Below are 96,924 nucleotides of genomic sequence, written 5' to 3' on the forward strand. Positions count from 1 at the left end.
GCGCCGCCTCGCCCCGGACGGCGTCGACGCGGTCTTCGACAACGTCGGCGGCGAGCAGCTGCGCGCCGCGTTCGCGGTGGCCAAGCGCGGTGCCCGGATCGCGGTCGTCGGTTCGCTCGCCGCCCAGATGAGCGGGCAGGGCCCGGACGTGCTGGAGGTCGACACGGCGTCGCTGCTCGGCCGCGGCATCACGCTGCGCGGCGTCGCGCTCCACGACCACCTGGACCTGATCCCGGAGTGGAACGCCCGCTTCGGCAAGGGCCTGCGGGACGGCACGTTCACCTTCCCCCACAGCCGGCTGCACGGCATCGAGCAGGCCCCGGCCGCCCTGCGGGAGCTGACCGAGGGCCGTCACATGGGCGCGGTGATCGTGGAGTTGTGAGCCCGGCGGGGCGGAGGCCGGGTGCGCCTGCCGGCTTCCGCCCCGCCCCGCTCCCCGCGGTTGTAGCCTGCCGCCGTGGACAGCCTGCTGCGGTATCGCTCACTCGTCCGGGAGGCCGCGGCGCTGCGGTCCGGTGCCGACGACCCCGTGGCGGCGGCGCGCCGCACCTGCGACCGCATCGACGCCGTCGACCCGCACCTGCTCGCCTTCGTCCCCGAACCGGACCGCCGCGCCCGGCTGCTGGCGGCGGCGGAGCGCACCGCCGCCGCCTGGGACGGCCCCGTCAGACCGCCGCTGTACGGCGTGCCGGTCGGCGTGAAGGACATCATCCGGGTCGACGGGCTGCCCACCCGCGCGGGCTCCCTGCTGCCGCCCGGGGTGCTCGCCGGCCCGCAGGCGGCCGTCGTGGACCGGCTGGTCGCGGCGGGCGCGCTGATCGCGGGGAAGACGGTGACGGCGGAGTTCGCGGTCACCGCGCCCGGGCCGACCCGCAACCCGCACCACGTCGCCCACACGCCCGGCGGGTCGAGCAGCGGCTCGGCGGCTGCCGTCGCGGCGGGCCTGGTGCCGCTGGCCCTCGGCACCCAGACCGTCGGTTCGATGATCCGTCCGGCCGCGTACTGCGGCATCGTCGGCTTCAAACCGAGCTTCGACCGCGTCCCGACCGCCGGGGTGATTCCCAACGCCGTCAGCTTCGACACCGTCGGCTGGTACGCGCAGGACGTCGCGGGCGCCGCGCTGGCCGCCTCGGTGCTCTGCGACCACCGGCCGGACGGTACGGACGCGCCGCCCGCGGCGGCGCCGGTGCTGGGCGTACCGGCCGGCCCGTATCTGCGCCGCGCGGACGACGAGGCGCTGGCCGCCCTCCGGGCACAGCGGGAGGTGCTGCGGCGCGCCGGGTACACCGTCGTCGAGGTGGCGGTGATGGCGGACTTCGAGGAGATCGTCACCCAGCTGTTCACCATGAACCGCTATGAGGTCGCCCGCGCGCACACCGAGTGGTACGCGCGCTTCGGCGACCTCTACCGCGAGCAGACCGCGACCGCCCTGCACGAGGGCCACGCCGTCACGGACAGCGCCTACGCGGCGGCGTGCGCCCGGCGGGCGGAGTTCCGCGAGCAGTTGGACGCGGCGCGGCGGGCGGCCGGCGTCGACCTGTGGATCGCCCCCGCGGCCACCGGTCCGGCCCCCTTCGGCCTCGGTTCCACCGGTACGTCGGTGATGTGCCTGCCGTGGAGCAACGCCGGTCTGCCGTCGGTGAGCCTGCCCGCCGGACGCGCCGCGAACGGCCTGCCGCTGGGCCTCCAACTGGTGGGCCCGTACGGCGCCGATCCGGCCGTGCTGACCTGGGCGGCGGGCATCGAGGAGGCGCTGCGGGCGGGCGGCGCGGTGCCCGCCGGGGGCGCGGGCGAGGGCTGAGCCCGGCCGTGGCGCCGCACGCCGGGGACGCGGACGACAGCTGAGCCCGGCCGCGGCGCCGCCCCGTTCACCCCGGCGTGGGCGGGACGCCGCGAGCGGCCGTCACTCCTTGGGGTGGCCTTCCCGGCGGGGGTCTTGGGACGGCCTTTGCGACGAGGGAAGGGCCGGTGGCCGCGGGCGCCTCAACCGGCGGGACCGCGAGCGCGCGCCCGGCCGACCGCAGCCACCTCGCCCGGCGGGACCGCGGGGGCGCGCCCGGCCCGGCCCCAGCCGCCTCGCCTCGCCCGGCCCGGCCGTCCCGCCCGGCCCAGCCGCAGCAGCCGTCCCGCCTCACTCCGCCGACAGGGCCAGCCCCTGCAGCAGTACGTCCAGCGCCCGGCCGACCGTCGCCGCCAGCTCCGGGCCCCGGCCGCCGGCCGGCCGCGGCCCGGTGGCCGTGCCGTCCGGTGCGGGCCCCTCCGCCCAGCGCAGCAGAGCCTCCTGGAGGGCGGCGAGCAGCGCCGCGCTGATCACCCGTACCTCCAGGTCACCGGCCGGGCGGCCGGTCCGGGTGGTGAGGGTGGCGGCGACGCGGGCGGCGGCGTCCGCGCTGTGCTCGGCGGTGCGGCGGCGTACGGCCGGGACGTCGCGGATCAGCCGGGCCCGCCGCCGCAGCTCCCGCAGGTCCCGGGCGGACAGCCGCGCGCAGACCGCCAGCGCGGCGGCGCGCACCGCCTCGGGCAGCGGTTCGTCGGCGGGCCGCGCGGCCATCTTGGCCACCAGCGCCTCCCCGTACACGTCCCGCAGGACGATGTCCTCCTTGGCGGGGAAGTACCGCGCGACGGTGCTGGGCGAGACGTCGGCCGCCTCGGCGATCCGCTCGACGGTGGTCGCCTCGTACCCGTGGGTGTCGAAGAGACGGAAGGCGGCGTCGCGGATCGCCTGCCGGGTGCGGCGCTTCTTCCGCTCCCGCAGCCCGTCGGCGGGCGCGGCGGGACGCGGCAGGGCGGCGGGCCGCGCCCCGCCGTCCGCGCGGGTGGCGGTCACCGGCGTCAGCCGTGCGAGTAGGCGACCAGCGAGATGCCGACGTAGTGCACCACGAACGCCGCCAGCGTGAAGGAGTGGAAGACCTCGTGGAAGCCGAACCAGCGGGGGGACGGGTTGGGGCGCTTGATGCCGTAGATCACGCCGCCCGCGCTGTAGAGGAGACCGCCGACGATCACCAGGACGAGGACGGCGATGCCGCCGGTGCGCAGGAAGTCGGGGAGGAAGAAGACGGCGGCCCAGCCCATCGCGATATAGCAGGGGGTGTAGAGCCAGCGCGGCGCGCCGACCCAGAAGACCCGGAAGGCGATCCCGGCGAGCGCCGCCGCCCACACCGCCCACAGCAGGATCTGCCCGCGGCTGCCCGGCACCAGCAGCATCGTCAGCGGGGTGTACGTACCGGCGATGATCAGAAAGATGTTGGCGTGATCCAGCCGTCGCAGCACGCCGCCGGCGCGCGGGCTCCAGTTGCCGCGGTGGTACAGCGCGCTGACGCCGAACAGCAGGCAGGCGGTGAGCGTGTAGACGGCGCAGGCCACGCGGCCGCGGGTGCTGTCGGCGAGTGCGGTGAGGAAGACGCCGGACAGCAGGACGGCCGGGAACATCCCGGCGTGCAGCCAGCCCCGGAGCCGGGGCTTGACCGGGGCGGTCGCCGCCGGGTCGGCCGCGGTCGCGACCGCTCCGGCCGGTGGGACCGCTTCGGCCGCCGCGGGCGCGGAGGGGGGCTGGCTCGCTGCGGCATCGGGCGCGGAAGTCATGCCGGTCATGCTATCTACGGCACCGTAAGTTCCCGGTCGGATGGCCGCCGCTCGGGGGCCGGCCGGACCCGGATGCGCGGGGCGGCGGGGGCGGTCGGGTGAGCGGCGCGGCCCGGCGGAGGGCGCGGCCCGCCGCCCTCCCGCGCGCGCTTGGCGAACGCTTGGCACGCGCTTGACGAGGGTTTTTCGCCGCGGGTGTACGTACGGGTGCGAGTGGTGACGGTCACCACGAGGCCCCCTGGACAGAAGGCCGTCGGGGTCGGATGATCAAATGAGTGCGGTCGGCACCGGATGAGCGGTCACGAAGCGTCCGGGTCGCAGCCCCCAAGGGGCACCAACCAAAGAAGCGGAAGTCCCGGACCGAACCGGCAGCCCCCGGCCCGGTCCGTCGGCCATCCGTCCACACCCTCATCTAGGAGCGATCGTGGCGCGCGACAACGCGGCTCCCACCACCCAGACCCGTCACCAGGAGCTCATCGCCTGGGTCGACGAGATCGCCGCCCTCACCCAGCCCGACCGGGTCGTCTGGTGCGACGGCTCGGAGGCGGAGTACGAGCGGCTGTGCGAGGAGCTCGTCGACAAGGGCACGTTCACCAAGCTCGACCCGGTCAAGCGCCCCAACTCGTACTACGCCGCGTCCGACCCCCGCGACGTCGCACGCGTCGAGGACCGCACCTTCATCTGCTCCGCCAAGGAGGAGGACGCGGGCCCGACCAACCACTGGAAGGACCCCGCCGAGATGCGGGAGATCTTCGCCGGTGAGCAGGGCGTCTTCCGCGGCTCGATGAAGGGCCGGACGATGTACGTCGTCCCCTTCTGCATGGGCCCGCTCGGCTCGCCGCTCTCCGCGATCGGCGTCGAGATCACCGACTCCGCTTACGTCGCCGTCTCGATGCGCACCATGACCCGCATGGGCCAGGCCGTCCTGGACGAGCTGGGCGACGACGGCTTCTTCGTCAAGGCCGTCCACACCCTGGGCGCCCCGCTCGCCGAGGGCGAGGCCGACGTGCCGTGGCCCTGCAACACCACCAAGTACATCTCGCACTTCCCCGAGGACCGCGAGATCTGGTCCTACGGCTCCGGCTACGGCGGCAACGCGCTGCTCGGCAAGAAGTGTTACGCGCTGCGCATCGCCTCCGTCATGGCGCGCGACGAGGGCTGGCTCGCCGAGCACATGCTGATCCTCAAGCTCACCCCGCCGCAGGGCGAGTCGAAGTACGTCGCGGCGGCCTTCCCGTCGGCCTGCGGCAAGACCAACCTCGCGATGCTGGAGCCGACCGTCCCGGGCTGGACGGTCGAGACCATCGGCGACGACATCGCCTGGATGCGCTTCGGCGAGGACGGCCGCCTCTACGCGATCAACCCCGAGGCCGGCTTCTTCGGCGTCGCGCCCGGCACCGGCGAGCACACCAACGCCAACGCCATGAAGACGATGTGGGGCAACTCCGTCTTCACCAACGTCGCGCTCACCGACGACGGCGACGTGTGGTGGGAGGGCATGACCGAGGAGCTGCCCGCGCACCTCACCGACTGGCGCGGCAACGACTGGACCCCGGAGTCCGAGACCCCGGCGGCCCACCCCAACGCCCGCTTCACCGTCCCCGCCGGCCAGTGCCCGATCATCGCGCCCGAGTGGGAGGACCCCAAGGGTGTGCCGATCTCCGCGATCCTCTTCGGCGGCCGCCGCGCCAGCGCCGTCCCGCTCGTCACCGAGTCGCTGACCTGGCAGCACGGCGTCTTCCTCGGCGCGAACGTCGCCTCCGAGAAGACCGCCGCCGCCGAGGGCAAGGTCGGCGAGCTGCGCCGCGACCCGTTCGCCATGCTGCCGTTCTGCGGCTACAACATGGGCGACTACATGGCCCACTGGCTCAAGGTCGGCGCGTCCGCGGACGCCGCCAAGCTGCCGAAGATCTACTACGTCAACTGGTTCCGCAAGGACGACAAGGGCCGCTTCGTGTGGCCGGGCTTCGGCGAGAACAGCCGCGTCCTGAAGTGGATCGTCGAGCGCCTGGACGGCAAGGCCGAGGGCGTCGAGACCCCCATCGGCGTCCTCCCGACGAAGAACGCCCTGGACACCGAGGGCCTCGACCTCTCCGACGCCGACCTCGACTTCCTCCTCACCGTCGACAAGGACGTCTGGCGCGACGAGGCGTCCCTGATCCCCGAACACCTCAACACCTTCGGCGACCACACCCCGAAGGAGCTGTGGGACGAGTACCGGGCGCTGGTGCGGCGGCTGGGGTGAGGGCCGTGGTGCCGCCTCGCGGCACACGGTGAGTGAACGGATGGAGGGACCCCGCGCCTGTCGGTGCGGGGTCCCTCCATATGCCGGTCTTCCGGTCGGACTCGCGTACGTCCTCGGCTACGCCGTCGCGAGGTCCGGGAGCGCCGGGGCGGCGGGCGACTCGTGGGCGGCGCGGCGCTCGGCGGCGAGGGCGGTGGCCGCCGCGTCGTTCCGCGAGGTGGCCACGACCAGCGCATGCCCGGCCAGCGTGTACGCCCGCCGGTGCAGGGCCCGCGCCCGCGCCGGGTCCCCGCCGCTCGGCGCGGCCCGCAACGGCCGGCAGCCACCACGCAGCCGCGCCACCTGCCCGGCGATCCGCTCGGCCGCCGCGGCCAACGCCTCGCCCTCGGCTCCGGACGTCAGCGCCCGCAGCTCATCGGTGACCGTCAGCAGGGCGGTCAGATGCCCGGCGAGGCGGATGTCCAACTCCTCCGCCCGCGAACGGTGCGGAAACTCCCCGGCGGCGGCCATGGTGTGGACCGACTTGGAACGGATCGGTTCGTACATGGGACAGCCTCCTGAATGCGTCTAGGAAACTATCTTAGCTTAGATTGAGTCTAAAGTTGGGTGGGGTTTGAGGGCTGCCCTTGATGAGGGTGCCCCTGCGCTCCGGGGGGCTCGCGATGAACAGCTGTGCCCGCTCATGAGCCGTTGGGCCCCCTGCACCCGCGGGGCTCACCAGGAGTCGCATTCCATGGCGTGCTCTACATGAGGACCACCCCCGCACCCGCGGGGCTCACACGCGCTGGGCAAGGCCGTTCAGATGCTCCAGGGGACCACCCCCGCACCCGCGGGGCTCACGGACGGCCTGCTCGTGGCGGTCCGGTTCGCCCGGGACCACCCCCGCACCCGCGGGGCTCACGACGTGATCTCTACGGTGGTCACGAAGTACTCCGGACCACCCCCGCACCCGCGGGGCTCACATCGCGTTCGCCGGGCCGGTCGTCATCGGGCTGGGACCACCCCCGCACCCGCGGGGCTCACGGATCACTTCGCGGGTGCCGTCGAGGATCTGGGGGACCACCCCCGCACCCGCGGGGCTCACGAAATCCTGCGTCGCGTCGTGGAGCTGGATGACGGACCACCCCCGCACCCGCGGGGCTCACCCGGTGGCCACCTCCTCGAACTCCAGCCACAGCGGACCACCCCCGCACCCGCGGGGCTCACTCTGGGGCCCGAGGTCGTTGTGCCGCCGGATGCGGACCACCCCCGCACCCGCGGGGCTCACCGGGATTGCTCCCGCGTCTGGGCCAGATGCGCCGGACCACCCCCGCACCCGCGGGGCTCACCGCCTGCTCTTTACCCCTGGACCCAAGCGACCCGGACCACCCCCGCACCCGCGGGGCTCACGCGCCGGCCGCGGCCCGCTCCGCCCGGGAAACGGGACCACCCCCGCACCCGCGGGGCTCACGAGGCTGCCGCGCGAGGCGATGAGGCTCTCCTGGGACCACCCCCGCACCCGCGGGGCTCACAACAGAAGGACGTGGTAGTGGCAGTGCCAACCGGGACCACCCCCGCACCCGCGGGGCTCACGTGCCGTGGCCGTTGTCGACCGGGTCGGCCTGCGGACCACCCCCGCACCCGCGGGGCTCACGTTGGTGAACCCGCCGATGACGGGGCCGAGGGCGGACCACCCCCGCACCCGCGGGGCTCACTCCTGGACCACCGGGAGTTGGAGCTGGCCGAGGGGACCACCCCCGCACCCGCGGGGCTCACTGGCCGGCCTGTGCCGGGGCAGTGGCGGTGAGCGGACCACCCCCGCACCCGCGGGGCTCACTTTCCGGCGGCAGATCCGCGCAGAAGATAGTGCGGACCACCCCCGCACCCGCGGGGCTCACTCCTCGACCTCATCGGCGGCGGGCTTCTCAAGGGGACCACCCCCGCACCCGCGGGGCTCACACCGCCCGCCCCCGTCCGGTCGATCCGCGGAGCGGACCACCCCCGCACCCGCGGGGCTCACCCGAAGTGCAAGGGATCGGGGCACCTGGAGGAGGGACCACCCCCGCACCCGCGGGGCTCACGCCCGGGAGCGGGTGAACCGCCGGCCGCAGCCCGGACCACCCCCGCACCCGCGGGGCTCACCTTCTGGTTGACGAGCATCTGCTGGTAGGCGCCGGACCACCCCCGCACCCGCGGGGCTCACATGGCCGGGACGATGTCGCGGCGGAACTTCTGGGGACCACCCCCGCACCCGCGGGGCTCACGGCGCCTACCAGCGGATGCTGACCGACCCAGCGGGACCACCCCCGCACCCGCGGGGCTCACACTTTCCGACCTGCGACGTTACTCGAGGCCCGCCGTGTTTTCCTTTAGTCGCATCACAAAGCGTCAAGTCTCTCGTGGTGAGGCCAGGGCAACCTCTGGTGCGTGCTTCGGCAAGGTCGTGGGGGCGTTCACCGGGGCGGCGGATGGTCAACTCACCGTATGTTCTTGTGGACTGTTTCCGGGCCGGTTGTCCCGCGCGGGTGGCTTCCCTCTGTTCGCTTTCTTCCCGCTCGCGTCTCCTGTCTCAACTGCCAGTCGTAATTAACCTCGATCGGCAATTGAAAGTTCAGAAAAATAAATAACTGATCAAAAACGATCGAGTTGCGGGCGTTGTCAGTGGCTCCCCCTACGCTCCGGAATCAGAGGTCGAAGTGCAGGGGGCAGGGGAATCATGGCCATTGATCAGCTAACGGGCGCAGGGGTGGCAGCTGACGGTGTCGATCCGCTCGGTGTGCTGTGGGGGAAATCCGAGGAGAAGGCCGGCGGCAGGATGAACCTGCTGTTGTCGCATCTCCTCGATACGGCTGCGGTGGCCGAGCGCATCTGGGACGCATTCCTCGCTCCGTCGACTCGACGTGTGCTGGACGGCATCGCCGGCGGGCCGGGCCGGGGGCGGCGCCTCTTCGCCTGGCTGTGCGGGGTGCACGACTGCGGGAAGGCGACACCGGCGTTTCAGCGGATGTGGCCGAAAGGCGCGGCCGCGGTGCGCGCTGCCGGGCTCGGGTGGCATGAACCCACCGTCGCGCACTGCCGATGGCGCCACGACCGGGCAGGCGCATACGTATTGCGGGAAATCTTGCCGCAGGCCCGTTGGTGCGAGGAGCAGATCGCCTGGGTGTGGCCGCTGGTCGCAGGGCACCACGGCGCGTTCCCCGACCTGGGGGCCACGCGGCCGGCGCGCAGGGCGCGTGGGCAGTTGGAGGGCGACGAGCGCTGGGCCGCGGCGCGGAAGAGGCTGGTCGAAAGGCTCACTGTGGAGCTCGGGTTCGACGATCTGGCCGCGGTCGAACCTGTGGGCGTCCCGCCACGGGCGGTGCAGCTGCACCTCAGTGGACTGATCGTCATGGCCGACTGGATCGCCAGTGACGAGAGGCACTTCCCGGGCATCGACCGGCTGCCGGACGTAAGCATGGAGAGGGCCCGGGCGCGGACCGGGGAAGCCTGGGAACGGCTCGGTCTGCGGGGCGGCTGGGGGCGGCTCGACGAGCCGGGGCCGGAGGCGTTCGCTGACAGGTTCGGGCACGGCCCCCGCCCGTCGCAGCGGCTGGTCATGGACGCCGCCCGGCGGATGTCGGCACCAGGGCTGCTCGTCGTCGAGGCGCCGATGGGGGAGGGCAAGACCAAAGCGGCACTGATGGCGGCGGAGATCCTGGCGGCACGGTTCGGCGCGGACGGCGTCTTCGTGGGAATGCCGACCCAGGCCACCAGCGACCCGATGTTCGGGCAGGTACGGCAGTGGATCGGGGCTCTCGACGAAGCCTTGGCCGCCCGGGTCGCCCTGCTCCACGGTAAACGGATGTTCAACAAGGAGTGGCGGGACCTGCTGGAAGGCGGTGGCCAGGATCCCGAGGCGCCCTTCGGCGGGGTGGACGAGTACGGCGAGTGCCCGGATGACGATCTGTACGTCGCCGCCGCCTCGAACCGCGACGCGCAGCGGCCGGCGGCACGGGGCCCGGCCGAATGGTTCCTCGGGGCCAAGCGAGGGCTGCTCTGCCCGTTCGTGGTCGGGACGATCGACCAGCTGCTGTTCGCCGCGACCCGCACGAAGCACGTGATGCTGCGGATGGCGGGGCTCGCCGGGAAGGTCGTGGTCCTGGACGAGGTGCATGCCGCCGATGTCTACATGTCGCAGTTCCTGACGGAGGGCCTGCGCTGGCTCGGCCAGGCCAGGGTGCCGGTGGTGCTGCTGTCGGCCACGCTTCCCCCTCGGCAGCGGCGCGCCCTGATCGACGCCTACCTGGCCGGCGCCGCCTCATGCGAGGAGTTCACGACCGCGGAGCTCCCCGAACCGCAGGGCTATCCCTCGGTCACCTCCGCATGGGTGGCGCCCGGCAGCCTCCGGCCCCAGGTCCGCGCCGAGGCGTGCGAGGGCTGGCGCGCCGACCGCGGTGTGGCTCTCGACATCATGCCGGAGGCGATCCCCGGACGCGGCGTGGCGCGGGAAAGGACCGAGGAAGCACAGGAGAAGGCGGACGCCTCGATTGTCGGCCGACTCCGCTCCGAGCTGGCCGAGGGCGGGTGCGCACTCGTCATCCGTAACACCGTGCACCGTGCGCAAACACTCTTCCGTGCGCTGCGCGAGGAGTTCGGCGAGGAGGTTCTGCTGCTGCACGGCCGCCTGGCCGTCGGGCCACGGGCGGACCGTACGGAACGGTGCCTTCGCCTGTTGGGCGGTGCCGCAGGGCGGGACGGTACGGAAGGGCGCCCGGGGCGGCTGATCGTCGTGGCGACGCAGCTCGCGGAGCAGTCCTTCGACGTCGATGCAGATCTGCTCATCACCGATATCGCCCCCATCGACCTGCTGCTCCAGCGAATCGGCCGACTCCACCGTCACGACGGCGTGCAGCGTCCGCGGCGGCTGCGTACGCCGCTGGTCGTGATCACCGGACTCTCCGGGGCGGGCGAGGAGGACGCGAAGGAGACAAGCCGGGGCGGGTCCCGCCCCGACCCGGCGGGTCCCGCCCCTCGTTTTCTGCGAGCCTCCGAAGCCATCTACGGGCGTCATCTGCTGCTCCGCAGCGCCGCGTTGGTGACCATCGCGTGCGCAGGCCAGGCGGAGTGGAGCGTACCCGGGCAGGTGCCCGCCTTGGTCGCCTCCGGCTACGGAAGCGCCGACGAGGAGGTACCGGCGCCATGGCGAGCAGATGCGGAGAAGGCTCGTACGGAATGGGAGAAGGCCCAGGAGGAACGGGCCGACAAAGCACTCGGCTTCCTCCTCACCCGGCGTGGCGACAAGGAAGGCGCCACCCTCGCCGGGCTGCACTACGCGGCGGTGCCCGGCGAGGGCTCGGACGACGCCGTCGGCGCCGTGGTCCGCGACGGAGAGTTTGGAGCGGAAGTCGTCCTGGTCGTCCACGACGGGGCGACGTACCGGACGTTGTGCGGCAAAGCACTGACCGTCAACGGCGATGTGCCCGATGCGCTGCTGGACGACGTGCTGGGCGGCACTGTGCGGCTGCCCGTCGCATGGGTGGCTGAAGCGGAGCGCCAGCTGCGCCCGTTGCCCGGATGGCTCGGCCACCCGCGGCTGCGGTACACCCCCGCCCTCGTTCTCGACACGGGAGGCTGTGCCGTGCTCGGCGAGCACCGGCTGCACTACGACGAGATGGTCGGGCTCTCGGCGTACACCGTGTCCGTCACCACCGACCGTGGAACAGAGGGCGACGGGGCGACGCCGACGGAGAGCCATGCCCCCACCGGTATACCCACTTGAGGTGGGCCGACGGATCCACCGGACGGAAGAGTGCTACGCCGGCGAACGGACTTCCGGTGCGTACGGAAGGCCGGAATTCCTCTGCCCGACGAGTGAGGGGGCAGCGGTATGCCAACCTGCCGACCTCGCTGAAATGCGGAAGACCTTGGGGGAACGAGTTGTTCAATCTTCTGGATGATCCGTGGCTTCGTGTGAGCGCGGTGGGAGATCTCGGGAGTGATGCGCTGAAGGCCCCGGTGGAAACAGGGCTGCGCGATCTCGTCCTTCACGCCGATCAATTCCGGGACCTCGTGGTGGATCTTCCCACCCAGAAACCTGCGATATTCCGCCAATTGTTGCTCCCCTTGGTTGTGGACGCACTGGGGTCGCCGAAGGATGCGGAGACCTGGACGTTGATGTTCCGTGCCGGGGCCTTCACGGAGGAGCAGCGGCAGCGGCTGATCGCCTATATGGACAGCCACCACCACCGCTTCGGTCTCTTCGATCCGGTGGATCCCTTCGCGCAGGTAGCCGGATTGCGTACGGCGAAGGGCGAGACAAAGGGGTCCGCCCTGCTGGTGGCCACCATGGCTACGGGAAACAACGTCCCGCTCTTCTCCTCCCGCACGGAAGGCGATCCCCCGGCCCTCACGCCGGCCCAGGCCGCACACTGGCTGCTGCACACCCACTGCTGGGACACCGCCGCCATCAAGACGGGCGCCGTCGGCGATACCCGGGCGAAGTCCGGCAAGACCACCGGCAATCCCACCGGGCCACTCGGCCAGCTGGGCGTCACGCTGCCTCTCGGACGCACGCTCTACGAGACGCTGCTGCTCAACATTCCCTACGGCTATACGCGATTGTCGGACGATTTGCCGCAGTGGCGTCGCCGCGCAGTCGACGAGGCGGCGGCCGAGGACACCCTCAGTTGCGCCACGCCCGGCTGGCAGTCCCGGGCCGCCCGCGGCCTGCTCGACCTCTGGACCTGGCAGTCCCGGCGTATCCGGCTCTTCCCGGAAGAAAGCACCGGCGAGACACGCGTGACCCGGGTCATCGTCGCGGCCGGTGACCGGCTGGACCTCAGCCCCGACCTGGAGACGCACACGGCGTGGGCGGTCGAGCGGCCGTCCACCCGCACGGCGAAGCCCACCCGGAAGGCGTCGCCCACCATGCGCCCCCGCAGGCACCAACCGGGACGCGCTGCCTGGCGGGGGCTGGGCCCTCTGCTGGCGATCAACGCCGCGGACCAGGAGCGCGAGGCCACCGCCACCCGCAGCGGATTCCGCACCAGCACGGTGATCGCCCGGCTCAGCGAGACATGCCGACAGCTCCCACCGGCGTATCCGCTTCAGGTCGAGCTCACCGGCATCACGTACGGCAACCAATCGGCAGTCATCGAGGATCTGTACCACGATGCGATCCCGCTGCCGGTCACTGCGCTCGACCCCGACGGCATCGTCTACGGCGCGTTGCTGGAGGCAGTGGAACAGGCGGAGAACCTCGCCGCCGCCGTCAACCACCTGTCCGGCGACCTCCGCCGGGCAGCCGGCGCCCCACCGATCCCCTGGGACAAGGGCCAGCGCCCCGGCGACACCCTCCTGCATGCACTCGACCCCGTGGTGCGGCGTCTTCTGACCGGTCTGCGCACCGTCGGCGAGGACTTCGAGGTGTCCGAGCGCGGTCTGGAGGCATGGGAACGGAAGGCCGGACAGATCACATGGCGGGTGGCCGACCAGCTCCTCGCCGCCGTCCCGGCCAGGCTGTTCACCGGACGCAAGGTCGTCAAGGACGGCAAGGAACGCACCTACGCCCTCGACATCGCCGAGCGTACGTTCCTCAACCGCCTGGACACCGTCCTCCATCGCCGTGCCGCCGCTCGCCGGAACGGGTGAACACGCCCGGGACGCTCACGGACACCCGCGTCGGACCGAACCTCCCCTGCCCGCCCGCATCCCTTCGAAGGGGAACGCAGTGCCCACCGAACCGCAGCCCGATCCCGCCGAGAGCACCGCCCCGCCCCGCCGTCTGTACTGGAACGCGTACGTGAACGGCAATGGCGCCTGGCGCACCGACCCGGACACCGGAAAGCAGAAGCAGCCCCCGGGAGAGCACCTGGCCGCACTCCGGTCCGGCCTGGGAAGAGAAGCCTTCACCGTCCCCGCGCTCTGGCCCTTCTACGTCACCGAGACCGATGGAAAGGTCACCCGCCGGCTGGAGGCCGAACACGCTGCCCTCTCGCTCTACGGCCTGCACCAACAGAGCCAGAGCATCCCCATGCACGCACCGGGGGTCGCAGTGGGAGCTGCGCTGCGCGCACTCCACAAACGCCCCACCGGGGAGCCGGACGATCGCCAGAAGGGCTACAGCGCGGAGGCAGTCGACCGACGGGTCGCCGCCACCGTCAGCGCCACATCCGTGCCCGCCTTCGTCCATCGCCTGCGTGGCCTGATCACCCAACTCCGTTCCGTACAGAAGCCGCTGGACTACGACGCGCTGATGCGGGACATCCGGAGCTGGCACCATCCCGACGGCCGTGCACGGGTCCGCCGCGCATGGGGGATGGCCTACCACCTCAGAGGCGCGCGGCCCGGCGAGACCGACGCGCCCGGCACAACGGACCGGCCGTGAGCACTCGCCACCACCACACACCGTCCACCCATCGGAGGACCGCTCCATGACACTGCCCGCGCCCCGCACCTACCTCGACATCCACATTCTTCAGACCGTGCCGCCGGCCAACCTCAATCGGGACGATCAGGGCAACCCCAAGGAGGCGTACTTCGGCGGGGTACGCCGCTCCCGCGTCTCCTCACAGGCATGGAAGCGCGCCACCCGCACCCACTTCGCCGAACGTATCCCGCAGCAGGATCTGGCCACCCGTACCCGCCGCATCGGTACGGCACTCACCGACCGGATCGCCGACGGCACCACCGCGGACCGCGAGACCGCAGCCCGGCTCGCGGCCGCCATCCTCGACCACCTGAAGATCAGCGCGGGCAAGAAAGACGGCGACACCGCCTACCTCTTCTTCCATGGACGACGCCAATTGGACGCCGTGGCCGCGCTGGTCCGCGACCGCCTCGACGAACTCGGCGCACTGGACGACGGAGAACTCGCTGCCGAGATCAAGAAGTTGCCGGTCCGCGAGAAGTTCAGCACCGGCCACCCCATGGACGTTGCGTTGTTCGGCCGTATGGTCGCGGACATCCCCGCCCTCAACGTCGACGCGGCCACCCAGGTCGCCCACGCGCTTTCGACCCACGCGGTGGAGCTTGAGTTCGACTACTTCACCGCGGTGGACGACCAGCAGTCCCGGGAAGAGACCGGCGCCGGAATGATCGGCACCATCGGCTTCAACTCCGCCACCTTCTACCGCTACGCGTCCGTGGGGCTCCACCAACTCCGGCACAACCTCACCGACGATGCGGCAGCCATCACCGCGGTCGAAGAGTTCGTGACCTCTTTCGCCCGCTCCATGCCCTCCGGATACGAGAACGGCTTCGCGCACCGCACGCTGCCCAGCCTGGTCGCCGTCGTCGCCCGCACCGACCAGCCCGTCAACCTGGTCTCCGCCTTCGAGGAGCCGGCCGAAGCCTCCGCGGGCATCGCCGCGGCCTCTGCCCGCAAGCTCGCGCGCGAGCATTTCCAGGGCGTCCGTAACTGGGGTGAGACCCCCGCCTTCACCGGGGTCACCCACGCCTTCGCCGCACCGGAGACCGCCGACCAGCTACGGGAGGCGTTCGGCGAGCCGGTCGCCTTCCCCCAACTCCTCGAAGGCATCCGCACCCACCTCACCGAAACTCTCCGGCAGGCTTCCTGATGACTCTCCGCGACGCCGACGGACCGGCTGTCCTGCTGCTGCGCCTCGCCGGCCCCTTGCAGTCCTGGGGCCTGCGCAGTGCCTTCAACCGCCGCGACACGGGCCCGGAACCCACCAAGTCCGCCGTGATCGGCCTGCTCGCCGCGGCGTCCGGCCTCGCCCGTGAGGACCCTCTCGGCGCGCTGCCGTCGCTCTCCTTCGGCGTCCGCGTGGACCAGCCCGGGACCTTGCTGCGCGACTACCACACCGTCAGCGACTACCGGGGCCGGCCACTCCTCCAGGCGGGCATCACCGCCAAGGGCATCCAGAAACCCACCTCCCCGGCCAAACACACCCACGTCACGACCCGCTACTACCTCCAGGACGCCGTCTTCCTCGCTGCGCTGGCGGGCCCACGCACCCTGCTGGCCTCCCTCGACGCCGCCGTCCGCGCGCCCGCCTTCCCGCTCGCGCTGGGCCGCCGCTCCTGCCCGCCGACCCAGCCCCTCTCCCTCGGCCTGCGGGACGGGAGCCTCGAAGAGGCGCTGTCCGCAGAGCCCTGGCAGGTATCCGAGCGGGCGCGGAAGCGGTACGCCGCCCGCCTCGGCAGGGAACGGGGACAGGACGGCCCGGTCCGCCCCGCGCGCGTCGACTGCTCGGCGACCTTGGAGGACCCGCACGGCGACGACATCGCGCACGATGTGCCGGTCTCCTTCGACCCGCACGGCCGCCGCTTCACCAGCCGGCGCACACGGCACATCTGGCTGAACATCCCGAGCGGCTTCCTCGAACCGGATGCCGAAGACCCCGCCGACGGCCGGGGCGACGAGGCTGCCCACGACCCCTTCGCCCTGCTGGGCCGGTGACCCCATGACCTACCTCTCCCTCATCCGCATCAATCCGCTCCGGGCGGAGAGCCGGAAGCTGCTGTCCAACCCGCGTGCCGCGCACGGTGCCGTCCTCGGTGGCCTGCCAGGCCCACAGGACGCCGAACGCGTCCTGTGGCGACTGGACGCCGACAACCCCCACCGCCCCCATCTGCTCGTCCTCACCCGCTCCCGGCCGGACTGGAGCCACCTCGTCGAGCGCGCGGGCTGGCCCGAGGCCGACGGGGAACACGCCATGGTCCGCGACTACATGCCCCTCATCCAACGGCTCGCCAACGGAGCGGAGTTCGCCTTCCGCCTGACCGCCAGCCCCGTGCAGAACACCACCGCGCCGGAGAGGCCCACGCCGCTCCAGGCCGCCCGCATCGCCGACACCCCCGAAGGCAAACGCCGTGGCTTCCGCATCGGCCACCGCACCGCAGCCGCCCAACTCGACTGGTTCCTCAGCCGCACCGAGCGCTGGGGCTTCGACGTCCCCGCCTCCCGCGCCGACCCAGCCGCCCCGGGCCTCGACGCCCCGCAGCCCGTCCCCGCTGCCGGTGACACACCGCGGGAGCAGAGACTTTGGGAGCGCAACCCGGCGCGCGAGGTGCGCATCACTGCCCGCCAACGGCACTCGTTCAAGAAGAACGCCGGGAAAGACGCCCGTCCCGTCGTCTTCCACACTGCCACCTTCGAAGGCCGCCTCCGCATCACCGACGCTGCGAAGTTCACCGCCCGGCTTCTGGGCGGCATCGGCCCTTCCAAGGCATACGGCTGCGGTCTGCTCACCCTCGCCCCGGTGCCCGACAGAAAGGACTGAGCCATGGCCGACATCTGGTGGAAGGCCGACCCGCACGATCTGCACCGGCTCGTTGACCGAGTCTCCAGCGTCTACGTGGAGCGCAGCCACCTCGACCGCGACGAGAACGCAGTCGTGATCATCAACAGGCGGGAAACCGTCCGGATCCCCGCCGCCATGATCGCCGTCGTCCTCCTCGGCCCCGGCACCCGCGTCACCCACGGCGCCATCCGCCTCCTCGCCGACTCCGGCACCGCGGTCTGCTGGGTGGGCGAGCAGGGTGTACGGATGTACGCGGCGGGGCTCGGCCCGAGTCGGGGCGCCGGCCTGCTACACCGGCAGGCATGGCTGGTCACCCGCCCCAAGGAACGGCTCGGCGTCGCCCGCGCCATGTACGGCATGCGCTTCCCCGGCGAAGACGTCTCGCAGGCCACCATGCAGCAGCTCCGCGGCCGCGAGGGCACCCGCTTCCGTCGCCTGTACAAGGAGCACTCCCGCCGCACCGGCGTCCCCTGGAACGGGCGGATCTACAAGACTGGCGACGCCTTCGCCGCGGGCGACGACGTCAACCGCCTCTTCTCGGCAGCCAACGCCGCCCTGTACGGCATCTGTCATGCGGTCGTCGTCGGCCTCGGTGCCAGCCCCGGCCTCGGCTTCGTCCACACCGGCTCCGCACTCTCCTTCGTCCTCGACATCGCCGACCTCTACAAGGCGGAGTACACCCTTCCGCTCGCCTTCGACCTCACCGCGAAGGGCCTCACCGACGAACGGGACGCCCGCACCGCCCTGCGCGACCGCATCGCCGAGACGCAACTCCTCGGCCGCGTCGTCTCCGACGTCAAAAGCCTGCTGAATCCGCCCGGCACGGATTTCGACACCCCGGAGCACGGCGAACTCTGGGACGAACGCCTCGGCACGGTCGCCTCCGGCGTCAACTGGGCCGACGCGGACGCCCCGCCCTCGACGCCCGACAGCACGGCCCCAGGATCGGGCAGTACGGCCCCGGCACCCGACGGCGCCGCCCCGGCATCCGATGGTTCAGTCCCGGGACCGTACGGCACGGCCCCGGCACCCGACGGCGTGGCTCCGGGGCCGGACCCCGCCTCACCCCCGCCACCTGTCCCCGCGTCCATGGGAGACCAACACCTCGCCATCATCGGCCCCGAACCCGATCCGCCCCCGTCACCCCGGCCACCCGCGGACCTCGACCGCCCCCCGGAGCAGCCCGCATGACCGTCATCGTCCTGATCGCGGCCCCCGACGGTCTGCGCGGCCACCTCACTCGATGGATGGTCGAGGTCCACGCGGGCGTCTTCGTCGGCAACCCCAGCCGCCGCATCCGCGACCGCCTCTGGGAACTCCTCGCCACCCGCATCGGCGACGGCCAGGCAGTCCTGATCGAACCCGCCCCCAACGAACAGGGCTGGGCCGTCCGCACCGCGGGGCGGGACCGTTGGCGCCCGGTGGACTTCGAGGGGTTGATTCTTTCGGCCAGGGAGCGGAGGTAGTGGGTGGCGCTCTGCCGCGAGCGTGGTTGTATGGAGCTGCCTGGGTGCCACACGGAGTGGCGTTGCCTCAAAGCCTCGCGTGGGCGGGGATGGCCCGGTGCTGATGAGACGGATCGTGAGCCCGTTATCGTCGTGGCCCCGCGTTTGCGGGGGCCGTTTTCCATGGAACCGCCCAAGTCCAGATGGATTTGGGCGGTTCTCTGTGCTTCTCCGCCGAGCCGATTGAAGCCGTGACCTCCCGCCTCATCAGCACGTTATTTGCTTGTCCAGCTGATAGCGAGGCGGAGCGGATGCGAATGCGGAGAGACCGGTCAACGGGGCTGCTGGGTAAGAGAACTTGGCGTGAGTGGGGCAGGCTGGCCTTTGCTGCGCTGAGGCTTGGCATGTTGGTGGCCAGATGCGTTGTTGTCCTGTTGACCGGCCTTCATGATCCTGGAGGGATCACGGCGACCTGGAGTCGCGTGGTGGAGCAAGCCATGGGCGGAATGCGGAGTGTGCTTGCCGACCACGCCACCCGAGGCAAAGCCAATTAGCCACCGCTGAGCCCATGGACCGTGATGTGGCCGGAAAACAGGATCCCTCCGTGCCCGTGCTCGATTCCTGACGGATGGAACGTACGGACCCTGCGGCGGGGCAGACGAACACTCTGCACCCGCAGGGCTCACGATGGACAGAGCGGCGCGGAGCAACGGACGGAAGGCCCCCCGCACCCGCGGGGCTCACGCGCCATGGGCTACCGCGTCCAGCCGGCCGCCCGGATCACCCCCGCACCCGCGGGGCTCATGGGCCTAGCCACCGGGCGTAGGTCATGCGGGACGGACCACCCCCGCACCCGCGGGGCTCACCGCGCCGCCGAGTTCGAGGGGAATGAGGTGGTCGGGCCACCCCCGCACCCGCGGGGCTCACCACCGGGCATCCAGGCACCCAGCCACATCACGAGGACCACCCCCGCACCCGCGGGGCTCACTCCGCCGCCTCCTGAACCTCGCCGAACACCTCCGGACCACCCCCGCACCCGCGGGGCTCACGCCGTTGGCGTCGGACGCATCCAAGGGACCTGAGGACCACCCCCGCACCCGCGGGGCTCACGGCAGGCATCAGGAAGGCGGCAGCGCTGAGCGGGACCACCCCCGCACCCGCGGGGCTCACAACGCGGCGCCGATGCCGGTGTAGGCGGCGCCCGGACCACCCCCGCACCCGCGGGGCTCACCCGAGATCGGCCATGGTGTCGATGTAGGCGGTCGGACCACCTCCGCACCCGCGGGGCTCACTCGCCCGTGAGGACGACCCCCGCGACGAACACCGGACCACCCCCGCACCCGCGGGGCTCACACGAGGATCCGGAGGTTGACCTGGCTCGACATGGGACCACCCCCGCACCCGCGGGGCTCACTACCAGTCACCGTGAGTAAGAGGGGGCGGTGGGGGACCACCCCCGCACCCGCGGGGCTCACCGCCCAGGAGTTCGCCGACGCACTGGCCGAGGAGGACCACCCCCGCACCCGCGGGGCTCACATGATCGGCATGGTCGACTCGCCGCACGAGATCGGACCACCCCCGCACCCGCGGGGCTCACCCTGCGGTTTTGGCAGCGCGAGCGATGGCTCGCGGACCACCCCCGCACCCGCGGGGCTCACTCCGACGTGGACACCGCCGCCCGTGACGGCCGCGGACCACCCCCGCACCCGCGGGGCTCACTCGGGGGAGGGGAGGGGCGGCAGGTCCTCGCGCGGACCACCCCCGCACCCGCGGGGCTCACGCGGCGCTGGAGCACGCGGTCCGGCTGCTGCACGGACCACCCCCGCACCCGCGGGGCTCACGGTATGGACCGGCCCGGTGACCATGACCCAAGCGGACCACCCCCGCACCCGCGGGGCTCACGAGACGACGGCGCCGCCGATCGTGAGTGCGGTGGGACCACCCCCGCACCCGCGGGGCTCACGATGGTGCGGGGGCCCGGTACAACGGGCGTACGGACCACCCCCGCACCCGCGGGGCTCACCCACAGGAGACCGCCATGAAGGCGCGCAAGGGAGGACCACCCCCGCACCCGCGGGGCTCACGGTGGCGACGTTGCCCTTGGCCTCGGGGACGGAGGACCACCCCCGCACCCGCGGGGCTCACCTGCCCTCACAGAGAGGGGAGGGAGGGGGCAACGGACCACCCCCGCACCCGCGGGGCTCACCGGCCCCGGCCGCTGCTCCGGAACGGCCGGCGCGGACCACCCCCGCACCCGCGGGGCTCACACTTCCTGACCTGCGCCGTTATCCCGACGGCCGCTCTTTTCCTTCAGTTGCACGGCACCGCTCCGGCTGCGATGGGAAACCGCCCCGCGCAGTAGCGAGGAACCGGTACTGACCCAGACGACCGGCAATCGCGCACCAGGCCCGCCCCGCGCACCCGACAGACCCCTCACCCCCGCCGCTGCCCGTACCCCTCCAAAAACGCCCCGATCCGCGTGACCGCCTCCGTCAAATCATCCTTGTTCGGCAGCGTCACCAACCGGAAATGATCCGGCGTCGGGTGATTGAAGCCGGTCCCGTGGACGATCATGATCTTTTCCGCGCGGAGGAGGTCGAGGACCAATTCCCTGTCGTCGGTGATCTTGTAGACCTTGGGGTCCAGGCGGGGGAAGGCGTAGAGGGCGCCCTTGGGCTTTACGCAGGTGACGCCGGGGATTTGGGTCAGGAGGTCGTAGGCCGTGTCGCGTTGTTCGAGGAGGCGGCCGCCGGGGAGGACCAGGTCGTTGATGGACTGGCGGCCGCCGAGGGCGGTGGCGACGGCGTGCTGGGCCGGCATGTTGGCGCACAGGCGCATGTTGGCCAGGATCGTCAGGCCCTCGATGTACGACGTGGCGTGCGCCTTCGGGCCGCAGACCGCCAGCCAGCCGCTGCGGTAGCCGGCGACGCGGTACGCCTTCGACAGGCCGTTGAAGGTGAGGGTGAGGAGATCGGGGGCGAGGGAGGCGAAGGGGGTGTGGGTGACGCCGTCGTAGAGGATCTTGTCGTAGATCTCGTCGGCGCAGACGATGAGGTGGTGGCGGCGGGCGATCTCGGCGATGCCCTCCAGGAGCGCCTCGTCGTAGACCGCGCCGGTGGGGTTGTTCGGGTTGATCACGACGATCGCCTTGGTGCGGTCGGTGATCTTGGATTCGATGTCGGCGAGGTCCGGCATCCAGTCGGCCTGCTCGTCGCAGCGGTAGTGGACCGCGGTGCCGCCGGAGAGGGAGACGGACGCCGTCCACAGCGGGTAGTCCGGCGCGGGGACGAGGACCTCGTCGCCGTCGTCGAGGAGCGCCTGCATGGACATCTGGATCAGCTCGGAGACGCCGTTGCCGAGGTAGATGTCCTCGACGGAGACCTCGACGCCCTTGGTCTGGTAGTGCTGCATGACCGCGCGGCGGGCGGAGAGCAGGCCCTTGGCGTCGCCGTAGCCGTGCGCGGTGCCGACGGAGCGGAGGATGTCCTCCAGGATCTCCGGTGGGCACTCGAAGCCGAACGCCGCCGGATTGCCGGTGTTGAGCTTGAGGATGCGGTGGCCCGCTGCTTCCAGCCGCATCGCCTCCTCCAGCACCGGGCCGCGGATTTCGTAGCAGACGTTGGCGAGCTTCGTTGACTGGATGACCTGCATGTCCGCCACTTTACGGCCGCCCGGACACCCCGGCGCGGTGTTTTTGCCCACGTTGGGCCGGTGGGACCCATGGGGCGCGTACGGAGCGCGTGGTCGTTCGGGGCCCCCTTGACCTGCGGATTCCGTGGGATGGCGGTGGGGGGTGCCGGTCCGGCGGTACGCTCCGGGGCGTTCGTCGGCGGGGGCGCGGGGCCAGGGCGCGTACCGCCGGTCCGGTACGGCGCGGGGTGGGGCGGCAGATGGCGGCGGGGCGCAACGGCGGAAGCGGCGGCGAGGGCGGCGGGGGCGGAACGCCGTTCTCGTTGTTGAGCGATGAGCCGGTGACCGAGGCGGGCGGCGATCTGCTCGGGGCGCAGGCGGCCGCGCGGCGGCTGGCGGGGCTGCTCGTCGCCTCGCGCCCCGCGACGCCGTTCACCCTCGCGGTGGACGCCGGTTGGGGGATGGGCAAGAGCAGCCTGATGCGGCTGGTCGACGCGGAGCTGACCGCGCAGCCCGAGGTGCACACCGTCTGGTACAACGCCTGGACCTCGACCGGCGCGGACGCGCTGGAGGGGCTGATCAAGTCGGTCCTGATGCGGTTCGACCGGCGGGTCCTGCGGCGCGGGCTGGCGCGCGCCACCGAGCAGCGGGCGCTGCTGCGGGTGGTGCGCGCGGTGACGACGGTCGCCGCGGGCCCGCTCGGCGTTTCCGGGCTGGTGGACGAGTTGTGGAAGAACCTGTCCGTCAATTCGCAGGCCAGGAACGAGATGCGGACCGCCATCGGGGAGTTGGTGGGGGAGTGGGCGCAGAACGCCGGTGAGCTGCGGCGGATGCTGGTCGTGTTCATCGATGACCTGGACCGCTGTTCGGAGGAGACGGTGCTCGCGGTCTGCGAGGCGGTGAAGGTTTACCTGGACGTGCCGGGGCTCGCCTTCGTCGTCGGGTGCGACCGTTCCGCGATGGGCCCGAACGGGCTGCTGCGTGATCTGTCGCCCGCCGGGTCGGCGTTCATGGAGAAGATCTTCCAGACGAGTTACCGGATTCCGGCGCCGGACGGCCGCGGCGTCGAGGAGTACATCCGCTGGTGCGCCCGGACGGCGGGCGTCGCGCCGCTGGTGGACGACGCGCTGGTCAAGCTGCTGGCGCAGCGCAGCGCCCGCAATCCGCGACGCATCAAGCGCCTGGTCAACGGCTTCGTCCTGGAAGCGACGCTGAACCCGGTCTGGCGCGACTTCGGCCCGGACGCGGTGCTGCGCACCCTGCTGCTCCAGTACTTCTATCCGGACTTCTACCGGATGATGACCGGCCCGTCGGGGACGGTGGACGGCGATGTGGTCGCGGAGTTCCGTACGTACCGGGCGGTGCGGCGGACGCTGCTGACGCCGCGCGGGGCGGTCTCCGAGGAGGAGACGGCGCAGGCGGCGGAGTTCGTCGGCCGCTACGACCTGGTGCTGCCGGCGGGGCCGGACGCGCCCGGACCGGAGACGCTGGCCGAGCTGGAGCGCCAACTCCCGCGGGAATTCCCTGAGTTGGTGCTGAATTCTGGGTTCACCTCGCTGATCGACGAGCTGGTCGACCTGGACGACGCGGCGCGGCTGCTGCTGCGGCTGCGGGAGGGGCCGGTGCTCTCCGGGGACGGCCCCTCCCGGATGTCGGCCGCGTGGGAGCCGTTGCGGGAGGTGCTGGGCGGGATGCCGGACGGGCTGGACGCCGACGGGTCGCCGCTCGCCTGGGCGATGACGTCTCCGCAGGGCGGCAGCCTGCCGGGCGCTGCACCGGAGCGGGATGCCTCCCCGGAGCCGTCGGCGGGTCCGGAGCGGGACGACGGTTCCGTCGGGGCCGGTTTCCCCGGCGGGCCGGTCAGGGTGAGGCAATCCCTCGTGGCGGGTTCCTTCGATCCCGCGTCGGTCAGGCTGGGCGAGTCCTGGATGGACGTGAGTCACCTGCGCGCCCAGTACCGGCAGCCCCTGCCGGTGCGGCTCGATGTGCTCTGGGTGGACGACCAGCCCGAACGCAAGGGCGAGGTGATGGAGATGCTGCTGAACATGGGGGCGCGGGTGCGGCATGTGGCGTCGAGCCGGGAGGCGGTCGGTGCGCTGCGGGTGCGTAAGCCCGATCTGCTGATCTCGGACATCAGCCGTGGCCATGACCACAGCTCCGGGTTCGTGATGGTCGAGAGGTTCCGGAGCAGGCAGCTCTACGACGGCCCGGTGATCTTCTACACGATCCGGCAGAGCCCCGAACGGGAGGACCGCGCCGCCTCGTTGGGCGCGCGCATCACCAACCAGGAGGAGGAGCTGCGGGCGATGGTGCGGGAGGTCGCGGAGGAGCTGGCCGAGGCGCCTGCCCAGGAGCCGCGGCTGCCGGGGCCCCTGCCGGAGCAGCGGTCGGACGGCGCGTCCGATGCGGATCTCGCCGTCCTGTGGCTGGACGACGCCCCCGAGACGTTGTCGTCGCTGGTCGCGCGGGTGCGGCGGCCGGGCGTGGACGTGCAGGTGGTGACCACCGAAGCGGAGGTGCTGGCCCGTCTCGCCGCCCGCCGGGTGGATCTGTTCCTCTCCGACTGTTCCCGGGGCGGCGATCCGGACGCCGGGTTCGCCTTCGTCCGGCGCTTGCGGGACGAGGGGGCGTACGACGGGCCGGTCGGCTTCCTGACCGGACGGGTCACCCCGGAGGACGAGCGCCGGGCCGACGAGGTCGGGTCGCTCGGCGTGACCGGTGAGCTGTGGGTGCTGCTCGACTGGGTCGAGGAGGCGTTGGCGGTACGGCGGCGACGAGCCGGGGGGAACGGTCACGCGGAGTGAGCCTGCGGGCCCCGCGCATCGAGGTGTGCGGGGCGCGCGCGTCAGCGGCGTCCGCCCCCGCCGGACGACCATCGGTTGAGCCGCCGGACCTCCTCGGCCAACGCCTCCCGCCGGGTCGTATCGCGCCCGGCGGGCTGCTCCTTCGGGGCGCGCTCCCCGTCCCGCGGCTTGCTCATCGCTCGGTGCCCGTACCGGAAACGGCCTGGTGGAGGGCGGCGGAGAGGCGGCGGGCGGTGGCGGTGTTGCAGTTGCCGAGGGCGATCAGCGGGGTGGCGTAACTCCCCGCGTACGACGGCAGATCGATGCCGAGCGAGGGCAGCGTGATGCCGTGCGCGGCGAGCGCGGCGCGCAGTTCCTCGGTGCAGTCGTCGATGTCGTCGTGGTGGGGGTAGTGGTAGGCGTGCGGCATGGCGTCGGCTTCCTGTGCGGTCTGTGACGAACTGCTCACAGCGTGGCGCGGATCGGCGTAGCGTGGAAGGTACTTCCCTTTCGGCGCGCAATCTGTGGAGCGGTGAAATATGCCTGCCAGCAAGGAAATTGATGGTTCCGAGAGTGTGCTCGCTTTCTACGGCGCGGAACTGCGCTACAAGCGGGAGCAGGCGGGCCTGACCCTCAAGGAAGTGGTCAAGGACTGTTACTTCTCGGTGAGTTATCTGAGTGAGATCGAGCGCGGGTTCCGGCGGATGCCGAGGGAATTGGCCCCGCATGTGGACCGCGTGCTCGGCACGGACGGATTCTTCACGCGGCGATGCGACGACGTTCGCAGGTCACGCGGAGGCGGCTATGCCCACTACTTCGAGCGGGTGTTGGAAGCGGAGGAGAGGGCCACGGGTATCGAGGAGTGGTATCCCGGCCTCGTGCCAGGGTTGCTGCAAACGGCCTCGTATGCGCGGGCGGTCGTGTTGGGGGCTCATCCGCTTTCCACTGAAGAGGAAGTGGAAGAGAAAGTCTCTGCGCGGCTGAAGAGGGCGCAGCTCCTTGAAGCGGATCACAAGAATCCGGCGTTCTGGATGATTCTGCACGAGTCCGTGCTGAGCAGCCCTCTGCTCCCGATGGACGAGATGGCCGAACAGTTGAACCACATCGCGGAGTTGGGTTGGCGTCGCCGGATCGTTCCACAGATCCTTCCGTGCAATAGCGGGCCGCACCCGCTGATGATGGGTTCGGTTAAGACAATGCGGTTCCGGGATGAGCCGCCTTTGATCTACATCGAGTCCGCGTATAGCGGTGACACCATCGATGATCCAGAGATCGTGGGCCAGTACCTCAAGGCATACGATCTGGTGAGGGCTGCCGCGCTGCCACCGGCGGCGTCCTTGTCGATGATCCAGGCAACGGCGGAGGATTTCCGAAATGGCAAGCAACGGAATTGATTTGACCGATGCTGCGTGGCGTACGAGCACCTACACCAACGGCGACGGTGGCGACTGCGTAGAGATCGCCGACGACCTCCCCGGCATCGTCCCCGTCCGCGACACCAAGGACCGGACCCGCGCCACGTTGATCTTCGGGTCCGGCGCCTGGGGCCGCTTCGTATCGGCGGTCAAGAGCGAGGCGCTGCGCGCCTGATCGCCCGTCCGGCCAGGACCTCCGTGCGGTGGCCGTTCTCGATGACGAACTCGCCGTTGATCAGGACGTGCGGGATGCCGGTGGGCAGGGTGCGGGGCGCGTCGAAGGTGGAGCCGGCGGCGACCGTTTCCGGGTCGAAGAGGACGAGGTCGGCGCGGTAGCCCTCGCGGATCAGGCCGCGGTCGGGCAGGCGCAGGCGGGCGGCGGGGCGGGAGGTGAGGTGCGCGACGCACTCCTCCAGGGAGAGAACGCCCAGCTCACGGACGTAGTGGCCGAGGTAGTGGGGGAAGGTGCCGTAGGCGCGGGGGTGCGGTTTGGCGCCCTGGAGGATGCCGTCGGAGCCGCCGGTGTGGACGCGGTGGCGCATGATGCGGCGGACGTTCTCCTCGTGGCCGACGTGCTGGAGGATCGTCGGGCCGAGGCGGTCCTCGATCAGCAGGCGGCGGGCGACGGTCCACGGCTCCTCGCCGCGCGCGGCGGCGCTCCGCGCGACGGTCTTGCCGACGTACGGGGCGAGCGCCGGATCGGTCGTCCCGGAGATCTCGATGGTGTCCCACTCGATGGGGACGCCGTGGCAGCCGTCGGCGCCCTCGACCTCCATGGTGTGGCGGATGCGGGCGGCGCTCTCCTCGTTCCGCAGCCGGGCGAGGATCGCGTCCGGCCCGCCCTCGCTCGCCCAACTCGGCAGCATCGCGACGAGCGTGGTGCAGCCGGGGGTGTACGGATACGTGTCGAGGGAGATGTCGGCGCCGCCGTCGAGGGCCGTGTCGAGCAGGGCGAGCAGCTCGGGGGCGCGGTCCTTGTTGACGCCGAAGTTCATGGTGGCGTGGGCGAGATGGAGGGCGCAGCCCGCCTCGCGGGTGAGGGCGACCATCTCCTCGTACGCCTGGAGGGCGCCGGCGCCGTAGGAGCGGTGGTGCGGGCAGTAGTAGCCGTCGTATTCCGCCACGACGCGGCAGAGTTCGGTCAGTTCGGCGTCGGAGGCGTACATGCCGGGCGTGTAGGTGAGGCCGGAGGAGAGGCCGACGGCGCCCTGCTGGAGGCCCTCGGCGACGAGCTGCTTCATGCGGGTCAGCTCGTCGGCGGTGGCGGGGCGGTCGTCCCAGCCCATGGCGAGCATCCGGACGGTGCCCTGCGGGATGAGGTAGGCGGCGTTGACGGCGATGCCGGCGCCGTCGAAGCCGTGGTCGAGGCGGTCGAGGTAGCCGCCGACGGAGCGCCAGGAGAAGTCGATGTCGCTGCCGTCGCCGTTCCAGCCGGCGATCTGGGAGCGGACCTGCGCGAGCGTGCGGTCGTCCACGGGCGCGTACGACAGGCCGTCCTGGCCGAGGACTTCGAGGGTGACGCCCTGCGCCGTCTTCGCCTCGTGCGCGGGGTCGCGCAGCAGCGCGAGGTCGCTGTGGGCGTGCATGTCGATGAAGCCGGGGGCGAGGGCGAGGCCGTCGGCGGGGACCGTGTGGCGGGCGGCGGGGCGGGGACCGGCGTCGCCCTCGCGGTGCAGGGCGGCGATCCGGCCGTCGTTCAGGGCGACATCGGCGCGGTAGGACGGGCCGCCCGACCCGTCGATGACGCGTACGTCGCGGAACACGGTGTCCATGGGGGCTGCCTTTCGGTACTTCGGCCGTGAGGTCGAGCGTGGGGTCGGGGTGAGCGGCCGGTGTCCGGGGCGGTGCGCCGGTCGGGTGGGTGGCGGTTCGGGTGGCGGCTCGGGCGGGCGTTTCGTTCAGGAAGGGTTCCTGAGCGAAACGCCCACCCGGCCCTCGGCTTCGTCCTGTCCGTCCTAGAAGAACGTCCGGATGAAGTCGACGACCGTGCCGTCGGCCTCGACCAGGGGGATCAGCTGCCACTTGTCGAAGGAGGTGCAGGGGTGGGAGAGGCCCAGGCCGACCCAGTCGCCGGTCTCCAGGGCGTCGGCGGACTCGGTGGCCAGCCAGGTGTGCTGGTCGGACAGGCCCGTGACGGTGACGCCGGTGGCGGGGCGCTCGGCGCCGTCCCGGGCGGAGCGGACGACCTGGGCCCGCGGCAGGTCGAGGTCGTAGGCGGCGTCGCGCTTACCGGCGTTGGCGAACGCCTGGTGCGGGGTGGGGCGGGAGACGACCTGCGCCCAGAGGCGGAACGCGGGCTGGAGGGCGCCCTCGTCGGGGACGCGGTTGAACGGGGTGAGGTGGCGGTAGTGGCCGTCGTCGTGCGAGACGTACGCGCCCGAGCGGAGCAGCTTCAAGACCGGGGCGGACAGCGCGGGGATCTCGGCGAAGACCTCGGCGACCGCGTCGAACCAGGCGCTGCCGCCCGCGCTGACGATGATCTCGTCCAGCCCGGCGAAGCGGCCCTCGGCGTCGAAGGCGGCGGCGAGCGCCACCAGGCGGCGCAGCCAGGCGGTGACCTTGGTGTGGTCGGCGTCCGGGACCTCGCCCTCGTAGCCGGCGACGCCGACCAGGCGCAGGGTGGCGGTCGCGGCGACGGCGTCGGCCACCGCGCGGCAGTCGGTGTCGGTGCGGGCGCCGGTGCGGGCGCCCTCGCCCGCGCCCAGCTCCACGACGACGTCGACGGGGCGGCGGGCGCCGGCGTCGCGGAGGGCGGCGTCCATCAGCTCGACGCCGCGCACGGAGTCGGCGTAGCAGACGAAGCGGAAGTCCGGGTCGGCGTCCAGCTCGGCGGCGAGCCAGCGCAGGGCGGCGGGGTCGACCAGCTCGTTGGCGAGGAAGATCTTGGCGATGCCGTGGGCGCGGTAGACGCGGGCCTGGTGGGGGACGGCGGCGGTGATGCCCCAGGCGCCGTGCTCCAGCTGGCGGACGAAGAGCTGCGGGGCCATGGAGGTCTTGCCGTGCGGGGCGAAGGCCAGGCCGTGGCGCTCGGCGTAGGTCTCCATCAGCGCGAGGTTGTGCTCGACGGATTCGGCGGAGAGGGCGAGGACCGGGGTGGTGAAGCCGCCGTCGAAGAGGTTGCGGCGCTCGGCGGCCAGTTCACCGACGGTGCGGCCCTCGGCGTCCGGGGGGAGCGCCTTGAAGCGGTGGTCGACGCGTTCGTCCGCGAGGGCCCGGGTTGCCGCGGACGCGAGGTCCGGGGTGTGCGGGTCCGCGGCGAGCCGGTCGTCGGTGAGCCGGTCGTCGGCCATGAGGCCTCCTTGGGAAGGGGCGCCGGGCGCGGGCTGCGTCGCGGCGTGCCGGTCGGTGCTGGGCGAAGTATGCGCCGGGTGGCCGGGCGGGGGCCTGACGGGGGCGGGTCTCCGCGAGTGCGTTGCGTTCTCTGCAACACCCATTGCGTATATCGCTTAATGCTGTCTAACATCCGAGCCATCACCGGGTCAATGGTGAGCGTCGGCGGTCACCACGGCACCGACGCGCGCCGGACCCGGGCCGGAAAACCGGTGGTCAAGGCGGTCGTCGGCCGCCGCGCCGCCGGCGGCCCGGCACCCGCCGCCCGCACCCGCCGCGACCACCGCCCGGCCCTCGCCCGAGCCGCCGCCCGGTACGTCCACCGCCACCGACGCGCGCCGGGCGGCGGGCCACGGCGCCCGGCACCGGCACGGCCGGGTCCTTGGACCCGGCTTCCCCGCACGGCACAGCTAAGGAGCACCACCCTCGTGACCAGGCCCTCGAACGCCAGCGGCACCGCAGGCCAGGACGGCGCCACCGCCGGGCACGGCGCCGGGCTCCCGGCGGGCGGCACCGATGTCGTCTGCCTCGGCGAGTCCATGGTCACCTTCCTGCCGTCCCGCCCCGGGCGCCTCGCCGACGTGCCGTCCTTCGACCGCGCCATCGGCGGCGCCGAGTCCAACGTCGCCTGCGTCCTGGCCGCCGCCGGACACCGCGCCCGCTGGGTCTCCCGGGTCGGCGCCGACGGCTTCGGCGACCACCTCGTCGCCGCGATCGCCGCCCACGGCGTCGACACCGGCCGTGTCGCCCGCGACCCGCACCGGCCGACCGGCGTCTACTTCCGCACCGCGGGGGAGCGGGCCACCGGCGCGGACGGCGAGGAGCCCGGCACCGCCGAGGTCGTCTACTACCGCGCCGGGTCCGCCGCCTCCGCCATGACCCCCGGCTCGCCGGGGCCCGCCGCCCTCGCCGGCGCCCGGGTGCTGCACCTCACCGGCATCACCGCGGCGCTCTCCGACAGCTGTCTCGACATGCTGCGCGCGCTCACCCGCCGCACCCCGGACCGCCCGCTCGTCTCCTTCGACGTCAACTACCGCGTCGGGCTGTGGCACGGCCGCCCGCAGGGCCCCGAGACCCTGCTCGACCTCGCGCGCGGCGCCGACCTCGTCTTCGTCGGCGAGGACGAGGCCGCGGCCGCCTGGGATCTGCACGGACCCGCGGCGATCCGCGCCGCGCTGCCGGAACCGGCGGTCCTCGTCGTCAAGCAGGGGTCGGAGGGCGTCACGGTGCTCCACCGGGAGGACGCGGACGGCGCTGGCCCCGGCGCGGCGGACGCGCCCGGCCCGCGGCCCGCCGCGCCCGGACCCGAAGCCGGTACGTCCGCCGGCCCGCCCGCCGGTGGCGGGGCCGGCACGCCCGCCCCCGACACCGTCACCTACGCCCCCGCCCTCACGGTCGACGTCGTCGCCTCCGTCGGCGCGGGGGACGCCTTCGCTGCCGGATTCCTCTCCGGGACGCTGCGCGGGCTGCCGGTGTTCGACCGGATCCGGCACGGGCACCTCATGGCCGCCGCCGCGCTGACCGTCCCCGGCGACCTCGCCGTACCGCCGCCACGCGCCCTCGCCGACCGCCTCGCCGCCCTTCCCGAGGGCGACTGGGGGAGACTGCGTCTCGGCCCCGGCTGGACGGCGGGGCTGCACGACGCACGGGTGGAGGCCCCCCAGACATGAGCCAGACAGTAGACCGCGCACTGAGCATCCTTCCGCTGCTCGCCGAGGGCCCGGCCAACCTCGAACAGGTCGCCGTCCGCCTCGGCGTCCACAAGTCGACCGCCCTGCGGCTGCTGCGCACCCTGCACGAGCACGGCATCGTCTACCGCCAGCCCGACCAGCGCTACCGCCTCGGCGCGCGGCTCTTCGCCCTCGCCCAGCAGGCGGTCGAGAACCTCGACGTGCGCGACATCGCCCACCCCCACCTCGTCGCCCTCAACGAGGCGTGCGGACACACCGTCCACCTCGCCGTCTACGAGGAGAACGAGGTCCTCTACATCGACAAGGTCGAGAGCCGCTACCCGGTGCGGATGTACTCGCGGATCGGCAAGCCGGTCGCGATCACCGTCGCCGCCGTCGCCAAGCTGCTCCTCGCCGACCTGTCCGAACCCGAGCGCCGCGCCGTCGCGGAGAAGCTCGACTACCCCCTCTACACGTCCCGTTCGACGCCGAACGCCGCGGCCTTCCTGGCCGAACTGGCCAAGGTCCGCGAACAGGGCTGGGCCACCGACCTCGGCGGCCACGAGGAGTCCATCAACTGCATCGGCGCCCCGATCCGAGGCGCCGACGGCCGGGTGGTCGCCGCGATGTCGGTCTCCGCACCGAACGTCGTCGTCACCGCCGACGAACTCCTCACCCTCCTCCCGATGGTGCGCCGCACCGCCGACGCCATCAGCCGGGAGTACTCCGGAACAGCAATCCCCCGGCCCTGAGCCGGACCCGCACAGGAAGCCTGAACACCATGACCGAGAAGACCGCGCTCACCCCGGCCACCCACACCACCCCGCCGGCGAAGTTCTCCCACGGCGTCAAGAAGGGCAACATCCTCCAGGTCGCCGGCCAGGTCGGCTTCCTGCCCGCCGAGGAGGGCAAGGCCCCCACCCCGGCCGGCCCCACCCTGCGCGAGCAGACCCTCCAGACCTTCGCCAACGTCAAGGCGATCCTCGAAGAGGGCGGCGCGAGCTGGGACGACGTCATGATGATGCGCGTCTACCTCACCGACGTGGACCACTTCGCCGAGATGAACGAGATCTACAACGCCTACTTCGAGGAGCAGGGCCTCACGGCGCCGCCGGCCGCCCGTACGACCGTCTACGTCGGTCTGCCCAAGGGCCTGCTCATCGAGATCGACGCGCTCGCCGTCCTCGGCTGAGCCGACGGCCCGGCCGCACCCGGCCACCGTCCACCGCCGCACCGGCCGTCCGTACGGCACCCACCGCAGGGGCCGCCGTACGGGCCCGCGCCGGGGAGCCCACCGCAGGGGCCCCGGCCGCACCAATACCCCCCACCGAGCACCCGCCTTGCCCTTAAAGCACCTTCACCCGCACCACCCGCCGCACGGTGCGGCGCCCCGGACCGCCGGGGCGCCGTGCCGCGGTCCGCCCTGCCCCGAGACGCATTCCAGGGGAGCCACCCGGTCCTCCGGGCCCCCGCCGACAACGGAGTCACACGATGTTCCTCGCCGCCGCCACGGCCCCCGCCCCGCCACCGCCCCCGCCGCACACCGGCGGACTGCTCGCCCTGATTCCGGGCACCCCGGGGCTGCTGACCGTCGCCGTCCTCGGCATCGCCCTGCTGCTCGTGCTGATCATCAAGTTCCGGCTCCAGCCGTTCGTGGCGCTGCTCACCGTCTCCATCGCGGTCGGCCTGGGCGCGGGACTCTCGGTCACCGAACTCTTCGGCACGGTCCAGAAGTCCGACGTGAAGTCCATGATCGAGAGCGGCATGGGCGGCACCCTCGGCCATATCGCGATCATCATCGGCCTGGGCACCATGCTCGGCTCGATCCTGGAGGTCTCCGGCGGCGGTGAAGTGCTCAGCACCCGCCTGCTCAATCTCTTCGGCGAGAAGCGCGCCCCGCTCGCCATGGGCCTGACCGGCCTCCTCTTCGGCATCCCGGTCTTCTTCGACATCGGCATCTTCGTCCTCGCCCCGATCGTCTACGCGGCAGCGAGGCGCGGCGGCAAGTCGATGCTGCTCTACTGCCTGCCGCTGCTCGGCTCGCTGTCGATGACCCACGCCTTCCTGCCGCCGCACCCCGGCCCGGTCGCCGCCGCCGGCCTCTTCCACGTGGACCTCGGCTGGGTCATCCTGATGGGCCTGATCTGCGGCATCCCCGCCGTCCTCGCCACCTGGGCCTGGGCCGCCTGGATCGGTAAGCGGATCTTCGTCGAACTGCCGCAGGACATGGCCGAGGCGGCCGACGAGGCGAAGGCCGCGGTCCTCGCCGAACAGCGCGCCGCCGGGGTCACCCCGCAGGAGAAGCCGGTCTCCCTGGGGGCCGTGCTGACGATCATCGCGATACCGCTCGTGCTGATCCTGCTGTCGACGTTCTCGTCCATCGCGCTGGACCCCAGCACGTTCCGCTCGGTCATCGAGTTCTTCGGCAACCCGTTCGTCGCGCTGACCCTCGCGCTGTTCACCGCGTACTACCTGCTCGGCATCCGCCGCGGCTGGTCGCGCAAGTCGCTGGAGCGGGTCTCCACCGCCTCGCTCAAGCCGATCGGCAACATCCTGCTGGTGGTCGGCGCCGGCGGCGTCTTCGGCGCGGTCCTCCAGGGCAGCGGCGTGGCCACCGCGCTCTCCGACACCTTCCACGGCGTGGGCCTGCCGGTCATCGTGCTGGCCTGGCTGCTGTCGCTGGTGCTGCGCGTCGCCCAGGGGTCGGCGACCGTCGCCATCGTCACCACCGCCGGCATCGTCCTGCCGCTGGTCCAGGGCCAGGGTCTCTCGCAGCCGCATCTGGCGCTGATCATCATGGCGATCTCGGCCGGTTCGATCTTCGCCTCGCACGTCAACGACGGCGGCTTCTGGATGGTCGCGAAGTACTTCGGCATCTCCGAGCGCGACACGCTGAAGTCCTGGACGGTCCTCGAATCCGTCCTCTCGGTGGCCGGGTTCGCGGTCGCGGCGCTGGTCAGCCTGGTCGTGTAACGGGCTGGCCGGGCGGCGGTGCGTGTCCCGTGCGGGGGCGCGTACCGCCGCTTCGCCGTGTCCGGCCGCGCCCGCCGCGCCGCCGCCCCGTCACGCGGCCTGCACCCGACCGCCCTCCGGTACGGGGCGGGTCGCGAGATAGAGGGCGACGGCCCAGCCGATGAGGGTGGAGCCGAAGAGGAGATTGATCGCCAAGATGAACACCCGGTTGGGGAGCCCGCGGCGGAACGCGATCACCGACGGCACGAAATACACGACCGCGATGACGAGTGCGAGGACGATCGCTTCGTAAATACCGATGCTGCCGAACATCGGCTCAGGCTATCCCGGTTCTTCCGGCGGCATGGCAGAGGGCGTTCCCGGTCCCGGTCCGCGTCCCCCGTCCCCCGGAACAACCCGGACAACCCCACCACTCCGGGCTCCGCAAGGTGGCACGCTGCGCCAACTTCCCCTCGATTCGGGCCGTTTCATTGCCCTGGGGCCCGCGCCCGCCAACAATGCGCACGACAAACCGAAGGGCTGTTCGCCCTGCGGTACGCAGCGTGAGAGGACCCCACAATGAACCGACCTCTCGTCGGCACCCTCGCCACCGTCGTGCTGGGCGCCGCCGCCCTGGTGGGCACCGCCGGACCGGCCGGTGCCGCCCCGCAGTCCGGCACGGACGCCCCCACCACGTTCCGTGCGACCACGCCGATATCCGCCCCGGCGGGGCACGGCGCCCGCCCCAAGGCGGTGAACTTCGCCGGCACGGTGGCGCTCAGCAACTGCTCCGGCTCCATCGTCAAGCTGCCCACCTCCAAGGACACCGACCCGGCGCTGGTCATGACCAACGGTCACTGCCTGGAGTCCGGGATGCCCGGCGCCGGTGAGGTCATCATCGACCAGCCCTCCACCCGCAGCTTCACCGTCCTCGGCGCCGACGCCGGCGACCTCGGCACCGTCAAGGCGACCAAGGTCGTCTACGCCACGATGACCGACACCGACGTCACCCTCTACGAGACCGGCTCCACCTACGCCGACATCCAGCAGAAGTACGGCATCAAGCCGCTGGAGCTGGACACCGCGCACCCCACCGACGGCCACAAGATCACCGTGGTGTCGGGCTACTGGAAGCAGACCTACTCCTGCGCCATCGACGGCTTCGTCCCCCAGCTCAAGGAGGGCGACTGGACCTGGAAGGACTCGGTCCGCTACACCACCGACTGCAAGACCATCGGCGGCACCTCCGGCTCCCCGGTGATCGACGACGCGACCGGCAAGGTCACCGCGATCAACAACACCGTCAACGAGAGCGGCGAGAAGTGCACGCTCAACAACCCCTGTGAGGTGGACGAGAACGGCCAGGTCACCGTCCACAAGGGCACCCCGTACGGCCAGGAGACCTACGGCATCCCGAAGTGCTTCACCGCCGGCAACAAGCTCGACCTGAACGCCTCCGGCTGCGAGCTGCCCAAGCCGTCCGGCGTCCGCCGCTGATACCGCGTCATACGAAGAGACCGGGCCCCGCGCGCACGCTACGCGGGGCCCGGCCCGTAGGGGGGTGGCGCTCGGCGGGCCCGCCACCTCCGGGCCCGCGCCGGGTGGTTACGGCAGCTCGTGGACGTGCTTGCCGACCTGCGAGGCGAAGGCGTTGCCGTTCGCCGCGTCCCAGTTGGTCGACCAGGTCATCGCACCGCGCAGCCCCGGGTACGTCTTCGACGGCTTGAACGTGCCGCAGCCGCTGCCCTTCGTCAGGCAGTCCAGCGCGTCGTTGACCACGTCGGGCGCGGCGTAGCCGCCGCCCGCCGCGCTGGACGACGCCGGGACGCCGAGGCCGACCTGCGACGGGTCCAGACCGTTCTCCAGCTGGATGCAGGCGAGCCCGGTCAGGAAGTCCACGGTGCCCTGGGAGTAGACCTTGCCGTCACAGCCGAGCATCGAACCGCTGTTGTAGTACTGCATGTTGACGACGGTCAGGAAGTCCTTGATGCCCAGCGCCGTCTTGAAGTACTCGTTCTGCGGCGACTGCATGTCGATGGTCTGCGGCGCCATCGTCACCACCACATCGGGGTGCTTGGCGTGCACCGCCTTGAGCGCCTGCGTCATATAGGTGGAGTTCAGGCCGTTCTCCAGGTCGATGTCGACGCCGTTGAAGCCGTACTCGTCCATCAGCTTGTTCAGCGAGGCGGCGAAGGCGTCCGCGGAGGCGGAGTCGCTGACCGAGACCGCGCCCTTCTCGCCGCCGACGGAGAGGATCACCGACTTGCCCGCCGACTGCTTCGCCTTGATGTCGGCCTTGAAGTCGTCCGCGGAGCCGTAGCCGATCGCCGGATCGAGGTTGAAGGTGATCTCGCCCGGCTTGCCCGTCGCGTCGGCGAAGGCGACCGCGATGATGTCGTACGCGTCGTCGACGTCTTTCAGCTTCTGGACGGTGGCGCCGTTGTTGAAGTTCTGCCAATAACCCGTCACCGCATGCTTGGCGACGGCGGACGCGCCCGCCGCCGGAGCGGATTGCGGACGGCTCTCCGGCGCCGCCTGCGCGGTGCCCGCGGACAGCAGACCGCCCGTCAACAACGCGACCACGGCGACCGCGGCCGGCAGCGCCTTCCTCGTCGTACCCGAACCTGTCTTCCTGTTTCGTGCGCCAACCACGACTGCCTCCGGCTGTGGGGGAGTTGGGGGTGTGCGGATGCGCGCTCAGGGGCCCCTGTGCTGCCGTACAACGTGGTCCAGACCAATGCTCCTGTCAAGGTTTCCGACACCACCCGTTGCCCCGTGCGGGTGGCGCGCGTGACGATGGCCGACGGGTGAAGTGGCCCTTGCGCAGGGGCCGCAGACACGGGGTCAGTGACCCGGAACGTGTTCTCCCGGACGTATCTCGCGGATAAAGTGCTGGACGTAACGCGCCGAGTGCGCAAGCAGTGCGAAGAGCAGTGTGAAGAGCAGTGCAGACAGCGGCCCCGGGGACGGAGGCCGGAGGGAGTTGGGAGGGAGCGCGTGCCGACCGCGATCGCCGTCACCGGCACCGATCTCGCGCTGCCCGCCGCCGACCGCACCACCCCCGCGGCGGTGGTGCTTCCCGCCCCGCACCTCCAGCCGCTCGACGAGGCGCTGACGCAGACCGCCGCGGTCCTCGAACACCACGGCCATCTCGTCGTCCTCTACTCCGACGCCTGCCCGCAAGAGCACGTACGGCGGCTGCACACCCTGCGCGCTCTGCTGGAGAGCGACCGGATCGCCCTGGTCAAGGTGGACCTGCCGCCCCTGGGCCTCGCCGTCCTCGCCCGCCAGCTGCGCGAACTCTCCCGCTCGGCGCTCAGCCCCGGCGTCCTCGCCTGCGCCGCCCGGCTGCTGGCGCACTACATCCACGCCGGGGCGCTGCTCGCCACCGTCGGCGGACTGGACCGCGTCGAGGTCGACCTCCGCGCCCACATGGCGTCCTGGCTGCCCGGCGTGCAGTTCGCGGTCCTCGCCGCGCCCGCGCCGCACCTGGTCCGGGTGGAGCGCCACAGCACCGACGCCGCCCTGCCCGCCCCCTCGTACGCCACGGAACTGGTGGTCGCCCGGGGACACTTCGGCGGCGACTGGGTCGGCTCCGTCCTCGCCCCCGCCTGGCAGGTGCGCGGCTCCCAGGAGGCGCCGCTGCCCGCCGAGTCCGCCCGCTGGTGGGGCACCCGCAAGCTCGTCGAGTTCGCCGCCGCCATCCCCGACCCGGCGCTGCTGCACCGCCTGGTCTCCTCGGTGCGCCGCGAGGACTGCGCCTGGTGCGGCCTCGAACTCCTCGGCGACCGCTGCGCGTTCTGCGGTACACAAGGCCGTGGCGGGGAGCACGTTGCCGCAGGTGGACGCGCGGTGACCGGCGGCCCCACGGGGGCGCGCGGCGCCCTGCCACCGGGGAGCGGGGCGACGCCCGCCGCGGACGCCGGCCCGGCGGCCGGGGCGCCGGTTCCGCCCGCCGTGGCGCCCGCGCCGCTGCCCGGTGCGGCGCCCGGACCGCTGCCCGCGGCGCCGCCGCCCGCCGCCGTGCCGCCCGGGGAGGCGCCGCCCGCGGCCCGGCCGTCCGGCGTCCCGCCGGCCCCCGGAACGCCGGCCCCCGGAACGCCGGCCCCCGGAACGCCGGCCCCCGGAACGCCGGCCCCCGGAACGCCGGGCGCCGGCGGGCCGCCGGGCCGCTGCCCCGAGCCGGGCACCCCCGGCACACCGGGCCTGCCCGCGGCCCCCGCCTCCCTGCCCCCGGACGCGCCGCCCGCCGGCCCGCCGTACCCGGGTGCGCACCCGGGCGGCCCGCCGCTGCCGGGACCGTTCCCCGGCGGCCCGTTCGCCGGGCAGCCGCCCGCCGGCCCGCCGCCGGCCGGGCCCCCGTACGCCCTCGGACTCTCCCCGGTGGCGCCGCCCGGTGTGCCCGGGGGCGTTCCCCGTCCGCAGCAGCCCCGTCCCGCCCCGATCGAGGTCCCCCACCCATGAACGCACGTCAGCGCCGCGGCCTGATCCTGCTCCTGCTGTCGGTCCTGTGCGCGGCCGGCGCCTTCGCCGGGGTGCTCTCCGTCGTCCGCAACGTCGAGTCGAAGGTCGGCCCGGAGCGGACCGCGTACCGGCTGAAGTCCGATGTGGCGGCCTACACCCCGCTGGACGCCGGGCAGTTCGAGAAGGTCGCGATGCCCGAGCGCTGGCTGCCGCCGACCGCCGTCACCAACCTCGACGCCCTCAGCGGGAAAATAGCGGTCACCCCCCTCCACAAGGGCTCGCTGCTCCAGGACGACATGATCGTCGCGCGGCCCGCGCTCCAGCCCGGCCGCCAGGAGATCGCCATCATGATCGACGCGGCCACCGGCGTGGCCGGGAAGATCACCCCGGGCGCCCGGGTCAACATCTACGCGACCTTCGAGGGCAAGCGCGCCGAGGACAAGCCGGTCTCCAAGGTCATCGTGGCCGGTGCCCAGGTCATCGACGTCGGCAAGCTGACGCCGCTCGCCGCCCAGGACCCCGGCGACGCCACCGGCGCCCGCCGCGAGGGCGAGGCCGTCCCGATCACCTTCTCGCTCGACACCAAGGACGCCCAACGCGTCGCCTACGCCGAGTCCTTCGCCTCCCACGTACGCCTCGCCCTGCTCGCCCCCGGCTCCGACCGCGCCATCCCGCCGGGCGAGCGCACCTACACCCTGGACGGCGACAAGTGACCCGGAGGCACCGGTGACCATCCGCATCCTGCCGGCCGTCGGCGACGCCGACGCCGCCCGCGCCCTGACCGCCCTGCTCGCCGGGGTGCCGGACGCGGCCACGGCGCCGCCGGTCGCCGACTCCGCGGCGCTCCTCGACGCGCTGGCCAAGGCCGCGCCGCCGGAGATCGCCGGGCCAGCCGCCGTCGAGGCGCTGCCCGAGGTCGTCCTCGTCCACGAACGCATCGGACCGCTGCCCGCCCTCGACCTGATCCGCGAGGTGGCGCTCCGCTTCCCCGCGGTCGGCGTCGTGCTGCTCACCGCCGACGCGGGGCCCGCGCTGTACTCCGCCGCGATGGACGCGGGCGCCCGCGGCGTCGCCGGGCTGCCGCTCGGCCAGGACGAACTCGCCGCCCGGGTGCGCGCCGCCGCCCAGTGGGCCGCCGGTGTCCGCGTCCACCTCGGCGGCGGCCGGGAGGCTCTGCCCGGACCGGCCGGGACGCTGCTCACCGTCACCGGCGCCAAGGGCGGCACCGGCACCACCGTCACCGCCGTCCAACTCGCCCTCGCCGCCCGCCAGGCGGGCCGCCGGGTCGCCCTCGTCGACCTCGACCTCCAGTCCGGCGACATCGCCTCCTATCTGGACGTCCAGTTCCGCCGCTCGGTCGTCGACCTCGCCGGGATCGCCGACCTCTCCGCCCGGGTGCTGGCCGACGCCATACACGACCACCCCACCGGCCTCGCCCTGCTGCTCGCCCCCGAGGAGGGCGAACGCGGTGAGGAGGTCGACGACCGCGCGGCCCGGCAGATCGTCACCGCGCTGCGCGCCCGCTACGACGTCGTCATCGCCGACTGCGGCTCCCAGATGCAGTCCGCCAACGCCGCCGCCGTCGAACTCGCCGACACCGCCCTGCTGGTCACCACCCCGGACGTGGTCGCGGTACGCGCCGCGAAACGCCAGGTCCGGCTCTGGGACCGGCTGCGGATCCGCAAGGCCGAGTCCACCCTCACCGTCGTCAACCGCCTCACCCGGCACACCGAGATCCAGCCCCCGCTGATCGCCAAGGCCACCGGCACCGCCGTCGCCGCCACCACCGTGCCCGCGGCCTTCAAGGAGCTGCAGCCCTGCGTCGACTCCGGCCGGATGCAGGACCTCGACACCCGCTCCACGGTCCGCGCGGCCCTGTGGGCGCTCGCCGGGGAACTGGGCCTGGTGGCCGCCTCCTCGGGCGTCCCCCGCCTCAAGTCCGGCCACCGCACCCGCCCGTCCCTGACCGGCCGCCGCCGCAAGGCCCTCACCGCCGGGCCCGCCGCGCCGCAGACCGCGCCCGGCCCGGCCGCCCCCGCGGCTCCGGCGGGCCCGGCCGCCCCGTACGAGGAAGGCTGAGCGGGTGGGGCGGCGGCCGGGGCGGGCCCGTTGGGCGGGGAGCGCGGCGCGTGCGGCCCGGTGCGACCGGGGCGGCGCGGGCGGCCCGGGGCGGGCGTGCGGCCCGAGGGGCGCGGCGCGTCCCGTCCGGCGCGGCCCGGTCCGGCGCGCACCGGGCGGTACGGCGCGCCCGGCCGCGCTCTGCCGTGACGCCCGCGCGGCCCGCCGGCTCCGCCACGCCGGGGACCGCGGCCAGGTCACGGTCGAGTTCGTCGGCATGCTCCCGCTGATCTTGCTGGTCCTCGTGCTGCTGTGGCAGTTCGTGCTGGTCGGCTACACCTTCTCGCTCGCCGCGCACGCCGCCGACCAGGGCGCGCGCGCCGCCGTCGCGCTCCGCGGCGGCGGCCCCGGCGCCTGCCGCACCGCCGCCACCGGCGACCTCCCGGACTCCTGGCGCTCCGCCGCCTCCACCACCTGCGCCGCCGACGCCGGACTGTGGCAGGCGACCGTACGCCTCAAGGTCCCGGTCCTCTTCCCGGGCGCGGCCGCCTTCCCCTGGACGGTCAGCGGCACCGCCGGAGCCGTCGACGAGGAGGGGCGATGAGCCGCACCACGCGCCGCGGAACGCACCGTACGGGCCCGGGCCGCCGGGCCCGGCGCACCGATCCGGGATCCGGCGTGCCCGGCGCCGCCCGCGCCCGGGGCGCACGGCCGTCCGCCCGCGCCTCCGACACCGCCCGGGCCCTGGACGCACGGCCGTCCGTCCGCGTCCGCCGCCTCTCCGCCCGCCTCCGCGGACCCGCCCGCGACCGCGGTCAGGCCTCCATCGAATTCCTCGGCTTCCTCCCGCTGCTGCTGATCGTGGCGCTCGCCGTCGTCCAGCTGGGCATCGCCGCGTTCGCCGTGCAGCAGGCCGGTACGGGCGCCCGCGCCGCGGCCCGGACCGCCTCGCTCGACCCGCCGGACCGGCAGCGCGACCCGGCCGCCGCCGGGCGCGCCGCGATGACCGGCTGGGTCGCCGAGCGCGCCCGGATCGGCGTCGGCGGCGCGGGCGACGCGGTCCGCGCCACCACGACCGTCACCCTGCCCTCCCTCATTCCCGGTGTCTCCCTCGGCACCGTCAGCCGCAGCGCGACGATGCCCCGCCCCGCGGCCGCGCACGCACCGGGCGCAGCCCCCGAAGGAGTCCTCGCGCCATGAGCCTCAAAGGCCGGATCGCCGCCCCGGAACCGGAGGGCGAGGCCCGCTCCGACGGGCGGCTGGTCCCCGTCTACCGCGCCAAGCTCCTCCAGGAGATCGACCTCGCGGAGATGTCCGCGCTGACCGCCGCCGAACGCCGCTCCCGGCTGGAGCGCGTCCTCGGCCACATCATCAGCCGCGAGGGCCCGGTCCTCTCCACCGCCGAACGCGATCTGCTGATCCGCCGCGTCGTCGACGAGGCGCTCGGCCTCGGCGTCCTCGAACCGCTCCTGGAGGACGCCTCCATCACCGAGATCATGGTCAACGGCCCCGACCGGATCTACGTCGAACGCCACGGCCGCGTCGAGCCGGTGCCCGTCCGCTTCGCCTCCCACGAACAGCTGATGCAGACCATCGAGCGGATCGTCTCGACCGTCAACCGCCGGGTCGACGAGTCGAACCCGATGGTCGACGCCCGGCTGCCGTCCGGCGAGCGCGTCAACGTCATCATCCCGCCGCTCGCCCTCAATGGCGCCGTCCTCACCATCCGCCGCTTCCCCCGCGCCTACGCGCTCGCCGAACTCCTCGGCATGGGCACCCTCGACGAGCAGACGCTGCTGCTGCTCGCCGCCCTCGTCCGCGCCCGCTTCAACATCGTCGTCTCCGGAGCCACCGGCGCCGGCAAGACCACCCTGCTCAACGCGCTCTCCGGGCTCATCCCGGACGGCGAGCGGATCATCACCGTCGAGGACGCCGCCGAACTCCAGCTCCAGCAGAGCCATGTCATCCGCCTGGAGTCCCGCCCGCCCAACGTCGAGGGCAAGGGCCGCATCACCATCCGCGACCTGGTCCGCAACTCCCTGCGGATGCGCCCCGACCGCATCATCGTCGGCGAGGTCCGCGGCGGCGAGACCCTCGACATGCTCCAGGCGATGTCCACCGGCCACGACGGCTCGCTCGCCACCGTCCACGCCAACAGCGCCGAGGACGCCCTGATGCGGCTCCAGACCCTCGCCTCGATGTCCGACGTCAAGATCCCGTTCGAGGCGCTGCGCGACCAGATCAACAGCGCCGTCGACTGCCTCGTCCAGCTCGGGCGCGGCGCCGACGGCGCCCGCCGCATCACCGAGGTCGCCCTCCTCGACTCCCGCGGCCACCAGGCGTACCGCCTCGCCACCGTCTGCCGCTTCGAGACCGAACCGATGACCGCCGACCGGCAGGTCCACGGCCACCTCCGCCACTTCCCGCTGCCGCGCCGCACCGCCGAACGCCTGCGGATGGCGGGCGAATCCGTGCCGCCCGCCTTCGGCGTCGCCGCCACCGACGACCAGCTCGCCACCCGGGAGGCCCGATGACGCGCGCCCTCGACCCCGCGCTCCTCACCGTCGGCGCCGCCCTGCTCAGCTGCGTCCTCGCGGTCGCCGGGCTCCAGCTCTACGCCTCCGGGCGCGACCGGCGCCGCGCCGTCGTCGACCGGCTCGCCGACGAGCGCCGGCTGCCGGTGACCGGCCGGGGCCGCCGCTTCGCCGCCCTCGACCGCGCGGTCCGCGCCACCCGCTACGGCCACCGCCTGGAGAAACGCCTCGCCGCCACCGGACTCGACGTCACCCCGGGCGAGTTCACCGCCTACCTCGCCGGGACGGTCGTCGCCCTCTGGCTGCTGGCGCACGCCGTCCTCGCCGCGTTCTTCGGGCCGATCGCCGCGCTCACCGCCGTCTGGGCCGCCTTCGCCTTCCTCGACTGGCAGCGCCGCAAGCGCACCGAACGCTTCATCAACCAGCTCCCGGAGCTGTCCCGCATCCTCGCCAACGCCACCCAGGCGGGGCTGGCGCTGCGGACGGCGCTGGGCATGGCCGCCGAGGAGCTGGAGGCGCCGGCGGGTCAGGAACTGGCCAAGGTGTCCGACAAACTCGCCGTCGGCCACTCCGTCGAGGAGGCGCTCGACGAACTCGCCGAACGTCTTCCCTCCCGCGAACTCGTCGTCCTCGTGACCACCCTGGTCCTCGCCAACCGCGCCGGCGGCACCGTCGTCGGCTCGCTGCGCAACCTCACCCGCACCCTGGAGGAGCGCAAGGAGACCCGCCGCGAGGTCCGCACCCAGCTCTCCCAGGTCACCGTCACCGCGTATGTCGTCCCGCTGCTCGGCATCGGCACCCTGCTGCTGATGAACCGCATCGCCCCCGGCGCCATCGACCGGATGACCTCCTCCTTCCTCGGCCAACTCGCCGTCGTCGCCGCCTTCGTCCTCTACGGGCTGGGCTTCTTCCTCATCCGACGGCTCTCCAAGATCGACGTCTAGGGACGGGCAACGCATGGGCACCGGAATCCTGCTGGCGCTGCTCGCCGCGCTGTCCGTCGCGGGCGCCTGCGGCGGCCTCGCGCTCTACCGCCGCGAGGCGAAACTCCCGCCCGACCTCGCCCTCTCCCTGGAGGTCGGCGCCCGCCGCACCACCGCCGTCGGCTCCGCCGTCGACCGTACGGGCATGCGCTACGCGCCGCTGGTGCTGCGGCTGATGGGCCCCGACCGGGTCTCCCGGCTGCGCCGCCGCATCGACCTGGCGGGCAACCCGGGCGGGCTGACCGTGGACCGCTACGCCGCCCGCCGCGCGGTCTACGGCGGGCTCGGGCTGTTCGGCGCGCTGGTGATGTTCCTGCGCGGCCAGCCGCTGCTCGGCGTCCTCATGGTGCTGTTCGCCTGCTTCTGGACCGAGGTCGGCATCCGCGCCGCCATCCGGCAGCGCAAGGACACCATCGAACGGACCCTGCCGGACTTCCTCGACGTCCTCGCCGTCGTCGTCAGCGCGGGGCTCGGTTTCCGCCAGGCCCTCGACCGCGTCGCCGACCGCTACGAAGGCCCCTGGGCGGACGAGCTGCGCATCACGCTGCGCCAGATGGACATGGGCGTCAGCCGCCGGACGGCCTTCGAGGAACTGCGCAAACGCAACGACTCCGAGCAGGTAGCGCAGTTCGTCACCGCCCTCCAGCAGGGCGAGGAGCTGGGCGCGCCGATCGTCGACACGCTCATCCAGATCGCCGACGACATGCGGCGCACCGATGCGCAGAGCGCCCGCCGCCGGGCCGCCCGCGCCGTCCCCAAGGCCACCATGGTCGTCACCACCTTCATGGTCCCGGCGACCATGATCCTGCTGATCGCCGGTTTCTTCCTCGGTTCCGGCACCGATTTCGGCTCCCTGATGGGGAAATGAAAAAGCGCCGACCTGCCGCCGCCGGATTCACCCGGACGCGCCGCGCGCCGCACGCCGGTGACCGGCCCGCCGCCTCGCTCCGGACGCCCGGCGGCGCGCCGCGCTCCGGAGGGGGCGCGCGACCGAAACCGTACGCGACGCGCGACGGCTTGCCGCCAACTCCTTCGCAACAGCAACGAGTTGTGTCACAGTGGAGCCGCCATCGGGGTTCGAGATGTCCCGCGCGGGGACCGCAGGGAGATCGGGGGTGAACGGCGTGCGAGGCGCACCGCTTCCATCACAGACGTCGGTTGGCCGAAACTATTCGCTCCGGCTCCTCGCCGTGTCCTCCAATCAGGTTGGGGTAGGGATTCCCTGTTCCGGGAGCGCCTTCCCGGCGTACTTTTCTCGTGTCGTGACCGCGGAGCTACGCGCCGACACCACGGGGACAGCCCAGCCGGACCAGAGCGGTACGGGGGCCCATGGAGGAGAAGACGATGGCGAAGCGGATCGTGAGGAACGACGACCGGGGGCAGACCTCGATCGAGTACCTCGGCATCATCGCGGTGGTCGTGGCGATCGTCCTGGTGCTGTCCACCACGGATTTCGGCAGTCAGATCGCGAACGCCATCGCCGACAAGATCTCCGAAGTCGTCGGCATCTAGCGGGCCGCGCCCCCGCACCCGCCCCGCCCGGCGCCCCCGCCATGACCGCCCCCGCCGCCCGCCCGCCGCGCGACGCCGGCCAGGCGTTCCCGGTCTACATCGTGGCGGTCGCCGGGCTGCTCTTCCTCGCCCTCGCCTTCTTCGCCGTCGGCCAGGCGGCGGCGAGCCGCGGCGGCGCCCAGACCGCCGCCGACGCCGCCGCCCTCGCCGCCGGCCAGAAGTACCGCGACCGGCTGACGGAGAGCCTCCTCGACGCGCTGCGCTCCGGCGCCGACTGGCGCGATCTGCTGGAGGGCCGCGGCGCCGACTCCCGCACCGCCTGCGACAGCGCCGGCTGGTTCGCCGGCCGCAACGGCGCGGACCTCACCGACTGCACCCCCGACTCCTGGCCCACCTCCTTCGCCGTCCGGGTCCGCTCCCGCGCCGCCGTCGGCCACTCCGTCGTGCCCGGTACGGAGTCCGCCCACGCCGAGGCCGGCGCCACCGCCGTCGTCGAACCCCGCTGCCACGCGGACGCATCCGGCGACACGCCCCCGGCGACCGGACCGCACACCCCCGGCGGGGGAGTACCCTCCTCCACCCCCGGACACGGCACCGGCGACGCCGGCAAGGGAAAGGGGAAGCACGACCCCGACGGCACGGACGACGCCCCCCTCCCCGGGCTCGTCTGCGACGGAAAGGCATGGCACCTGGTCCCCGGCGACCTGCACGACGGCCGCGGACTGCCCGGGGCCACCGACCTGTTCGCCGTCCGGCTCGCCCGATGACCGCGCCGCCGGTCCCGGGCACGGCCGACCGCCCACCGAACCGCTGACGACCGAAGGACTGGCACCCATGAGCATGCGGCGCACGACGAAAGCCGCCCGAGGAGCGGTCGCCACGGCCGTCGCGGTCGGCCTGGCGCTGTTCGTCGCCGGCTGCGGAGGCGGTGACGCCGGGGGAGGCCGGACGGACGACCGGGCCCCGGCCCGCAACACCGGTTCCGCAACCGCCGAGCCCACCGCCCCCGCCGCCGACGTCGACAAGGTCATCGGAGAGATGAAGGGCCCGGAGGGCGTCACCGTCACCCTGCACTCCGTCGTCCGCGACTCCGGTGGCTTCGTCACCGTCAACGGCACCGTCGCCAACCACGGCACCCGCGTCTTCAACGCCATCGACTGGCGCTCCAACGAATCCGAACTCCGCTCCCGCTCCTCCCTCTCCGGCGCCACCCTCGTCGACAAGGCGGGCAAGAAGCGCTACCTCGTGCTCCGCGACACCGATGGCGAATGCCTGTGCACCACGGGCCTGAGCGGGCTGCGGCCCGGTGAGAGCCGCCCGGTCTTCGCGCAGTTCCCCGCCCCGCCCGCCAAGGTCACCGAGGTCGACTTCCAGCTCCCGACGATGCCGCCCGCCGACGTACGGATCACGGAGTGACCGCGACCATGCCCGCGACGCACCCGCCCCGCCCCCATCCGACCGGCACCCGGCCCGCCGGCACCCATCCGCCGCGCGCCGCCCGCACCGGGCGCGCCGTCCTCGCCGCCGCCCTGCTGCTCGCCACCGGGCTCGCCGCCCCCGCCGCCCACGCCGACACCCCGCCCGGCCTGACCGAGGACACCACCCCGCCGGTCGCCATCGACGGCCGCGACCCCGATCTGCGGATGGTGCAGGGCGCCACGCTGGCCCCGGCGAAGGTCCTCAACATCAAGTCCGTCGTGGAGACCGACGACGGCGCCGAACGCCGTCAGGACACCAACGACAACGTGACGTTCGCGCTCCAGGCGGAGGTGCTGTTCGGCAAGGACAGCGCCGACCTGAACGACGACGCGCGCTCCCGGATCGCCGCCATCGCCGACGAGGTCACCGCGCAACACGCCAAGAAGCTGCGGGTCTTCGGCTTCACCGACAACCTCGGCGCCGCCTCCCACGGCCTGACCCTCTCCCGCCAGCGCGCCGGCGCCGTCCAGCGTCGCCTCGCCAAGGACCTCGGCTCCGGCATCACCTTCGAGATCCGCGGCTACGGCGAGCAGTACCCGATCGCGGACAACTCCACGGAGGAGGGCCGCAAGAAGAACCGCCGGGTGGAGGTCAGCTTCCCGCGGGAGGGGTGAGGGGCGGAGCTCCGGGAGGGCCGAACTCTCAGGAAGCCTCCCGGAAAGCCGCGAGGCCTGACGGGTGCCCCGCCGCGGCGCCCGTCACCTCCCCGCCTCGGCCCTACGAGTCCGCTTCCCCCGTACGGACCGTCAGTTGGACGCCTTCGCGCAGTCCCCACCCGGCCATCGCCCCGGCCGACGCCTCCAGGACGTGCCGGGCGCGCGGCCGCGGCATCCCCAGCCGGCCCGGCGGCATGGTGCGCACCGCGAGCACCCGCAACGTGCGGTCGAGGTAGGCGACATCGATCGCGAACCGCATCCCGAAGGTGTGCACCCCGCTCGCCGGCGTCAGCAGCAGTGCGCCCGCCACGCCGTCCCGGCCCAGCAGCCCCCGCCTGCGGGCCCGGTAGGACGCGGCGATCTCCACCGCTACCGGCAGATCCGCCCCGTACACCGTCCCCGTACCGTCCCGCCAACGCGCCATGGCCGCCGTTCTACCAGCCGGCCGCCCGGGACGGCACGGGCGGCCGGGGCCCGCACGGTCGTGATCGCGCGCCTCGCACCGTCCCAACGGCCCACCGGCCTGGTCGGCGCCGTCGCACCGGCCAGGCCCGCGTCACCCCGCGGGCCCGGCCCGGCCCGCACCGTCCCGCCCCGCAGGCCCGGCCTCGCACCTCACCCCGCCCGCCGGTCCCGCCCGGTCTCCGTGCCCGGACCCGTCCCCCGCCCGCTCCGCGCGCTCTATCGTCATCGGGTGTCCCCGACGCTGATCCTCATCGCCGCCGTCTACGGTGCCGCCGCCGGAGTGCTGCTGCCCCGGCCCGTCCACCGGCTGAGCGTCGAACCGGACCGTGACCGGCGTACCGACTGCCCCGGGGGCCACCCCCTCACCGGCCCGGCCCGGGGCTGGCTGGGCACCTCCCGCTGCCGGCCGTGCGACGCCGCGTACGGGCCGGGGGCGGGCGTCACCGCCGCCGTCACCGCGCTGGTCTGCGCGGCGCTCGCCGCCGCCACCGGGCCCCGCCCGGAACTCGCCGCATGGCTGCTGATGGCGCCGGTCGCGGTTCTCCTCGCCGCCGTCGACCTACGGGTGCGCCGCCTGCCGGACGCCCTGACGGCGGCGCTCGCCGTGCTCGCCGCCGCCGGGCTGGGCGCCGCCGCCCTGCTCGGCGGCGCGGCCGGTTCCTGGCGCCGCGCGGTCCTCGGCGGGCTGCTGCTCGGCGGCTGCTACCTGCTGCTCTTCGTCGCCAACCCGAGCGGTATCGGCCTCGGCGACGCCAAGCTGGCGGTCGGCCTCGGCACCGCCCTGGGCTGGTACGGCTGGCACACCCTGCTCACCGGCGCCGCCGCGGGCATCGTGCTCGGCGCGCTGCGAGGCTGCTGGCTGCTGCTCGCCGGGCGGCGGCAGGAGCCCATGCCGCTCGGCCCGTACCTGATCGCCGGGGCACTCTGCGGGCTGCTCCCGGCGGCCGCCGCTGCCGCCTGACGAGGGCGTCCGCGCAGGGTCCGCCCGGCTCGGGAAGCCGTCCCGGCGGCGGCGGTGCGCCCCGGCGCGCGACCGGGGCACACCGGGTTCTCCGATGTTGCGCACACCACAGGGCTCATGGGGTTATGGTGGAAGCCCCCCCTCGGGCCGGTCCGTATCCCCCCCACGGACCGGCCCGCTTTTCGTTGCGGACTTCTTGCAGGTCGCCGGGGCTTTCTCACGGCTGTGCCCCGGTGCGTCGCGCCGCTCCCGGCGCACGGCGGGCTCACACGGCACACGGGGGCGCACACGGTCTCCCGGCCAAGGGACCGGACCGGCCCGGACGCCCGGAACCCCGGACCCCGCCCACCCGGCCGCACTCAGCTCCGGCGGGCCCAGATGTTCACCCCGTCGGTGGTCTGCGCGAACTCGTCGATCTCCGACAGCTCCGTCTCCGTCAGCTCCGGAGCGCCCAGCGCCGCGATGTTCGCCTCCAGCTGCGCCACGCTGCTCGCCCCGATCAGCGCCGACGTCATCCGCGGATCCCGCAGCACCCAGCCCAGCGCCAGCTGCGCCAGCGACTGACCCCGGCGGGCGGCGATCTCGTTGAGCCCCCGCAGCCGCCGCACCACGTCCTCGGAGAGCAGCCCGGGGTCGAGCGACTTGCCCAGCGAGGCGCGCGAGCCCTCCGGGACGCCGTGCAGGTACTTGTCGGTGAGCAGCCCCTGCGCGAGCGGCGCGAACGAGATGCAGCCCATGCCCTCGCTCTCCAGGGTGTCCAGCAGCCCGTCGTCCTCGGTCCAGCGGTTGATCATCGAGTACGACGGCTGGTGGATCAGCGCCGGAACGCCCAGCCCGCGCAGGATCCGCGCCGCCTCCCGGGTCTGCTCGGAGCTGTACGAGGAGATTCCGGCGTAGAGCGCCTTCCCCTGGCGGACGGCGGACGCGAGGGCGCCCATCGTCTCCTCCAGCGGGGTTTCCGGGTCGAAGCGGTGCGAGTAGAAAATATCGACGTAATCGACGCCCATCCGCTTCAGTGAGGCATCGAGCGAGGAGAGGAGATATTTCCGCGAACCCCATTCGCCGTACGGGCCGGGATGCATCCGATATCCCGCTTTGGTCGAGAGAATGATCTCGTCGCGGTGGTGCCGGAAGTCCTGGGCGAAGATCTTCCCGAAGTTCAGCTCGGCGGATCCGGGCGGCGGACCGTAGTTGTTGGCCAGGTCGAAGTGGGTCACGCCCAGGTCGAAGGCACGGCGCAGGATCGCGCGCTGCGAGGCCAAGGTGCGGTCGTCACCGAAGTTGTGCCAGAGTCCCAGGGAGATGGCCGGAAGTTTCAGGCCGCTGCGCCCGGTGCGCCGGTACTCCATGGAGTCGTAGCGCGAATCCGCGGCGCGGTACGGAGAAGAATCAGTCATGGTCAACTCCCTATCACGGTCCTCACAGACACCTGATGCGGCCATCGACACGCCCGAGACGTAAAGTTATGGCCTTAGGCGACGGGGCGACCGCCAATGGGCACGGAGGGGCTGGTCCACACTCATGCTGCGATCTTCGGGGATGCGTATCCCGTATCCGCAGGCACTGCGGAATCTGGTCTACCGGCTGTATGCACGGCGGGTCGAGGGCCGGCTGGACCACAGCCAGGCGCCCAAGCACATCGGCGTCATCCTCGACGGCAACCGCCGCTGGGCGCGGGCCGACGGCCGGACGCCCGAGCAGGGCCACCAGGCCGGCGCCGCCAAGATCGGCGAAATGCTGGGCTGGTGCGCCGAGACCGATGTCGAGGTGGTCACGCTCTGGCTGCTGTCGACCGACAACCTCGACCGGCCCGAGGCCGAGCTGACGCCGCTGCTCGGCATCATCGAGAACACCGTGCGCGATCTCGCCGCCGACGGCCGCTGGCGCGTCCACCACGTCGGCAACCGCGATCTGCTGCCGTCGGACACCCAGATCGTCCTCAAGCAGGCGGAGGAGGACACCGTCGACAACACCGGCATCCTGGTGAACGTCGCCGTCGGGTACGGCGGGCGCCAGGAGATCGCCGACGCGGTCCGCTCGCTCCTCCTGGAACACGCCGACCGCGGCACCTCCTTCGAGGAGCTGGCCGAGACCGTCGACATCGACCTCATCTCCAAGCACCTCTACACCAGCGGCCAGCCCGATCCGGACCTGGTGATCCGCACCAGCGGCGAGCAGCGGCTGTCCGGATTCATGCTCTGGCAGTCGGCGCACTCCGAGTACTACTTCTGCGAAGTCTTCTGGCCGGCCTTCCGGAAGGTCGACTTCCTGCGCGCGCTCCGCGACTTCGCGGCCCGCAACCGGCGTTACGGCTTCTAGCTCGCCGCATTCCGCTTCCGGCCCGCCTCATCCCGTATGACCGGGTACGTCCCCGCAGCGGACGGCCCGGAACGCCGCCGGCCCCGGATTCTCCCGCGCCCCGGTCACCCCAGGTGGTGACCGGGGCGCGCTCGTACGCGGCGCGCGTCACCCAAGGTTCACCGCCTGTGCGCCCGCGCGCCGGGCATGGGCGGAGCCCAACGCGGGAAGGTTCCTGGCAGGTCGGCGTCCGGAATCAGACACGGGCGCCGTATCTCAGCGGACGGCATGGGGCCGTCCGCCCGGGAGGCCCTTTGCGCATCACGGAGGCCCGTGCGACCCGCACGGACGACGCGGAGGGCCGGTGTTCGGCCCGCGCAGCGCGGCCAGAACCCGGTCCTGTCCCCCGCGACGCCGTCGCACCCCGACCTCATCCGAGGGGGTTCGTCCACCCGTGGTGAACAGCAACAAGCGCCGTGAGAGCGGCCGGCACACCTACGTCCTCGACACCAGCGTCCTGCTGGCCGATCCAGGCGCCATGTCCCGCTTCGACGAGCACGAGGTCGTCCTGCCGGTCGTGGTGGTCACGGAGCTGGAGGCCAAGAGGCACCATCCAGAGCTGGGGTATTTCGCGCGGCAGGCGCTGCGCCTGCTGGACGAGTACCGCGTGCGGTTCGGGCGGCTGGACGCGCCCCTGCCCATCGGCGATCTGGGCGGCACCCTCAGAGTCGAACTCAACCACTCCGACCCGGGGATCCTGCCCGCCGCGTTCTGGAACGGCCACAGCCGCGTCGGCGACAACGACGCACGGATCCTCGCCGTCGCCCGCAACCTCCAGGCCGAGGGGTACGACGTCACGGTCGTCTCGAAGGACCTGCCGATGCGGATCAAGGCGTCGTCCGTCGGGCTGCTCGCCGAGGAGTACCGCGCCGAACTCGCCGTCACCGACTCCGGCTGGACGGGCATGAGCGAGGTCGCCGTCACCGCCGAGCAGGTCGACGCACTCTTCGCCGACGAGGTCGCGCACGTCCCGGAGGCCGACGGGCTGCCCGTCCACACCGGGCTCGTCCTCCAGTCGGAGCGCGGCAAGGCGCTGGGCCGGGTCACCGAGGACGGCGCGGTGCGGCTGGTGCGCGGCGACCGCGAGGCGTTCGGCATCCACGGCCGCAGCGCCGAACAGCGCATCGCCCTGGACCTCCTGCTCGACCAGGAGGTCGGCATCGTCTCCATGGGCGGCCGGGCCGGCACGGGCAAGTCGGCGCTGGCGCTCTGCGCCGGGCTGGAGGCGGTGCTGGAGCGCCGTCAGCACCGCAAGGTGATGGTCTTCCGGCCGCTGTACGCGGTGGGCGGGCAGGAGCTGGGCTATCTGCCGGGCAGCGAGTCCGAGAAGATGAGCCCCTGGGCGCAGGCGGTCTTCGACACGCTCTCCGCGGTGACGAGCAAGGAGGTCATCGAGGAGGTCGTGGAGCGCGGCATGCTGGAGGTGCTGCCGCTCACCCACATCCGCGGCCGGTCGCTGCACGACGCGTTCGTCATCGTCGACGAGGCCCAGTCCCTGGAGCGGAACGTCCTGCTGACGGTGCTCTCCCGGATCGGCGCCAACTCCCGGGTGGTGCTCACGCATGACGTCGCGCAGCGGGACAACCTGCGGGTCGGACGGCACGACGGAGTGGTCGCCGTGGTGGAGAAGCTGAAGGGGCACCCGCTCTTCGCCCACGTCACGCTGACCCGCTCGGAGCGCTCGCCGATCGCCGCGCTGGTGACCGAAATGCTGGAGGACGGGAGCATCTGACCCGGTGTGTACGACGGGACGCCGTCCGGAGAAGCCAAGGAGCTTAGCCGGGCGGCGTTCTGATGCGCGGGAATATCCGGGATTCTCAGGGGGCAAACCGGGTGTGAGCTTTCACACCCGGTGGAGAATTGATTCCCGGTGGCCCCGTCGGGCAGAGTCTGGGTCCTGTCAGGCCCCGCATACGGCACCACCAGCATCCCCAGAGGTGCGGCACCACCCGAACTTCATAGCGAACCGCCGTATGCCGCCCGAGCACCACGCGGACCCCGAGGGGGACGTACCGGGCCCGTGCCTCCCGTGACCAGCCACCCCCGCCGCTCAACAGGGGGCGGAACAAGGGAAGCCAGCGCCAGGGGCACGATTGCGTCCGCGAGGTCACCTATGCGGGCGATGCTGGAAGGAAAACGTGTGAGCCGGATTTCGGTCCGGGGATTCGCCGTGGCCTCCGCCACCGCGGTCACCACCGTCGGCGCCGTTGTCGGCGTCGCTGCAGGCAACCAGCCCGGTCTGGACAACACCCAGGCCGCGGCAGCCGATGCGACGATCGCCGACCTCCCCGCGGGCCAGCAGGCCCAGGTGCAGACGGCTTCCCTGACGCAGCAGGCGGACGACCAGTCCACCCAGGCCGATGCGGCAGCCCTCAAGTCCGCGCAGGAGTCGGCACGCAAGGCCGCCGCGCAGACCGCGCAGGAGAAGAAGGACGCCGCGGACGAGGCGAAGGCCAAGGCCGACGCCGAGGAGCGCAAGAAGAAGCTGGAGGTGTCGCGTTCCGCGACCCGTGACGCCAGCGACTTCGTCGCCAAGGGTTCCTACACGGTTGCTGAGACGCAGGCCATCGCGCGACAGATGGTCCCGGCCGATCAGTTCCAGTGCTTCAGCAACATCGTGAACCACGAGTCCACCTGGAACTACCAGGCCACCAACGCCTCCTCCGGCGCGTACGGTCTCGTCCAGGCGCTCCCCGGCTCCAAGATGGCCTCCGCGGGCGCCGACTGGCAGACCAACCCGGCCACCCAGATCAAGTGGGGCCTGAACTACATGAACAGCCGGTACGGCAGCCCCTGTGGCGCCTGGAGCTTCTGGCAGGCCAACAGCTGGTACTAGGCCGTACCTCGCCGGCCCCCGGCAGTACCGCACGTACACCCGAAACCCCCGACCGCGTCAGCGTCGGGGGTTTCGTGCGTCCCGCACAGGTAACGTCGTCCCGTCAGGTGTGGGGGGCGGGAGGGGAAGAGGAACGACATGTCCAGATTGCCTCAATGGGTCGGTGGCCTCGGCGCCGGTCTGACGCGGCTCGCGCAGCGGCTGGAGGAACAGCGCCGCCGGGCGGAAGCCGCTGCGGCGGCCGAGAGCGCCGTGGCGGCCGAGGACGCGGAGGCGCTGCGGCGTGACGGGAGTCCCCGGCCCCCGGACGGCAGGGCCCCCTCCGGGGCCGCGGGTCCGGAGCCCGAAGGTCCTGCCGCGGGGAAGGAGTCCGCGGAGCCCGTGGCGGAGGCGGCCGCCGGGCCCGCCGCGGCCGCCGGGCCGGAGCCGGTGGCGCCGGCGGTGGCGGCGTCCGGGAGCACCGTGTCGTCGCCCGACGTGGAGGCGGGCCGGGCGGCTGCCTCCGTGCCCGCACCGCCCGCCTACGCACCGGCCGTCGCCGCGCGGCCCGATCCGGCGTCCGCGGTGCCGTGGGGGGTGCGGGTCGCGGCCGAGGCGGGGTGGCGGCTGCTGGTGCTCGCCGGGACGCTCTGGGTGCTGGCCCAGGTCATCACCACGATCGAGCTGGTCGTCCTGGCCTTCGTCGCGGCGCTGCTGATCACCGCGCTGCTGCAGCCGACGGTGGCCTGGCTGCGGCGCCGGGGGCTGCCGCGCGGCTTCGCCACCGCGCTGGCGTTCATCGGCGGCTTCGTGATCATGGGGCTGGTCGGCTGGTTCGTCGTCTGGCAGGTGCAGGCCAACATCGACTCGGTCTCCGACCGGATCCAGGAGGGCATCACCGAGCTGAAGGGCTGGCTGCTCAAGAGCCCGTTCCATGTGACCGAGGGCCAGATCAACAACATCGCCAAGAACCTTCAGGACGCGGTCGGAGCCAACACCGAGGCGATCACCTCCGCCGGTCTGGAGGGCGTCACCGTCGTCCTGGAGGTGTTCACCGGCATCCTGCTGGCGATGTTCACCACGCTCTTCCTGCTCTACGACGGCCGGCGGATCTGGGAGTGGGTGCTGAAGCTGGTGCCGTTCGCCGCCCGGGAGGGCGTGGCGGGCGCCGGGCCGCGTGCCTGGCGGACGCTGACCGCTTATGTGCGCGGCACGGTGCTGGTCGCGATGATCGACGCGTTCTTCATCGGCATCGGGCTGTACTTCCTCAAGGTGCCGCTGGCCGTGCCGCTCGCGGTCTTCATCTTCCTGTTCGCCTTCATCCCGCTGATCGGCGCGGTCGTCTCGGGCGCGCTGGCCTGTGTCGTCGCGCTCGTCACCCAGGGCATGTTCACCGCGCTGATGGTGCTCGCGGTGGTGCTGGCGGTCCAGCAGATCGAGGGCCACATCCTGCAGCCGTTCATCCTGGGCCGGGCGGTCCGGGTCCATCCGCTCGCGGTGATCCTCTCGGTGGCGGCGGGCGGTCTGATCGCCGGGATCGGCGGTGCGGTGGTCGCCGTTCCGCTGGTCGCGGTCACCAACACCGTCGTCGGCTACCTCCGTTCGTACTCCCTGGAACAGGCGGTACGGATGGCGCCGCAGCCGCGCGGGGCCACGGCGATCGGGGTGGCGCCGACGCCGGTGCGACGGCCGCCGGGGGAGTGACCGGCCGCTCCGCAGACGTGCGAAAGCCCCGTGAACCGGTCGGTTCACGGGGCTTTCGCGGTGTGCGCGGGCGGATTACTCCGCCAGGGCGGCCTCGGCGTCGAGGGTGGCGCCGACGGCCTGGAGGACGGCGGCGATCTTGACGGCCTCCTGGATCGTCTCGCGGTCCACACCGGCCTTGCGGAGCACCTGCTCGTGCGAGTCGAGGCACATACCGCAGCCGTTGATGGCCGAGACGGCCAGCGACCACAGCTCGAAGTCGACCTTGTCCACGCCCGGGTTGCCGATGACGTTCATCCGCAGACCGGCGCGCATCGTGCCGTACTCCGGGTCCGACAGCAGGTGCCGGGTCCGGTAGAACACGTTGTTCATCGCCATGATGGCGGCGGCGGACTTGGCGGCCTGGTACGCCTCGGGGGAGAGGTTGGCCTTGGCCTCCGGCTCCAGCTCGCGGAGCACCTTCGGCGAGCGCGAGGCGATCGCGCAGGCCAGGACGGTGCCCCACAGCTGCTGCTGCGGGAGGTCGCTGTTGCCGATGACCGAGCCGAGGTTCAGCTTCAGGTCCTTGGCGAAGTCCGGGACTGCGGACTTCAGTTCATCGAGAGCCATGAGGGATCAGCTCACTCGCCCGAGAGCAGCGCGACCGGGTCGAGGGTCTCGTCGCCCTTGGACCAGTTGCAGGGGCACAGCTCGTCGGTCTGCAGGGCGTCGAGGACCCGCAGGACCTCCTTGGGGTTACGGCCCACGGAACCGGCGGTCACCATCGTGAACTGGATCTCGTTGTTCTGGTCGACGATGAAGACGGCGCGCTGCGCGAAGCCGTCCTCGCCCTCGATGCCGAGGTCACGCATGAGCTCGTGCTTCGAGTCGGCCAGCATCGGGAAGGGCAGGTCGGTCAGGTCCGGGTGGTCCTTGCGCCAGGCGTGGTGCACGAACTCGGAGTCGCCGGAGAAGCCGAGGATCTGGGCGTCACGGTCGGCGAACTCGTCGTTCAGCTTGCCGAAGGCGGCGATCTCGGTGGGGCACACGAAGGTGAAGTCCTTCGGCCACGCGAAGACGATCTTCCACTTGCCTTCGTAGGTCTTGTGGTTGATCTGCTCGAACTCCTTGCCGGACTCGAGCGAAACGCAGGCGGTCAGGTCGAACTCGGGGAACTTGTCACCGACAGTGAGCACGCGCTCTCCTTGCAACACCGGAAGTCCCATTTGGGACGTTCCTTGAGGGTTGGACGGATAGCACAGTGCCATACGGAGCATTGATCAGGGAAATAGCCAGAGTTGTTGATGTTGATTGGGTGGGGTTATCAGTGCTGTTCGGGTGGTGTCTCGTGCCCCGGTGAGCGGTGTCGGGGTGCCGAAAATCGGTTCACGAGGGTGGGGCGTGTCGGGGGGAGGTCGTGCCCGGCGGGTCCGGGCGGGGGCTCCGTAGACTGGAATGTGTTGATCGGAGGTGGTTATCAGTGGCGTCGCCGGCGGGCGGGGGACGGGCGCGGCAGCCGAGCCTGGCGCAGCTGCGGGCGTTCGTCGCGGTCGCCGAGCATCTGCACTTCCGGGAGGCGGCGGCCGAGATCGGGATGAGCCAGCCCGCGCTGTCCGGGGCGGTGTCGGCGCTGGAGGAGACGCTCGGCGTGCAGCTGCTGGAGCGGACCACCCGAAAGGTGCTGCTCTCCACCGCCGGGGAGCGCGTCGCGGCGCGGGCGCGGGCGGTGCTCGCGGCCGTCGGGGAGCTGCTGGAGGAGGCGGAGGCGGCCCGCGCGCCGTTCACCGGGACGCTGCGGCTCGGGGTGATCCCCACCGTCGCGCCGTATCTGCTGCCGACGGTCCTGCGGCTGGTCCACGACACCTACCCCGACCTCGATCTCCAGGTCCACGAGGAGCAGACCGCCTCGCTGCTGGACGGGCTCGGGCACGGGCGGCTCGACCTGCTGCTGCTCGCGGTGCCGCTCGGCGTGCCGCAGATCACCGAACTGCCGCTGTTCGACGAGGACTTCGTCCTGGTCGCGCCGAAGGATCACTGGCTGGGCGGGCGCGGTGACATTCCCCGCGAGGCGCTCAAGGAGCTGGATCTGCTGCTGCTCGACGAGGGGCACTGCCTGCGCGACCAGGCCCTCGACATCTGCCGGGAGGTCGGGCGGGAGGTGGGGGCGCCGGTCACGACCAGCGCGGCGGGCCTGTCGACGCTGGTGCAGCTGGTGGCCGGCGGGCTGGGCGTGACGCTGCTGCCGCGCACCGCGCTGCGCGTGGAGACCGCCCGTAACGACGAGCTGACCACCGGGTACTTCGCCGATCCGGCGCCCGCCCGGCGGATCGCGCTGGCGATGCGCAGCGGCGCGGCGCGCCAGCGCGAGTTCGAGGAGTTCGCGGCGGCGCTGCGGGTGGCGCTGCGGGGGCTGCCGGTGCGGATGGTGGAGACGGGGGCGGAGGCTCCGGCGCCGTAGCGGGGGCGGGCCGGGTCTGGCGCGTCGCCGGTCTGGCCCGGCCCCCGTTCACTCCGTCCGCAGCCCCTCCGGGCGCATCATCCGCCACAGCGGTGGCAGGCTCAGGACCGTCACGAAGAGGATCACGCCGCCGCCGATGCCCGCCATGCCGGCCACCACCGGCCAGTCCACCCGTACCTCGGCGCCGATCATCCGGAGCAGCAGCGTGCCCAGCAGCAGGCCGCAGCTGACCGCGAGCGCCAGTCCGAGCAGGACCGGGACCGCCGTCTGCCACAGGACCGACCAGCTCAGCGAGGAGCGGCGGACGCCGAAGGCGTGGAGGGAGGAGAGGGCGCGGCGGCGTTCGTGGAGCTGTTCCACCGTCGAGATGATCAGGCCCGCGCCGATCAGCAGCAGGGTGACCGCGGCGGCGGCGAACATGCCGTTGCGGACGCCGGAGTAGGCCCGGTCGTGCGGATTGTCCACCGCGGAGGCCTCGTAGAACGTCGGGGTGATCCGCGCCATCGTGGTGCGGATCCGTTCGACGGCGTCGGGGACGGAGCGGTCGAAGCCGACCCGCAGCGCCATGTCGCCCATGCCCAGGCGGCGGATGTCGACGGTGGACGGGGTGGCCAGGATGTCGTAGCGGTGGTCGTCCGGACCGTCGCCGGTGTGCAGCAGCCGGGCCTTGCGGGCGTCGGCGGGGAGCTGCCACGGGTGCGGGGTGAGGCGGTCCTCGGGGACGAACGGCGGGTTGAGGTCCAGGGCGGTGCCCGGCCGTACCGGCCTGGCGCCGGCGCCCTGGGTCACGAAGACGTCGCCGTCGCGGCAGGAGTCCAGCGCGGCCACCCGGCGCAGTTCGGCGCAGCTGCCGATGGCGAGACTCTGGAAGGTGTCGCCGTCGTGCAGGACGCTCACGGTGCCCTCGATGACGCCGTGGGCGTCCGTCGCCCCCGGCGTGGCGCGCACCGCGGCGAGCGCCCGTTCGGTCTGCTGCCAGCTGTCCGCCTGTGTGGTGTAGCCGAGCCGGGGCAGCGCGCCGGAGCGGGCGTACGCCTGGGCGAAGCCGTTCTGCATACCGGTGAAGAGCATGTGGATGGCGATCGCCCCGGCCACCGCGACGGTGATGCCGCTGACCGCGCGGGTCGCCGAACCCCCGGACACCTGGAGCCGGCGGATGGCCAGCTGCCAGGGCACCGGGCCGCCGTGCAGCCGGCCCACCACCGCCTCGACCAGCCACGGCAGCAGCGCCGTGACGCCGAACAGCAGCAGCATCGAACCGACGGCCAGCGTCGCGGTGTTGGCGCCGGTGTCGACCCACCTCTGCTGTCGGAGCAGCGGGACCAGCAGCGCCGCGCCGAGCGCCGGCAGCAGCAGCCGCCACCACAGGCGGCGGCGCGGCGCGGGCCGCCGGTGCACCACGCCGAGCGGATCGACCGTCACCCCGCGCTGCGCGAACAGCGTCACCAGGACCGATATGGCCGGGACGAGGACGGCGATCAGCGCGGCGGGCAGCGGGCCGGGCCGGATGTCGGCGGGGAAGACGTTGATGTCCCACACGGTGATCGACGCGGCGGTCTGCCGGACGGTGAGGAACAGCGCGGTGCCGCCCGCCAGGCCCAGCAGCGAGCCGAACAGCGCCTCCCCGGCGGCGACCCGGCGGGTGGTGGCGATGTCCGAGCCGAGCAGCCGCAGCGCCGCCAGCCGCCGCTCGCGCCGGTCGTTGCCGAACCGCGCGGACGTTCCGATGAAGACCGTCACCGGCGTCAGCAGCGCCACACACGTCATGATCACCAGCAGCGTGCCCTGCGGGGTCAGCGGCCGCGGGGTCCAGCTCTTGCCGAAGTGGTCGATGCGGTACCCGGTGGGCGCGCGCAGCTTCGTGCCGCCCGCGACATAGGTCAGCTCCGCCGGGCCCTGGAGCCCCGCGTCGCCGATGGTGCCGATGACCTTGTACGGGAGCCGCTGCCGCAGCAGGGCGCTGTCCGGTTCGGCCAGCAGCTCCTTGAGCGCCGGGGAGACCCGCATCTCGCCCGGCCCGGGGAGGCGGTCCATGCCGGGCGGCACGGGCGGGTGGTCGCCGTCGGGCTGGACCAGGCGGCCGCGGATCGGCAGCCCGTGGAAGACGGTGTCGGCGTGCGCGTAGCGCACCGTGGTGTCGCCGCGTGGCGGTTCGTACCGCTGGCCGAGGTTCTCGCGGGCTTTCTCGCGGCCGTGCCAGGCGTTGATCAGCGTCGGTGCGGACGCGCTGATCAGCAGCACGGCGACCCCGAGGGCCACGCCGACCGCCGTCAGGGCCGTCCGCGTCCAGCCCTCGCGGCCGCCGCCCGCGGCGAACCGTATCCCCATGAGCAGATCGCGGCACCAGCCCCGCGCCCGGACCGGCACGGGGGCGCCGGGACGACTCACCGCAAGCCCGCCAGCAGGTCCTTCACCTTGCCGTCGCGGACGGTGATCTCGCGGTCGGAGTAGGCGGCGACGCGGGTCTCGTGGGTGACGAGGACGACGGCCGCCTGCGTCTCGCGGGCGGCGTCGGTCAGCAGCGTCATCACGCGTTCGCCGTTGAGGGAGTCGAGGGCGCCGGTCGGCTCGTCCGCGAAGACGACGCGGGGGCGGGTGGCGAGGGCGCGGGCGACGGCGACGCGCTGGCCCTGGCCGCCGGAGACCTCACCGGGGCGCTGCTTGTGCACGTCCTCGACCTCCAGCCGCTCCAGCCACTCCCGCGCCTGCCGCTCGGCCTCCTTGCGGCGGGCGCCGCCCAGGCGGAGCGGCAGGGCGACGTTCTCCAGGCAGGTCAGCTCGGGGACGAGTTGGCCGAATTGGAAGACGAAGCCGAAGTCGGTGCGGCGCAGGGCGCTGCGTTCGGCGTCGCTCATGGCCGTCAGATCACGGTCGCCGTAGTGGACGGTGCCGCGGTCCGGCCGGATGATCCCGGCCAGGCAGTGCAGCAGGGTCGACTTTCCGGAGCCGGACGGGCCGAGGACGGCGACGACCTCGCCGGGGTGGACGGAGAACTCCGCGCCGTCCAGCGCGGGCGTCGCACCGTACGCCTTGTGCAGGTCGCGCGCGGCGAGCAGCGAACCCTCGGGCGTCATTCGTGCACCGTCTGCGCCAGTCCGTCGAGCCGGGCGGCGGTCAGCTCCAGCCAGCGCAGATCCGCCTCCAGGTGGAAGAGCGCATGGTCGCAGATGAGCTGGTCGGCGAGGTCGCCCTGGCGCTTGCGCTCGGTGAGCGAGCGCATCAGCCGCAGATGCTCGGCCCGCTGGGTGTCGAGCAGCTCGGCGGCGTCCCGCCCGGTCATCAGCGCGAGGACGACCTTGGTGTACAGCGTCGACTGGAGGTACGGCTCCGGCTTCTCCGGGCGGCTGAGCCACTGCCCGACGTCCGTGACACCGGCGTCCGTGATCGCGTACCGCTTGCGCTCGGGGCCCGCACCGGCCTCGACGCCGTCCACCTCGACCAGACCGTTCTTCAGCAGCCGGGACATCGTCGAGTAGACCTGCCCGTAGTGCAGCGGACGGTCGTGCCCGAAGTGCTCGTCGAAGGCCCGCTTGAGGTCGTAGCCATGGCGGGGGCCGGACTCCAGGAGGCCCAGCAGCGTATGACCGATTGACATGGCGACCACCTTACGTCGTGGGTGTATCCCGGGTGTATACGCTCGATTCATACGTACCCGCCCGCGTGCGCGCGAACGCCCCGCGCACCCCGGGTGACCAGGGCTTCGCGGGGCGTTCCGGGCGGCGGTGCGCTCACTCCGTCCGCAGGCCGTCCGGGCGCATCAGCCGCCACAGCGACGGCAGGCTCAGCAGCGTGACGAGGAGGACCAGCAGGCCGCCGGCGAGCGGCAGCGGCCAGATGTCCGCCCAGTCGTATCGGGCCCGGCCCGCCATCCGCAGCAGCCCGGAGCCGAGCCCGAGCCCGGCGGCCACCGCCAGGGCCAGCCCCAGCGCGATCGGCACCGCCGTCTGCCACAGCACCGACCAGGCCAGGGTGGAGCGGCGGGTGCCGAAGGCCACCAGCACCGACAGCAGCCGGCGCCGCTCGCGCAGCTGCTCCACGGTGGTGACCAGCAGTCCGGCGGCGACCAGCGCCATCGTCACCGTCGAGCCGAGCAGCAGCCCGGTGTGCACGCTGGCGTACTGGGCGTCGCTCTCGGTGTCGTGCACCGCGTTGACGTCCACCTCGGGCCCGAGCGCGGCGGCCGTGTTGCGGACGTACTCCTCGGCGTCGGGCACCCCGGGGTCGGTCCGGATCAGGACGTGCCCGTACGGGCGGTGGAGCCGGCTGGGGTCGAGGGCGCCGGGGGTGGCGAGGACGCCGAGCGAGAGGCGGCCCGTCGGGTCCTTGCGGGCGCTGACCTCGCGGGTGTGCTCCGGGAGGGTCCACCGGCGGGACGTGCCGGTCGGCCTGCCGGTCTCCTCGTCGGCGTTGAGCAGGACCTGGCCGCCGGGGCGGGCGGTGGCGCGGACCGCCTCGGCGTCGACCGCCAGGCCGCCGTTGACGGCGAGGAAGACGTCGCCGTCGCGGCAGGGGCCGGTGTGCGCCACCTCGCGGAGCGCGGCGCAGTCGCCGACGGTCAGCGGGGAGGAGGGCGGGGAGTCCTCGCCCTTGCGCGGCGGACCGGACCGGGTCACGTGCGCCGTGATCAGCGGGCGGCTGGTGCGGACCCCCTCGGTCCGCGCGAGCCGCGCGGCGTCCCGTCGGAGGGCGGCGCCGGTGGACTCCGGCAGCTCCACGGAGAGCTGGGCGCGGCTGGAATCCTGTCCGGTGCGCCGGACGAAGTCGCTCTGGAGCGCGGAGACCAGCAGTTGCAGCGCCAGCGCCCCGGCCACCGCGACGCAGATGCCGCTGACCGCGCGGGCCGCGGAGCCGCCGCTCAACTGGAGCCGGCGGACGGCGAGCTGCCAGGCGACGGGCCCGCGGCCGAGCCGCCGCACGGCCGCCTCGATCGCCCAGGGCAGCAGCGCCGTGACGCCGCACAGCGTCAGCGCCGCGCCCACCGCGGCCACGTAGGCGCGGGCGCCGCCCGCCCGCAGGTCGACCGGCCCGCCGAGCAGCAGCAGCGCCGGGCCGCCGATCAGCAGCGGCAGCCGCCACCACAGCCGCCGGCGGCGGGCCGTACGGCCGCGGACCACACCGAGCGGTTCGATGGCGACGCCGCGCAGCGTGACGAGGGTGACGACGAGGGCGGCGGCCGGGACGGCCACCGCGATCAGCGCGGCGAGCGCCGGGAGCGGCGTCACGTCGGAGGGGAAGGCGTTGATGTCGTAGAGGGTGACGGAGCCCGCGTACGCGCGGCAGACCAGGAACAGCGCGGTGCCCAGGGCCAGTCCGCACAGCGCGCCGAAGAGCGCCTCGCCCGCGGCGATCCGGCGGGTGGTGGCGAGGTCCGCGCCGACCAGCCGGAGCGCGGCCAGCCGCCGGTCGCGGCGCTCGCCGCCGAACCGGATCGCGGTGGCGATGAAGACGGCCACCGGCATCAGCAGCACCACGCACGCGATGACGATCAGCATCAGCAGCAGCGGGCTCATCGGCGCCCCGGGATCGTCGGCGCCGAAGCGGTCCAGCCGGAACCCGGAGGTCTCCGCGATGGGGACGTCGCTGGTCAGGTAGTACGCCAGCTCCTTCGGGCCGACCAGTCCGGAATCGGCGATGGTGCCGGTGATCTCGTACGGCAGCCGCTCGCGCAGCAGGGCGCCGTCGGGGGAGGCGAGCAGAGTGCGCAGGGCGGGGGAGACCGCCATGGTGCCGGGGCGCGGGTAGGCGCCGATGCCCGGCGGGAGCGGGGCGTCGGGTCCGTCGGGGCGCAGCCGGAGGCCGAAGAGCCGCTCGCCGCGGTAGGCGGTCGTGTCCTGGGCGGCGACGACGGTGCGGGCGGAGGCGGGCGGCGGCTCCGCGCCGTTGAGGATCTGCCGGGCCATGGCCCGTTCGTTGCGGCCCTCCATGAGGTGCGGCACCGACGCGGCGCCGAGCAGCAGCAGGACGCCGAGGCCGACGCCGACGGCGGTCAGCAGCGTCCGGGTCCAGCCCTCGCGGCCCCCGGCGGCGGCGAACCGCAGCCCCATGCCGAGGTCGCGGAGCCATACGGAGAGCCCGCGCGGTGGGGCTGGCGGCCGGTGCGGTGGGTGCGTCATGCGGGCACCGTCTCCCTGACCTTGCCGTCGCGGACGACGACCGCGCGGTCGGAGTAGGCGGCGACGCGGGTCTCGTGGGTGACGAGGACGACGGCCGCCCGGGTGTCGCGGGCGGCGTCGGTGAGCAGGCCCATGACGCGTTCGCCGTTGAGGGAGTCCAGGGCGCCGGTCGGTTCGTCCGCGAACAGGACGCGGGGGCGGGTGGCGAGGGCGCGGGCGACGGCGACGCGCTGGCCCTGGCCGCCGGAGACCTCACCGGGACGGCGGTCGGCGACGGAGTCCACCTCCAGCCGCTCCAGCCAGCCGCGCGCCTCGGCCTCGGCCGTCCTGCGGGCCGCACCGGCCAGCCGCATCGGCAGGGCGACGTTCTCCAGGCAGGTGAGTTCGGGGACGAGTTGGCCGAACTGGAAGACGAAGCCGAAGTCGGTGCGGCGCAGGGCGCTGCGTTCGGCGTCGTTCATGGCCGTCAGGTCGCGGTCGCCGTAGTGGACGGTGCCGCGGTCGGGTCGGATGATTCCGGCGAGGCAGTGCAGGAGTGTGGATTTTCCCGAGCCGGAGGGGCCGAGGACGGCGACGACCTCGCCGGGGTGGACGGAGAACTCCGCGCCGTCCAGCGCGGGCGTCGCACCGTACGCCTTGTACAGGCCACCGGCGTGGAGCAATGAGCCGGGCGGGGTCATGGGCGGGCCTCCGGGGGTGCGGGCAGGGGACGTCCTTGGGGCATGCGGCGCACTCTACACGAGGTGTATACATCGCGTGTATAGAGCGGTTCCGGCAGTCGGAGCCGCTTCCCGCCTCGGCCCGGGGCCGCGTCCGGCCCGGTGCCCCGCGGCTCGCGCCCGGCGGCAGCTCGCGGCCCGTTCGGACGGCCGGCCGGTCTCGCATCCGGTGCCGCGCCCCGCCAGGTCAGTCCGCTCAGCCCGCCGTCCCGTCCGCCCCCGGCGCCTTCGGTGGCCGGCCGCGCCGCGGCATGCCGCCCGTCCCGCGCGGCAGCCGGCCCGCGTCCGCCAGCGCCTTCCGCAGCAGGAACTCGATCTGGGCGTTGGTGCTGCGGAGTTCGTCGCCGGCCCAGCGGGCCAGTGCGTCGTGGACCAGCGGGTCCAGCCGCAGCAGCACCTGCTTGCGCTGCTGCGGCCGTCGCGCGGGTTTGCGGGCGCCGCCGCCCGCTCCCTCGGGGCTCTCGTCGCTCACTGGTAGAGCGAGCCCGTGTTCAGCACCGGCTGGGCGGCCCGGTCACCGCACAGCACCACCATCAGATTGCCGACCATGGACGCCTTGCGCTCCTCGTCCAGCTCGACGATGCCCTGCTCGCTGATGCGCACCAGCGCCTGCTCGACCATGCCGACCGCGCCCTCCACGATCTGCTGCCGCGCCGCGACCACCGCGCCCGCCTGCTGCCGCTGGAGCATCGCCGAGGCGATCTCGGGCGCGTAGGCGAGGTGGCTGAAGCGGGACTCGATGATCCGCACGCCGGCCGCCTGCACCCGGGCGGTCAGCTCGGCGGCGAGCTTCTCGGTGATCTCCTCGGCGTTGCCGCGCAGCGACAGCGCGTCCTCGTCGTGCGCGTCGTAGGGGTACTCGATCGCGATGTGGCGGACCGCCGCCTCGGTCTGGGTCGAGACGAACTCCAGGAAGTCGTCCACCTCGAAGAGCGCCTGCGCGGTGTCCTCGACCTGCCAGACGACGATCGACGCCAGCTCGATCGGATTGCCGTACGCGTCGTTGACCTTCAGCACCGCCGTCTCGTGGTTCCGCACCCGGGTGGAGATCTTCCGGGCGCTGGTCAGCGGGTTGACCCAGCGCAGGCCGTCGGTGCGGATGGTGCCGACGTACCGGCCGAAGAGCTGGATCACCCGCGCCTCGCCCGGCGCCACCATCTTCACGCCGGTCATGCAGAAGATCGAGGTCAGCAGCGTCAGGATGCCGACGATGATCAGCGCGGCGGCGAGCCCGGAGCCGCCGTGCGAACCGGCGATCCCGCCGCCGATGATCATCGCGATGCCGAGGAAGACGCCGAGCGTGGTCAGCAGCAGTGCCAGGCCGCCCGGAATGCTGTGCGCGGCCTTCTCGCGGACCTGCGGGGCGGGCATCTCGGGCGCGTCGGCGAGCGGCGCGTCGCCTCTGGGCGCGGTGGCGGGTGTGGTCTCGGACATGGAAGCCCCGTTTCTCGTGACGCGCCCGGAACGCCGGACGCGGGGCCGGTGGCGCGCCCGGGCGGTCCCCGGCACGATCTCACCGACTCATCAAAGTGATATCACTTTAACTCCTCGGTCCGGCCACCGCGCAACCCCGTCCGCGGTTCCGTCGCACCAGGTGCTCTTTGTCACGTACGAAAAGCCCTTGATCGATGAGCATTTGCGGGCAGATGCGGTGTTAGCTTCAACAGCTGACCCAGCGGGGGGCGGTACGACGAAAGTGACAGGAGCCATGGGCCGAGCGGACGCGACACGAACGCGGCAGGGGAGCCGCGGGGACGGGCCCCGAGGCCCGAAGGGCCGGATACGCCGCCTCTTCACCTGGAAGAAGATGCTCGGCACCTTCTTCGGGATATGCCTGCTCGGCATAGCGGGCGCCGTCGGCCTGTACTTCTACGTCGACGTCCCCGCTGCGGGCACCGAACTCGCCACCGCGCAGAGCAACGTCTACAAGTACGCCGACGGCAAGGTCCTCGCCCGCACCGGCAAGCTGAACCGCGAGAGCGTGCCGCTCAGCAAGGTGCCCCTGAAGGTGCAGCACGCCTTCGTCGCCGCCGAGAACAAGACGTTCTACGACGACTCCGGCATCGACCTCAAGGGCACCTTCCGCGGCATCTTCAAGACCCTCCAGGGCGAGGGCAAGCAGGGTGGCTCCACGATCACCCAGCAGTACGTCAAGAACTACTACCTCTCCCAGGAGCAGACGGTCTCCCGCAAGCTCCAGGAGATCGTGATCTCCCTCAAGGTGGACGCCGAGAAGGGCAAGTCGGAGATCCTCGACGGCTACCTCAACACCAGCTACTACGGGCGCGGCGCCTACGGCATCCAGGCCGCCGCCCAGGCGTACTACCGCAAGGACGCAAGCCAGCTCACCGTCTCCCAGGGCGCCTACCTCGCCTCGCTGCTCCAGGCCCCCAACCAGTACGACTGGGCGCTTGCCACCCCCGACGGCAAGAAGCGCGCCAAGGCCCGCTGGGCCTACACCCTCGACAACATGGTCGAGATGAAGTGGCTCTCCCAGGCCGAGCGGGACCAGCAGAAGTTCGACGTCCCGAAGGACCCCAAGCCCCAGGAGGGGCTGACCGGCCGCACCGGCTACCTCGTCAAGGCGGCCAAGGACGAACTCTTCGCCCACGGCGTCGACGAGAAGAAGTTCGAGCTGGGCGGCTGGACCGTCACCCTCGGCATCGAGAAGGACAAGCAGCTCGCCCTGGAGAAGGCGGTCAAGGACAAGCTCACCCGCGACCTCGACCCCAAGCTGCGCGAGGCCGACCGCAACGCCCAGCTGGGCGCCGCCTCCGTCGACCCGAGCACCGGCCACATCGTCGCGATGTACGGCGGCGCCGGGTACACCCAGCACTACATCAACAACGCGACGCGCCAGGACTACCAGCCGGCCTCCACCTTCAAGCCGCTGATCCTCGCCACCGCCCTGGAGAACCACGCCACCACCCAGGACGGCCGGCCGATCACGCCCGACACCGTCTACGACGGCACCAGCCGCCGCCCGGTCGTCGGCGGCACCGCCCCCTTCGCGCCGCCCAACGAGGACCAGCGCAGCTACGGCAACATCACCGTCCAAAAGGCGATGAACAACTCCGTCAACTCGGTGTTCGCGCAGATGGGCGCCGACGTCGGCCTCGACAGCCTGAAGAAGACCGCGACCTCGCTGGGCATGAACGGCGCCCGGATGGACGTCCAGCCCGCCATGACCCTCGGCTCCATGGGCGCCAGCCCCGTGCAGATGGCCGGCGTCTACGCGACCTTCGACAACCACGGCCGCAAGGTCACCCCGACCCTGGTCACCAAGGCCGAGCACGCCAGCGACCCGGAGCCGGACCTGCCCGACCCGATCGGCGACCAGGTGCTCAGCCGCAAGACCGCCGACACCGTCACCTCCGTGCTGCGCGGCGTGGTCGACGACGGTACGGCCACGGCGGTGCAGGACACCTCGTACCAGGCGGCGGGCAAGACCGGCACCTCCGACGACAACAAGTCGGCGTGGTTCGTCGGCTACACGCCCAAGCTGGTCACCGCCGTCGGCATGTTCGGTGAGGCCGAGGGCGGCAAGCAGGTCACCCTCCGCGGCGCCGGTGGGGGCGGCCGGGTCAACGGCGGCGGCTACCCGGCGCAGGTCTGGGCCGCCTACAACGCGGCGGCGCTCGGCGCCGGCGCCGGTGCCACCTTCGACCTGGACGCCGACTCGGGCATGGGCGTGGCCCCGCCGCCCCCGACCAACACCCCCACGGCCCCGTCGGAGACGCCCTCGGACACCCCGACCGAGACGCAGAGCCCGTCGGACACCCCGTCCCACGACCCGACGCCGACCGACTCCGGCGCCCCGACGCCCACCGACACCGGCTCGGCGCCGACCGACCCCGGCACCGGCGACCCGAACGGCGGCACCACCGGCGGCCCGGGCGGCGGCAACGGCGGCCAGGGCACCGGCGGCAACAACGGCACCGGCGGCGGCAACGGCGCCGGCGGCACCACCGACGGCCTCACCGGGCTGAACTGAGCTGAGCTGGGCTGAACTGACCGGCCCTCACGCACGGCCGCGGCCCCCGACCCGTACCCACGGGCCGGGGGCCGCGGCCGTGCGGTGGCGCGGGTCAGCCGCCGTTGACCTTCTTCGCGATCCGGTCGCCGAGGTCCTTGTCGACGTTGCGCCAGTACTGGAACGCCCGCTCCTGCACCGGCTTGCTCACCCCGTTGCTCAGATGCCCGGCGACATTGCTCACCAGCCGGTCGCGCGCCGCGTCGTCCAGCACCTTGCGGACCAGCGTCCCCGGCTGCCCGAAGTCGTCGTCCTCCCGGCGCTTGGTGTACGCCTCCCGGACCAGCTCACCGGCGCTCTCCCAGCCCACCGGGTCCTTGCCCTCCTGCGCGGGCGCCGACGGCCCCCCGTACGAGTTCGGCGCGTAGGGCCGGGCCGCCCGCGACGGATCGAACCGCATCGGGCCGTCCTTGGCGTACGAGTGGACCGGGACGTGCGCCCGGTTCGGCGGCAGCTGGGCGTAGTTCGGGCCGATCCGGTACCGGTGCGTGTCCGGGTACGAGAACAGCCGCCCCAGCAGCATCTTGTCCGGCGACGGGCCGATGCCCGGCACGAGGTTCGACGGCTCGAACGCCGCCTGCTCGATGTGGATGAAGTAGTCCTCCGGGTTCCGGTTCAGCGTCATCCGCCCGACCTCGATCAGCGGGTAGTCGCCGTGCGGCCACACCTTCGTCAGATCGAACGGGTTGAACCGGTAGTCCGGCGCGTCGTCGAACGGCATGACCTGCACATACAGCGTCCACGACGGGGCGTTGCCGCTCTCGATCGCATCGTGGAGGTCGCGGCGGTGGATGTCGGCGTCCTCACCGGCGAGCCGGTCCGCGTCCGCCTGGGTGAGGAAGTCGATGCCCTGGTCGGTCTTGAAGTGGTACTTGATCCAGAACTTCTCCCCTCCGGCGTTGACCCACATGTACGTGTGCGAGCCGTAGCCGTTCATGTGCCGGTACGTCTTGGGGATGCCGCGGTCGCCCATCAGCCAGGTGACCATGTGCGCGGACTCCGGCTGCAGCGTCCAGAAGTCCCACTGCATGTCGTTGTCGCGCAGCCCGTTGTCGGGACGGCGCTTCTGCGAGCGGATGAAGTCCTGGAACTTGATCGTGTCGCGGACGAAGAACACCGGGGTGTTGTTGCCGACCAGGTCGTAGTTGCCCTGCTCGGTGTAGAACTTCAGGGCGAAACCGCGCGGGTCGCGCCAGGTGTCGGGGGAGCCCTGCTCACCGGCGACGGTCGAGAAGCGGGCCAGCATCTCGGTCGTCTTGCCCGGCTGGAAGAGATCCGCCCTGGTGAACTGGCTGACGTCGTTGGTGACCTTGAAGGTGCCGTACGCGCCGCTGCCCTTGGCGTGCACCACCCGCTCGGGGACCCGCTCCCGGTTGAAGAGGGCCATCTTCTCGATCAGATAGTGGTCGTGCAGCGCGATCGGGCCGTCGGGGCCGATGGTCAGCGAGTTCTCGTCGCTCTCGACGGGGATGCCGACGTTGTTCGTCGTGTGCGGGACGTTCTGCGCGGGGCTGGACATGGAGGAGCGCCTCCGTTTCGGCGGGGAGGAAGGGGCGGAGTGGGGGGTCAGTCAGTCCCTTTTGTCCACCCAAGCAGTCAACGCCGCCGACGGCATGTCGGCAACCCTGGCCCGGCGGCCCCGCACGCGGCGCACCCGCACGGACGAAGGCCCCGCCCGGCTGCCCGGACGGGGCCTTCGTTTCGCCGGACGCACCACGCGTCCGGCCGGGTGATCAGCGCGGACCGGCGCCCGGCGGCATCGACAGCTCGAACCAGACGACCTTGCCCATGCTCAGCCGGGTGGCGCCCCAGCGCCGCGCCATGCGGTTGACGAGATACAGGCCGCGCCCGCCCTCGTCCGACGGGCGCGCCTGACGCAGCCGCGGCAGCTGCGGGACGTCGTCGCCGACCTCGCAGCGCAGCACGTCGGTGCGCAGCAGCCGCAGCGTCACCGGCCGCTCCGCATACCGCACCGCATTGGTGACCACCTCGCTGACCAGCAGCTCCACCTGATCCGTCAGCTCCTCCAGACCCCAGCGCGACAGCGCCCGCCGGGCCAGCCGGCGCGCCTGCCCCGCCGTCTGAGCCTTCGGATCGAGATACCAGTACGCGACATCGCTGGGCGCTATCCCGTCGAATCTCGCCGCCAGCAACGCGATGTCGTCGTCGCGGTCGCCGGGCCCGAGCATGTCCAGCACCTCGTCGCAGAGCGGCTCCAGCGGCGGCGGGTTCGGGCCCGTCAGCCGCGCCGTCTCCGCCAGCCGCTCCCGCAGCTGCTCGATGCCGGTCCACACGTCCCGGATCCGCGACTCGACCAGACCGTCGGTGTAGAGCACCAGCGTGGCACCGGCCGGGGCGTCCAGCTCCACCGCCTCGAAGTCCACGCCACCGACGCCGATCGGCGCGCCCGCCGGGACCCGCAGCACCTCCGCCCGGCCGCCGCGGTGCAGCATGACGGGCGGCGGATGACCCGCGTTCGCCACGATGATGCGGTGCGCCACCGGGTCGTACACCGCGTACAGGCAGGTCGCCATGCGGTCCGAACCCAGCCGCTGCGCCTGCTCGTCGAGGTGGTGCAGCACCTCCTGCGGCGGCAGATCCAGACCGGCCAGCGTCTGTGCCGTCGTCCGCAGCTGCCCCATGATCGCCGCCGAGGTCATCGAATGCCCCATGACATCCCCGACGACCAGCGCCACCCGGCTGCCCGGCAGCGGGATCGCGTCGTACCAGTCGCCGCCCACCCGCGCCGTCTCCGCCGCGGGCAGATAGCGGCTCGCCAGGCGGACGCCGGTCGGCTGCGGCAGCGAGTCCGGCAGCATCGTGCGCTGCAGCGCGTCGGCGATGTACGCCTCGCGGCCGTAGAACACCGCCTTGTCCACCCCGAGCGCGGTGTGCGTCGCCAGCTGCGCCGCGACCAGCAGGTCGTCGCCCTCGAACGCCGGACGGTCCGGGCGGCGCAGGAACACCGCCGCGCCGATCACCCGGCGGCGGCCGCGCAGCGGCGCCAGGATCACCCGGCGCCCACCCGGCAGCTGGGTGTCGTCGCCCAGCAGCTCCGGCAGCGCCGTCCGCGCCGCCGGGACGTCGCCGAACAGCGGCCGCACCCCGCGCAGCACCTCCGCCAGCGGCCCGCCGGTCAGCACCTCGGCCAGCTCGGCGGCGCTGCCGCCCATCGCCGGGCCGAGATCCGGCTGCGCGGGCAGCACCGGCAGCCGGATGCCGTTGGTGTCCGGCTCCGCCGGGATCCGGTCGGTACGGCGCAGCCGCAGCACCATCGGCTCGGCCGGCCGCTCGTCGCCCACCGGCAGCGGATCGCGCAGATACACCAGGATCGCGTCGGCGAAGGTCGGGACCGTCGCCCGGCAGAGGCCCAGCACGATCTCGTCGAGATCGATACCGCGGGCGATCCGCCGGGTGGCCGCGCCGATGAACCGCAGCCGGTCACCGCCCGCCTGCCGGGCGGCCGCCGCCTCGTCGCTCTCGCCCGGATGGTCCGCCCGCGCCGGAGGCACCGGCGCCGCACCGCCCGCCGGAGCCGTGGGCGGCGGCACGAACGCGCCGGACGGGGCGCCGTCACCCGGCGGCCGCGACCGGCCGCCCTCCCGTGGCCGCCCGATGCCCTCGGCCGGGACGTGGCCGGTGCCCGGCCGCGGCTCACCGGGGCGCGGCTCGCCCTGCTCCGGCGGCTGTGCCCCGCCGACCGCGCCGCGCGCCGCCAGACCGTCGTCGTACGGGGCGTGCCCGCCGGCCGTACGGGGACGGCCGTGGCCCGCGACCGGCTCGCCGCTGCCCGGCCCGGCACCGGCCGTGACCAGCGGGACGTCCGGCGACGCGGCAGCCGCGCCGTTCTCACCGCGCACGGCGAAACCGGCCCCGGGCAGCGGTGCGAAGCCCGCCGCCCCCGGCTGCTGGAGGGCGCTGCGCGGATCCGGCACCCCGCCGAGCGGCGAGGAGCCCGGGCCCCGCGCAGGGGACGCCGAAGGAGCGGCAGGCGAGGCCGGCTGCCGCAGGTGGTGGGAGGTTGGGTGCTCCGTCACGCGTGGGATTCCATCCGTCCGGGGCTGCGCGCCCGACGCGCCGCGTGTCAAGGGCGCCGGTGCGACGCGCCTGACCCGCTGCGTCTCAAGCGCGTCGCAGGTGCAGAAAGAGCTGGATCTCAGGTGGTACGTCCGTACTGGCCGGGGCGTACGCGTAGGAATCCTCCCCGGCGATGTCGAAACCCGCGTCGTGCACGACACGGCGCAGATCCTCACGCAGGAAACCCGATACCCGGATCGAGTTGCCCAGGAACGGGATCGTGAAGTCGTCCACATCGGCCTCGACCATGGACAGGGCCATCACCCCACCCGGCCGTAGCAGATCATGCAGCATCCGCAGCGCATAGGGAATCTCCGCGCGCGGCAGCATCAGCAGGGTGAAGTACGCCGTGATCCCGTCGAACGACCCGGGGCCGCCCAGCAGGCCGTTCCGCAGCTCCGCGACGTCCATCGCGTGGAACTCCGCCCCGGGGACGTTCTCCCCGGACAGCTTGACCATCGCGGGCGAGAGGTCGATGCCCACGACCCGGTGGCCCGCCTCGGCGAGCTGACGGGAGGTGGGCAGCCCGGTGCCGCAGCCGACGTCCAGCACCCGCGAGCCGGGCGGCAGTTCACCGGCCAGCCACGCGGCGGACGACACCTGTCCGTCCTTGTGCGGGAACGCTTCGTCGTAGCGGTCGCCGATCGCGTCGAACGCCTCGGCCTGACCCGCCCGGTCCAGAGCTAACCGGTTCAGGCCCTCGTACTCGTCGTAGCTGTCAGCGCTCACGACCTCGCCTCTCCTGCGCCCGCGGTCAAGTTCTGTTGTGATTGGTGGAGTTGCGCCTGTGCAGTCTCGCGGAGGACGATCCTACGGTTCGTGGCCCAGGGCGCAGCAAGGGGGCTCGGCACCCCGTTCGCCGAGCGACCGGAGGAGTTGCCCCTGGAGGGCGTCCGCGGACTCCCGCCTGGCGCCCTCCGGGCGGACGACGGGACTCTGCGGACGTCCCCCAGGCGCGTCTTTCCACCCTTCGCCCCGTTCACTCGCCCGACCCCGCCTTTCCTGACTTCGCCCGCTCACTACCGCAAACGCTCCGGGACACGGTCCCAGTCCGCCGGCAGGGACGGCAGCTCCCACGCCGGATCGGGCCGCCACTCCTCCCAGCCGTCCCGGAACGGTGCGCCCCACGCGGCGATCCGCTCCACCGCCGCCCGGCCCGCGGCCCGCACCCGGGCCGCCTGCGCCGGTGGCATCAGCCCGTCCCGCTGCGCCTGGCCGAACTCGTCCTCGTCCCGCCACTCCCAGCTGCGGTCCGGGTAGACGCACAGATCGAGGAAGTGGTCCTGTGAATCGATGCCGCCCGCCCAGCGGACGCGCGGCTCCTCCAGATTCACGTACCAGTTCTTGAACCGCCACTCGCGCTCCCAGAACAGCCACACCGACCACGGCTCGCCGGGCCGCGCCAGCTTCAGCACGCCGGTGCCGAACCAGCGGTCGTAGGAGATCCGCCGCGGCTTGGTGTACCGCGTCGCCAGCGGCTCGCGGTGCACCGCGGTGCCGTCGGCCATCACCGGCTTCACACAGGCGGTGCCCGGCGCCATCCACACGGCCAGCAGGTCCTCGGTGTCCCGGACCACGGTCACCGGGCGGCAGATGTGGAAGCGCGCGCCGTCGGCGTTGTCGCGGTAGCGCCACAGGATGTGTGTGCCGGGCGCCCACCGCGCGGCCGGAACCGCCGCCCGTCGCGGCCCGGGAGCCCCGTGCCCGGCCGGCGCGCCCGCCGTGGTCCCCGCCCTCTCCGCTGTCATGGCCAGATCTTAGGGCCTGCCGCGGCCCCTGCGCCGTCCGCCCGGGAGGTCTCGCGGGGGACGGCGCGGGGGCGGGCCGCGAGGGCACCGGCGTACGCCCTGACGTGGGAGGCCCGCGGCGTCACGGGTGCGTCATCCGCAACACGTCGAGCGCCTCGTCGAGCTGTGCGGCCGTCAGCAGCCCGTGCTCCACGTAGCCGCCCTCGTCGACGACCTGACGGATCGTCTTGCGTTCCGCGAGCGCCTTCTTGGCGACCTTCGCCGCCTCCTCGTACCCGAGGTACTTGTTGAGCGGGGTGACCACCGACGGCGAGGACTCGGCGTACTCGCGGGCGCGTTCGGCGTGGGCGGTGATGCCGTCGATGGTGCGGTCGGCGAGCAGCCGGGCGACGTTGGCCAGCAGCCGGACGGACTCCAGGACGTTCTTGGCGATGACCGGGAGCATGACGTTCAGCTCGAAGTTTCCGGCCGCGCCGGCCGCGGCGACCGTCGCGTCGGCGCCGGTGACCTGCGCGGCGACCATCAGCACCGCCTCCGGGATCACCGGGTTGACCTTGCCCGGCATGATCGAGGAGCCGGGCTGGAGATCGGGCAGGGCGATCTCGGCGAGGCCGGTGCGCGGCCCGGAGGCCATCCAGCGCAGATCGTTGGCGATCTTCGTCAGGCCGACCGCGACGGTCCGCAGCTGGCCGCTGATCTCCACCACGCCGTCGCGCGCGCCCTGCGCCTCGAAGTGGTTGCGCGCCTCGGTGAGCGGCAGCCCCGTGGCGCGGGCGACCCGCTCGATCACCGCGGCGGAGAAGCCGGGCGGGGTGTTGATGCCGGTGCCCACCGCCGTGCCGCCGAGCGGGAGTTCGGCGAGCCGGGGCAGCGAGGCGCGCAGCCGTTCGACGCCGTACCGTACCTGCGCGGCGTATCCGCCGAACTCCTGCCCGAGCGTCACCGGCGTCGCGTCCATCAGGTGCGTCCGCCCGGACTTCACCACCTCGGCGAACTCCGCCGCCTTGCGCTCCAGGGCGGCCGCGAGGTGGTCGAGCGCCGGGATCAGATCGCGGGTGACCGCCGCCGTCGCCGCGATGTGGATCGACGACGGGAAGACGTCGTTGGACGACTGGCTGGCGTTGACCTCGTCGTTGGGGTGGACGTCCCGGCCCAGCCGCTCGCTCGCCAGCGTCGCGATGACCTCGTTGGCGTTCATGTTGGACGAGGTGCCGGAGCCGGTCTGGAAGACGTCGACGGGGAAGTGGTCGTCCCACCGGCCCGCCGCGACCTCCTCCGCCGCCTCCGTCACGGCCCGCGCCACCTCGGCGTCGAGCACCCCCAACTCGGCGTTGACCTCGGCCGCGGCGGCCTTGATCCGCGCCAGCGCCTCGATGTGGGCGCGCTCCAGCCGCTGGCCGGAGACCGGGAAGTTCTCCACCGCCCGCTGGGTCTGCGCCCGCCACTTCGCGTGCGCGGGCACCCGCACCTCACCCATGGAGTCGTGCTCGATGCGGTACTCCGCGCCCGTCGTGCCGTCCTGCCGTGCCGTCCTGTCGTTCACTTCGCCACCTCCGACCGGCACAGCGTCCGGCGGCCCCGCGGTGTTCCCGAGACGCTGAGTTACCACGGGTAATGCCCCGTGCGGCCTACGTTTCCGGCGCCCCCCGGGGAGCGCCGGAAAAAACGGCCGCGGCGGCCGCCCGGCTCAGTGCGCGATGCCGTCGATCAGCTCGCGGGCGCCCTGCCGCAGCAGCGCCACCGCCACCGACGTGCCCAGCGTCGCCGGATCCAGCCGCCCGGCCCACTCGTGGGCGTTGAGGACCGTCTTGCCGTCGGGCGTGAACACGCAGGCGCGCAGCGACAGATCGCCGCCGCGCTCGGCGCGGGCGTACCCGGCGATCGGGGAGTTGCAGTGCCCCTGGAGGACGTGGAGGAACATCCGCTCCGCCGTCGCCTCCCGGTGCGCCGCCGGGTCGCCGAGCGGGCTGATGGCGTCGATCAGCTCGGTGTCGCCCTCGCGGCACTGGAGCGCCAGGATCCCGGCGCCGATCGGCGGGCACATCACGTCCGTGGACAGCACCTCGGTGATCACGTCCGGGCGGCCGATGCGCTCCAGACCGGCGACCGCGAGCAGCAGCGCATCGGCGTCGCCCGCGGCCAGCTTCTCCATCCGGCGGTTGGCGTTGCCGCGCATCGGCACGCACTCCAGATGCGGGTGCGAGGCGGCCAGCTGCGCCCGGCGGCGCACCGAGGAGGTGCCGATACGGGTCCCGGCGGGCAGCTCGTCCAGGGTGAGCCCACCGGGGTGGACGAGGGCGTCGCGCACGTCGTCCCGCTTGAGGAACGCGGCGAACGCCGTCCCGGCGGGCAGCGGACGGTCGGCGGGCACGTCCTTGACGCAGTGCACCGCCAGATCGGCCTCACCGGCCAGCAGCGCCGCGTCGACCTCCTTGGTGAACGCGCCCTTGCCTTCGACCAGCGACAGATCGCCCAGCCACTTGTCGCCGGTGGTCTTCACGGGGACGACCTCGGTGCGCACCCCCGGATGGAGCGCGGTCAGCTCGGCGCGTACCCGCTCCACCTGGGCGAGCGCCATCGGCGAGTCACGGGAGACGATTCGGATCAACTCAGGGGCGGACATGGCTCCACGATAGGCCGTCGGCCTCGGAGGCCGAACGGCGGCGGGCCGCGGATCCCGTACGGGGTCGGGACCGGTGCTCCGTACGGGTCCGGGGCGTGTCCCGTACGGGTCCGGTCGCGTCGCCCGGGGTGTCGCCCGGGGTGTCGTCCCGGCGCGCGGGGGCGCCCCCGCGCGCCGGTACCCCGCGCCCGTGCCGCGCGGCGGTCAGCGCAGCGCCGCGGCCCGCCTGCGGAGTTCGGCGTGCAGCCCGCCGTGCACCTCGGCCGGGGGCAGCCACTCCTTGCGGAGCTTGGCGATGCAGGTGTAGTTGCTGTCGCAGACATTGGCCAGCGGCGACTCGACCGCCTGCGTCACGAACTGATACGCGTCCAGCTCGCTCAGCCCGAAGTCCCGCGCCAGCCACTGCACCAGGTCCAGCTGCGAGATGCGGAACGCGTCCTCCAGGGGGCGCGCCGAACCCGTCGAGATCAGATGGGTGTCGGACTCGATGCGCGGCCAGGGCGTCGCGACACCCTTGAGCAGCTCCACGATCACCACCGAGTGCATCGCCGTCTCGACGGCGACGCCGCAGGTCTCGCCCTCGCCCTGCCGCGCATGCCCGTCCCCCAGGCTGAACAGCGCGCCCTCGACGTTCACCCCGAGGTAGCAGGTGACCCCGGCGCGCATCTCCGGGGTGTCCATGTTGCCGCCGTGCGCATCCGGGACGAGCGCGGAGCGCACCTCCAGGTTGGCCGGGGCCACCCCGACCGTGCCGTGCATCGGCGCCATCGGGAGCGTCAGCGTGTGGTCGCTGTCCCGGGCGGTGAAACGGCACAGCCGCCGCTCCCGGTCGAGCTGCCAGATCCACACCGCCTCCGGGAGCGGAGGGTGCAGCGCGGCGGTGGCGTGGGTGGCGGTCAGCGCCCCGAAGAGCGGCACGGTCGTGGACGCCGCCCAGTCCCGGCGCGGCTCGACGGAGACGAAGTGCACCGCCAGGGTGTCCCCGGGCTCGGCGCCCTCGACGTGGAACGGCCCGGTCTGCGGGTTGACGTACGGGAACGCGCAGACCCGCGAGACCAGGTCGTCGGCGGTGCGCACCCGCCCGCCGAAGCAGTCCTCGGTGAACACGTCCAGGACGGTGCCGGGCGCGATCCGCGCGATCGGCGGCGCCCCGCCGAACGTCCAGGCGTACTCCTGCGCGGTGGGCCGGACGGTGAGCACCCGGGGGGCGTCGGCGGGGTCGGTCATCGGGACTCCTCGTCGTGGTGCGGATCGGATGGCTGGGAAGGGGCGGCACCGGGCGCGCCGGGGCGTGCGGATGAGGGGGATGCGCCGGGGCGTGCGGCGGCGTCGGCCGCGCCGGGGCGCGCCACCGGTCCGGGCGCGCCCGCCCGCACGCCGTCCGCCGGTGCCGGGCCGGGCGCCGGAGCCGGGCCCGCGTCCGCCCCGTCGCCCGCCTCCGCCCCGTTCTCCGCCTCGATCCCGGCGAGTCCGGCCGCCGCCAGCGCGTCCGGCCGCCGGCGCCGCACCACCGCGACCACGACGATCCCGACGGCCGTCCAACCGGCCACCACCGCCCCGGCGTACGAGACCGGCGGCGTCAGCTTCGCGACGAACGCGAACGCCGGGATCCCGGCGGCGGTGAGCAGCGCCGGGGTGAACGCGGCGATGCCCAGTACCGGCAGGAGCAGATGGCGCACCGGGCGGAACGCGGCGCGGCGGCGCAGGAAATAGCCGGCGCAGGCGGCGTTGGTCAGCAGGTAGACCGCGATGATCGCGACCACCACCACCGTCGCCAGCAGCAGGAACGCGGTCCGCGGACCGTACGCCGCCCCCAGGAGCAGCGCCACGCCCAGCGCGATCACGAACTGCGCCGCCAGCCCCACCACGGGAGAGCGGTGCACCGGGTGCAGCCGCGCGAAGGCCCGGGGGAAGAGCCCGTCCCGGCCCAGCGCGAAGGCGGTCCGGGTGGAGGCGTTGGTGGCCGCGTTGGCGTTGGCGACCGTCGAGTTGACCACCGCCAGGAAGATCAGCACCCAGAACACCCCGTAGGAGGCGCGGGCCACCCCGTCCCAGGACGCCGCCCCGGACGGCCCGAAGGCGGCGAACGCGTCCGGCCCCACGTACACCGTGATCGCATACGTCGTCAGGACGAACAGCAGCCCCACGGAGAGCGCCGCCCCCAGGACCGCGCGGCGCAGCGTACGGCGCGGATCGCGGGCCTCCTCGGCCAGCGGCGCCGCCGCCTCGAACCCGGCGAACGCCAGCACCGTGTAGACCGACCCCGCGATGACACCGGACAGCCCCGGGTGGTCCGGCGGGGCGTGCGCCGTCCCGAACACCGTCAGCGTGTTGTGCCGCCCGGCGGCCGCGATCAGCAACGCCGCGAGCACCACGAAGACCAGCACCTCGAACACGCCGAGCACGGTGCCGAGCCGCGCCGACGCCCGTATCCCGTAGAACCCCGTCACCACGATGAGCACCGACCCCGCGACCGCCCACGGCCACCACAGATCCGCCGGGTACCCGGGCCACTCCTGGTGCAGCGTGTCCGCGACCGTGAACCCCAACTGGAGCAGCAGCAACGCCGGTACGAGCGCCTCGACCAGCAGATACGTCCAGGCCACCAGGAAGCCGACGACGGGGTGCAGCCCCTGGGCGCTGTACGTCGCCACCGAACCGGCCGACGGCAGCTGCCGGGCCAGCTCCGCGACGGACGAGGCGGTGAACAGGCAGGCGACCAGCGCGATCAGCACCGACAGCGGCAGCGCGCCGCCCGCGTACGCCGCCCCCGCCGGGATCGACACCGCGATGGCGGCGGCCGGGGCCATCGACGTCACGCTCTGGAACAGCACCTCCCGCAGCCCCACGGCGTTCCGCCGCAGCCCGGGGCCGCCCCCGCCCGTCCCCTGCCGTTCCGTGTGCCCCTGCTGTGCCACGGCTGCTCCCGCGCCTCAAGACGTTACGGACCCCCGCAGCGTAGGGAGGCCCGCTCGGCCGGCGGAAGGCGCCATACGGTCAGCGTGTCGACGCTCCCCGGGGCACGCCGCCGGACCCGGAGGTGCCCCGGGACCGGCGCCGACGGCCGAAATCGCTTCGCGGGGCCCCGGTGTGCAAGGGTGGAATCTCGTCGAAAGCACCTCGGTGAAGGGAGAAGCGCATGTCCTCGAAGCGACGCCGCAAGAAGAAGGCACGCCGCAAGAACGGAGCCAACCACGGCAAAAGGCCCCAGTCCTGAACCGTCGGCTCCAGCCCGGCAACACCGATGCCCCGCCCCGTTGTTGGGAGCGGGGCATCGGCGCGTGCGGGGGAGTGCACCCGGCCGACGGCGCGCACCGGTCGCCCCGCGCGCCGGTTCACCGACCCGGCCGCCCACCGGGTGACGAGCCGTCAGGGATGGGACCGTACGGGGCCACCTGCGGGCCGTGCGGCGGCACCTGCGGAACGGGCGGCCCGTGCGGCGGCAACTGCGCGTCCGTCCGACCGTACGGCGGCAGCTGAGTCTCCACGGGACCACCCGAAGGAGGGGGCGCGGGCGGGCCTGGGAGCGGCCCGCCGGGAACGCCCGGGAGCGGCGCCGCGGCCCGTCGTCCGGCCGACCGGGTGACGAGCGCCAGCGCCACCGCGCCGCCGAGGAACGCGAGCGCGCAGATGGCCGGGACGACGGCGGAAGCGCCCGCGCGGACCTCGCTGACGGCCGCGGAGCCGGTGCCGATCCCCAGCGCCACGAGGGTGCCGATCTGCCGTTTCCGCGCCCCGGGGTCCGGCGCCTTCGACAAGGGGCGCTCCGGGGGCGGCGGGCCGAAGCCGGGCGCCGGTGCGGGGCCCGTGGCGCGGCGCATGACCAGGCGCGGCGGTGTGCCCCGCCCGGTCTCCCACTGGACGACGGCGTACCCGTGCCGGTGGCCGAGCAGCGCCGTCTCCTCGGCGGTCATGCCCGCCCCGGTGGTCCGCACCCTGACCTCCGGCCGCCCGTCGAAGGAGCGGAGGATCTCCTCGCGCCGTCGGCGGCGTCGGGAGGCGGTGCCCACCAGATCGCTCCAGCCGGAGACCGCGACCGCGACCGCTCCGCCGCACGCGAGCAGGACGACGACCACGACAAGTACCCCGCTCACACCGCCCCCTCCCGCCCGGCCGGATCCCGCCGCGGGCGTCCTTTCGCCGCTCTTCTCATCCGCGGGCCCCGCCCGCCACCGGTTCGGCCGGCGCCCCGTCCCGCGCCGTCCTCGGCACGAACCGCAGGCTGCGCAGGAAGGGCAGCAGCAGCGCGCAGTGGTCCGCCCAGGGATCGGCGCTCGGGGCGCTGAACACCACCGTGGCCGGCGTCTGCGCCCCGGGGACGGCGTCCGGCGGTACGGGGATGAACACCCGGAGTTGGGCCGCGCCGGGAGCGGTGCCGCCGGGCGTACCGGACGGATCCGCCGGGGTGGCCGCGTCCGGCTCCGGACCGCCGGTGGGCAGCGCCTCCGGCCGTCGTACGGCGAACACCGCCCGTCCGCACGGCAGTTGCAGGGCGCCGGCCCGCGTACCGCAGCCGTGTGCGGCGAGGACGGTACCGATGCCCGCGACGGCGGGGGCGCGGTAGGGGAGAGGGCGGAAAGGCCGCGCCGAGGCGGCGTATCCGGCGCCCGGCCCGGATTCTCGGCAGGCGCGGCGGCCCGCCGCCGACCGTGAAATCTCTGGAATCGAACCGGTACATCGATGACTCCCGTACGGCGAACCGCGCGGCGACCGGTATTCCCGGCCGATAAGGCCACCGGAGGCCAACACGGCGATATTGTCCGGCCCGCGCCTGCGTCGTCGCGTCCAACTCCCGCGCGGAAGTCGGGAATTCCCCCTAACCGGACGCCGGGGGAAATGCCGCGGGGGCGGGAGGAATTCGGGCGGAACGCGTCCGGCCGTCACCCCGTGCGGGGTGACGGCCGGACCGGGTGAGGCATCACCGGGGGCGTGCGCGGCATCCGCGCGCGCCCCCGGCGACTAGGCGCCCTGACGCACCGGGATGCTGGTGAACGTCGGCGCGGGCGCCGGGTCCTGGAAGAAGTCGTTGCCCTTGTCGTCGACGACGATGAAGGCGGGGAAGTCCTCGACCTCGATCCGCCAGACCGCCTCCATGCCCAGCTCCTCGTACTCCAGGACCTCGACCTTCTTGATGCAGTCCTGGGCGAGGCGGGCCGCCGGGCCGCCGATGGAGCCGAGGTAGAAGCCGCCGTGCGCCGCGCAGGCGTCGGTGACCTGCTGGGAGCGGTTGCCCTTGGCCAGCATGATCTTCGAACCGCCGGCCGCCTGGAACTGCTCGACGTACGCGTCCATCCGGCCCGCGGTCGTCGGGCCGAACGAACCGGAGGCGAAGCCCTCGGGAGTCTTGGCCGGACCGGCGTAGTAGACCGGGTGGTTCTTCAGGTACTCCGGCATCTCCTCGCCGGCGTCCAGCCGCTCCTTGATCTTCGCGTGGGCGATGTCGCGGGCGACGACCAGCGTGCCGGTGAGCGACAGCCGCGTCTTGACCGGGTGCTTGGTCAGCTCGGCGAGCATCTCGTCCATCGGGCGGTTCAGGTCGATCTTCACCGCGTCGAGGTCCGGGCCCGCGCCCTCGGTCAGCTCCTCCTCGGTGGTCTCCGGCAGGAAGCGCGCCGGGTCGGTCTCCAGCTGCTCCAGGAAGACGCCCTCGGCGGTGATCTTCGCGACGGCCTGCCGGTCCGCGGAGCAGGACACCGCGATGGCGACCGGGCAGGACGCGCCGTGCCGCGGCAGGCGCACCACGCGCACGTCGTGGCAGAAGTACTTGCCGCCGAACTGCGCGCCGATGCCGATCTTCTGCGTCAGCTCGAAGACCTTGTCCTCCAGCTCCTTGTCGCGGAAGCCGTGGCCGGTCGGCGAGCCCTCGGCGGGCAGCTCGTCGAGGTAGTGCGCGGAGGCGTACTTGGCGGTCTTCAGCGCGTACTCGGCGGAGGTGCCGCCGACGACGATCGCCAGGTGGTACGGCGGGCAGGCGGCCGTGCCCAGCGAACGGATCTTCTGCTCCAGGAACTTCATCATGGAGGCCTCGTTGAGGACCGCCTTCGTCTCCTGGAAGAGGAACGACTTGTTGGCGCTGCCGCCGCCCTTCGCCATGAAGAGGAACTTGTACGCGTCGCCGTCGGTCGCGTACAGCTCGATCTGCGCCGGGAGGTTGGAGCCGGTGTTCTTCTCGTCCCACATGGTCAGCGGGGCCATCTGCGAGTACCGCAGGTTGAGCTGGGTGTACGCGTCGAAGATGCCGCGCGAGAGGGCCTCCTCGTCGCCGCCCTCGGTCAGCACCTGCTGGCCGCGCTTGCCCATGACGATGGCGGTGCCGGTGTCCTGGCACATCGGGAGCACGCCCGCCGCCGCGATGTTGGCGTTCTTCAGCAGGTCCAGCGCGACGAACCGGTCGTTGGCGCTGGCCTCCGGGTCGTCGAGGATCTTGCGGAGCTGGGCGAGGTGCGTCGGGCGCAGGTAGTGGGCGATGTCGTGCATCGCCTCGGCCGCCAGCTTGCGCAGCGCCTCCGGCTCGACCTTGAGGAACGTACGGCCGTCCGCCTCGAAGGTGCTCACGCCCTCCGACGTGACCAGGCGGTACTGGGTGGTGTCCGCGCCTACGGGAAGCAGGTCGGTGTAGGCGAATGCGGGGCCGGAGGGGCGGGAGACGGGGGACATGGGGGCCATTCCTCACTCGACAGGGGGTTCCGCTGGCGTCTGCGGCAGCACCGACCAGCGTAGAACCCTGGCGGAGCGGGACGGCTGTGAGGTAAGGCTCAGTTACCCGGGAGGGCGTGCGGGAGGCGCCGGCGCGCCCCGGAGGCGATCCCGGAGGTGGACCCTGACGCGTCCCTGAGGCCCACCCCGAGACGTCCCGGACGCCGACCCCGACGTGCCCCGGAAGTTTGCTCCGGAGGCGACCCGATGCCTCGAATCCCTGTTCGCGATGTATCGCGTTTGGGTATGTTGGGGCCCGTGGATGCTGAGAACCGGGGGACCGACCCCGCGACCCCCGCCGGACCGCGCGAGAGCGGCCGGCAGCCCGCGCCCCGGGAGCGGCGGCCGGTCGACATGACCAAGCCCGTCGCCGAGGCGGACCTGCGGGCGTCGGACGCGGACCGCGACCGGATCGCCGAGATCCTGCGGGAGGCGCTGGCCGAGGGGCGGTTGGACGCCGAGGAGCACGCCGAGCGGATCGATGCGGTCTACCGCGCCAAGACCCTGGGCGAGCTGGAGCCGATGGTGCGCGATCTGCCCGCGCCCGGCCGCCCGGCGCCGCCACGCTCCGCCGCCGAGGCGCACGCCGCGCCGGTGCCGGACCAGAGCCTGGTCGCGGTCTTCAGCGCCTCGACCCGTAAGGGCCGCTGGCGGGTGCCCGGGCGGATCAACGCCGTGGCGATCTTCGGCAACGTCGAGATCGATCTGACCGAGGCGCTCTTCCCGCAGCAGCACGTCCAGATCAACGTCACCGCGATCTTCGGCAGCGTCGAGATCCGCGTCCCGGAGAACCTCACCCTGCGCAGCAGCGGCTCCGGCGTCCTGGGCTCCTTCGAGGTGGCGACCAACGACGCGGTCGAGCCGGACGCCCCGGTCGTCCAGGTCAACGGCTACGCCCTGCTGGGCAGCGTGGAGGCCAGGCCCAAGCGCGGCGCCTGGGTCCGCGACCTCATAGGCAAGTTCCGCGACGACCGCAAGCAGGTGCGCGACCAGCTCCGCGAGGAGCGCCACGACCGCCACGACCGCTTCCGCAAGGACGGCCACTGACGGCGAGGATCCCGCGGCGCGGTCCGGCGGCGCCCGGCACGGCGCAGGGATTGTCGGTGCCGCCCGGCCCGGCGTAGGGCTTTCGGGCGGCGCCCGGCCGGCGGCCCGGCGCCGGGCTCGCCCCAAGCGTCCGCGGGGCGGCCCGCGCCGACTCGCGGACGGCGGTGTCCGGACCGCTGCGCGACGGCGTCCGGAGCCCCCTTCCCGATCACCACGGTGTGCATAAGCGCGGGTACAGCGGGTAGGGCTGGGGGCATCGTCTCTCGTACGGCGGCGGGCTGCGAAGCGCCGTGCGCAGAGGGACGGACCAGGGTGCCGCCCACTTCGCCGAAGCCGTCGTCAGGAGTAGACCGTGCTGCTACCGCAACAGCCCCTGCAGGCCGCCGCTGCCGTCCCGTCCCAGCGAGTCCCCTCACGCGACGAGGCCGGCCCCTGGCACGCCGAGGCCGCCTGCCGCCGGGACGAGGCCGGGCTCTTCTTCGCCCCCTCCAAGGAGCCCACCGCCGCCCGGCTGGCGCGCGAGGAGGCGGCGAAGCGGGTCTGTGCCCGCTGTCCCGTGATGCTCGAATGCCGCGAGCACGCCCTGCTCCAGCCCGAGCCGTACGGCGTCTGGGGCGGCCTGACCGCGGCCGAGCGGCGGGTGGTCCTCACCCGGCGCCGCCGCCGTGAGGCCGACATCCCGCGTCAGACCCGGATGCCGGCGGCCGGCTGAGCGCGGGCGGCACGGCGCGCGCGTCCCGGAGCAGCCGAACGGCTCCCGCCGGGACGCACGCGATGCGCCGCCCGCCCCTTGATCAGCTGGGGCGCTCGAAGTCCACCGTGCTGTACGCGCGCAGCTTCGACAGCCGGTGCTGCGAGTCGATCTGGCGGATCGTGCCGGACTTCGAGCGCATCACCAGCGACTGCGTGTAGGCGGTGTCCGCGCGGTAGCGGACGCCGCGCAGCAGCTCGCCGTCGGTGATGCCGGTGGCGACGAAGAAGACGTTGTCGCCCTTGACGAGGTCGTCGATGGCCAGGACCTTGTCCAGGTCGTGCCCGGCGTCGAGGGCGCGCTGCCGCTCCGCGTCGTCCTTCGGCCACAGCTTGCCCTGGAAGGACCCGCCCATGCACTTGAGCGCACAGGCCGCGATGATGCCCTCGGGAGTGCCGCCGATGCCGAGGAGCAGGTCGACGCCGGTGCCCTCGCGGGCGGCCATGATCGCGCCGGCCACGTCGCCGTCGGCGATGAACTTGATGCGGGCGCCGGCCTCCCGGACCTCCCGGACCAGGCCGTCGTGGCGCGGCCGGTCCAGGATGACGACGGTGACGTCCTCGACGGCGGAGCGCTTGGCCTTGGCGATGCGCTTGATGTTCACCGCGACGGGCGCGTTGATGTCGACGAAGTCGGCGGCCTCGGGGCCGGTGGCGAGCTTGTCCATGTAGAAGACCGCGGACGGGTCGAACATGGAGCCGCGCTCGGCCACGGCCATCACGGAGACGGCGTTGGCCATGCCCTTGGCGGTCAGCGTGGTGCCGTCCACCGGATCGACGGCCACATCGCACTCGGGGCCGGTGCCGTCGCCGACGCGCTCGCCGTTGTAGAGCATCGGGGCGTTGTCCTTCTCGCCCTCGCCGATCACCACCACGCCGTCCATCGACACGGTGTGGATCAGGGCGCGCATCGCCTTGACCGCCGCACCGTCGGCGCCGTTCTTGTCACCGCGCCCGACCCACCGGCCCGACGCCATGGCGCCGGCCTCGGTGACCCGGACCAACTCCAGGGCGAGGTTGCGGTCGGGGGCCTCGGGGCTGACTTCCAGGGGGGACGGGAGCTGATGCTCGGACACGAGCGCACCTTTCTGTACGGCGACTGCCGCAGGTCTGAGGGTGTTCACGATTTTATCGGTACGCAGCGAAAGTGAGCAGGCGGCCCTTCGCATGAGCGGAGCGGCGACCGGCGGTGACAGGCCGCGTCCGAGGCGGCGCCGCGGGGGCCGTGTCCTGATCGTCCGGGCCATGGGGGACGATAGGGGCGTGGCTGGAATGCGAGGCAGACAAACGGTACGGGACATGGTCCTGTCGCTGGCGGTGATCGGCGTGCTCGTCGCGGGGATCTACATCTTCATCCCGCACGACGACAGCGGTTCCGCGGAGCAGAAGGCGGTGCAGACCGTCGACACCCGCGTCGAGGTCGCCACGGCCCGGCGGGCGGCGCCGTACCCGGTCGCCGCGCCGGAGGGGCTGCCGAAGACCTGGCGCACCACCTCCGTGTCGTACCGCGCGAGCGACGACGGCAAGGGCGGTGCCTGGCATCTGGGGATGCTCGACCCGGAGCAGCAGTACGCCGCGGTGGAGCAGAGCGATGCGCCCGCGAAGGAGTTCATCAAGGACGTCACGCTCGGCGCCGAGCGCGCCAAGGGTGAGCAGGCCGTGGGCAGCAAGAAGTGGGACCGCTACAAGGGCGAGAAGTACAACGCGCTGGTGCGCGAGGAGCCCGGTGTGACGACGGTGGTCACCGGCACCGCGCCGTACGGCCGTCTCGCCGAGCTGGCGGCGGCCCTGGTGGCGAAGAAGGGCTGATGAAGAGCTGACCGGGCCCACGCCCGGAGAGACGACGAAGGCCGCCGCGTCCCCGAGGGGAGCGGCGGCCTTTCGTGTGCCGGGAGCCGCCGGGTGCGGCGGCCGTCCGGGCTCAGATCGTGGAGACGGCCTCGGCGTACTCCAGGCGGGGCGAACGCGGGAAGAAGGCGTCCGGGCCCGGCTTGCCGAGGTTGATGACGAGGAAGGACTTCTGCTTGCCGTCGCCGAAGAACTCCTTGTCGACGCCGGCGAAGTCGAAGCCGGTCATCGGGCCGGCGGCCAGGCCGGCGGCGCGGATGCCGAGGATGAAGTAACCGGCCTGCAGCGTGGCGTTCTGGGTGCCGGCGGCCTCGCGGACGGCGGCCTCGGAGAAGAAGGCGTCCTTGACGCCGGGGGCGTGCGGGAAGAGCTGCGGCAGCTTCTCGTGGAAGTCGAGGTCCACGGAGAGGATCGCGGTCAGCGGCGCGGACAGCGTCTTCGGGCCGTTGGCGCCCATGGCGTGGGCGACCAGGCGCTTACGGGCGTCCTCGGAGCGGACCAGCGTGAGGCGCAGCGGCGACTGGTTGAAGGCGGTCGGGGCAAACTTCACCAGGTCGTAGATGGCCTGGACCTGCTCGTCCGTCACCGGCTCGTCCGTGAACGTGTTGGCGGTCTGAGCCTCGCGGAAGAGGAGGTCCTGAGCGGCGGCGTCAAGGGCGAGAGACATGGAAGCACCTCGGTGAGTCAGATAGGGGAAGGGTCGGGGCTGCCGATCCGGTGGTGTCTGTGCGCTCCACTGTAGCCGAAGTGTATTAATTTTCAACTAAAACCCCGAGGCTGGTGAGAGGACTCACGGTGCGGTGGGCGGGGCACGACGGAGCGGGCGGTCGCGCCGCCGCGGCTCCGGGCCGCCGGGCGCGGGAGCGGCCCGCCGCCCGGGGAAGTCAGCCGCGGTCGTCGTCCCCGCCGGCCGCGTCCGACTCGGCGAGGGCCGCGTCCAGGCGGGCGCGGGCGCCGTCCAGCCAGCGGCGACAGACCTTCGCCAGCTCCTCGCCGCGCTCCCACAGGGCCAGCGACTCCTCCAGCGTCGTGCCGCCGGCCTCCAGGCTGCGGACGACCTCGATCAGCTCGTCCCGCGCCTGCTCGTAACCGAGGGTGGAGTCCACGGGCGCCACGGGCGCAGGGCTCTGCTCACCGGCCGCGCCGCGCTCCGCGTCCGCCATCTCGTCCGTCTCCGCCTTCGACTTCGCCATGCCGTCCAGACTATGCGCTGGGTGTGACAGCGCCGTTGCCGTCGCCTGTGGCCCCGGTGACGCGGACCGCGAAGGCGCCCTCGGACACCCGCGCCCGCAGCTCCTCGCCGTCGGCCACCTCGGACGGGGAGCGCACCGCCGTGCCGTCGCCCCGCTGCAGGACGGCGTAACCGCGCTCCAGCGTCGCCTTCGGGGAGAGCGCCACGACGCGGGCGCGGGTGTGCGACAGCTCGGAGTCGGCGCGGTCCAGCAGATGGCCGAGGGTGCGGCGGCCGCGGCCGAGCAGCGCGTCGACCTGCTCGGCGCGCTCCGTCACCATCCGCTGCGGATGGCGTATCGAGGGACGGCTCAGCGCCGCCGCGAGCCCCCGCTCCTCCCGCTCCAGGAAACCGCCGACCGCGCGCAGCGCCCGCTCCCGCAGCTGCCGCACCCGCGTCAGCTCCTCGCCGACGTCCGGTACGACCCTCTTCGCCGCGTCGGTCGGGGTGGACGCCCGCAGGTCGGCGACGAGGTCGAGCAGCGGGGTGTCCGGTTCGTGGCCGATCGCGGAGACGACCGGGGTGCGGGCCTCGCCGACCGTCCGCACCAGCCGCTCGTCGGAGAACGGCAGCAGATCCTCCACGCTGCCGCCGCCGCGCGCCACGATGATGACGTCCACCTCGGGCAGCGCGTCCAGCTCCCGCACCGCCTCGATGACCTCCGGCACCGCGCGCGCCCCCTGGACCGGGACGTTCCGCACCTCGAAGCGGACGGCCGGCCAGCGGTGCCGGGCGTTCTCCAGCACATCCCGCTCGGCGGCGCTGGCCCGGCCGCAGACCAGGCCGATCAGCTGCGGCAGGAACGGCAGCGGCTTCTTGCGGTCCAGCGCGAACAGGCCCTCGGCCGCCAGGGACTTCTTCAGCTGCTCCAGCCGCGCCAGCAGCTCGCCCACCCCGACCGGCTTGATCTCCGCGGCCCGCAGCGACAGCTGGCCGCGCGGGGCGTACCACTCCGGCTTGGCGTGCACCACCACCCGGGCGCCCTCGCCGATCACGTCCGCCACCTGGTCGAAGACGCGGCGGTAGCACGTCACGCTCAGCGAGATGTCGTGCGACGGGTCGCGCAGCGTCAAGAACACCACGCCCGCGCCCGGCCGCCGCGACAGCTGGGTGATCTGCCCCTCGACCCAGACGGCGCCGAGCCGGTCGATCCACCCGCCGATCAGCCGCGACACCTGACCGACCGGGATCGGCGCTTCGGGAGACGTGGAGAGAGCCATACGAGCGAGAGTATCGGCGACCGGTGACAACGGGCGGGGACCGGCCCCGACCGCCCTGGCGGCGAAGCCCGCGTCACGGGGACGCTGCCTCGGTTCGGGAGGCCGGGTTCCCGGCTCGGGTGTCGGGTTCCGTCCCCGGCTGCCCCGGCGAGGAAGCCCGCGCCCCGGGGCGGAAGCCCAGCGCAGGCGCCGGGCTTCCGCCCCGCCGGCGAACCCCCGGACCTCGCGGCCCGGCGGCGAAGCCCCAGCTCAGACCCCGCCGACGAGCCCCCGGCCGCGACCGCGAAGCCCCCGCCCCGGCGGCCCCGCCTACCGCCCCGCGGCCTTACCCTCCCGCCGGCTCCTCGCGTACTGGAACACCAGCACCCCCAGCCCCACCGCCAGCCACACCGCGCCCACCAGCTGGGCCGTCCGGGACGCCTCGACGATCACCGCGACCACCACGGCCAGGCCCACCACCGGCACCACCACGTGCCGCAGCACGCTCGGCACCTCGGCGCGCCGCCGGACCCGGAACCAGCCGATGACCGACGCGTGCAGCAGCGCGAACGCGGTCAGCGCGCCCACGTTCACGATCGACGACAGATGATCCAGCCCGTCGTCCCGCCGCGCCGCCCACACCGCCGCCACCAGCGTCACCACCGCCGCGCCCAGCAGCGCCCGGCGCGGCACCCCGCTGCCCACGTCCACCTTGGCCATCGCCCCCGGCAGCCGCCGGTCCCGCGCCATCGCGAAGAGCAGCCGCCCGGCCGCCGCCTGCCCGGCCAGCGCCGCGAACGCCGCGCCCAGCGCCTTGCTCGCCGCCACCAGATCGTGCAGCCAGCCGCCCACCGACGCATCAACCGCCGTGTAGAACGCCGCGCCCTGCTCACCCGGTTTCGCCGCCAGCTCCGCCGCCGACATCGGGGCCAGCAGCGCCGCCAGATATGTCTGCACCGCGAACAGCACACCGGCCACCACCAGGCAGGTCAGCACCGCCCGCGCCACCCGGTCCGCGCCCCGCTGCCCGGCGCCCGCCGCCGGTCCGTGCGCCCCCCGCGCCTCCTCCGCGAACGCCGCGATGGCGTCGAAGCCGAGATACGACAGCACCGCCACCGACACCGCCGCCAGCACCGCCGTCATCGAGAAGGCGCCCTCACCGGTCAGCGGCGCCGCCCAGCCGCGCTGCGCGCCGTGCGCCACCAGCTCCGCGACCGCGGCGACCACGAACACCGCCAGCACCGCGATCTCCATCGCCAGCACCGCGAACCCGACGACCGCCGCCGTCCGCACCCCCCACAGGTTCAGCAGCGTCGTCACCACCACCGCCAGCGCCGTCCACACCCACTGGTGCACCCCCGGGACGAGCGCATGCATCGCGATCCCGGAGAAGAGGTACGCCACCGCCGGGATCAGCAGGTAGTCGAGCATCGCCATCCACCCGGCGACGAACCCGGCGCCCTCGCCGAGCCCCACCCGCGCATACGTGTAGACCGACCCCGCCTGCGGCGCCACCCGCACCATCTGGGCGTACGAGTACGCCGTGAACGCCATCGCCACCGTCGCGACGAGGTAGACGAGGGTGACCGCCCCGCCCGACTTGGCCTGGAGCGTGCCGAAGATGCCGACCGGCGCCATCGGGGCGATGAAGAGCAGCCCGTAGACGATCAGATCCCGGAAGGAGAGCGTCCGCCGCAGCCCCGGAGCGCTGCTGCTGCCCTGCTCGGGGCTGGTCACCGCCGCGCCCCGGCCGCCCGCCGGACCGCCGGCCGTCCCGCTCGCCGTCTCGTTCGTCCCCGGCATAGCGCCTCCTCGCTCGTGTCCGCGAAGTCCGGCCCGGTGCGCGACGCCCGGTACGTACCCCCGCGGCCCTCAGTCTGGGCCACCGGCGCGATCTCTGAGGAGTGCGGTACGCCCGTACGATGGGACGCATGACTGCTACGCCCGGCCCGTCACCCGCCACCGCCGCGAGCGAAGACGCCCCGCGTCACGGTGACACCCCGCAGCCCGCAAGCACCCCGAGCGCGGACGCCCCGCGCGAGCGCCGGCGGGTTCTGCTCGCCGCCCCCCGCGGCTACTGCGCGGGGGTGGACCGCGCGGTGATCGCCGTCGAGAAAGCCCTGGAGCAGTACGGCGCTCCCGTCTACGTACGCCACGAGATCGTGCACAACAAGTACGTCGTCAAGACCCTGGAGAAGAAGGGCGCCATCTTCGTCGACGAGACGGCGGAGGTCCCCGAGGGCAACATCGTCATCTTCTCCGCGCACGGCGTCGCCCCGACCGTCCACGAGGAGGCGCGCCGCGGCAAGCTCGCCACCATCGACGCGACCTGCCCGCTGGTCACCAAGGTCCACAAGGAAGCCGTCCGGTACGCCAAGGAGGACTACGACATCCTCCTCATCGGTCACGAGGGCCACGAAGAGGTCATCGGCACCAGCGGCGAGGCGCCCGACCACATCACGCTGGTCGACGGCCCCGAGGACGTGAAGAACGTCGAGGTCCGCGACCCGGACAAGGTCGTCTGGCTCTCCCAGACCACCCTCTCCGTCGACGAGACCATGGAGACGGTCGGCGCCCTCAAGGGCCGCTACCCCAACCTCCTCTCGCCGCCCAGCGACGACATCTGCTACGCCACCCAGAACCGCCAGACCGCGGTCAAGCAGATGGGCGCCGACGCCGATCTCGTCATCGTCGTCGGCTCCAAGAACTCCTCGAACTCCGTCCGCCTCGTCGAGGTCGCCCTCGGCGCCGGCGCCAAGGACGCCCATCTGGTCGACTACGCCGACGAGATCGACGAGAGCTGGCTCGACGGCGTCACCACCGTCGGCGTCACCTCCGGCGCCTCCGTCCCCGACGTCCTCGTCCACGGCGTCCTCGACTGGCTCGCCGAGCGCGGCTACGACGACGTCGAGACGATCACCGCGGCGGAGGAGTCCATCGCCTTCTCGCTGCCCAAGGAGCTCCGCCGCGACCTGCGCGCGGAGGCCAAGGCGGCCACGGAGGGCTGAGGACCGCAAGCCCCCGGGAACCGGCCGCCGGTGACACCTTCACCGGCGGCCGGTTCCGCATTTCCGGAGCGCTTCGGGCGGGCCCCGGTTCCCTGTTCCTGGGGCGCCCCGCGCCCACCGCGCCTAGCCTTTTCCCATGAAGGTCTTCGGCGTGGACATCGGCGGATCCGGCATCAAGGGCGCCCCGGTCGACCTGGAGCGCGGCGAGCTGGCCGAACCGCGCCACAAGGTCCTCACCCCGCAGCCCGCCACCCCGGGCGCGGTCGCCGACAGCGTCCGCGAGGTCGTCGCGCACTTCGGCTGGACGGGCCCGGTCGGCGCCACCTTCCCCGGCGTGATCACCGACGGCGTAACCCGTACCGCCGCCAACGTCGACAAGGGCTGGATCGGCACCGACGCCGCCCAGCTGCTCACCGGGCGGCTCGGCGGCGACTGCCCGGTGACCCTCCTCAACGACGCGGACGCCGCCGGGCTCGCCGAGATGCGCTACGGCGCCGGACGCGGCCGCCGCGGCACCGTCATCGTCCTCACCCTCGGCACCGGCATCGGCTCCGCCGTCTTCACCGGCGGCCGCCTGGTGCCCAACACCGAGCTGGGCCATCTGGAGCTGAACGGCCACGACGCCGAGACCCGCGCCGCCACCAGCGCCAAGGACACCGAGGGACTGAGCTGGTCCCACTGGGCGCGGCGGCTGCGCAAATACCTCGCCCATGTCGAGATGCTCTTCTCGCCCGAGCTGTTCGTGCTCGGCGGCGGGGTCAGCCGCAAGGCCGACAAGTTCCTGCCGCTGCTCGACGGCATCAGGGCCGAGATCGTGCCGGCTCGGCTTCGGAACGACGCGGGGATCGTGGGTGCCGCGATGGCCGCTCATGCCGCTCGGGCTGCGGCGCCACCTGCCGCGGACGGTTCCCGCGAGCCCGCCCCGGCCCCCGCCCCTCCGCCGCACCGGGACGCTCCGCCGGACGCCGGCCACCCGGACGCTCCGGTCGCGTCGCCGGTCGGCTGGCCCGACGCCGCACGATGAGCACCACCTTGCGCACCAGCGCGAGGAAGACACAGACCAGCGTCCCCGCGTAGAGCCAGCCCGCGTTCAGCGCCAGCACGCTGAAGACGCCCATCAGCAGCCCGCCGAACCCGGCGGTGCCGTGCTCGATCGGCACCGCCCCGAGCGTGAACGCGATGGGCAGCGCCACCGGCGCCGCGATCAGGTCGTACGGCCGCACCCACAGCCCCGCGCAGAACGAGACCAGGACGAAGAACACGCCGTACGGGACCGGCGCGCCGTCGAGGAGCAGCTCGTCGAGGGCGGCGAAGGCGAGCAGCGCGAGGGTGCTCAGCAGGCCGCAGCCCAGGCCGGTCAGTTTCGGCGCGGGCATCCGCCGCGCCACCGCCGCGACCCGGGCGGGCAGCGGCCGCCGGCCGGCCCGGTAGACGGTCGCGGTGCCGGCGGCCCGCCGCCCGTCGTCCGCCGGGCCCGCGCCGGACCGTGCCCGGCCGCCGGACCGCGCCGCCGCCGGGTGCGGCAGCCGGGGATCCTGGACCGCGGAGGGCCCGCCGCTCACGGACGGGCGGGGCTGGGGTGCGCGCGCATCTCGTTGCTCCACCCGGCAACGGTAGGCCGCTAAGTGGTATTAACGGGCTTCGGGACACGCCAGGGGCCGGCATCGGTGCTGCGTTCGAGGGGCCCGCACCGGGCCGGGCGGCCCACCGCGTACGCCCCGTAAACTGGTGGATCGGCCCCTGGGGACACCCCCTGCGGGAGCCGTGTCCGCCCTCACCGCCTCGCTCCCCGGGATGTCGCCACCGTGTCGCTCACGATCGGAATCGTCGGACTGCCCAACGTCGGCAAGTCGACCCTGTTCAACGCCCTGACCAAGAACGATGTGCTGGCGGCCAACTACCCGTTCGCCACCATCGAGCCGAACGTCGGCGTCGTCGGCGTCCCCGACACCCGGCTGACCAAGCTCGCCGAGATCTTCGGCTCGGAGCGCATCCTCCCGGCGACCGTCGACTTCGTCGACATCGCGGGCATCGTCCGCGGCGCCAGCGAGGGCGAGGGCCTGGGCAACAAGTTCCTCGCGAACATCCGCGAGTCCGACGCGATCTGCCAGGTCATCCGCGCCTTCGCCGACGAGAACGTCGTCCACGTCGACGGCAAGATCTCGCCCCGCGACGACATCGAGACGATCAACACCGAGCTGATCCTCGCCGACCTCCAGACCATCGAGAAGGTCCTGCCACGCCTCCAGAAGGAGTCGCGCATCAAGAAGGACGTCGCCCCGAAGGTCAAGGCCGTCGAGGAGGCCAAGGAGATCCTGGAGCGCGGCGACACCCTCTTCTCCCAGGGCATCGTCCAGGGCTCCGGCAACGAAGAGCTCCTCCACGACCTCCACCTCCTCACCACCAAGCCGTTCCTCTACGTCTTCAACGTCGACGAGGACGAGCTGACCGACGAGGCGTTCCAGGCCGAACAGCGCGCCCTGGTCGCCCCCGCCGAGGCGATCTTCCTCAACGCCAAGCTGGAGGCCGACCTCGCCGAGCTGGACGAGGAGGACGCCATGGAGCTCCTCCAGTCCGTCGGCGCCGAGGAGCCCGGCCTCGCCACCCTCGCCCGCGCCGGCTTCGCCACCCTCGGCCTCCAGACCTACCTCACGGCCGGCCCCAAGGAATCCCGCGCCTGGACCATCAAGCAGGGCGCCACCGCCCCCGAGGCCGCCGGCGTCATCCACACCGACTTCCAGAAGGGCTTCATCAAGGCCGAGGTCATCTCCTTCGACGACCTGGTCGAGACCGGCTCCGTAGCCGAGGCCCGCGCCAAGGGCAAGGCCCGCATGGAGGGCAAGGACTATGTGATGCAGGACGGGGATGTGGTGGAGTTCCGGTTCAACGTCTAAGACGTCCGGCGGAAGGCCGTCTGACCTGCGGCGGAGCGGGTTGGGCGGCTTTTGCGGTCCGCACAGAGTCCGCAGGGTGCTGGATGAGTCCGGCACGCGGGGGAGCGGCTACGCCGCTTCGTCGACCTGTGGCTGAGCATTAGGGCGTTTCCTTCGGATCATCTGATCGTTGGGTCTGGGTGTCGTTGACTGACGCCCAGTGGGCGCGGATTGAACCTCTGTTACCCGATCGGGC

81 protein-coding genes, 2 pseudogenes and 2 CRISPR repeat arrays (1 of these 85 only partly in view) are annotated in these 96,924 nt (G+C 72.9%); of the genes and pseudogenes, 45 read left to right on the top strand and 38 right to left on the bottom strand.

Annotated elements, in window-relative coordinates:
* A protein-coding gene (locus ABT345_RS19685) for a zinc-binding dehydrogenase (protein ID WP_345089866.1) crosses the window boundary here: on the top strand, nucleotides 1-382 show its end. The gene continues 623 nt to the left of window position 1, outside the view; 382 of the gene's 1,005 nt are visible here — the last part of the coding sequence; the start codon falls outside the window, past its left edge; it ends in the stop codon at nucleotides 380-382.
* A 75-nt stretch (nucleotides 383-457) separates the two neighbouring features.
* Nucleotides 458-1,801, top strand: a complete 1,344-nt coding sequence (locus ABT345_RS19690) for an amidase (protein WP_345089863.1) — start codon at nucleotides 458-460, stop codon at nucleotides 1,799-1,801.
* Between the two features lie 330 nt (nucleotides 1,802-2,131).
* On the opposite strand, the gene ABT345_RS19695 is transcribed toward ABT345_RS19690, so the two are convergent.
* Complete coding sequence (locus ABT345_RS19695; RefSeq protein ID WP_345089860.1) at nucleotides 2,132-2,827, bottom strand: TetR/AcrR family transcriptional regulator; 696 nt, start codon at nucleotides 2,825-2,827, stop codon at nucleotides 2,132-2,134.
* 5 nt (nucleotides 2,828-2,832) lie between these two features.
* Entirely contained in the window at nucleotides 2,833-3,582 is a 750-nt protein-coding gene (gene trhA, locus ABT345_RS19700; RefSeq protein WP_345089857.1) for a PAQR family membrane homeostasis protein TrhA, read from the bottom strand.
* 424 nt (nucleotides 3,583-4,006) lie between these two features.
* On the opposite strand from trhA, the gene ABT345_RS19705 reads away from it, so the two are divergent.
* The gene (locus ABT345_RS19705; RefSeq protein WP_345089854.1) at nucleotides 4,007-5,827 is read left to right on the top strand and encodes a phosphoenolpyruvate carboxykinase (GTP); all 1,821 of its coding nucleotides are present in this window, start codon (nucleotides 4,007-4,009) and stop codon (nucleotides 5,825-5,827) included.
* Between the two features lie 117 nt (nucleotides 5,828-5,944).
* Here the strand turns inward: ABT345_RS19705 and ABT345_RS19710 are convergent, their stop codons facing one another.
* Complete coding sequence (locus ABT345_RS19710) at nucleotides 5,945-6,373, bottom strand: SCO4983 family protein (protein WP_345089852.1); 429 nt, start codon at nucleotides 6,371-6,373, stop codon at nucleotides 5,945-5,947.
* A 205-nt stretch (nucleotides 6,374-6,578) separates the two neighbouring features.
* Nucleotides 6,579-8,131: direct repeats of the CRISPR family, unit length 28 nt; unit sequence GGACCACCCCCGCACCCGCGGGGCTCAC.
* Between the two features lie 421 nt (nucleotides 8,132-8,552).
* Here ABT345_RS19710 and cas3 point away from each other — a divergent pair.
* From cas3 to cas2e, 8 genes and pseudogenes are all read left to right on the top strand, one after another.
* A complete protein-coding gene (gene cas3 / locus ABT345_RS19715) occupies nucleotides 8,553-11,564 on the top strand; it encodes a CRISPR-associated helicase Cas3' (protein WP_345089849.1) in 3,012 nt (1,003 codons plus the stop codon).
* A 158-nt stretch (nucleotides 11,565-11,722) separates the two neighbouring features.
* Nucleotides 11,723-13,435: a type I-E CRISPR-associated protein Cse1/CasA gene (gene casA, locus ABT345_RS19720; RefSeq protein WP_345089846.1), complete on the top strand. Its 1,713-nt coding sequence runs from the start codon at nucleotides 11,723-11,725 to the stop codon at nucleotides 13,433-13,435.
* 79 nt (nucleotides 13,436-13,514) lie between these two features.
* Nucleotides 13,515-14,171 (top strand): type I-E CRISPR-associated protein Cse2/CasB, encoded by a 657-nt coding sequence (gene casB, locus ABT345_RS19725; RefSeq protein ID WP_345089843.1) that lies wholly within the window; start codon nucleotides 13,515-13,517, stop codon nucleotides 14,169-14,171.
* A gap of 46 nt (nucleotides 14,172-14,217) precedes the next feature.
* Entirely contained in the window at nucleotides 14,218-15,363 is a 1,146-nt protein-coding gene (cas7e, locus tag ABT345_RS19730) for a type I-E CRISPR-associated protein Cas7/Cse4/CasC (protein WP_345089840.1), read from the top strand.
* On the top strand, nucleotides 15,363-16,208 hold the full coding sequence (cas5e, locus tag ABT345_RS19735) for a type I-E CRISPR-associated protein Cas5/CasD (protein ID WP_345089837.1): 846 nt from the start codon (nucleotides 15,363-15,365) through the stop codon (nucleotides 16,206-16,208). Before cas7e ends, cas5e begins: the two co-directional genes overlap by 1 nt.
* Before the next feature lie 4 nt (nucleotides 16,209-16,212).
* Entirely contained in the window at nucleotides 16,213-17,031 is an 819-nt protein-coding gene (cas6e, locus tag ABT345_RS19740; RefSeq protein WP_345089835.1) for a type I-E CRISPR-associated protein Cas6/Cse3/CasE, read from the top strand.
* A gap of 3 nt (nucleotides 17,032-17,034) precedes the next feature.
* Nucleotides 17,035-17,961: pseudogene (gene cas1e, locus ABT345_RS19745) on the top strand (type I-E CRISPR-associated endonuclease Cas1e); the annotation flags it as partial.
* 278 nt (nucleotides 17,962-18,239) lie between these two features.
* Nucleotides 18,240-18,518 (top strand): type I-E CRISPR-associated endoribonuclease Cas2e, encoded by a 279-nt coding sequence (gene cas2e / locus ABT345_RS19750; protein WP_345089833.1) that lies wholly within the window; start codon nucleotides 18,240-18,242, stop codon nucleotides 18,516-18,518.
* A gap of 695 nt (nucleotides 18,519-19,213) precedes the next feature.
* Nucleotides 19,214-20,764: a CRISPR direct-repeat array (repeat unit 28 nt; unit sequence GGACCACCCCCGCACCCGCGGGGCTCAC).
* Nucleotides 20,765-20,930: 166 nt separating this feature from the next.
* Here cas2e and ABT345_RS19755 read toward each other — a convergent pair.
* A complete protein-coding gene (locus tag ABT345_RS19755; protein WP_345089830.1) occupies nucleotides 20,931-22,148 on the bottom strand; it encodes a pyridoxal phosphate-dependent aminotransferase in 1,218 nt (405 codons plus the stop codon).
* Between the two features lie 302 nt (nucleotides 22,149-22,450).
* Here ABT345_RS19755 and ABT345_RS19760 point away from each other — a divergent pair, with 302 nt between their 5' ends.
* Nucleotides 22,451-24,931, top strand: coding sequence for a P-loop NTPase fold protein (locus tag ABT345_RS19760; protein ID WP_345089827.1), 2,481 nt, complete (start codon nucleotides 22,451-22,453; stop codon nucleotides 24,929-24,931).
* A 41-nt stretch (nucleotides 24,932-24,972) separates the two neighbouring features.
* On the opposite strand, the gene ABT345_RS19765 is transcribed toward ABT345_RS19760, so the two are convergent.
* Nucleotides 24,973-25,107 (bottom strand): hypothetical protein, encoded by a 135-nt coding sequence (locus ABT345_RS19765; RefSeq protein WP_345089824.1) that lies wholly within the window; start codon nucleotides 25,105-25,107, stop codon nucleotides 24,973-24,975.
* Nucleotides 25,104-25,379, bottom strand: a complete 276-nt coding sequence (locus ABT345_RS19770; RefSeq protein ID WP_386459632.1) for a hypothetical protein — start codon at nucleotides 25,377-25,379, stop codon at nucleotides 25,104-25,106. The genes ABT345_RS19765 and ABT345_RS19770 overlap by 4 nt, the downstream gene beginning before the upstream one ends.
* Before the next feature lie 70 nt (nucleotides 25,380-25,449).
* Here ABT345_RS19770 and ABT345_RS19775 point away from each other — a divergent pair, with 70 nt between their 5' ends.
* Both ABT345_RS19775 and ABT345_RS19780 read left to right on the top strand, forming a co-directional pair.
* Nucleotides 25,450-26,304, top strand: a complete 855-nt coding sequence (locus ABT345_RS19775; protein WP_345089821.1) for a helix-turn-helix domain-containing protein — start codon at nucleotides 25,450-25,452, stop codon at nucleotides 26,302-26,304.
* Nucleotide 26,305: 1 nt separating this feature from the next.
* Nucleotides 26,306-26,500: a DUF397 domain-containing protein gene (locus tag ABT345_RS19780; protein WP_351322912.1), complete on the top strand. Its 195-nt coding sequence runs from the start codon at nucleotides 26,306-26,308 to the stop codon at nucleotides 26,498-26,500.
* Here the strand turns inward: ABT345_RS19780 and ABT345_RS19785 are convergent.
* Nucleotides 26,475-28,097, bottom strand: coding sequence for an N-acyl-D-amino-acid deacylase family protein (locus ABT345_RS19785; protein WP_345089816.1), 1,623 nt, complete (start codon nucleotides 28,095-28,097; stop codon nucleotides 26,475-26,477). The genes ABT345_RS19780 and ABT345_RS19785 overlap by 26 nt on opposite strands.
* A 183-nt stretch (nucleotides 28,098-28,280) precedes the next feature.
* A complete protein-coding gene (locus ABT345_RS19790) occupies nucleotides 28,281-29,615 on the bottom strand; it encodes an alanine racemase (RefSeq protein WP_345089813.1) in 1,335 nt (444 codons plus the stop codon).
* A gap of 579 nt (nucleotides 29,616-30,194) precedes the next feature.
* Here ABT345_RS19790 and ABT345_RS19795 point away from each other — a divergent pair.
* From ABT345_RS19795 to ABT345_RS19810, 4 genes are all read left to right on the top strand, one after another.
* A complete protein-coding gene (locus ABT345_RS19795) occupies nucleotides 30,195-31,325 on the top strand; it encodes a sugar kinase (RefSeq protein ID WP_386459676.1) in 1,131 nt (376 codons plus the stop codon).
* Nucleotides 31,322-32,077 (top strand): IclR family transcriptional regulator, encoded by a 756-nt coding sequence (locus ABT345_RS19800; RefSeq protein WP_345089807.1) that lies wholly within the window; start codon nucleotides 31,322-31,324, stop codon nucleotides 32,075-32,077. The genes ABT345_RS19795 and ABT345_RS19800 overlap by 4 nt, the downstream gene beginning before the upstream one ends.
* A 29-nt stretch (nucleotides 32,078-32,106) precedes the next feature.
* Entirely contained in the window at nucleotides 32,107-32,517 is a 411-nt protein-coding gene (locus ABT345_RS19805; protein WP_345089803.1) for a RidA family protein, read from the top strand.
* A gap of 299 nt (nucleotides 32,518-32,816) precedes the next feature.
* Complete coding sequence (locus ABT345_RS19810; protein ID WP_345089800.1) at nucleotides 32,817-34,298, top strand: GntP family permease; 1,482 nt, start codon at nucleotides 32,817-32,819, stop codon at nucleotides 34,296-34,298.
* 90 nt (nucleotides 34,299-34,388) lie between these two features.
* Here ABT345_RS19810 and ABT345_RS19815 read toward each other — a convergent pair whose 3' ends face one another.
* Nucleotides 34,389-34,610: a superinfection immunity protein gene (locus ABT345_RS19815; protein WP_345089797.1), complete on the bottom strand. Its 222-nt coding sequence runs from the start codon at nucleotides 34,608-34,610 to the stop codon at nucleotides 34,389-34,391.
* A 246-nt stretch (nucleotides 34,611-34,856) separates the two neighbouring features.
* On the opposite strand from ABT345_RS19815, the gene ABT345_RS19820 reads away from it, so the two are divergent.
* The gene (locus ABT345_RS19820; protein WP_345089794.1) at nucleotides 34,857-35,774 is read left to right on the top strand and encodes a S1 family peptidase; all 918 of its coding nucleotides are present in this window, start codon (nucleotides 34,857-34,859) and stop codon (nucleotides 35,772-35,774) included.
* Nucleotides 35,775-35,882: 108 nt separating this feature from the next.
* Here ABT345_RS19820 and ABT345_RS19825 read toward each other — a convergent pair whose 3' ends face one another.
* Nucleotides 35,883-36,929 carry a chitinase gene (locus ABT345_RS19825; protein ID WP_345089790.1) on the bottom strand — a complete coding sequence of 349 codons (1,047 nt, stop codon included), beginning with the start codon at nucleotides 36,927-36,929 and terminating at the stop codon, nucleotides 35,883-35,885.
* A 345-nt stretch (nucleotides 36,930-37,274) separates the two neighbouring features.
* On the opposite strand from ABT345_RS19825, the gene ABT345_RS19830 reads away from it, so the two are divergent.
* The 12 genes from ABT345_RS19830 to ABT345_RS19880 all read left to right on the top strand — a co-directional run bounded on the left by ABT345_RS19830 (nucleotide 37,275) and on the right by ABT345_RS19880 (nucleotide 47,921).
* A complete protein-coding gene (locus tag ABT345_RS19830; protein ID WP_351322917.1) occupies nucleotides 37,275-38,741 on the top strand; it encodes a hypothetical protein in 1,467 nt (488 codons plus the stop codon).
* Entirely contained in the window at nucleotides 38,738-39,454 is a 717-nt protein-coding gene (gene cpaB, locus ABT345_RS19835) for a Flp pilus assembly protein CpaB (protein WP_345092374.1), read from the top strand. Before ABT345_RS19830 ends, cpaB begins: the two co-directional genes overlap by 4 nt.
* A gap of 13 nt (nucleotides 39,455-39,467) precedes the next feature.
* Complete coding sequence (locus tag ABT345_RS19840) at nucleotides 39,468-40,820, top strand: CpaE/TadZ family protein (protein WP_425584435.1); 1,353 nt, start codon at nucleotides 39,468-39,470, stop codon at nucleotides 40,818-40,820.
* A gap of 256 nt (nucleotides 40,821-41,076) precedes the next feature.
* A complete protein-coding gene (locus ABT345_RS33265) occupies nucleotides 41,077-41,403 on the top strand; it encodes a pilus assembly protein (RefSeq protein ID WP_386460756.1) in 327 nt (108 codons plus the stop codon).
* On the top strand, nucleotides 41,400-41,999 hold the full coding sequence (locus ABT345_RS19845) for a TadE family protein (RefSeq protein WP_345092371.1): 600 nt from the start codon (nucleotides 41,400-41,402) through the stop codon (nucleotides 41,997-41,999). The genes ABT345_RS33265 and ABT345_RS19845 overlap by 4 nt, the downstream gene beginning before the upstream one ends.
* Entirely contained in the window at nucleotides 41,996-43,333 is a 1,338-nt protein-coding gene (locus ABT345_RS19850) for a TadA family conjugal transfer-associated ATPase (protein ID WP_345092368.1), read from the top strand. The genes ABT345_RS19845 and ABT345_RS19850 overlap by 4 nt, the downstream gene beginning before the upstream one ends.
* Complete coding sequence (locus ABT345_RS19855) at nucleotides 43,330-44,277, top strand: type II secretion system F family protein (protein ID WP_345092365.1); 948 nt, start codon at nucleotides 43,330-43,332, stop codon at nucleotides 44,275-44,277. Before ABT345_RS19850 ends, ABT345_RS19855 begins: the two co-directional genes overlap by 4 nt.
* Nucleotides 44,278-44,290: 13 nt before the next feature.
* Nucleotides 44,291-45,184 (top strand): DUF5936 domain-containing protein, encoded by an 894-nt coding sequence (locus ABT345_RS19860; protein WP_345092362.1) that lies wholly within the window; start codon nucleotides 44,291-44,293, stop codon nucleotides 45,182-45,184.
* Nucleotides 45,185-45,660: 476 nt separating this feature from the next.
* Nucleotides 45,661-45,828 carry a membrane protein gene (locus tag ABT345_RS19865; RefSeq protein ID WP_030287944.1) on the top strand — a complete coding sequence of 56 codons (168 nt, stop codon included), beginning with the start codon at nucleotides 45,661-45,663 and terminating at the stop codon, nucleotides 45,826-45,828.
* 41 nt (nucleotides 45,829-45,869) lie between these two features.
* Nucleotides 45,870-46,595, top strand: coding sequence for a pilus assembly protein TadG-related protein (locus tag ABT345_RS19870; protein ID WP_345092356.1), 726 nt, complete (start codon nucleotides 45,870-45,872; stop codon nucleotides 46,593-46,595).
* Nucleotides 46,596-46,662: 67 nt separating this feature from the next.
* Nucleotides 46,663-47,244, top strand: coding sequence for a hypothetical protein (locus ABT345_RS19875; RefSeq protein ID WP_345092353.1), 582 nt, complete (start codon nucleotides 46,663-46,665; stop codon nucleotides 47,242-47,244).
* Nucleotides 47,245-47,252: 8 nt separating this feature from the next.
* The gene (locus ABT345_RS19880; protein ID WP_345092350.1) at nucleotides 47,253-47,921 is read left to right on the top strand and encodes an OmpA family protein; all 669 of its coding nucleotides are present in this window, start codon (nucleotides 47,253-47,255) and stop codon (nucleotides 47,919-47,921) included.
* Between the two features lie 103 nt (nucleotides 47,922-48,024).
* On the opposite strand, the gene ABT345_RS19885 is transcribed toward ABT345_RS19880, so the two are convergent.
* Nucleotides 48,025-48,387, bottom strand: a complete 363-nt coding sequence (locus ABT345_RS19885) for a DUF192 domain-containing protein (RefSeq protein ID WP_345092347.1) — start codon at nucleotides 48,385-48,387, stop codon at nucleotides 48,025-48,027.
* A 270-nt stretch (nucleotides 48,388-48,657) separates the two neighbouring features.
* Here ABT345_RS19885 and ABT345_RS19890 point away from each other — a divergent pair, with 270 nt between their 5' ends.
* Nucleotides 48,658-49,389 carry a prepilin peptidase gene (locus tag ABT345_RS19890; protein ID WP_345092344.1) on the top strand — a complete coding sequence of 244 codons (732 nt, stop codon included), beginning with the start codon at nucleotides 48,658-48,660 and terminating at the stop codon, nucleotides 49,387-49,389.
* 359 nt (nucleotides 49,390-49,748) lie between these two features.
* Here the strand turns inward: ABT345_RS19890 and mgrA are convergent, their stop codons facing one another.
* Nucleotides 49,749-50,786 (bottom strand): L-glyceraldehyde 3-phosphate reductase, encoded by a 1,038-nt coding sequence (mgrA, locus tag ABT345_RS19895; protein ID WP_345092341.1) that lies wholly within the window; start codon nucleotides 50,784-50,786, stop codon nucleotides 49,749-49,751.
* A gap of 142 nt (nucleotides 50,787-50,928) precedes the next feature.
* Between mgrA and ABT345_RS19900 the strand changes: the two genes are divergently transcribed.
* The 4 genes from ABT345_RS19900 to ABT345_RS19915 all read left to right on the top strand — a co-directional run bounded on the left by ABT345_RS19900 (nucleotide 50,929) and on the right by ABT345_RS19915 (nucleotide 56,266).
* A complete protein-coding gene (locus tag ABT345_RS19900) occupies nucleotides 50,929-51,708 on the top strand; it encodes an isoprenyl transferase (RefSeq protein ID WP_345092338.1) in 780 nt (259 codons plus the stop codon).
* Between the two features lie 433 nt (nucleotides 51,709-52,141).
* Nucleotides 52,142-53,479, top strand: a complete 1,338-nt coding sequence (gene phoH2, locus ABT345_RS19905) for an RNA 5'-3' helicase PhoH2 (protein ID WP_030287957.1) — start codon at nucleotides 52,142-52,144, stop codon at nucleotides 53,477-53,479.
* Between the two features lie 408 nt (nucleotides 53,480-53,887).
* Complete coding sequence (locus ABT345_RS19910) at nucleotides 53,888-54,583, top strand: aggregation-promoting factor C-terminal-like domain-containing protein (protein WP_417833791.1); 696 nt, start codon at nucleotides 53,888-53,890, stop codon at nucleotides 54,581-54,583.
* Nucleotides 54,584-54,721: 138 nt separating this feature from the next.
* Nucleotides 54,722-56,266 carry an AI-2E family transporter gene (locus ABT345_RS19915; RefSeq protein ID WP_345092330.1) on the top strand — a complete coding sequence of 515 codons (1,545 nt, stop codon included), beginning with the start codon at nucleotides 54,722-54,724 and terminating at the stop codon, nucleotides 56,264-56,266.
* Nucleotides 56,267-56,341: 75 nt separating this feature from the next.
* On the opposite strand, the gene ABT345_RS19920 is transcribed toward ABT345_RS19915, so the two are convergent.
* Together ABT345_RS19920 and ABT345_RS19925 are read right to left on the bottom strand one after the other, a co-directional pair.
* Nucleotides 56,342-56,875: an alkyl hydroperoxide reductase gene (locus ABT345_RS19920; protein ID WP_030287967.1), complete on the bottom strand. Its 534-nt coding sequence runs from the start codon at nucleotides 56,873-56,875 to the stop codon at nucleotides 56,342-56,344.
* Between the two features lie 11 nt (nucleotides 56,876-56,886).
* Nucleotides 56,887-57,441 carry a peroxiredoxin gene (locus tag ABT345_RS19925; RefSeq protein ID WP_030287969.1) on the bottom strand — a complete coding sequence of 185 codons (555 nt, stop codon included), beginning with the start codon at nucleotides 57,439-57,441 and terminating at the stop codon, nucleotides 56,887-56,889.
* A gap of 284 nt (nucleotides 57,442-57,725) precedes the next feature.
* Between ABT345_RS19925 and ABT345_RS19930 the strand changes: the two genes are divergently transcribed.
* Nucleotides 57,726-58,703, top strand: coding sequence for a hydrogen peroxide-inducible genes activator (locus ABT345_RS19930; RefSeq protein ID WP_345092324.1), 978 nt, complete (start codon nucleotides 57,726-57,728; stop codon nucleotides 58,701-58,703).
* Between the two features lie 48 nt (nucleotides 58,704-58,751).
* Here the strand turns inward: ABT345_RS19930 and ABT345_RS19935 are convergent, their stop codons facing one another.
* The 7 genes from ABT345_RS19935 to ABT345_RS19965 form a co-directional block, all read right to left on the bottom strand.
* A complete protein-coding gene (locus ABT345_RS19935) occupies nucleotides 58,752-61,031 on the bottom strand; it encodes an FtsX-like permease family protein (RefSeq protein WP_345092322.1) in 2,280 nt (759 codons plus the stop codon).
* A gap of 56 nt (nucleotides 61,032-61,087) precedes the next feature.
* On the bottom strand, nucleotides 61,088-61,777 hold the full coding sequence (locus ABT345_RS19940; RefSeq protein ID WP_345092319.1) for an ABC transporter ATP-binding protein: 690 nt from the start codon (nucleotides 61,775-61,777) through the stop codon (nucleotides 61,088-61,090).
* Nucleotides 61,774-62,298 (bottom strand): PadR family transcriptional regulator, encoded by a 525-nt coding sequence (locus tag ABT345_RS19945; RefSeq protein ID WP_345092316.1) that lies wholly within the window; start codon nucleotides 62,296-62,298, stop codon nucleotides 61,774-61,776. The genes ABT345_RS19940 and ABT345_RS19945 overlap by 4 nt, the downstream gene beginning before the upstream one ends.
* 133 nt (nucleotides 62,299-62,431) lie before the next feature.
* The gene (locus tag ABT345_RS19950; RefSeq protein WP_345092313.1) at nucleotides 62,432-64,816 is read right to left on the bottom strand and encodes an ABC transporter permease; all 2,385 of its coding nucleotides are present in this window, start codon (nucleotides 64,814-64,816) and stop codon (nucleotides 62,432-62,434) included.
* Nucleotides 64,813-65,496 carry an ABC transporter ATP-binding protein gene (locus ABT345_RS19955; protein ID WP_345092310.1) on the bottom strand — a complete coding sequence of 228 codons (684 nt, stop codon included), beginning with the start codon at nucleotides 65,494-65,496 and terminating at the stop codon, nucleotides 64,813-64,815. Before ABT345_RS19955 ends, ABT345_RS19950 begins: the two co-directional genes overlap by 4 nt.
* A gap of 235 nt (nucleotides 65,497-65,731) precedes the next feature.
* Nucleotides 65,732-66,007 (bottom strand): type II toxin-antitoxin system antitoxin, encoded by a 276-nt coding sequence (locus ABT345_RS19960; protein ID WP_345092307.1) that lies wholly within the window; start codon nucleotides 66,005-66,007, stop codon nucleotides 65,732-65,734.
* Entirely contained in the window at nucleotides 66,004-66,969 is a 966-nt protein-coding gene (locus tag ABT345_RS19965) for an SPFH domain-containing protein (RefSeq protein WP_345092304.1), read from the bottom strand. The genes ABT345_RS19960 and ABT345_RS19965 overlap by 4 nt, the downstream gene beginning before the upstream one ends.
* A gap of 274 nt (nucleotides 66,970-67,243) precedes the next feature.
* Here ABT345_RS19965 and ABT345_RS19970 point away from each other — a divergent pair, with 274 nt between their 5' ends.
* Nucleotides 67,244-69,529: a transglycosylase domain-containing protein gene (locus ABT345_RS19970; RefSeq protein ID WP_345092301.1), complete on the top strand. Its 2,286-nt coding sequence runs from the start codon at nucleotides 67,244-67,246 to the stop codon at nucleotides 69,527-69,529.
* 94 nt (nucleotides 69,530-69,623) lie between these two features.
* Here the strand turns inward: ABT345_RS19970 and ABT345_RS19975 are convergent, their stop codons facing one another.
* The 8 genes from ABT345_RS19975 to ABT345_RS20010 all read right to left on the bottom strand — a co-directional run bounded on the left by ABT345_RS19975 (nucleotide 69,624) and on the right by ABT345_RS20010 (nucleotide 80,934).
* A complete protein-coding gene (locus tag ABT345_RS19975) occupies nucleotides 69,624-71,087 on the bottom strand; it encodes a catalase (protein WP_345092299.1) in 1,464 nt (487 codons plus the stop codon).
* A 214-nt stretch (nucleotides 71,088-71,301) separates the two neighbouring features.
* The gene (locus tag ABT345_RS19980) at nucleotides 71,302-73,605 is read right to left on the bottom strand and encodes a SpoIIE family protein phosphatase (protein WP_345092296.1); all 2,304 of its coding nucleotides are present in this window, start codon (nucleotides 73,603-73,605) and stop codon (nucleotides 71,302-71,304) included.
* Between the two features lie 85 nt (nucleotides 73,606-73,690).
* The gene (locus ABT345_RS19985) at nucleotides 73,691-74,374 is read right to left on the bottom strand and encodes a class I SAM-dependent DNA methyltransferase (protein ID WP_345092293.1); all 684 of its coding nucleotides are present in this window, start codon (nucleotides 74,372-74,374) and stop codon (nucleotides 73,691-73,693) included.
* Between the two features lie 290 nt (nucleotides 74,375-74,664).
* The gene (fomD, locus tag ABT345_RS19990) at nucleotides 74,665-75,393 is read right to left on the bottom strand and encodes a cytidylyl-2-hydroxypropylphosphonate hydrolase (protein ID WP_345092290.1); all 729 of its coding nucleotides are present in this window, start codon (nucleotides 75,391-75,393) and stop codon (nucleotides 74,665-74,667) included.
* 121 nt (nucleotides 75,394-75,514) lie between these two features.
* Nucleotides 75,515-76,936 (bottom strand): class II fumarate hydratase, encoded by a 1,422-nt coding sequence (locus ABT345_RS19995; protein WP_345092287.1) that lies wholly within the window; start codon nucleotides 76,934-76,936, stop codon nucleotides 75,515-75,517.
* A gap of 144 nt (nucleotides 76,937-77,080) precedes the next feature.
* Nucleotides 77,081-78,016, bottom strand: coding sequence for a hydroxymethylbilane synthase (hemC, locus tag ABT345_RS20000; RefSeq protein ID WP_345092285.1), 936 nt, complete (start codon nucleotides 78,014-78,016; stop codon nucleotides 77,081-77,083).
* A gap of 204 nt (nucleotides 78,017-78,220) precedes the next feature.
* Nucleotides 78,221-79,243 carry an acetamidase/formamidase family protein gene (locus ABT345_RS20005; RefSeq protein WP_345092282.1) on the bottom strand — a complete coding sequence of 341 codons (1,023 nt, stop codon included), beginning with the start codon at nucleotides 79,241-79,243 and terminating at the stop codon, nucleotides 78,221-78,223.
* Nucleotides 79,240-80,934 carry an APC family permease gene (locus ABT345_RS20010; protein ID WP_345092279.1) on the bottom strand — a complete coding sequence of 565 codons (1,695 nt, stop codon included), beginning with the start codon at nucleotides 80,932-80,934 and terminating at the stop codon, nucleotides 79,240-79,242. The genes ABT345_RS20005 and ABT345_RS20010 overlap by 4 nt, the downstream gene beginning before the upstream one ends.
* Nucleotides 80,935-81,155: 221 nt before the next feature.
* Between ABT345_RS20010 and ABT345_RS33270 the strand changes: the two genes are divergently transcribed.
* Nucleotides 81,156-81,233, top strand: coding sequence for a 50S ribosomal protein bL37 (locus ABT345_RS33270; protein ID WP_370454205.1), 78 nt, complete (start codon nucleotides 81,156-81,158; stop codon nucleotides 81,231-81,233).
* A 118-nt stretch (nucleotides 81,234-81,351) separates the two neighbouring features.
* On the opposite strand, the gene ABT345_RS20015 is transcribed toward ABT345_RS33270, so the two are convergent.
* From ABT345_RS20015 to ABT345_RS20025, 3 genes are all read right to left on the bottom strand, one after another.
* Nucleotides 81,352-82,110, bottom strand: a complete 759-nt coding sequence (locus ABT345_RS20015) for a hypothetical protein (RefSeq protein WP_345092277.1) — start codon at nucleotides 82,108-82,110, stop codon at nucleotides 81,352-81,354.
* Between the two features lie 55 nt (nucleotides 82,111-82,165).
* Complete coding sequence (locus ABT345_RS20020) at nucleotides 82,166-82,483, bottom strand: hypothetical protein (RefSeq protein ID WP_345092274.1); 318 nt, start codon at nucleotides 82,481-82,483, stop codon at nucleotides 82,166-82,168.
* A 492-nt stretch (nucleotides 82,484-82,975) separates the two neighbouring features.
* Entirely contained in the window at nucleotides 82,976-84,673 is a 1,698-nt protein-coding gene (locus tag ABT345_RS20025) for a fumarate hydratase (RefSeq protein WP_345092271.1), read from the bottom strand.
* Nucleotides 84,674-84,970: 297 nt separating this feature from the next.
* Between ABT345_RS20025 and ABT345_RS20030 the strand changes: the two genes are divergently transcribed.
* On the top strand, nucleotides 84,971-85,759 hold the full coding sequence (locus ABT345_RS20030) for a DUF1707 SHOCT-like domain-containing protein (protein WP_386460777.1): 789 nt from the start codon (nucleotides 84,971-84,973) through the stop codon (nucleotides 85,757-85,759).
* A gap of 352 nt (nucleotides 85,760-86,111) precedes the next feature.
* Nucleotides 86,112-86,471: a WhiB family transcriptional regulator gene (locus tag ABT345_RS20035; protein ID WP_030288011.1), complete on the top strand. Its 360-nt coding sequence runs from the start codon at nucleotides 86,112-86,114 to the stop codon at nucleotides 86,469-86,471.
* An 82-nt stretch (nucleotides 86,472-86,553) separates the two neighbouring features.
* Here ABT345_RS20035 and glpX read toward each other — a convergent pair whose 3' ends face one another.
* On the bottom strand, nucleotides 86,554-87,585 hold the full coding sequence (gene glpX, locus ABT345_RS20040) for a class II fructose-bisphosphatase (protein ID WP_345092268.1): 1,032 nt from the start codon (nucleotides 87,583-87,585) through the stop codon (nucleotides 86,554-86,556).
* Between the two features lie 196 nt (nucleotides 87,586-87,781).
* Between glpX and ABT345_RS20045 the strand changes: the two genes are divergently transcribed.
* Nucleotides 87,782-88,318, top strand: a complete 537-nt coding sequence (locus tag ABT345_RS20045; RefSeq protein ID WP_345092377.1) for a DUF4245 domain-containing protein — start codon at nucleotides 87,782-87,784, stop codon at nucleotides 88,316-88,318.
* Nucleotides 88,319-88,430: 112 nt separating this feature from the next.
* Here ABT345_RS20045 and ABT345_RS20050 read toward each other — a convergent pair whose 3' ends face one another.
* The 4 genes from ABT345_RS20050 to ABT345_RS20065 all read right to left on the bottom strand — a co-directional run bounded on the left by ABT345_RS20050 (nucleotide 88,431) and on the right by ABT345_RS20065 (nucleotide 92,590).
* Nucleotides 88,431-89,024, bottom strand: coding sequence for a malonic semialdehyde reductase (locus ABT345_RS20050; RefSeq protein ID WP_345092265.1), 594 nt, complete (start codon nucleotides 89,022-89,024; stop codon nucleotides 88,431-88,433).
* Between the two features lie 217 nt (nucleotides 89,025-89,241).
* The gene (locus ABT345_RS20055) at nucleotides 89,242-89,550 is read right to left on the bottom strand and encodes an exodeoxyribonuclease VII small subunit (RefSeq protein WP_345092263.1); all 309 of its coding nucleotides are present in this window, start codon (nucleotides 89,548-89,550) and stop codon (nucleotides 89,242-89,244) included.
* Between the two features lie 10 nt (nucleotides 89,551-89,560).
* The gene (gene xseA / locus ABT345_RS20060; protein WP_345092260.1) at nucleotides 89,561-90,808 is read right to left on the bottom strand and encodes an exodeoxyribonuclease VII large subunit; all 1,248 of its coding nucleotides are present in this window, start codon (nucleotides 90,806-90,808) and stop codon (nucleotides 89,561-89,563) included.
* Nucleotides 90,809-91,117: 309 nt separating this feature from the next.
* Complete coding sequence (locus ABT345_RS20065) at nucleotides 91,118-92,590, bottom strand: APC family permease (protein ID WP_345092258.1); 1,473 nt, start codon at nucleotides 92,588-92,590, stop codon at nucleotides 91,118-91,120.
* A gap of 128 nt (nucleotides 92,591-92,718) precedes the next feature.
* Between ABT345_RS20065 and ABT345_RS20070 the strand changes: the two genes are divergently transcribed.
* Both ABT345_RS20070 and ppgK read left to right on the top strand, forming a co-directional pair.
* Complete coding sequence (locus ABT345_RS20070; RefSeq protein WP_345092255.1) at nucleotides 92,719-93,795, top strand: 4-hydroxy-3-methylbut-2-enyl diphosphate reductase; 1,077 nt, start codon at nucleotides 92,719-92,721, stop codon at nucleotides 93,793-93,795.
* Nucleotides 93,796-93,931: 136 nt separating this feature from the next.
* Entirely contained in the window at nucleotides 93,932-94,819 is an 888-nt protein-coding gene (gene ppgK / locus ABT345_RS20075; protein ID WP_345092252.1) for a polyphosphate--glucose phosphotransferase, read from the top strand.
* Nucleotides 94,820-94,880: 61 nt separating this feature from the next.
* On the opposite strand, the pseudogene ABT345_RS20080 reads toward ppgK, so the two are convergent.
* Nucleotides 94,881-95,171, bottom strand: a pseudogene (locus tag ABT345_RS20080) (DUF6542 domain-containing protein); the annotation flags it as partial.
* Between the two features lie 429 nt (nucleotides 95,172-95,600).
* On the opposite strand from ABT345_RS20080, the gene ychF reads away from it, so the two are divergent.
* On the top strand, nucleotides 95,601-96,689 hold the full coding sequence (gene ychF / locus ABT345_RS20085; RefSeq protein ID WP_345092249.1) for a redox-regulated ATPase YchF: 1,089 nt from the start codon (nucleotides 95,601-95,603) through the stop codon (nucleotides 96,687-96,689).
* Nucleotides 96,690-96,924 lie beyond the last annotated feature (235 nt).

The sequence above is a fragment of the Streptomyces sp. NPDC000404 genome (assembly GCF_040300365.1).
GTDB lineage: Bacteria > Actinomycetota > Actinomycetes > Streptomycetales > Streptomycetaceae > Streptomyces > Streptomyces ramulosus.

Coding starts and splice junctions, on each gene's coding strand:
- trhA (WP_345089857.1), bottom strand. CDS start 3,582: ATGACTTCCGCGCCCGATGCCGCAGCGAGCCAGCCCCCCTCCGCGCCC.
- ABT345_RS19710 (WP_345089852.1), bottom strand. CDS start 6,373: ATGTACGAACCGATCCGTTCCAAGTCGGTCCACACCATGGCCGCCGCC.
- cas7e (WP_345089840.1), top strand. CDS start 14,218: ATGACACTGCCCGCGCCCCGCACCTACCTCGACATCCACATTCTTCAG.
- cas5e (WP_345089837.1), top strand. CDS start 15,363: ATGACTCTCCGCGACGCCGACGGACCGGCTGTCCTGCTGCTGCGCCTC.
- cas6e (WP_345089835.1), top strand. CDS start 16,213: ATGACCTACCTCTCCCTCATCCGCATCAATCCGCTCCGGGCGGAGAGC.
- cas2e (WP_345089833.1), top strand. CDS start 18,240: ATGACCGTCATCGTCCTGATCGCGGCCCCCGACGGTCTGCGCGGCCAC.
- ABT345_RS19755 (WP_345089830.1), bottom strand. CDS start 22,148: ATGCAGGTCATCCAGTCAACGAAGCTCGCCAACGTCTGCTACGAAATC.
- ABT345_RS19765 (WP_345089824.1), bottom strand. CDS start 25,107: ATGAGCAAGCCGCGGGACGGGGAGCGCGCCCCGAAGGAGCAGCCCGCC.
- ABT345_RS19775 (WP_345089821.1), top strand. CDS start 25,450: ATGCCTGCCAGCAAGGAAATTGATGGTTCCGAGAGTGTGCTCGCTTTC.
- ABT345_RS19785 (WP_345089816.1), bottom strand. CDS start 28,097: ATGGACACCGTGTTCCGCGACGTACGCGTCATCGACGGGTCGGGCGGC.
- ABT345_RS19790 (WP_345089813.1), bottom strand. CDS start 29,615: ATGGCCGACGACCGGCTCACCGACGACCGGCTCGCCGCGGACCCGCAC.
- ABT345_RS19795 (WP_386459676.1), top strand. CDS start 30,195: ATGGTCACCTTCCTGCCGTCCCGCCCCGGGCGCCTCGCCGACGTGCCG.
- ABT345_RS19800 (WP_345089807.1), top strand. CDS start 31,322: ATGAGCCAGACAGTAGACCGCGCACTGAGCATCCTTCCGCTGCTCGCC.
- ABT345_RS19805 (WP_345089803.1), top strand. CDS start 32,107: ATGACCGAGAAGACCGCGCTCACCCCGGCCACCCACACCACCCCGCCG.
- ABT345_RS19810 (WP_345089800.1), top strand. CDS start 32,817: ATGTTCCTCGCCGCCGCCACGGCCCCCGCCCCGCCACCGCCCCCGCCG.
- ABT345_RS19815 (WP_345089797.1), bottom strand. CDS start 34,610: ATGTTCGGCAGCATCGGTATTTACGAAGCGATCGTCCTCGCACTCGTC.
- ABT345_RS19820 (WP_345089794.1), top strand. CDS start 34,857: ATGAACCGACCTCTCGTCGGCACCCTCGCCACCGTCGTGCTGGGCGCC.
- cpaB (WP_345092374.1), top strand. CDS start 38,738: ATGAACGCACGTCAGCGCCGCGGCCTGATCCTGCTCCTGCTGTCGGTC.
- ABT345_RS33265 (WP_386460756.1), top strand. CDS start 41,077: ATGCTCCCGCTGATCTTGCTGGTCCTCGTGCTGCTGTGGCAGTTCGTG.
- ABT345_RS19845 (WP_345092371.1), top strand. CDS start 41,400: ATGAGCCGCACCACGCGCCGCGGAACGCACCGTACGGGCCCGGGCCGC.
- ABT345_RS19850 (WP_345092368.1), top strand. CDS start 41,996: ATGAGCCTCAAAGGCCGGATCGCCGCCCCGGAACCGGAGGGCGAGGCC.
- ABT345_RS19855 (WP_345092365.1), top strand. CDS start 43,330: ATGACGCGCGCCCTCGACCCCGCGCTCCTCACCGTCGGCGCCGCCCTG.
- ABT345_RS19860 (WP_345092362.1), top strand. CDS start 44,291: ATGGGCACCGGAATCCTGCTGGCGCTGCTCGCCGCGCTGTCCGTCGCG.
- ABT345_RS19865 (WP_030287944.1), top strand. CDS start 45,661: ATGGCGAAGCGGATCGTGAGGAACGACGACCGGGGGCAGACCTCGATC.
- ABT345_RS19870 (WP_345092356.1), top strand. CDS start 45,870: ATGACCGCCCCCGCCGCCCGCCCGCCGCGCGACGCCGGCCAGGCGTTC.
- ABT345_RS19875 (WP_345092353.1), top strand. CDS start 46,663: ATGAGCATGCGGCGCACGACGAAAGCCGCCCGAGGAGCGGTCGCCACG.
- ABT345_RS19880 (WP_345092350.1), top strand. CDS start 47,253: ATGCCCGCGACGCACCCGCCCCGCCCCCATCCGACCGGCACCCGGCCC.
- ABT345_RS19885 (WP_345092347.1), bottom strand. CDS start 48,387: ATGGCGCGTTGGCGGGACGGTACGGGGACGGTGTACGGGGCGGATCTG.
- mgrA (WP_345092341.1), bottom strand. CDS start 50,786: ATGACTGATTCTTCTCCGTACCGCGCCGCGGATTCGCGCTACGACTCC.
- ABT345_RS19900 (WP_345092338.1), top strand. CDS start 50,929: ATGCGTATCCCGTATCCGCAGGCACTGCGGAATCTGGTCTACCGGCTG.
- ABT345_RS19915 (WP_345092330.1), top strand. CDS start 54,722: ATGTCCAGATTGCCTCAATGGGTCGGTGGCCTCGGCGCCGGTCTGACG.
- ABT345_RS19920 (WP_030287967.1), bottom strand. CDS start 56,875: ATGGCTCTCGATGAACTGAAGTCCGCAGTCCCGGACTTCGCCAAGGAC.
- ABT345_RS19935 (WP_345092322.1), bottom strand. CDS start 61,031: ATGGGGATACGGTTCGCCGCGGGCGGCGGCCGCGAGGGCTGGACGCGG.
- ABT345_RS19940 (WP_345092319.1), bottom strand. CDS start 61,777: ATGACGCCCGAGGGTTCGCTGCTCGCCGCGCGCGACCTGCACAAGGCG.
- ABT345_RS19945 (WP_345092316.1), bottom strand. CDS start 62,298: ATGTCAATCGGTCATACGCTGCTGGGCCTCCTGGAGTCCGGCCCCCGC.
- ABT345_RS19950 (WP_345092313.1), bottom strand. CDS start 64,816: ATGACGCACCCACCGCACCGGCCGCCAGCCCCACCGCGCGGGCTCTCC.
- ABT345_RS19955 (WP_345092310.1), bottom strand. CDS start 65,496: ATGACCCCGCCCGGCTCATTGCTCCACGCCGGTGGCCTGTACAAGGCG.
- ABT345_RS19965 (WP_345092304.1), bottom strand. CDS start 66,969: ATGTCCGAGACCACACCCGCCACCGCGCCCAGAGGCGACGCGCCGCTC.
- ABT345_RS19970 (WP_345092301.1), top strand. CDS start 67,244: ATGGGCCGAGCGGACGCGACACGAACGCGGCAGGGGAGCCGCGGGGAC.
- ABT345_RS19975 (WP_345092299.1), bottom strand. CDS start 71,087: ATGTCCAGCCCCGCGCAGAACGTCCCGCACACGACGAACAACGTCGGC.
- fomD (WP_345092290.1), bottom strand. CDS start 75,393: ATGACAGCGGAGAGGGCGGGGACCACGGCGGGCGCGCCGGCCGGGCAC.
- hemC (WP_345092285.1), bottom strand. CDS start 78,016: ATGTCCGCCCCTGAGTTGATCCGAATCGTCTCCCGTGACTCGCCGATG.
- ABT345_RS20005 (WP_345092282.1), bottom strand. CDS start 79,243: ATGACCGACCCCGCCGACGCCCCCCGGGTGCTCACCGTCCGGCCCACC.
- ABT345_RS33270 (WP_370454205.1), top strand. CDS start 81,156: ATGTCCTCGAAGCGACGCCGCAAGAAGAAGGCACGCCGCAAGAACGGA.
- ABT345_RS20025 (WP_345092271.1), bottom strand. CDS start 84,673: ATGTCCCCCGTCTCCCGCCCCTCCGGCCCCGCATTCGCCTACACCGAC.
- ABT345_RS20045 (WP_345092377.1), top strand. CDS start 87,782: ATGCGAGGCAGACAAACGGTACGGGACATGGTCCTGTCGCTGGCGGTG.
- ABT345_RS20050 (WP_345092265.1), bottom strand. CDS start 89,024: ATGTCTCTCGCCCTTGACGCCGCCGCTCAGGACCTCCTCTTCCGCGAG.
- ABT345_RS20055 (WP_345092263.1), bottom strand. CDS start 89,550: ATGGCGAAGTCGAAGGCGGAGACGGACGAGATGGCGGACGCGGAGCGC.
- xseA (WP_345092260.1), bottom strand. CDS start 90,808: ATGGCTCTCTCCACGTCTCCCGAAGCGCCGATCCCGGTCGGTCAGGTG.
- ABT345_RS20065 (WP_345092258.1), bottom strand. CDS start 92,590: ATGCCGGGGACGAACGAGACGGCGAGCGGGACGGCCGGCGGTCCGGCG.
- ABT345_RS20070 (WP_345092255.1), top strand. CDS start 92,719: ATGACTGCTACGCCCGGCCCGTCACCCGCCACCGCCGCGAGCGAAGAC.
- ppgK (WP_345092252.1), top strand. CDS start 93,932: ATGAAGGTCTTCGGCGTGGACATCGGCGGATCCGGCATCAAGGGCGCC.